Source organism: Streptomyces sp. NPDC002680 (assembly GCF_042889145.1).
GTDB lineage: Bacteria > Actinomycetota > Actinomycetes > Streptomycetales > Streptomycetaceae > Streptomyces > Streptomyces adonidis.
This window is the reverse complement of the sequence record NZ_JBIAQP010000014.1, coordinates 57,208-171,304: the sequence shown is the minus strand read 5'-3', so window position 1 is coordinate 171,304 and position 114,097 is coordinate 57,208. Positions and strand designations below refer to the sequence as shown.

101 protein-coding genes and 10 pseudogenes (2 of these 111 running past the window's edge) are annotated in these 114,097 nt (G+C 67.1%); 45 read left to right on the top strand and 66 right to left on the bottom strand.

Features of this window, described 5'->3' with window-relative positions; translation table 11 throughout:
• Nucleotides 1–159, top strand: the 3' end of a protein-coding gene (locus tag ACFYXF_RS33430; RefSeq protein ID WP_389355330.1) for a M23 family metallopeptidase. 414 nt of this gene lie to the left of the window's left edge; 159 of the gene's 573 nt are visible here — the last part of the coding sequence; the start codon falls outside the window, past its left edge; its stop codon occupies nt 157–159.
• A 129-nt stretch (nt 160–288) separates the two neighbouring features.
• Here the strand turns inward: ACFYXF_RS33430 and ACFYXF_RS33425 are convergent, their stop codons facing one another.
• The 4 genes and pseudogenes from ACFYXF_RS33425 to ACFYXF_RS33410 form a co-directional block, all read right to left on the bottom strand.
• A complete protein-coding gene (locus tag ACFYXF_RS33425) occupies nt 289–846 on the bottom strand; it encodes a TetR/AcrR family transcriptional regulator (RefSeq protein WP_389355496.1) in 558 nt (185 codons plus the stop codon).
• A 61-nt stretch (nt 847–907) separates the two neighbouring features.
• Complete coding sequence (gene whiG, locus ACFYXF_RS33420; protein WP_330287505.1) at nt 908–1,750, bottom strand: RNA polymerase sigma factor WhiG; 843 nt, start codon at nt 1,748–1,750, stop codon at nt 908–910.
• 322 nt (nt 1,751–2,072) lie between these two features.
• Nucleotides 2,073–3,242, bottom strand: coding sequence for a DNA-processing protein DprA (gene dprA, locus ACFYXF_RS33415; protein WP_389355328.1), 1,170 nt, complete (start codon nt 3,240–3,242; stop codon nt 2,073–2,075).
• A gap of 259 nt (nt 3,243–3,501) precedes the next feature.
• Nucleotides 3,502–4,971: pseudogene (locus tag ACFYXF_RS33410) on the bottom strand (YifB family Mg chelatase-like AAA ATPase); the annotation flags it as partial.
• A gap of 46 nt (nt 4,972–5,017) precedes the next feature.
• Here ACFYXF_RS33410 and ACFYXF_RS33405 point away from each other — a divergent pair.
• The 4 genes from ACFYXF_RS33405 (at nt 5,018) to ACFYXF_RS33390 (ending at nt 10,825) form a co-directional block, all read left to right on the top strand.
• Nucleotides 5,018–6,547: an integrase gene (locus ACFYXF_RS33405; protein ID WP_389355326.1), complete on the top strand. Its 1,530-nt coding sequence runs from the start codon at nt 5,018–5,020 to the stop codon at nt 6,545–6,547.
• Between the two features lie 77 nt (nt 6,548–6,624).
• Nucleotides 6,625–8,277, top strand: coding sequence for a hypothetical protein (locus ACFYXF_RS33400; protein WP_389355324.1), 1,653 nt, complete (start codon nt 6,625–6,627; stop codon nt 8,275–8,277).
• A complete protein-coding gene (locus ACFYXF_RS33395; RefSeq protein ID WP_389355322.1) occupies nt 8,274–10,412 on the top strand; it encodes an integrase in 2,139 nt (712 codons plus the stop codon). The genes ACFYXF_RS33400 and ACFYXF_RS33395 overlap by 4 nt, the downstream gene beginning before the upstream one ends.
• On the top strand, nt 10,409–10,825 hold the full coding sequence (locus ACFYXF_RS33390) for a hypothetical protein (protein WP_389355320.1): 417 nt from the start codon (nt 10,409–10,411) through the stop codon (nt 10,823–10,825). The genes ACFYXF_RS33395 and ACFYXF_RS33390 overlap by 4 nt, the downstream gene beginning before the upstream one ends.
• Nucleotides 10,826–10,926: 101 nt before the next feature.
• Here the strand turns inward: ACFYXF_RS33390 and ACFYXF_RS33385 are convergent, their stop codons facing one another.
• Nucleotides 10,927–12,372 carry an NF041680 family putative transposase gene (locus ACFYXF_RS33385; protein ID WP_389355318.1) on the bottom strand — a complete coding sequence of 482 codons (1,446 nt, stop codon included), beginning with the start codon at nt 12,370–12,372 and terminating at the stop codon, nt 10,927–10,929.
• 385 nt (nt 12,373–12,757) lie between these two features.
• Here ACFYXF_RS33385 and ACFYXF_RS33380 point away from each other — a divergent pair, with 385 nt between their 5' ends.
• Nucleotides 12,758–13,552, top strand: a complete 795-nt coding sequence (locus tag ACFYXF_RS33380; protein ID WP_389355494.1) for an IS5 family transposase — start codon at nt 12,758–12,760, stop codon at nt 13,550–13,552.
• Here the strand turns inward: ACFYXF_RS33380 and ACFYXF_RS33375 are convergent.
• The 5 genes from ACFYXF_RS33375 to ACFYXF_RS33355 form a co-directional block, all read right to left on the bottom strand.
• The gene (locus tag ACFYXF_RS33375) at nt 13,500–14,033 is read right to left on the bottom strand and encodes a hypothetical protein (RefSeq protein ID WP_389355316.1); all 534 of its coding nucleotides are present in this window, start codon (nt 14,031–14,033) and stop codon (nt 13,500–13,502) included. The two genes, ACFYXF_RS33380 and ACFYXF_RS33375, sit on opposite strands and share 53 nt — an antisense overlap.
• A gap of 362 nt (nt 14,034–14,395) precedes the next feature.
• Complete coding sequence (locus tag ACFYXF_RS33370; protein ID WP_389355314.1) at nt 14,396–15,196, bottom strand: ABC transporter permease; 801 nt, start codon at nt 15,194–15,196, stop codon at nt 14,396–14,398.
• 7 nt (nt 15,197–15,203) lie between these two features.
• Nucleotides 15,204–15,965, bottom strand: a complete 762-nt coding sequence (locus tag ACFYXF_RS33365; protein ID WP_389355312.1) for an ABC transporter permease — start codon at nt 15,963–15,965, stop codon at nt 15,204–15,206.
• A 35-nt stretch (nt 15,966–16,000) separates the two neighbouring features.
• The gene (locus ACFYXF_RS33360) at nt 16,001–16,993 is read right to left on the bottom strand and encodes an ATP-binding cassette domain-containing protein (RefSeq protein WP_389355310.1); all 993 of its coding nucleotides are present in this window, start codon (nt 16,991–16,993) and stop codon (nt 16,001–16,003) included.
• 43 nt (nt 16,994–17,036) lie between these two features.
• A complete protein-coding gene (locus ACFYXF_RS33355) occupies nt 17,037–17,177 on the bottom strand; it encodes a hypothetical protein (RefSeq protein WP_389355308.1) in 141 nt (46 codons plus the stop codon).
• Nucleotides 17,178–17,350: 173 nt separating this feature from the next.
• Here ACFYXF_RS33355 and ACFYXF_RS33350 point away from each other — a divergent pair.
• A pseudogene (locus ACFYXF_RS33350) lies at nt 17,351–18,881 on the top strand (ISAzo13 family transposase); the annotation flags it as partial.
• A 7-nt stretch (nt 18,882–18,888) separates the two neighbouring features.
• On the opposite strand, the gene ACFYXF_RS33345 reads toward ACFYXF_RS33350, so the two are convergent.
• The 3 genes and pseudogenes from ACFYXF_RS33345 to ACFYXF_RS33335 form a co-directional block, all read right to left on the bottom strand.
• Nucleotides 18,889–19,638, bottom strand: coding sequence for a transposase family protein (locus ACFYXF_RS33345; RefSeq protein ID WP_389355307.1), 750 nt, complete (start codon nt 19,636–19,638; stop codon nt 18,889–18,891).
• Between the two features lie 405 nt (nt 19,639–20,043).
• Nucleotides 20,044–20,769, bottom strand: a complete 726-nt coding sequence (locus ACFYXF_RS33340) for a class I SAM-dependent methyltransferase (protein ID WP_389355305.1) — start codon at nt 20,767–20,769, stop codon at nt 20,044–20,046.
• A gap of 66 nt (nt 20,770–20,835) precedes the next feature.
• Nucleotides 20,836–21,574, bottom strand: a pseudogene (locus ACFYXF_RS33335) (transposase family protein).
• Nucleotides 21,575–22,113: 539 nt separating this feature from the next.
• Here ACFYXF_RS33335 and ACFYXF_RS33330 point away from each other — a divergent pair.
• The 16 genes from ACFYXF_RS33330 to ACFYXF_RS33255 all read left to right on the top strand — a co-directional run bounded on the left by ACFYXF_RS33330 (nt 22,114) and on the right by ACFYXF_RS33255 (nt 39,635).
• Nucleotides 22,114–22,269 (top strand): hypothetical protein, encoded by a 156-nt coding sequence (locus tag ACFYXF_RS33330; protein ID WP_389355304.1) that lies wholly within the window; start codon nt 22,114–22,116, stop codon nt 22,267–22,269.
• Between the two features lie 72 nt (nt 22,270–22,341).
• Nucleotides 22,342–23,553 carry a tetratricopeptide repeat protein gene (locus ACFYXF_RS33325; protein ID WP_389355302.1) on the top strand — a complete coding sequence of 404 codons (1,212 nt, stop codon included), beginning with the start codon at nt 22,342–22,344 and terminating at the stop codon, nt 23,551–23,553.
• A complete protein-coding gene (locus ACFYXF_RS33320; RefSeq protein WP_389355300.1) occupies nt 23,540–24,730 on the top strand; it encodes a PQQ-binding-like beta-propeller repeat protein in 1,191 nt (396 codons plus the stop codon). Before ACFYXF_RS33325 ends, ACFYXF_RS33320 begins: the two co-directional genes overlap by 14 nt.
• Entirely contained in the window at nt 24,727–26,493 is a 1,767-nt protein-coding gene (locus ACFYXF_RS33315; protein ID WP_389355299.1) for a M3 family metallopeptidase, read from the top strand. Before ACFYXF_RS33320 ends, ACFYXF_RS33315 begins: the two co-directional genes overlap by 4 nt.
• Nucleotides 26,484–28,298: a M3 family metallopeptidase gene (locus tag ACFYXF_RS33310; protein WP_389355297.1), complete on the top strand. Its 1,815-nt coding sequence runs from the start codon at nt 26,484–26,486 to the stop codon at nt 28,296–28,298. Before ACFYXF_RS33315 ends, ACFYXF_RS33310 begins: the two co-directional genes overlap by 10 nt.
• A gap of 20 nt (nt 28,299–28,318) precedes the next feature.
• On the top strand, nt 28,319–28,936 hold the full coding sequence (locus ACFYXF_RS33305; protein ID WP_389355295.1) for an O-methyltransferase: 618 nt from the start codon (nt 28,319–28,321) through the stop codon (nt 28,934–28,936).
• Nucleotides 28,937–28,972: 36 nt separating this feature from the next.
• The gene (locus tag ACFYXF_RS33300; protein WP_389355293.1) at nt 28,973–29,545 is read left to right on the top strand and encodes a hypothetical protein; all 573 of its coding nucleotides are present in this window, start codon (nt 28,973–28,975) and stop codon (nt 29,543–29,545) included.
• 2 nt (nt 29,546–29,547) lie between these two features.
• Nucleotides 29,548–30,195 carry a DUF6445 family protein gene (locus tag ACFYXF_RS33295; protein ID WP_389355291.1) on the top strand — a complete coding sequence of 216 codons (648 nt, stop codon included), beginning with the start codon at nt 29,548–29,550 and terminating at the stop codon, nt 30,193–30,195.
• Nucleotides 30,196–30,401: 206 nt separating this feature from the next.
• Complete coding sequence (locus ACFYXF_RS33290) at nt 30,402–30,899, top strand: pentapeptide repeat-containing protein (protein WP_389355290.1); 498 nt, start codon at nt 30,402–30,404, stop codon at nt 30,897–30,899.
• 43 nt (nt 30,900–30,942) lie between these two features.
• Nucleotides 30,943–32,754, top strand: a complete 1,812-nt coding sequence (locus ACFYXF_RS33285; protein ID WP_389355288.1) for a M3 family metallopeptidase — start codon at nt 30,943–30,945, stop codon at nt 32,752–32,754.
• Nucleotides 32,751–33,503, top strand: a complete 753-nt coding sequence (locus ACFYXF_RS33280) for an SDR family NAD(P)-dependent oxidoreductase (RefSeq protein WP_389355286.1) — start codon at nt 32,751–32,753, stop codon at nt 33,501–33,503. Before ACFYXF_RS33285 ends, ACFYXF_RS33280 begins: the two co-directional genes overlap by 4 nt.
• 35 nt (nt 33,504–33,538) lie before the next feature.
• Nucleotides 33,539–34,807 (top strand): daptide-type RiPP biosynthesis aminotransferase, encoded by a 1,269-nt coding sequence (gene mpaD, locus ACFYXF_RS33275; RefSeq protein WP_389355285.1) that lies wholly within the window; start codon nt 33,539–33,541, stop codon nt 34,805–34,807.
• Nucleotides 34,804–36,249 (top strand): NAD(P)/FAD-dependent oxidoreductase, encoded by a 1,446-nt coding sequence (locus tag ACFYXF_RS33270; protein ID WP_389355284.1) that lies wholly within the window; start codon nt 34,804–34,806, stop codon nt 36,247–36,249. The genes mpaD and ACFYXF_RS33270 overlap by 4 nt, the downstream gene beginning before the upstream one ends.
• A gap of 175 nt (nt 36,250–36,424) precedes the next feature.
• Nucleotides 36,425–37,243: a TauD/TfdA family dioxygenase gene (locus tag ACFYXF_RS33265; protein WP_389355282.1), complete on the top strand. Its 819-nt coding sequence runs from the start codon at nt 36,425–36,427 to the stop codon at nt 37,241–37,243.
• A gap of 320 nt (nt 37,244–37,563) precedes the next feature.
• On the top strand, nt 37,564–38,853 hold the full coding sequence (locus ACFYXF_RS33260; RefSeq protein WP_389355281.1) for a glycosyltransferase family 4 protein: 1,290 nt from the start codon (nt 37,564–37,566) through the stop codon (nt 38,851–38,853).
• A gap of 74 nt (nt 38,854–38,927) precedes the next feature.
• Nucleotides 38,928–39,635: an HpcH/HpaI aldolase/citrate lyase family protein gene (locus ACFYXF_RS33255; protein WP_389355279.1), complete on the top strand. Its 708-nt coding sequence runs from the start codon at nt 38,928–38,930 to the stop codon at nt 39,633–39,635.
• Between the two features lie 139 nt (nt 39,636–39,774).
• On the opposite strand, the gene ACFYXF_RS33250 is transcribed toward ACFYXF_RS33255, so the two are convergent.
• On the bottom strand, nt 39,775–40,983 hold the full coding sequence (locus ACFYXF_RS33250; protein WP_389355492.1) for an IS701 family transposase: 1,209 nt from the start codon (nt 40,981–40,983) through the stop codon (nt 39,775–39,777).
• Nucleotides 40,984–41,198: 215 nt separating this feature from the next.
• Here ACFYXF_RS33250 and ACFYXF_RS33245 point away from each other — a divergent pair.
• Nucleotides 41,199–42,741: pseudogene (locus tag ACFYXF_RS33245) on the top strand (IS1182 family transposase).
• 599 nt (nt 42,742–43,340) lie between these two features.
• Here the strand turns inward: ACFYXF_RS33245 and ACFYXF_RS33240 are convergent.
• The 3 genes and pseudogenes from ACFYXF_RS33240 to ACFYXF_RS33230 form a co-directional block, all read right to left on the bottom strand.
• Nucleotides 43,341–45,281 carry a GTP-binding protein gene (locus ACFYXF_RS33240; RefSeq protein WP_389355277.1) on the bottom strand — a complete coding sequence of 647 codons (1,941 nt, stop codon included), beginning with the start codon at nt 45,279–45,281 and terminating at the stop codon, nt 43,341–43,343.
• Between the two features lie 170 nt (nt 45,282–45,451).
• The gene (locus ACFYXF_RS33235; RefSeq protein WP_389355511.1) at nt 45,452–45,583 is read right to left on the bottom strand and encodes a hypothetical protein; all 132 of its coding nucleotides are present in this window, start codon (nt 45,581–45,583) and stop codon (nt 45,452–45,454) included.
• Nucleotides 45,584–45,605: 22 nt separating this feature from the next.
• A pseudogene (locus ACFYXF_RS33230) lies at nt 45,606–45,824 on the bottom strand (IS5/IS1182 family transposase); the annotation flags it as partial.
• Nucleotides 45,825–46,030: 206 nt separating this feature from the next.
• On the opposite strand from ACFYXF_RS33230, the gene ACFYXF_RS33225 reads away from it, so the two are divergent.
• A complete protein-coding gene (locus ACFYXF_RS33225; RefSeq protein WP_389355275.1) occupies nt 46,031–46,579 on the top strand; it encodes a hypothetical protein in 549 nt (182 codons plus the stop codon).
• Here ACFYXF_RS33225 and ACFYXF_RS33220 read toward each other — a convergent pair.
• A complete protein-coding gene (locus ACFYXF_RS33220) occupies nt 46,527–47,309 on the bottom strand; it encodes an IS5 family transposase (RefSeq protein WP_389355273.1) in 783 nt (260 codons plus the stop codon). The two genes, ACFYXF_RS33225 and ACFYXF_RS33220, sit on opposite strands and share 53 nt — an antisense overlap.
• 53 nt (nt 47,310–47,362) lie before the next feature.
• Here ACFYXF_RS33220 and ACFYXF_RS33215 point away from each other — a divergent pair, with 53 nt between their 5' ends.
• Entirely contained in the window at nt 47,363–48,739 is a 1,377-nt protein-coding gene (locus ACFYXF_RS33215; protein WP_389355271.1) for an IS1380 family transposase, read from the top strand.
• A gap of 158 nt (nt 48,740–48,897) precedes the next feature.
• On the opposite strand, the gene ACFYXF_RS33210 is transcribed toward ACFYXF_RS33215, so the two are convergent.
• The 4 genes from ACFYXF_RS33210 to ACFYXF_RS33195 all read right to left on the bottom strand — a co-directional run bounded on the left by ACFYXF_RS33210 (nt 48,898) and on the right by ACFYXF_RS33195 (nt 53,579).
• Nucleotides 48,898–50,937: a tetratricopeptide repeat protein gene (locus ACFYXF_RS33210; RefSeq protein ID WP_389355269.1), complete on the bottom strand. Its 2,040-nt coding sequence runs from the start codon at nt 50,935–50,937 to the stop codon at nt 48,898–48,900.
• Nucleotides 50,938–50,946: 9 nt separating this feature from the next.
• Nucleotides 50,947–51,363: a hypothetical protein gene (locus tag ACFYXF_RS33205; RefSeq protein WP_389355267.1), complete on the bottom strand. Its 417-nt coding sequence runs from the start codon at nt 51,361–51,363 to the stop codon at nt 50,947–50,949.
• Between the two features lie 159 nt (nt 51,364–51,522).
• A complete protein-coding gene (locus ACFYXF_RS33200) occupies nt 51,523–53,034 on the bottom strand; it encodes a UvrD-helicase domain-containing protein (RefSeq protein WP_389355266.1) in 1,512 nt (503 codons plus the stop codon).
• Nucleotides 53,035–53,099: 65 nt separating this feature from the next.
• Nucleotides 53,100–53,579: a hypothetical protein gene (locus ACFYXF_RS33195; protein WP_389355264.1), complete on the bottom strand. Its 480-nt coding sequence runs from the start codon at nt 53,577–53,579 to the stop codon at nt 53,100–53,102.
• A 35-nt stretch (nt 53,580–53,614) separates the two neighbouring features.
• Here ACFYXF_RS33195 and ACFYXF_RS33190 point away from each other — a divergent pair.
• Both ACFYXF_RS33190 and ACFYXF_RS33185 read left to right on the top strand, forming a co-directional pair.
• Nucleotides 53,615–54,052: pseudogene (locus tag ACFYXF_RS33190) on the top strand (ATP-binding protein); the annotation flags it as partial.
• 26 nt (nt 54,053–54,078) lie between these two features.
• Entirely contained in the window at nt 54,079–54,873 is a 795-nt protein-coding gene (locus tag ACFYXF_RS33185) for a class I SAM-dependent methyltransferase (protein ID WP_389355262.1), read from the top strand.
• Nucleotides 54,874–55,518: 645 nt separating this feature from the next.
• On the opposite strand, the pseudogene ACFYXF_RS33180 reads toward ACFYXF_RS33185, so the two are convergent.
• Together ACFYXF_RS33180 and ACFYXF_RS33175 are read right to left on the bottom strand one after the other, a co-directional pair.
• Nucleotides 55,519–55,857: pseudogene (locus ACFYXF_RS33180) on the bottom strand (DUF6083 domain-containing protein); the annotation flags it as partial.
• Between the two features lie 158 nt (nt 55,858–56,015).
• Nucleotides 56,016–56,279, bottom strand: a complete 264-nt coding sequence (locus tag ACFYXF_RS33175; protein ID WP_389355260.1) for a helix-turn-helix transcriptional regulator — start codon at nt 56,277–56,279, stop codon at nt 56,016–56,018.
• Nucleotides 56,280–56,895: 616 nt separating this feature from the next.
• On the opposite strand from ACFYXF_RS33175, the gene ACFYXF_RS33170 reads away from it, so the two are divergent.
• Nucleotides 56,896–57,483, top strand: a complete 588-nt coding sequence (locus ACFYXF_RS33170) for a hypothetical protein (protein ID WP_389355259.1) — start codon at nt 56,896–56,898, stop codon at nt 57,481–57,483.
• Between the two features lie 107 nt (nt 57,484–57,590).
• On the opposite strand, the pseudogene ACFYXF_RS33165 reads toward ACFYXF_RS33170, so the two are convergent.
• The 4 genes and pseudogenes from ACFYXF_RS33165 to ACFYXF_RS33150 all read right to left on the bottom strand — a co-directional run.
• Nucleotides 57,591–57,929: pseudogene (locus ACFYXF_RS33165) on the bottom strand (transposase); the annotation flags it as partial.
• 217 nt (nt 57,930–58,146) lie between these two features.
• Nucleotides 58,147–58,272: a hypothetical protein gene (locus tag ACFYXF_RS33160; protein WP_389355258.1), complete on the bottom strand. Its 126-nt coding sequence runs from the start codon at nt 58,270–58,272 to the stop codon at nt 58,147–58,149.
• A gap of 350 nt (nt 58,273–58,622) precedes the next feature.
• Nucleotides 58,623–59,294 carry a hypothetical protein gene (locus ACFYXF_RS33155; RefSeq protein ID WP_389355256.1) on the bottom strand — a complete coding sequence of 224 codons (672 nt, stop codon included), beginning with the start codon at nt 59,292–59,294 and terminating at the stop codon, nt 58,623–58,625.
• Nucleotides 59,291–59,839 (bottom strand): RNA polymerase sigma factor, encoded by a 549-nt coding sequence (locus ACFYXF_RS33150; RefSeq protein ID WP_389355490.1) that lies wholly within the window; start codon nt 59,837–59,839, stop codon nt 59,291–59,293. The genes ACFYXF_RS33155 and ACFYXF_RS33150 overlap by 4 nt, the downstream gene beginning before the upstream one ends.
• Nucleotides 59,840–60,355: 516 nt before the next feature.
• Between ACFYXF_RS33150 and ACFYXF_RS33145 the strand changes: the two genes are divergently transcribed.
• The 3 genes from ACFYXF_RS33145 to ACFYXF_RS33135 are packed head-to-tail and all read left to right on the top strand — an operon-like array spanning nt 60,356 to nt 64,098.
• On the top strand, nt 60,356–63,409 hold the full coding sequence (locus ACFYXF_RS33145; RefSeq protein WP_389355254.1) for a hypothetical protein: 3,054 nt from the start codon (nt 60,356–60,358) through the stop codon (nt 63,407–63,409).
• 10 nt (nt 63,410–63,419) lie between these two features.
• Entirely contained in the window at nt 63,420–63,671 is a 252-nt protein-coding gene (locus ACFYXF_RS33140) for a hypothetical protein (protein ID WP_389355252.1), read from the top strand.
• On the top strand, nt 63,664–64,098 hold the full coding sequence (locus tag ACFYXF_RS33135; protein WP_389355250.1) for a hypothetical protein: 435 nt from the start codon (nt 63,664–63,666) through the stop codon (nt 64,096–64,098). Before ACFYXF_RS33140 ends, ACFYXF_RS33135 begins: the two co-directional genes overlap by 8 nt.
• On the opposite strand, the gene ACFYXF_RS33130 is transcribed toward ACFYXF_RS33135, so the two are convergent.
• From ACFYXF_RS33130 to ACFYXF_RS33110, 5 genes are all read right to left on the bottom strand, one after another.
• Complete coding sequence (locus ACFYXF_RS33130; RefSeq protein ID WP_389355248.1) at nt 63,979–64,452, bottom strand: hypothetical protein; 474 nt, start codon at nt 64,450–64,452, stop codon at nt 63,979–63,981. The two genes, ACFYXF_RS33135 and ACFYXF_RS33130, sit on opposite strands and share 120 nt — an antisense overlap.
• A 106-nt stretch (nt 64,453–64,558) precedes the next feature.
• On the bottom strand, nt 64,559–65,272 hold the full coding sequence (locus tag ACFYXF_RS33125) for a hypothetical protein (RefSeq protein ID WP_389355246.1): 714 nt from the start codon (nt 65,270–65,272) through the stop codon (nt 64,559–64,561).
• Nucleotides 65,269–68,439, bottom strand: a complete 3,171-nt coding sequence (locus tag ACFYXF_RS33120; protein WP_389355244.1) for a CHAT domain-containing protein — start codon at nt 68,437–68,439, stop codon at nt 65,269–65,271. The genes ACFYXF_RS33125 and ACFYXF_RS33120 overlap by 4 nt, the downstream gene beginning before the upstream one ends.
• Nucleotides 68,440–68,591: 152 nt before the next feature.
• A complete protein-coding gene (locus ACFYXF_RS33115; RefSeq protein WP_389355242.1) occupies nt 68,592–68,882 on the bottom strand; it encodes a hypothetical protein in 291 nt (96 codons plus the stop codon).
• A 109-nt stretch (nt 68,883–68,991) separates the two neighbouring features.
• Entirely contained in the window at nt 68,992–69,294 is a 303-nt protein-coding gene (locus tag ACFYXF_RS33110; protein WP_389355241.1) for an HNH endonuclease, read from the bottom strand.
• 62 nt (nt 69,295–69,356) lie between these two features.
• On the opposite strand from ACFYXF_RS33110, the gene ACFYXF_RS33105 reads away from it, so the two are divergent.
• Both ACFYXF_RS33105 and ACFYXF_RS33100 read left to right on the top strand, forming a co-directional pair.
• A complete protein-coding gene (locus ACFYXF_RS33105; RefSeq protein WP_389355239.1) occupies nt 69,357–69,941 on the top strand; it encodes a hypothetical protein in 585 nt (194 codons plus the stop codon).
• A 1,337-nt stretch (nt 69,942–71,278) separates the two neighbouring features.
• Entirely contained in the window at nt 71,279–71,716 is a 438-nt protein-coding gene (locus ACFYXF_RS33100) for a hypothetical protein (protein WP_389355237.1), read from the top strand.
• Nucleotides 71,717–71,720: 4 nt separating this feature from the next.
• Here ACFYXF_RS33100 and ACFYXF_RS33095 read toward each other — a convergent pair whose 3' ends face one another.
• The 5 genes from ACFYXF_RS33095 to ACFYXF_RS33075 all read right to left on the bottom strand — a co-directional run bounded on the left by ACFYXF_RS33095 (nt 71,721) and on the right by ACFYXF_RS33075 (nt 74,318).
• Complete coding sequence (locus tag ACFYXF_RS33095; protein ID WP_389355235.1) at nt 71,721–71,894, bottom strand: hypothetical protein; 174 nt, start codon at nt 71,892–71,894, stop codon at nt 71,721–71,723.
• Nucleotides 71,895–72,009: 115 nt separating this feature from the next.
• On the bottom strand, nt 72,010–72,564 hold the full coding sequence (locus ACFYXF_RS33090; RefSeq protein ID WP_389355234.1) for a hypothetical protein: 555 nt from the start codon (nt 72,562–72,564) through the stop codon (nt 72,010–72,012).
• A 51-nt stretch (nt 72,565–72,615) separates the two neighbouring features.
• Complete coding sequence (locus ACFYXF_RS33085; protein WP_389355232.1) at nt 72,616–73,158, bottom strand: hypothetical protein; 543 nt, start codon at nt 73,156–73,158, stop codon at nt 72,616–72,618.
• 5 nt (nt 73,159–73,163) lie between these two features.
• The gene (locus ACFYXF_RS33080) at nt 73,164–73,700 is read right to left on the bottom strand and encodes a hypothetical protein (RefSeq protein ID WP_389355230.1); all 537 of its coding nucleotides are present in this window, start codon (nt 73,698–73,700) and stop codon (nt 73,164–73,166) included.
• Between the two features lie 138 nt (nt 73,701–73,838).
• Nucleotides 73,839–74,318: a hypothetical protein gene (locus ACFYXF_RS33075; protein WP_389355228.1), complete on the bottom strand. Its 480-nt coding sequence runs from the start codon at nt 74,316–74,318 to the stop codon at nt 73,839–73,841.
• A gap of 593 nt (nt 74,319–74,911) precedes the next feature.
• Here ACFYXF_RS33075 and ACFYXF_RS33070 point away from each other — a divergent pair.
• From ACFYXF_RS33070 to ACFYXF_RS33055, 4 genes are all read left to right on the top strand, one after another.
• On the top strand, nt 74,912–75,250 hold the full coding sequence (locus ACFYXF_RS33070) for a hypothetical protein (protein ID WP_389355227.1): 339 nt from the start codon (nt 74,912–74,914) through the stop codon (nt 75,248–75,250).
• The gene (locus tag ACFYXF_RS33065; RefSeq protein ID WP_389355225.1) at nt 75,240–76,247 is read left to right on the top strand and encodes a hypothetical protein; all 1,008 of its coding nucleotides are present in this window, start codon (nt 75,240–75,242) and stop codon (nt 76,245–76,247) included. The genes ACFYXF_RS33070 and ACFYXF_RS33065 overlap by 11 nt, the downstream gene beginning before the upstream one ends.
• Before the next feature lie 209 nt (nt 76,248–76,456).
• Nucleotides 76,457–76,678, top strand: a complete 222-nt coding sequence (locus ACFYXF_RS33060; RefSeq protein WP_389355223.1) for a hypothetical protein — start codon at nt 76,457–76,459, stop codon at nt 76,676–76,678.
• Nucleotides 76,679–76,686: 8 nt separating this feature from the next.
• Nucleotides 76,687–77,439, top strand: coding sequence for an endonuclease/exonuclease/phosphatase family protein (locus ACFYXF_RS33055; RefSeq protein WP_389355222.1), 753 nt, complete (start codon nt 76,687–76,689; stop codon nt 77,437–77,439).
• Between the two features lie 112 nt (nt 77,440–77,551).
• Here ACFYXF_RS33055 and ACFYXF_RS33050 read toward each other — a convergent pair whose 3' ends face one another.
• Both ACFYXF_RS33050 and ACFYXF_RS33045 read right to left on the bottom strand, forming a co-directional pair.
• Nucleotides 77,552–77,959, bottom strand: a complete 408-nt coding sequence (locus ACFYXF_RS33050; RefSeq protein WP_389355220.1) for a hypothetical protein — start codon at nt 77,957–77,959, stop codon at nt 77,552–77,554.
• A gap of 159 nt (nt 77,960–78,118) precedes the next feature.
• Nucleotides 78,119–78,676 (bottom strand): hypothetical protein, encoded by a 558-nt coding sequence (locus ACFYXF_RS33045; protein WP_389355218.1) that lies wholly within the window; start codon nt 78,674–78,676, stop codon nt 78,119–78,121.
• Between the two features lie 130 nt (nt 78,677–78,806).
• Here ACFYXF_RS33045 and ACFYXF_RS33040 point away from each other — a divergent pair.
• Nucleotides 78,807–79,575: pseudogene (locus ACFYXF_RS33040) on the top strand (IS5 family transposase).
• Between the two features lie 257 nt (nt 79,576–79,832).
• Here the strand turns inward: ACFYXF_RS33040 and ACFYXF_RS33035 are convergent.
• Entirely contained in the window at nt 79,833–82,448 is a 2,616-nt protein-coding gene (locus ACFYXF_RS33035; protein WP_389355217.1) for a DEAD/DEAH box helicase, read from the bottom strand.
• 299 nt (nt 82,449–82,747) lie between these two features.
• Between ACFYXF_RS33035 and ACFYXF_RS33030 the strand changes: the two genes are divergently transcribed.
• Both ACFYXF_RS33030 and ACFYXF_RS33025 read left to right on the top strand, forming a co-directional pair.
• Nucleotides 82,748–83,857, top strand: a complete 1,110-nt coding sequence (locus ACFYXF_RS33030) for an ImmA/IrrE family metallo-endopeptidase (protein ID WP_389355215.1) — start codon at nt 82,748–82,750, stop codon at nt 83,855–83,857.
• 9 nt (nt 83,858–83,866) lie between these two features.
• The gene (locus tag ACFYXF_RS33025) at nt 83,867–85,018 is read left to right on the top strand and encodes a hypothetical protein (RefSeq protein ID WP_389355213.1); all 1,152 of its coding nucleotides are present in this window, start codon (nt 83,867–83,869) and stop codon (nt 85,016–85,018) included.
• Between the two features lie 35 nt (nt 85,019–85,053).
• On the opposite strand, the gene ACFYXF_RS33020 is transcribed toward ACFYXF_RS33025, so the two are convergent.
• From ACFYXF_RS33020 to proS, 16 genes and pseudogenes are all read right to left on the bottom strand, one after another.
• Nucleotides 85,054–85,659: a hypothetical protein gene (locus ACFYXF_RS33020; RefSeq protein ID WP_389355212.1), complete on the bottom strand. Its 606-nt coding sequence runs from the start codon at nt 85,657–85,659 to the stop codon at nt 85,054–85,056.
• A 485-nt stretch (nt 85,660–86,144) separates the two neighbouring features.
• Nucleotides 86,145–86,342, bottom strand: a pseudogene (locus ACFYXF_RS33015) (magnesium chelatase domain-containing protein); the annotation flags it as partial.
• Nucleotides 86,342–86,737, bottom strand: a complete 396-nt coding sequence (locus ACFYXF_RS33010; RefSeq protein WP_389355210.1) for a YraN family protein — start codon at nt 86,735–86,737, stop codon at nt 86,342–86,344. The pseudogene ACFYXF_RS33015 and the gene ACFYXF_RS33010, both read right to left, overlap by 1 nt.
• Nucleotides 86,738–86,844: 107 nt before the next feature.
• On the bottom strand, nt 86,845–87,153 hold the full coding sequence (locus ACFYXF_RS33005) for a DUF2469 domain-containing protein (protein WP_003965949.1): 309 nt from the start codon (nt 87,151–87,153) through the stop codon (nt 86,845–86,847).
• Nucleotides 87,154–87,208: 55 nt separating this feature from the next.
• Nucleotides 87,209–87,739: an NUDIX hydrolase gene (locus tag ACFYXF_RS33000; protein ID WP_389355208.1), complete on the bottom strand. Its 531-nt coding sequence runs from the start codon at nt 87,737–87,739 to the stop codon at nt 87,209–87,211.
• Nucleotides 87,729–88,478, bottom strand: coding sequence for a signal peptidase I (gene lepB, locus ACFYXF_RS32995; protein ID WP_389355207.1), 750 nt, complete (start codon nt 88,476–88,478; stop codon nt 87,729–87,731). Before lepB (ACFYXF_RS32995) ends, ACFYXF_RS33000 begins: the two co-directional genes overlap by 11 nt.
• Nucleotides 88,479–88,515: 37 nt before the next feature.
• Nucleotides 88,516–89,535 carry a signal peptidase I gene (lepB, locus tag ACFYXF_RS32990; RefSeq protein WP_389355205.1) on the bottom strand — a complete coding sequence of 340 codons (1,020 nt, stop codon included), beginning with the start codon at nt 89,533–89,535 and terminating at the stop codon, nt 88,516–88,518.
• Nucleotides 89,426–90,508 (bottom strand): signal peptidase I, encoded by a 1,083-nt coding sequence (lepB, locus tag ACFYXF_RS32985; protein WP_389355203.1) that lies wholly within the window; start codon nt 90,506–90,508, stop codon nt 89,426–89,428. The genes lepB (ACFYXF_RS32990) and lepB (ACFYXF_RS32985) overlap by 110 nt, the downstream gene beginning before the upstream one ends.
• Nucleotides 90,501–91,217 (bottom strand): signal peptidase I, encoded by a 717-nt coding sequence (gene lepB, locus ACFYXF_RS32980; protein WP_369035491.1) that lies wholly within the window; start codon nt 91,215–91,217, stop codon nt 90,501–90,503. Before lepB (ACFYXF_RS32980) ends, lepB (ACFYXF_RS32985) begins: the two co-directional genes overlap by 8 nt.
• Nucleotides 91,218–91,277: 60 nt before the next feature.
• On the bottom strand, nt 91,278–91,628 hold the full coding sequence (rplS, locus tag ACFYXF_RS32975) for a 50S ribosomal protein L19 (protein ID WP_235474558.1): 351 nt from the start codon (nt 91,626–91,628) through the stop codon (nt 91,278–91,280).
• A 133-nt stretch (nt 91,629–91,761) separates the two neighbouring features.
• On the bottom strand, nt 91,762–92,583 hold the full coding sequence (gene trmD, locus ACFYXF_RS32970; protein ID WP_389355200.1) for a tRNA (guanosine(37)-N1)-methyltransferase TrmD: 822 nt from the start codon (nt 92,581–92,583) through the stop codon (nt 91,762–91,764).
• Nucleotides 92,583–93,125 carry a ribosome maturation factor RimM gene (gene rimM, locus ACFYXF_RS32965; protein WP_389355198.1) on the bottom strand — a complete coding sequence of 181 codons (543 nt, stop codon included), beginning with the start codon at nt 93,123–93,125 and terminating at the stop codon, nt 92,583–92,585. Before rimM ends, trmD begins: the two co-directional genes overlap by 1 nt.
• A 106-nt stretch (nt 93,126–93,231) precedes the next feature.
• Nucleotides 93,232–93,471: an RNA-binding protein gene (locus tag ACFYXF_RS32960; protein WP_006373563.1), complete on the bottom strand. Its 240-nt coding sequence runs from the start codon at nt 93,469–93,471 to the stop codon at nt 93,232–93,234.
• A gap of 2 nt (nt 93,472–93,473) precedes the next feature.
• Complete coding sequence (gene rpsP, locus ACFYXF_RS32955; protein WP_369035494.1) at nt 93,474–93,893, bottom strand: 30S ribosomal protein S16; 420 nt, start codon at nt 93,891–93,893, stop codon at nt 93,474–93,476.
• Between the two features lie 416 nt (nt 93,894–94,309).
• Nucleotides 94,310–94,912 carry a hypothetical protein gene (locus ACFYXF_RS32950; RefSeq protein ID WP_105973762.1) on the bottom strand — a complete coding sequence of 201 codons (603 nt, stop codon included), beginning with the start codon at nt 94,910–94,912 and terminating at the stop codon, nt 94,310–94,312.
• A 251-nt stretch (nt 94,913–95,163) separates the two neighbouring features.
• Nucleotides 95,164–96,579 (bottom strand): proline--tRNA ligase, encoded by a 1,416-nt coding sequence (gene proS, locus ACFYXF_RS32945; protein WP_389355196.1) that lies wholly within the window; start codon nt 96,577–96,579, stop codon nt 95,164–95,166.
• A gap of 198 nt (nt 96,580–96,777) precedes the next feature.
• Between proS and ACFYXF_RS32940 the strand changes: the two genes are divergently transcribed.
• Nucleotides 96,778–97,626 carry an SAM-dependent methyltransferase gene (locus ACFYXF_RS32940; RefSeq protein WP_389355194.1) on the top strand — a complete coding sequence of 283 codons (849 nt, stop codon included), beginning with the start codon at nt 96,778–96,780 and terminating at the stop codon, nt 97,624–97,626.
• A gap of 6 nt (nt 97,627–97,632) precedes the next feature.
• On the opposite strand, the gene ftsH is transcribed toward ACFYXF_RS32940, so the two are convergent.
• From ftsH to ACFYXF_RS32910, 6 genes are all read right to left on the bottom strand, one after another.
• Nucleotides 97,633–99,570, bottom strand: coding sequence for an ATP-dependent zinc metalloprotease FtsH (gene ftsH, locus ACFYXF_RS32935; protein WP_389355192.1), 1,938 nt, complete (start codon nt 99,568–99,570; stop codon nt 97,633–97,635).
• A 116-nt stretch (nt 99,571–99,686) separates the two neighbouring features.
• On the bottom strand, nt 99,687–101,246 hold the full coding sequence (gene ffh, locus ACFYXF_RS32930) for a signal recognition particle protein (RefSeq protein ID WP_389355190.1): 1,560 nt from the start codon (nt 101,244–101,246) through the stop codon (nt 99,687–99,689).
• 119 nt (nt 101,247–101,365) lie between these two features.
• Nucleotides 101,366–103,822: a [protein-PII] uridylyltransferase gene (locus tag ACFYXF_RS32925; protein WP_389355188.1), complete on the bottom strand. Its 2,457-nt coding sequence runs from the start codon at nt 103,820–103,822 to the stop codon at nt 101,366–101,368.
• Nucleotides 103,823–103,849: 27 nt separating this feature from the next.
• Nucleotides 103,850–104,188: a P-II family nitrogen regulator gene (locus ACFYXF_RS32920; protein ID WP_235474567.1), complete on the bottom strand. Its 339-nt coding sequence runs from the start codon at nt 104,186–104,188 to the stop codon at nt 103,850–103,852.
• Nucleotides 104,185–105,525: an ammonium transporter gene (locus ACFYXF_RS32915; RefSeq protein WP_389355186.1), complete on the bottom strand. Its 1,341-nt coding sequence runs from the start codon at nt 105,523–105,525 to the stop codon at nt 104,185–104,187. The genes ACFYXF_RS32920 and ACFYXF_RS32915 overlap by 4 nt, the downstream gene beginning before the upstream one ends.
• Nucleotides 105,526–105,835: 310 nt before the next feature.
• Nucleotides 105,836–107,320 carry a hypothetical protein gene (locus tag ACFYXF_RS32910; RefSeq protein WP_389355184.1) on the bottom strand — a complete coding sequence of 495 codons (1,485 nt, stop codon included), beginning with the start codon at nt 107,318–107,320 and terminating at the stop codon, nt 105,836–105,838.
• Nucleotides 107,321–107,777: 457 nt separating this feature from the next.
• Here ACFYXF_RS32910 and ACFYXF_RS32905 point away from each other — a divergent pair, with 457 nt between their 5' ends.
• Nucleotides 107,778–108,440: a bifunctional DNA primase/polymerase gene (locus ACFYXF_RS32905; protein ID WP_389355182.1), complete on the top strand. Its 663-nt coding sequence runs from the start codon at nt 107,778–107,780 to the stop codon at nt 108,438–108,440.
• Nucleotides 108,441–108,555: 115 nt separating this feature from the next.
• Here the strand turns inward: ACFYXF_RS32905 and ftsY are convergent, their stop codons facing one another.
• On the bottom strand, nt 108,556–109,758 hold the full coding sequence (ftsY, locus tag ACFYXF_RS32900; protein ID WP_389355180.1) for a signal recognition particle-docking protein FtsY: 1,203 nt from the start codon (nt 109,756–109,758) through the stop codon (nt 108,556–108,558).
• A gap of 292 nt (nt 109,759–110,050) precedes the next feature.
• On the opposite strand from ftsY, the gene ACFYXF_RS32895 reads away from it, so the two are divergent.
• Both ACFYXF_RS32895 and ACFYXF_RS32890 read left to right on the top strand, forming a co-directional pair.
• Nucleotides 110,051–111,022: an LLM class flavin-dependent oxidoreductase gene (locus ACFYXF_RS32895; RefSeq protein ID WP_389355178.1), complete on the top strand. Its 972-nt coding sequence runs from the start codon at nt 110,051–110,053 to the stop codon at nt 111,020–111,022.
• Between the two features lie 53 nt (nt 111,023–111,075).
• The gene (locus ACFYXF_RS32890) at nt 111,076–111,453 is read left to right on the top strand and encodes a hypothetical protein (protein ID WP_389355176.1); all 378 of its coding nucleotides are present in this window, start codon (nt 111,076–111,078) and stop codon (nt 111,451–111,453) included.
• A 126-nt stretch (nt 111,454–111,579) separates the two neighbouring features.
• Here ACFYXF_RS32890 and ACFYXF_RS32885 read toward each other — a convergent pair whose 3' ends face one another.
• Nucleotides 111,580–112,998: a sugar porter family MFS transporter gene (locus tag ACFYXF_RS32885; RefSeq protein WP_389355174.1), complete on the bottom strand. Its 1,419-nt coding sequence runs from the start codon at nt 112,996–112,998 to the stop codon at nt 111,580–111,582.
• Nucleotides 112,999–113,190: 192 nt separating this feature from the next.
• Nucleotides 113,191–114,097, bottom strand: the end of a protein-coding gene (locus ACFYXF_RS32880) for an AAA family ATPase (protein WP_389355173.1). Its footprint extends 3,020 nt past the window's final position; the window shows 907 of its 3,927 coding nt (coding positions 3,021–3,927); its start codon lies beyond the right edge, outside the window; its stop codon occupies nt 113,191–113,193.

Sequence of the window (114,097 nt, the reverse complement as noted above, 5' to 3'; positions counted from 1 at the left end):
GTGGAGACGGGAGGCAGCCACTGCACGACGACGTGCGTGCACTGGGGCTTGTTGCGGGGCAACACCTACCTGGACCCGCTCACACTCCTACCCCCATGGCTAGTACACAGAGGCCCGTCCCGCCTACTACCGGTACAGGGCGTACCGCTACCGACATAGCTGCGGGCATGCGCAGCCGCCTAGCCTGCGGGCATGCGTGCCGCTAGGGGCGGCACGGGTGGGCGCAGGCGGCACCCCGCTAGCGCCGGGCTGCGCGACCCGCCCTCCGACACCAGCCCACCCCCACCCTCAGCCCCGCACACCCCGCAGAGCCATCCCCACAGCCGCATCCGTAATCACCGCAGGATCCTCCGCAACCCCGAACTCGATCCGCCGCACAGCTGCATCGACAACCCCCTGCAACAACATCGCGGCCAGCCGAGGCTCCGCATGCCCGATGTCCCGCAACGCCTCGACCACCATCGCGACAAGCCCCCCGTGCGCGCCCCGGATCTTCTCCCGGGCCCCCGCATCCAGCTCACTCGCCGAGATCGCCACGACAGCCCGATGCCGCCGGTCCCCCACCAGCGCGAGCTGCCGACGCACATACGCCTCGACCTTGCCCTCGGGCCCGTCCGCCGCGGCCATCGCCGCCTCGACCTCGGCCGCCCAGACCGGGAAGTCGACCTCGCACAGCTCCTCGACGACGGCCGCCCGCGACCGGAAGTACTCGTAGACGGACGACCGCGCGAGCCCCGTCCGCTCGGCCAGGGCCGGGAAGGTCAGCGCCTCCGTCCCGCCCTCGGACAGCAGGGACCTCGCCGCGTCCAGCAGGGCGGCTCGCTGCATCGACCGGTGCTCGGCCACGGAGGCCGCTCGAATCCTTGGCACGTCAACCACTGTACGGACGGACGGCCCCGGAGGGGAGTCAGCGCCCGAAGCTCGCCAGCTTCGCACGCAGTTGCAGCACCGACTTGGTGTGGATCTGACTGACCCGGCTCTCGGTCACGCCCAGTACGTTGCCGATCTCCGCGAGGGTGAGCCCCTCGTAGTAGTACAGCGTCACCACGGTCTTCTCCCGGTCGGGCAGCGTGTTGATCGCCCGCGCCAGGAACCGCCGCAGCTCCCGGCCCTCGGCCACCTCGACCGGGTTGTCGGCGGCGGTGTCCTCCAGGGTGTCCATGAGGCTCAGCCGGTCGCCGCCCTCGCCCCCGGCGTGCAGCAGCTCCTCCAGCGCGACCACGTTGGCCAGCGACAACTGGCTGAACACGGCATGGAGTTCGTCGACGGCGATGCCCATCTCGGCGGCCACCTCGCCCTCCGACGGCGTCCGCCGCAGCCGCGCCTCCAGCGTCGCGTACGCCCGCTCCACGTTGCGCGCCTTCTGCCGTACCGACCGCGGAATCCAGTCCAGCGCCCGCAGTTCGTCGATCATCGCGCCCCGGATGCGCGTGATCGCGTACGTCTCGAACTTGATCTCCCGCTCGATGTCGAACTTCTCGATCGCGTCGATCAGCCCGAACACCCCGGAGGAGACGAAGTCCGCCTGCTCGACATTGGGCGGCAGCCCGACGCTCACCCGGCCGGCGACGTACTTCACGAGCGGCGAGTAGTGCAGGATCAGCTGCTCGCGCAGCCGCTCGTCGCCCGTCGTCTTGTACGAACGCCACAGCTCGTCGAGTGTCGAGGGCGCGGGCGGGCGCACGTTACCGCCGTCGCGGGCGGCCGGTGGGGCCGCCGCCCGGTCGGACCCGGAGGTGTGCTGGGGCATACGTCGCCTAGTGCCGTTCTGCCGTGAACCGGTGGTGTCTGGATGCGTGCCCGGTCGGGCCGTCGGTCTGATGCGGTCTGATGTCGAATTACCCGTCTGGTCGAATTGCCTGTCCGACTGCCGGTCTGCGCCGGAATCCACGTGAGCGTAGCGTGACTGAGGTGTCGCAGTGTGCGAGGTCGGGGGGACGGGGTGTGCGCAGATACGTTCCGCTGGACGCCCTCCAGGGTCATGGCCGTTGCCCTGTGTGACCATCGGAGCGGACCAACTGCGGGAAACGGCAAGGGCGTCGGGCATCCCCCGGACGGCCGAACACGCTCGGTCAGCACCGGTCCCGCCCGGACCGGACGGAGATCATCGCCTCGCGTGTCAACTTCCAGCTGTCGTCGTGTCGTTCGACGTAACCAAGTGATCGGAGCTCGTACAGCCGGGCGACCGCGTCGTCCTTGGCCGTCGACGCGCCCCGCGCGATGTCGTCCACCGTCGCCGTCCCGCGCGCGGGCAGCGCGGCCAGGACGCGTTCGGCCGCCGGTTCCAGCAGGTCGCGCGGGAGCACCGGCCCGCGCCTGTCCGGTGCCAGTTCGCCCATGTCCCCGACCAGCTCGGCGACTTCCGCGGCGTCGGTGACCAGCATCGCGTCCCCGCGCAGGAGTTCGTGCACACCCGCGGAGAGCCCGCTGGTGGCGGGTCCCGGCACCCCTATCGTGAACCGCCCCAGCCGCTGCGCCGCCCGCGCGGTGACGAGCGAGCCGCTGCGGTACGCGGCCTCGACGACCACGGTCCCCCGGGTGAGGGCCGCGATCACCCGGTTCCGCTGCACGAACCGGCTCGGCGTCGGATGGTCTCCGGGCGGCAACTCGCCCACCACCAGCCCTTGTTCGGCGATTCTGCTGATCAACTGGGTGTGCCCGCGCGGGTAGGGCCGGTCCACCCCGCAGGCGAGTACGGCGACAGTGGCCCCGCCCGCGCCGAGCGCGCCCCGGTGCGCGGCCCCGTCGACCCCGTACGCCCCGCCCGACACCACCACCCACCCCCGCTCCGCGAGCCCGACGGCGAGCGTGGCCGCCATATGGGCCCCGTACTCGGTACACGCCCGGGCGCCCACCACGGCGACGGACCGCAGCGCCCACATCCGCAGACTGGGCCGCCCGCGCACCCACAGCCCGGTGGGCCGCGCGTCCCCGAGGTCGTCGAGCTGGGCCGGCCACTCGGGCCCGCCGGGCCACACGAACCGCACCCCGGCCGCCCGGGCGACGGCGAGATCCCGCTCGGGCTCGGCCTGTGCCGCCCGCGCACACAGGCCCGCCCACCGGGTCGCGGTAACCCCGGTCAGCATCGGTCCGCCGTCCCGCAGCCGCCGTACGACCTCCACGGCCCCGCACTCCCGGATCCACCGCCCTGCGACCTCGTCACCGGGCTCGACGACCCGGGTGAGGAAAACCCGGGCAAGCCCGTCCGCACCCAACGGGCTCCCGACCGCGTCCCCCGTCATGTCAGCGCCCCGACAGCCAGGGGCACCCCGCGCAGTCGCAGTGCCACGTCCGTCGCACCAGGACAACCACGGCAGGCCACCCGCCCCGCCGTCACCCACACCCCCGCTCGCGCCCTCGACGCGTCAACATCCCGACACCCGCCGACACCCCGCACGGCACCCCCTTGCCCAACTGCATCGCCAGGACGACATCCATCGCGCCGAGACGGTCCCGGCCGGCCCGACACACCACCGACCACGCCCCCGCCCAGACCGCCCATCACGTCAACGCCCCGATCGCCATCGGCACCCCTCGCGGCACCCCCGTACGCAACTGCAGCGCCAGGGCGACGTCCTGCGCGTCGGGACGGTCGTGGCCGACGAGGTCCGCGACGGTCCAGGCCACCCGCAGGACGCGGTCGATGCCGCGCGCGGTGAGCACGCCCCGTTCCAGGTTCCGCTCGGCCTCCTCCATCGCGCCGGGCACGGCATGCCAGCGGCTGCGCAGCTCGCGTCCCGGTACCTCGCTGTTGGTCCGCCACGGCGTCCCCAGGAGCCGCGCCGCCGCCCGTTCCCGAGCCGCCCGGACCCGTTCGCGGACCGTCGCCGTGGACTCGCCCCGCGCCCCGCATTCGGTGAGCTGGGAGCGCGTGACCCGGTCCACCTCGACCCGCAGGTCGACCCGGTCGAGCAGGGGCCCGGAGAGCCGGGCCTGGTAGCGCCGGATGACGGAGGGCGGGCACTCGCAGAGGGTGTCCCGTTGTGAGAAGCGGCCGCACGGGCAGGGATTCGCCGCCAGGATCATCAGGAACCGGGCCGGGAACCGTACGACTCCCGCACTCCGCGCGATCACCACATGCCCCGCCTCCAGGGGCTGGCGCAGCGCATCGAGCGCCTGGCTGCCGAATTCTGGGGTTTCGTCCAGAAAAAGTACACCGCGATGAGCGAGCGACACCGCTCCGGGCCTCGCGACGCCCTGTCCGCCCCCGACGAGTGCCTGCATGGTGGCCGAGTGGTGCGGGGCGCAGTAGGGCGCCGTGTCGATCAGGGGCTTGCCCGGTGGGAGCAGGCCCGCGACCGAGTGGACCGCAGTGACCTCCAGCGACTCCTCCCGGGTGAGCCGGGGCAGGACGGCGGGGAGTCGTTCGGCGAGCATCGTCTTGCCCGCCCCCGGTGGCCCTTCGAGGAAGACGTGGTGGCCGCCGGCCGCGGCCACCTCCATCGCCGTGCGCGCCGAGTGCTGGCCCACCACGTCGGCCAGGTCGTGGCCGTTGTCGTACTGGGCGGCGCCCATGCTGTGCATGCCCGTGGCCGCCCCGGTGCCCGGCATCCGCAGGCCCGCCATGAGCGGGTCGGGACGGCCGTACTCGTCCGGTTCCTCGTCGGGTACGGGTTCGTCGGTGAGGACGGCGATCAGCTGCCGCAGACTGCGTACGCCGAGCACCGACACCCCGGGGACCAGCGCGGCCTCGGCTGCGGCGCACTCCGGCACGACGACCTGTTCGTAGCCCGAGTCGGCCGCCGCCAGGACGGCCGGCAGGATGCCCCGGACAGGCCGCACCCGGCCGTCGAGGCCCAGCTCGCCGATCATCACGATGTCGGCGAGGACCCGGGGGTCGATCCGCTCGGCGGCCCCGAGAACCGCTGCGGCAATGGCGAGGTCGAACCCGCTGCCGCTCTTGGGCACGGACGCCGGACTGAGCCCCACCGTGAGCTTCTTCTGCGGCCAGGCGGCTCCCGAGTTTTCCACTTCCCTGATGATGTGATCTGTTCAAGTGCGCAGGGAGGAGCTCGGGTTGAGCGAGTGGCACGTGGTGTGGGTTCCAGATCCGGGGCAATGGGGGACGCAGCCTGCGGACAGTAGCTTCGGGGTGCATGACCTGCCGGGGGCAGTGGCCCGCATCGGTCTGAGGCCGGGCGATCCGGTGTACATCAGGCCCGACGGCATAGTGGACCAGGACTTCTTGGATCTCGTACGGTCCACGGTTTTCCGAAACCTGGAACGGGAGACGAAGAGGAATTATGCGACGGACTACCGGCTACTGCTGAATTATCTGTCGTCGCGTGGGCTGTCATGGAGGGAAGCGACGCCGCTGGTTTTGGAGGACTATCGGGACTGGCGGTGCGATGCCCCAGAGAATCCCGTCCGGATCAGCGGTACAAAGTGGAACCGCGAGGCTGCGGCGTTCACGAAACTGTTCAAGTGGGGCAAGGTCTATCCCTTGCCGGTGGATGTCTCGCGAAGTGAGGACCGGGCGGCGGACTCGGTCAGCTCGCGAGTGTCGTGGGGGACCCCGCGAACTTGGGGCTTGTGGTCTGACATCGGGTTGCGCGGTCACACCCGCGCCGGTGTCGCGGCGCCGATGTGGGAATCACGGACTGAGCTGCGGAACACGAGCTTCGTGCAGCTGCTATTGAGCTCGGGCCTGCGGCGGCAAGAAGGCGGTTCGCTGCTCGTCTTCGAGCTGCCGACTCAGCGCCTGCGCCATGGCCGTTACATGCATGGCCGCATCGCTGGCGCGGTGACCAGGTCGAAGAACAGCCGGACGTACTACGCGTCAGTTGATTCCGTCGGCCAGGTCGAGGCGTACGTCGAATCGGAGCGGGCCTGGGTGGTGCAACGCGCCCAAGAGGCAGGCCGCTACAAGCGTCTGCCGACGATGCGGCTGGTCACAGGGGTGACGCATGGCCTGAAACCGAGGGTCGAGTGGGTGGATTCGGACGGCGTTGTCGGTGGCCAGGAGCTCAGCCGTCTGGGCTGGCGTGAGCGGCAGTGGTTGTTCGTTGATGGACCGGAGGGGCCGGAGCCCGCGTGGTTGTGGCTGACGGAACAGGGTCTGCCGATGATCCCGGACCGATGGAACGGTGTGTTCCGGATGGCCAATCTGCGCTGCGAGGAGACCCTTCTGACGGAGGAAGAGCGGAAGATCCGGCGGCAGTTCAGGCTGGCGGAGGTGCAGGGCAAGACCCCGTACATGACGCCGCATTCCTGCCGGCACTCGATGGCGCTCTACATGCTGATCTTGTTGAACGAGCTGTTCGAGAAGCGCTACGGGCTCACGAAGAAGGACCGGCGGGACTTCGCCCTGCTGTTCGGCGACCCGTGGTGGCTGGTCAAGACGTTGCTGGGGCATGCGGACGTGGAGACGACGAAGCGGCACTACCTCGCGCCGGTCGCGCATCTGCAACTCGAATCGATCCTCGCTGCTGCAGAGACCACTGATGAGGGCGAGGATGTCGAGGATCTGAATGGCGTGTTCGCCCGGCTGGCCCGGGAGACGGCAGGCATCCAGGACATCGACCTGCTCCTCGGGGCAGTGTCGTGAGCAGGCGGGGACACAGGGCCCAGCCACCGCCTCCCGACCATCGTGTCGAGCCGGCGCTGGTCCCAGGGTCTGTCGTCGTGACGGTCACCAACAAGGCCGGTCACAGGGCGGAGTACGACTTCGGCGGCCTTGAGGTGGCTGGACCGATGCAGCGGTCGCTGGCCGCAGCGTTTGCCGCCCAGTCGCGCAACTGGACCAGTCACCGGACGGCAAACACCTGCTGGAGCAAGATCGGGCTGTTCGCTCACTTCGTCGGCTCGTTGGAGTGCCCGCCCGATGACCTTGACGGTCTGACGGTCGCCGCGCTGCAGAGCTGGCGGGATAAGCACATTGACACAAACAGCGGCAGAGGCCTGCTCAGCGTAGTGCGCACCCTGCTGCGGCAGGATCCGCGGCTGGCTGCCGGGCCGGCGGCTGAAGAACTGGCCCGCCGGATTCCATCGCCGGCACGCAGTAAGCAGTCCTATGAGCAGGCCGAGCGGGAGCGGGTGGTGCTGACCGCTCGGCGCCAGTTCCGCGCGGCCCTTCTCCGGATCAGTGAGAACACTCGACTGCTGGAAGAGTGGCGGGCGGGCCATCTTGTTGCAGGCAGCCGCGAGTGGAAGATCGGGAAAATTCTCGATCACACCGCCCGCACGGGGGACGTGCCGCGCACGACCTATCCGGGCGGGCAGGCCCACGTGACGCATCGCAAGCTGCTGGGGGGCAACCGTTCGGAGAAGACCTGGGGCCGGCTGTTCCTCGACCGCTCGGAGCTCACGGCGCTAGCAGTGCTGCTGACCGACCAGTTCGGATGGAATCTGTCCCAGTACGACTGCATGCCGGTGCCGACTGCGGCGCCGTCGGCCGGTGAGACAACCTCGGTGACCTACCAGATTCAGGTCGAAAAGCACCGCGCCGGTAAGGGACGGTGGTTCTCCACCGAGAACGTGACCGATTCAGGGGCCGACTCCCCCGGGAGGCTGGTTACCCAGGCTCTGACGGCCACGGCTCACGGCCGCGCCCTCGCCAACACGCTGGTGCCGGGAACTGACCTGCTGATGGTCGCTCGAAGCCACCGACCCGAGAAGAAGCATAGGGACTTGGACCGGCCCGCCTCGCTGGGCCCCCTGGATTTCGGGATCCCGGACGATCTGGCGTCGTGGTGGGCGCGCGGCCAGGGGCTGGGCGGGTCGCCGTTCCAGCGGGCTCGCCGGACCACGGTGACCCATGTGGGCCGCCCTTTGCAGCACACGCAGGGCACCCACGAGAGCATCTACGTTCTGCCCGACCCGCAGGTTCAAAAGGCCTCTCGTGGTGTCTTCGAAGCTGGTGCTCTGGAGGCTCTGGATCAAGCCCGCTCTACCGTCTTCGGCGGGAAGATCGCGGACTCGCCGGACCCGAGCCATCAAGAGACGGCAACAGCAGACTGCGAGGACGAGGACTCCAGTCCTTGGCCAGCTCCCGAGGGCGGTTGCGGGGCAGACTTTCTGCTCTGTCTGGCCTGTCCCAACGCCCATGTCCACCCTGGCCATCACCCGCGGCTCGCGTACTTGTACCAGCAGATCCTGAGTCTGCGGTCCGTTACGGACGATCGCAGGTTCCGTGAGCGCTGGGGCGATCACGTGCTGCGGCTTGAAAACCTGCGCGACAAGATCGGTCTGACCGCCTGGACGGCGGACCCAGGCCGGGTCAGCGACAACGACCGCACGATTGTCCGGCTTCTGCTGAAGGAAGACCTCGCGCCATGACCAGCCTTGCCGAAGCCGACCCCTACGTCCTGTCCCTGCCCGGACCGGACAGCCCAGCGATCCTGCCGCAGTGGATCAAGCCCGGCAATGTGCACGCCAATGCCCGCTACGGCGCAGCCGTCTGGCCCCTGGCCCCGCTCATCGACAATCCCGGCACCAGGCTGTTCACGATCTACTGGAGGGGCTGCCCGGCCCCCTTCCTCGATCAGGTCAAACTTGCCACCTGGACGATGATCAACGGCCGGCTCCGGCCGACCTACCTCCAGGACCGAGGGGCCCGTGCCCGAGCCAGGACATCCGCCGCGGATATGCGGGACACCTGCTACGAGTGGCTGAGGCTGGCGCGCTGGCTGCACGTACGCCGCATCACCAGCCTCGGCGCCTGCACCGAGGATGTGTGGCGCGCCTATATATCCGAGCGCTTGGCCGACGGCGTAATCCGTGGCAGCGCGGAAAAGATCTGCGCGCGCTTGACGGATCTCTGGGCATTCGATCAGCTCAGTGCCAGCCCTGCGGGCATCACCCGGCCTCCCTGGGAGGAGGAGGGGGTTGACGACTACCTGCCCTCGGCTGATGGCTCGCGCGCAGAGAACAGCATGGAACCGCTCGACCCGAAGGTCCTCGGTCCCCTGTTGGTCTGGGCGATCCGGTTTGTTGACGACTTCGCCGACGACATCCTCGCGTCCTGGCAGGCGCGTGAGCGCCTGCTCGCCACGGCCGCGAACAACGAGGCCAGCCCAGAGGGCTTGGCAGCCCTCGCCCAGCTTCTGCTTCCTGCGGCCCGGTCAGGCGAGCCGCTTCCCTCCGTGCAGATACACGGCCGGCGCGGTCTGGCGCGCACATACGTGGCCGCCCTCACCGGTGCGAGCCTGAGCCAGGTCGACCGGTTCAACGAGCGGCATCGCCTCTCGGAGTTGGCCAACGCACGGCCGGGTCCCTGTCCTTTGCCGGTGCCGGTCACCGGGCAGATCAACGGGAATCCCTGGCGCGAACACATGGACTTCGACGAGGCCGGCGAGCTCATGCGGCACCTCAGCACCGCAGCGGTGATCATCTGCCTCTACCTGACAGGTATGCGTCCGCAGGAAGTGCAGGGTCTGCGGTCTGGCTGCTGCCCTTACCCGGAGCCTGCCGCCGACGGCACGCCCGGTCGTCACCTGATCCGCAGCCATCATTACAAGAACGTCACCGACGATGACGGCAACCACATCTCAGCAGGCGAGGAACGGGAAGTTCCATGGGTTGCCATCACGCCCGTCGTGCACTCCATCCGTGTCCTCGAACGCATGGTGCCCCCGGGGGAAATGCTGCTGAGCTCCTCCCACCACGACTACATCTACCGGCGCAGCCTTCACGGAGTGCTCAAAGGTTCGTCATTGAGGGACCGGATTGAAGACTTCGTGGCATGGGCGAACCACGAGGCGCAGGTCCATCGCCTGCCCGACCAGGTCGTCCCCGAAGATCCGCACGGAGCCATCGGGATGGCGCGGTTCAGAAGGACTCTGGCCTGGCACATCGCCCGCCGCCCGGGCGGGTTGATCGCGTTGGCGATTCAGTACGGGCACATGCGCACCGTCCTGGACGCCCGCACGTCCAGTGCCTATGGTTCCCGTAGCCGGGGCGGCGTCCACAGCGTCCTCGACGTCGAAACTGCGCTGGCTGCCGCAGACACCGCCGCTCACCTGCGCGACCGTCTCGCCGACGGAGAGAAGATCTCTGGCCCTGCCGCCCGCCGGGCCATCACCGCTGCTGCGTCGACCCCCCGGTTCGAAGGGCGGATCGTCCCTCGCACATTCGCGAAGAAAGCGGCCAAGTTCCTGGCCCGTGAGGGTGTCGTGCTCTACGACAACCCGGACGCGTTCCTGATCTGCGCATTCAAGCATGACAACGCGCTCTGCGAGCCCGAACCGGACGCCACTGCACCGAGGCAGTACGCCTGTCAGACAGGCTGCGGAAACACCGTCCGCACCGATGGCCACGCCCGTGGCATGCGGGAACGGGCCGATGAGATCGACCAGTTGGCCTCCGCTGCACCCGAGAAGATCGCCAGGCGTCTTCGGCGCAACGCCGACAACCTCCGCGTCGCCGCAGACGCGCACGACGCCACCGCCCAGAGCGCCGAGGACCTCGCATGAACTCACAGCACCACGACGAACGCACCCGCATTCGCGAGGCAATGAACCGGCTCCTTGCCGGGCAGGCCGCCGTTTCCAACGGCGGCCTCACCGCCACCGCGCTCGCGGTAGAGGCCGGCGTCCACCGCATGGCACTGCTCAAGCGCCACGTCGACCTGAAGAATGAGTTCTACCAGCGTGTCCGCGCCGAGACCCAGCAGGTGCCGGAGCCGGAGCAGCGGCTGCGGGAGACGGTCGCCAAGCTCAAGAAGACCCTCGACAACAAGGAGAAGGAGCTCAAAGAACTGCGTCAGCTGGTGACCAATCTGACGCTGGCCAACGCCGTCCTCACCCATCAGCAGCACGCACCACAGCCATCGCCGGACCTCCTGGCCGCGGACAACGTCATCCCGTTCCGCCCGCTCGACTCCTGACGCTCCCTTCGCCGCAGTGCACGAATACGTCGCGCGTGCCGGGGAGCGTCCTGTGGTTCGGTACGGAGGCCAAAGGCTGTGCCCTTGTTTTAGCTTGGCGTTTATCCTCGGCGGTCTTGGTGTTCCTTGATTGACTCGGCCCGTTTGACCGTCTTGCCGACGCTGTGACGCCTGGCCTGCTGTTTGTTCTTCGAGCCGGGAGACCGTCCCGGGCCCGGCCTGGACGGTTTCGGTGCGGCCGCCGGACGGGTCGCCGTCGCGCGGACGTTGCGAAACCCCCGACGCACCCGGGCGGGGGTGAGGCGGCGGGGCTCGGCGGGTCGCTCCCAGGGGCGGCGCAGGTCTTCGGCGAGGGGGCGGGCAAGGCGGAGCTGGGTGTGGGCGGCAATGACGAGCCAGGTCCACAGGTCGGCGGTGTCCGCGTGGCGGACCTTGGGGGCGGTCCAGCCGAGGGTCTGCTTCATCAGCCGGAAGGTGTGTTCAAGATCGAACCTGCGGAGGAACGACTGCCACCAGCGGTCCACGTCCGCAGGCAGAGCGCCGGCGGCCGAGCACCACAGCCAGACCGGTTTCGGATCGCGGTCGCCGGGCAAGCGCTCGACCTTCAGCCGGATCAACGTGCCGTGCAGGACGGGCAGTTCCTCCTTGGCGTGCTCCAGCCAGGGCCCGCGGTGGGTGAGTCGGGGATGCATCCGGTCCCAGGCCATCGCCTCGGCCTTGCCGTAGCGAGTGGTGTCCGTGCTGGTGATGACGTCAGGGGTGTGCCAGCTGTCGGGCGTGGCGAAGGTGAGGACGCCGCCGTGCCGGCGGGGCCGCCCACCTCTGGGGCCGCAGCGGGCCGGGCCCGGGTCGCGGAGCATGACCCGGTCCGAGCGCAGGCGCCCGAGCAGCGTCACCGGCAGGTCGGCCAGGGCGTGGGTGAGGTAGGCGACGTCGTAGCCGGCGTCCATCACGATGAGGATCTCCGGGTCGCCCGGCCGCCAGTGCCCGGCCTGCGTCAACCGCTGAACGACATCGCGCAGTTGGGCGGCGGTGGCGAGCGTCGCGTCGTCGGCGGGTCCCAGGCGCACGGCGTCCAGCAGGGCGACCCAGGAGGTGCGGCCGGATTCCAGCGCGGCAACGAAGGAGTAGGGCCAGCCGGGCACGAACTGGTCCGTCTTGCGGTCGCCGCGTCCGTAGACGTGGCAGAACAGCCGGTCGTCGCTGGTCGGGGCATCGGGACGGAGCCAGTTGCTCACGTCCACGGCCAGTACGATCCGCCCGTCGGCCGCCTTCGGCAGTGGCAGGCCGGCCAGCGCGCGGCGCAACCGCGCCGGCTCCGCCCAGCCCCGGTCCAATGCCGCGTACATCGCGCCGTGCCCGCGCCGGTGCTCGACCGCCAGCGACAGCTCGACCAGCGTCTTCACCGGCCCGTCCACGCACAGCACCGCGTCGGTGAGCTCGAAGAGCGCGTCCTGGCGGGCGTAGAGGCATTCGTAGAACTCGACCCGAAAGCGGGACAACACGTCCAACGCCTCGCCTGCGGGCGCATCGACAGACAGACTCATACACAGCGGCCGTTCTCTTGTACTTCGTGACTCGACATCTCGAAGCGTGGAGAACGGCCGCCTTCGCTGTCCCGGAAAGAACCGCAGATCAGCAGCTCGGGTGACCTGCGACGTTAGAAGCCGTATCTCAACCGATCATGGAACGTGCGGGTCGAACAGGTTTCCCGCCGGGGTGATCTTCCCGTTGTCCGCGCATGAAGACAGGGCCTCTCGGTAGCTCGGGGATGCGAATCTGACCGAGCAGTGCCGGGAGGCCCTGGTGTCGTTGTTGTACCCGTCCGAGCACGTCCAGTTCAACTCGGCTGCTCCATCGTGTGATTGCCTCGCGCATGTGTACGGCAACGCGGTCGACCATCCGGACCGCGAACGCCGGTATCCCTCCGACATGTCGGACGCGGAATGGGCGGCCGTGCGGCCGTTGCTGCCGGTGCCGGCCTGGCTCCAGGGCAGAGGTGGGCAGCCCGAGGGCTACTGCCACCGCCAACTGCTGGACGCGATCCGCTACCTGGTCGCGGGCGGGATCTCCTGGCGGGCGATGCCCGCGGACTTCCCCGGCTGGGGCCGGGTCTACGCCTTCTTCCGCCGCTGGCGCGAGCACGGGCTGATCACAGAGTTCCACGACCGGCTGCGCGGACGGGTGCGTGAGCGGGAGGGCCGCGAGGCGGAGCCGACGGCCGGGATCATCGACGCGCAGTCGGTGAAGGCCGCGGCCTCGGTGCCGGCCGCCTCACGCGGCTGGGACGGCGGGAAGAAAGTGGGCGGCCGCAAGCGGCACATCGTGACCGACTGCCTCGGCCTGTTGCTGGCCGTCGTGGTCACCGCCGCGAACATCGGTGACCGCGACGCCGCGACGGGCCTGCTGACCAGGCTGCGCCGCCTGCACCGCGACATCACCCTCGTCTGGGCCGACGGCGGCTACACCGGCCCCCTCGTCGACTGGTGCCGGCAGAAACTCGCCCTCACCCTTCAGGTCGTCAAGCGCACCGACGACATGGAGGGGTTCGTGGTGCTGCCCCGCCGTTGGGTGGCAGAGCGCACGTTCGCGTGGCTGATGCATTCGCGCCGGCTGGCCCGGGACTACGAGACGTTGCCGGCCAGCAGCGAGGCAATGATCCGGTGGTCGATGGTCACCCGGATGACCCGGCGCCTGGCACGGCCACGGGCCGTCGGCCGGCGCTGAACATCCCAGACGTCTCCTGCAGGAGCCACCCGCGCTCCGCCAGACGCCTGGCCTTCGAGCGCACCCCCTCGACCTTCGCCGGTGTCGCCACCAGGCCGAGCTCCGCCGTGATCTCCCTGGCCTTCAGCGGTCCCTGGCCTGCCAGCTGCCGCTCGTCGAGCACGCCCAGGATCCGCCGGTAGTCCGGCGCCAGCACCGTCACCGGCAATCCTTCGCGCCACGGCGGCACGATCGAGCCCGGCACCGGCGCGGGCGAGGACACAGTTTTCTGCTCCGCCCCGGTCCCGGCCACGGCGGTGGTCTCGGCTGCTGAGGCTGCCAGGGCCTCGACCAGCTCTTCCCGCGCGATCACCCGCCGGTCCAGCTCGATCTCCGCCGTCTCCAACACCTCAGCCAACCGGGCCACTTCCTCCCGCAGCCCTTCCACCCGCACCCGGGCAGTTGTCTCCCGCTCCTCCAGCATTCCCAGCACCGACGCCATCGCGCACCCCTCGCCCACGGAGCGGAAACAAGACGCCGCAAGCCTCCCTCACTGCGAGCGAACCCATTCCCGACCAGCAGAAATCAAGCGATCACGTTCGGTTGAGACACGGCTTCTTAAACGCCAAGCTCAGTGCAGCTCAGCGCCAGCGTCGTTGACGATGCCTGGCACAACAGATGTGGCGCCATCGCTGAATCGAGCGATGACTCCCTGCTGTAGGGAGACGCCTTCCCATCCGAGAACAGGCTAGGTCGAGGAACAGCGCTGCCGCAGATCCAAGATCGGCCGATTCGCCTTCCGGTCGGTTCGCCTCGCTGCGGAGTAAGCGACAATGCGGCTTCATGGCGACCGTGGCGCGCGCTTCAGTGGCCGCTGCTCTCGTAGTATGTGGACTGCCAGACCCAGAACCGGTACGCCGCGTACAACAGCGGCACGCCCGCCGCTGGCGCGCCCCAGCCGAGCCAACTGGGAACCGCCAGCTCCTCCTCCCGGTTGAGCAGCATCGTCACCGGCAGGTAGGCGACGAAGGCGAGTGGGAATAGAAAGGTCAGCCCGAAGCGGGCCGCCGGACCGAAGATCTTCAGCGGATAGTTCCCGAAGTCGTTGAAGACCATATCGATGGCGAGCTTGATCGGCATCGTCCTCTTCATCTTGAACGCCAGCCCGGACGCAGCTAGGTGCAGCGCGCCCTCCACAAGCGCACCCCCGAGGATCGCCAGCACCAGAAAGGCGACAGCCGCCGGCGACCAGTCGACCGGTGCCTGGTTCAAGGCAATGGCCAGCAGCGCCACGCCTCCGATCAGGTCGCCGAGCGCGCTCAGCCGCAGCCTGCGGCCCAGCAGTTGGACGAGCGGCGGGGCGGGCCGTACCAGATAGCGGTCGTACTCGCCCTCAACGATCACATCGTCGACGAAGATGAGCTGGTTCCCCGGCACTACCCAGAGAGAGTGGGCCATGAGCCGCATGCCATAGAGAAGGGCGATCTCGTCGAGCCCCCAGCCACCGATGGTCCCGAAGCGCTCCAGCACAGACCAGATGAAGGCGAGCCCGACGCCTTGATAGAACAACCCTCCGATGATGTTGATTAACAGGTTGCTGCGGTACTGGAATTCGGCTCTGAAGGCTGCCACAACCAGCAGCCGGTATGTACGAAGCCAGCGCATTTTGACCTCACCCGCCCTGGACCAGCACACGGCGCTGCGCCCGGGACCAGACCCAGGCCGCGAGCGCGCTGAGCGCCGCTATCCAGAACAGCTGCACCCCAAGAGCCACGCCGATCCCGGCGCCCTCGATCCGGCCCAGATAGAGAGCCGCAGGAACGTAGTTGGTGGCCTGGAACGGCAACACCTGGGCCACGGCCTTGACCGGGCCAGGCATGAACCACAGCGGCACTAAAGCGCCTGAGAAAAATTGAGCCACGAAGCGATAGACCATGTGCATGCCATTAGTCTCCAGCGTCCAGAAGGCAACCATGCCCACCAACAGACACAGCAACTGGTTCACCGCCAGTGCACCCGCCAGCGCCACCGCATAGGCGACCGCGGCCACCCCCGAGGCCGGGGCCTCAGCAGCCCCGATCAGCAGCGCGAACGGCAGTGCAACAAGCAGGGCAGGGACGGAGGCCGATGCCCAGCCGATCTGCCCTGCCAGCACCTGAGGCGGGAACCCGATCGGACGCAGCAGATCCACGGCGACCTTGCCCTCACGAACGCGCTGCTCGATGGGTGAAAGCTGCCACGGGCTGAGCAACGCGTACTGGACCATGGCCAGCGTCGCGTACGCCGTCATCGTCCCCAGCCCGACACCGCCCACCTCCTCGCGATCGCCGTAGAAGGCCGTCCACACCACCCGCAACAGGTAAATCTGCAGCAGCATCATCACAAACATCGACAAGTACGCCGAGCGATAGACGAGCGCGACCTTGAACTCCATGCGTGCGCAGGCGAGACACCGCGCAAGACGCCGCCTCATCCGCGGTCCTGATAGATCTGATGGATGACGGCCTCCAACGCGGGCTCCACGATGGACAGATCCGTCACCTCACAACGGGCCAGAACCGCGGCGATCAGCTCCGCCGGCTGAGTGAGCGCCGGATCGAACCGCAGCCACACCCGCCCCTCCTCGCGCTTGACGACCTCCGCGCCGTCGACGTCGGTCAGCCCTTCCGTCTGCACGACCAGCTCCCGGTAGGGCGCGTACCGGGCCTTGAGCTTCTCCACCCCCCCGTCGTAGACCACTTTGCCGTGGTCAATCATCACGATGCGCCTGCAGAGCTGCTCGACGTCGTCCAGATCGTGCGTCGTGAGGATGACAGTGGTGCCCGAGGTGCGGTTGAGCTCGGCGACGAAGCGGCGGATGCGGTCCTTGGCAACGATGTCGAGACCGACGGTGGGCTCGTCAAGATAAAGGATCTGCGGGTCATAAAGCATCGCTGCGGCCAGATCGCCGCGCATTCGCTGGCCGAGCGACAGCTGGCGCACCGGGGTGTCCAGGAAGGGCCCGAGATCCAGTAGTTCGGTGAACTGAGCCAGTTGGACGGCGTACCTGGCCTGTGTCATGTCATACAGCTTGCTGATCAGCACGAGCGAGTCGCGCAACGGAAGATCCCACCACAGCTGGCTTCGCTGGCCGAAGACCACGCCGATCTGCTTGGCGTTACGCTCCCGCGCCCGCCACGGTGTCACCCCGGCCACCGTCACCCGGCCCGAGGTCGGCACCAGGATGCCGGTGAGCATCTTGATGGTCGTGGACTTCCCTGCCCCGTTGGGCCCCAGATATCCGACCATCTCGCCAGGCTCGACGGCGAAGCTGACGCCATCCACTGCCCGCTTCACTGTCTGCTCGCGCGTGAACAGGGTCCGCAACCCCGCAAACGCGCCCTCCTGCTCCTTCGGCCTGCGAAACTCCTTAACGAGATCCTCTACCTCTATACGAGTGTTTCGTAGCAACGTGACACTCATTCCTTTGAGATCCGTCCGTACGTGTTGTGGCGGCGGATCCAGCTCATGATTCCGTCATCTTCTCGCGCTGGCTGCTGTCGTCCGCCGTAGCCAGCGCGCGTACGTCATGGACTGGGTAACCACCCAGATGCGCATGCAACTCGCCGTCGACCAGCAGGAGAAGAAGGTGCGGCTTGATGAGCACTACCGACTACCTGCTGGTCGTCGATCATCAGCAGCCCACGATCCCGCAAGACATCGGCCGAGCACCAGTCACTTTGAGGCCTTCGCAGGCAACGGGGTGTTCCCACCGAGGACACGGTTAGGCCCGTAAAGAATCAACACGTTGCTTCACGGTCTGCCTGTCGTTGGTGTGGTATGTCCATACCGAACGAGGTTCGTGACCAACTTGCCCTGAGACTCGGGGTGTTGTTACCTCATTTCAATGAGCGGCAGCAGCGGCTGGCGCTGGCTGCTGAGGCACGGCGGGGTCCGGGCCGTCGCGCGTGTCGCAGGGGTGAGCGAGACGACGGTGCGGAAGGGTGTCTTCGAGCTGGAGGGCGGTGAGGACCCACTGCCCGATGGCCGGGTCCGACGGGACGGCGGCGGTCGTAAGAGCGCCGAGGAGCTTGACCCGCTGCTCGTTCCGGCGCTGCTGGCGCTAGTCGAGCCGGATGAGCGGGGCGATCCGATGTCGCCGCTGCGGTGGACGACCAGGTCGCTGCGGTCTCTGGCCGGGGAGCTGACGAGGCAGGGCCATGCCGCCTCGGCGCCGACCGTGGGCAGGCTGCTGCGGGAGAACGGTTTCAGTCTGCAGGCCAATGCCAAGACCGTTGAGGGCGCTCAACACCCCGACCGGGACGCGCAGTTCCGGTACATCAGTGACCAGGTCAAGGACCATCAGGCGAACGGCGAGCCGGTGGTCAGTGTGGACACGAAAAAGAAGGAAGTCGTCGGGGAGTTCAAGAACGCGGGACGTCAATGGCGGCCGGCCGGTGAACCCGTGCGGGTTGACATCCATGACTTCCCCGGTGATGCACTGGGCAAGGCCCTGCCCTACGGCATCTACGACCTGGCGGCGAACACCGGCCGGGTGAACGTCGGTACGGATCACGACACCGCAGCCTTCGCGGTCGAATCGATCAGCCGTTGGTGGAACGGGCAAGGACGTCTCGACTATCCGCAAGCCAGACGTCTGCTGATCGCCGCCGATGCCGGCGGCTCCAACGGCTACCGCACCCGGGCCTTCAAGACCGAGTTGGCTGCGTTCGCCGCCAGGACCGGCCTGGCCGTCACGATCTGCCACATGCCGCCGGGCACATCAAAATGGAACAAGGTGGACATCTGCTGTTCTCCGCGATCACCATGAACTGGCGCGGCAGACCGCTGAACAGCCACGAGGTCGTCGTGCAGTCCATCGCCGCGACCACCACCCGCGCCGGTCTCACCGTCCACGCCGAACTCGACACCGGCGCCTATCCCACTGGTGTGAAGGTCAGCGATGCTGAGCTGAACGCAGTGCCGGTCACCAGACATGCCTTCCACGGCGAATGGGACTTACACCGTGCACCCCCACCCCGCCAGCCCGGCAGGCCCCACCGGACCAACGCCCGGGCCGACGATGGTCTTCGACCGCGGTGCTCTGTCACATCCCGCGCTGACCGAGCTGACCGAGACTCTGACCACCGACTGGCAGACGCTGCAGAAACAGGACCCCGCCGCCCGACGCGACGGCGGCGAGCGACGCAGGGCCCCGGGCGGCGGCCGCAAAGCCAAACTCGACCTGGCCGACCGGGTCCTGGTCACCGTGCTGCAACAAAACCTCGCCCTGCCGCCTACCGTGCTGGCCCACCTCTTCGCCGTAAGCAAGGACACCATCCGCCACACCACCAGCGAGATCCGGCGACTGAGCTTCTTCAGCGTTGCCGCTCCAGGGTGAGGACGGCCTTGGCGATTGACGTCATGCGGTTTGGGCTGCATCGGGCTCTGCGGAAGATTCGCCAGGATTTGAGGCGGGCGATTCCTCGTTCGACGGGTACGCGAGCGGCGGACAGCGCCCGGTTGACCGTCCGTTCGGTCATGGTGAGTTCACCTTGGGGCGGTCGGCGTTTGGGGGTGGTGACCCACTCGCCCGCGCCGATGTAGGCCATGTCGGCGAGGACGGGGACGCCTTGGCGCTCGCAGATCCTGATGATCTTGTGGGTGCGGGCGGCGGTCAGGTCGTGTGTGCGACCGGGCAGGGCGGGTGAGAGCCACAGCGTGCGACCGGCCGGGTCCGTGATGACCTGCACGTTCACACCGTGCCGCTTGTGCTTCGTCGAATAGTCTGCGCGCCCGTCGCCGACCCGGTCGCACTCGGCAAGTGTGCCGTCCACGAGAACGTAGTCGGGTTCTGTCTCGCGCAGGACCCTCAGCAGGCCCGGCGCCAGGTCGGCCAGGTGCTCGACGACGGTGGTGACGTACGCGTGGGCGGTGTCGACGGAGATACGGAAACCTGCGGCGAGCTGAGCCAGAGGGTCGTGCCGGCGCAGGTACACAAGAGCGATCACCGCACGCTCGGACGGCCGGAGTTTGCAGCGCCGGTCACCCTCACGGGTGACGATCAGCATCGTCACCCACTCCACGAGTGCGTGCGGCAGGTCGAGTGCGGCAGGATACGAGACCAACAGGGTTCCTGAGCTGGAGAGTTGAGACCTAGACACCTCTCTCAACGGCACGGGGACCCTGTCGGTTGCTTACGGTCCCGCCGTCACCCGTCCGGGGGCCACTCTGAAAACCCTCACTGATGGACCAGCACGCACACACACCCCGGCCCCCAGCAGCACACCTCAACACCCTGGCAGGACTCCTTGTCCACGCCGCCGCACACGGCGCGACCCTCACGACAGAGACCAAACCAACGTGTTGATTCTTTACGGGCCCTTAGCGAAGAATTGGGCCCCTGGGGAGAATTGTCTACACAAGGCCGAACGAACATGAAAGATCGCGAAAGGTGGGTCAGTGCAGGTAAGGGCACCGATAGCATGCGAACATCCTGGTCAGGAGAGTGCGTTAGAGAACTTCACTCAACATTAAGGACGTCGCGCCACGAAGACGAACTCCCTTCCTGGTCGATCAGGTGCATCGCGCACTTCCTCCACCAAGAAGCCGTGCACGGCCAGGTCCCGCTCGATCTCTTCCCGCTCTCGGAAGCGCAACGTCGAGTCCGAGGTCAACACCTGTCCATCCACAGCGAAGACATAAGTCCACCTGAACGTCGCCAGCGGCCAACTTACGTCGATCAGCTGGACCCAGCTCTCGACGACGCCGACATCTGGAATCTTCGTCACGCGGTGGGAGTTGTCGCGGGTCCACTCGTCCCAAGCGCGCCTCGCCGGATCGCGGGTCTCGAAGACCAGATACCCGCCGGGCCGCAGTGCTTCGTGAGCTTTCCGCAGCGTCTGCCGCCATACCCGTGGATCAACGATGGCCTGGGCCACGTTCGCCGTCATCGTCACAAGGTCGACCTGTAGCGGCGGGAGTGTTGTCGCATCACCGCAGATCCAGCGCACCCGCTCACTGCCTGGTTTGGTCCGAGCAACGTCGATGGACGCCTGGGCCGGATCGATGCCGATGGCCTCAATCCCGCGATCAGCCAGTAAGCGGGCGAATACCCCCGTCCCGCAGCCGATATCCAGCACACGATGCGCTGCGAACTCTTCCGTTATCCGAACATATGCGTCAAGATCGCCGCGATCGGGGTTGAGTGGGTCATAGATCACGGCGAGCTGTGGATGCCCGAAGCACTCGTCAACCATGCTGGCGAACGTACGGGAGCTGGATCTGAAGAGCTACTCGGCTCAACGAGCGATCAGTGAGCTTCTTCAGCGTTGCCGCTCCAGGGTGAGGACGGCTTTGGCAATTGACGTCATGTGGTTTGGACTGCATCGGGATCTGCGGAAGATGCGCCAGGCCTTCAGGCGTGCGACGCCGCGCTCAACCGGTGCCCGTGCCACGGCCAGGGCCCGGTTGACGGTTTTCTCGGTGAGGGTGAGTTCTTACAAAGGCTTGCGCTTGATGCCCGTGGTCACCCAGGGGCCGCCGCCCTGGTAGGCGAGGTCGGCCAGGATGGGGACGCCCTGGCGCTCGCAGATCCGGATGATCCGGTGGGTGCGGGCAGCGGTCAGGTCGTGAGCTCGGCCCGGCAATGCGGGTGAGAGCCACAGCAGCTGGCCGCCCGGATCGGTAACCACCTGCACGTTCACCCCGTGCCGGCGGTGCTTGTGGGAGTGGTCGGCCCGTCTGGTCGCACTCGGCGAGCGTGCCGTCCAGCAGGACGAAGTCTACATCGGTCTCGCGCAGGACCTTCAGCAGACCCGGCGCACGTTCAGCGAGCAGGTGGATGACCGCGCTGGTGTAGACGTGGGCGGTGGACTCGCTGACCCCGAACCCGGCAGCGATCTTCGCCAGGCTCGTGTGTTCGCGCAGGTACACCAGTGCCACCATCGCGCGCTGGGATGGGCGGAGCTTGCAGCGCCGGTCACCCTCACGGGTGACGACAAGCATGGTGACCCACTCGACCAGACCGTGAGGCAGGTCGAGTGCGGCAGGATAGACGGCCAACGAGGCCCCCGAGCAGCGTGGTTGAGACGTCAGACATCTCGATCAACAGCTCGGGGGCCTTGTCCGTTGCGCTTCGTGGACTGTCACCTGATCGGTGGCCAGCTCGAAGAAGCTCAGTCATCGGCATTGGTATCGCCGTACCCATTGTTGCCCCTGACCGCCAGCGCTTCCATGCCGATCAAACTCGATGACGCAGGGCAGCCGACTAATCGACCGCCACCACTGGAAGAGCCAAAAAAAGCCCGCCACCTCAGCTGATCTTTTGAACGTTGCACAATCGGCCATGATCAACCGAGGGTCAATCCCTTCTGCGTACCTCTCACTACCAGCGACGTCAAACTTCGACTGGGCTATAGGACGGCGATGAATCTGGCTTAATTTCAGTGGTGAACTTGCCCCTAAAGGCCCGAATAGCGAGGTGCTAAGTCCCGTAGCGATCACCCGCTCGTGCAGCTGGCGGTATTGCCCGGAGACGCTGACGCGTGTCAGCCTGCTGACTGTCAGACCGGAGTCAAAACCGTAGAGAGGAGATGCCCAAGATGGATGATCAGATGTTCAAGAAGGAGCCCGCGTTCTTCCCGTTCGTTAGCGCGGAGATTTTCTTCGAGGCTGAGGCCGACGTCGAGGAGCTCGACTTCGGAGATGCACTCGACACCGAGCTTGACGAAATGCTGAAGATCAGCGACTCGGCATGATCGCGGCGCCAGGAAGGGGATTTCGGTCCGCTTCCTGGCGTTTCACCTCCCCGAGATTGGAACAGCTTCTAGATGGAGTTCAAGCGCAACTCATTTCACGATACCATGATCGGCCTCAGCTGTAGTCCTACTGATTACCCCGCCGACATTTTCTCCCAAGCGTGCGTTGAGTCCTTCAACTCATGTAATTGGTTTCATTTTGGCTATGCATTCACTCAGGTGTTTGAGCCTGCGGTGCTCTACGAAGTTGCCCTACTTGAAGGAACTAGGCTTGCACCGCTTGCCATACTCGAAGATCGCCGGACGGACGCGCTGGTTAGACTCGGCGCAATGCTTGACCAGGCATCAGAGCACACAGTGGTGGAGCTGCTAAATTTAGCTTCTGCCTTAATTAGTATCTCGCGGTTTGAACTCGTGCGGAATGTGCTCGCCATCCTTTCTGAACGCCAGACGACCTCCCGAGAGGATTTCGAGATCGGCTGGTTGAAGTTTGTCGTATCCAATCGCTGCGAGGGCGGTTCCAGCTCTCCAGCCGCTTTTGAGAGGATGCGCGCGGCTGTCATCACGCGTGAAGTGCCGGCCAGCCGGGTGCTGGATGCATGCACCCAGGCAGTCGTGTGGTACGTGAAGCGTCGCGAGTTACCAACGGCCGACTTCGAGCGATGGCGGGAACTCGGAACATCACTTTCGAAAATGTCGGGTCGGGTCGAGCCCGGCGCCTTGTCGTCATGGTACCGAGGTGTTGCCATGCTTCCTGCGGCGATCGGGGATGCTGCGGCCACTCGCCACTATATGAATCGGGCCCGCGAGGCCGCCGATGCGTGTACCGGCGGCGAGTCCCGAGCTGCTGATTTGAATGCAATCAAGACCTACTACGAATCTGCGGTGAAGGAATATCTCTACGTTCAACGGGATGCAGATGCGGCCGAAGAGGCGGGTCGGGCACTCATCGCATTGGACCCGGTCTGGTCTGTCAGCTACGGAGAACTCGCAGAGGTCTACTTGCAGTCGAAACGGGTAGAGCATGCCGCCCAGCTGTACGAACAGGCCGCCGCAGCCGGTCCCCCCTACGTTGCGCACCACCTCCTTAAGGCGGCGACATGTCGTGAACGATGTGATGACCTCCCGGGCGCAATGGCTCTTTACGAAAAGCTGGCAGGCTTCGCCCCGCACAGCCGTCAGGTCATGTCGAAGGGCCTCAATCTGGCCCGCCGCCTTGCACACCCATCGGCGACGATCTTTGAGCGTGGCCTACTGGAGATCGAGTCTCATGCCGCCGATTGACGCACCCGCGTTTCGCCACGACCCGCGGAAGGCGGTGCTCGAGGTGCGGAGATCCACCGACAGCACGTTCCGGTGGAACGACGAGCCTGTCGTGTGCGGTCATCGCCATTTCACGCATCTCCGCAAGGACGGACAGCAGGTCTCTGTGCCGGTCTGTGCCACACCTGTCGCGGTGGCCGGACTCGGCGCCATCTTTGCCACCTACGATGGCCGCGTCCGCCTCTGGGACAGCAGTCTGGAAAAGGTGTACTGGGAGCGTCGGCTCGACAACGCGGTGTACGCCTCCCCGGTGGTCGACTCGGCGAGGCAGGCTGTCGTCGTCGCAACTACCAGCGGCCTTGTACGGTCACTTGACCTGCGCGGCCGCACCCGTTGGTCATCCAGCGTGGACGGGCCGGTGTATGCCACCCCCACCGTTCTGCCCAGCACGGATGTGCTCGTGATTGCCGCGTTCGGCAGCAGGTGCATCGGGCTGCGGCTCGACACTGGCGCGAAGGTGTTCGATCGGGAGCTGCCGCGCCCGTGGCACGCGCAGTGGGGCGGCTCCGCCGCACACCGAGACCCGTACGCGAGTCCGGCGACGCTCGACACCGGAGACGTGGCCGTCGGATGCGCCGAGCACGTGGTGTGCCTGACCCCCGATGGCGCGCAGCGGTGGTGCCGAGATCTGGGCACCTCCGTTCGGGCGTCGTTGGTGGCCATCCATTCCGAAGGTGTGCTCGCCGTGGTGACGGTGGACGGCCGCTGCACGTTTCTTGACAGCCGCACAGGTGAGGAGCGCGGCACCGTGTCGCTCGGGGGCAAGGTGGTGGGGAGTCCCGCATTGTCTGGCACTGTCCTGGCCGTGGGCACCCAGGACGGCATCGGCTTCGGTGTTGATGTGCGCACGCACGAGGTGTGCTGGCGCGTACCCGGCGCCGTACCGCGGGATCACTCGTCGTATACCGTCACCCCAAGCGGCGGCTTCGCGGTGACGACGCCACGAGGCAATGTCGTCGGCCTCGACCGTGCCGACGGTCGGTTCCTGTGGGAAACCAGCCAGCTACTCGGTCTCGCAGATCACGACCCGGCGCTCGACGTCACTCCGATCGTGGCGCCCGATGGAAACATGTACTGCGGCTCCTACTCCGGGATGGCGTACCGTTTCCGGTTCCGTCCTCAGCAGGATTCGTCATGACAGCCGGTGCACTCGCGGGTGACATCGAGCCCGCCGGCGCAGCCCTGGTCCGCACGGCGACCGGGTTCAAACAGCTGGCCTCGCGGAGCCGGCTTGAGGACGCCGACGTACATGCGCTCGCACTCCTCTCCGCAAACGCCGCGCACCTGCTCACGTATGCCGAGGGAAATCAGCGCCACTTCGGACCCGCCCATGCACTGCAGTCCAACTGGAAGCGGCTGCTTGCCGATCCGGAGGTCGACGCGGCCCTGCTGGTGCTGCTGGAAAGCTCGGCGTGCGAGGAGGAGACAGCCGAGCGGACCCGGTGCGACCTGCTTGACTGGCTGCGCAATCGAGTCAGGACCCAGGAGAGCCCTGCGACAGCGGAGGTAGCCGCCAGGTATCGGCAGGCCCGCGGCGCTCTCAAAAACATCGACGACGCTCAAGCAGCGCTTCTGGAACGTCTAGGGCTGCTCGCCCCCGGGGCAGCACCCGCCGCCGTGTTCTACCGAGCGGTGAGCACGATGACAAAGGTCTCCACCCGCGAGAAGCTCGTACACGCCTGGGAGGTACAGCGGGCCCGGCATACCGACTCGGTGCTGGAACAGCTCGACGCCGTCGTAAGGCTCCGCCGTGAGCAGGCGCGTGCTGATGGGGCATCAAGCGTGGTCGACCGCACCCTGGATCGTTCAGGGTTGGACGAAGCCCGGGCCACAGCGTTCATCGACGCGTACGTGGAACGTGCGGTGGAAAGCACCAGCCGTCTCGCGACGCGCATCCGGGCGACGACCGGCGCGACAGACCATCCGCTGGCCCACTTCGGCGCCTACGCTCGCACAGTCGCAGGCGGCGCCACACTGCCGACCTTCCCGCTTGACGGTTGCCTGGACTATTTGGCTGCCATTACCCGCGATGTGTTCGACATCGCACTTGCTCCGCTTGCTGCGGATCGGCCGGACGAACACGTCGTCCTCGGAGTCGCCGACGGAAGGGTGATCGGTGTTGCCTCCTTCGACCTGATGGAAACGCCGCTCCGCAGCACCCGCGGTCAGGCCGGAGCCGCACGTGGCGATGCCCCTCACTGGCCCGGAGAGACGTCGGCAACGCTCCCCGAAGCGCGCGTCCTGTGCCGCTACCAGCACGACGCCCGCGGCAACCGGGTTGTCTCCTTCGAGGGCCTGCATAGCATGCTGCACGAATTCGGGCACGTCATGAACCACTGGCTCCTTCGGCGGCACACCCCTAGCGATACCGGACTGGACTACCTGCCACTTGAGCGCATCGAGGACCTGAGTACGTGGTTCGAGAAGTGGGCATACCACCCGCGGCTCGCCGAGCATCTGACGCTCTCAGCCGACAGCGCGGCTGGACTCAGCATCTGCGCCCACATCAAGCGGCTGGAGTTCCTCAACGCGAACCTCGACCGGGCGGTCGTCGCCGCGCTGGACTTCGACGTCCACCGTCACCATTCCGGCGGCCTCGCCGACTCCTTCCGCCAGCTCAACAGGCGCTTCCGGTTCGGTGACCTGTGCCGCCTTGAGACGGTTGCCGGCTACCTGCTGGCACCACTATGCCGGGCATACCCCGGTGCGAACTTCGCCTATCTCTGGGGAGCTGCGTTCGGTGCGCAGGCCTTCGCGCCGTGGCTAAGCACCGGTGCTGCGACACGAGCGCAGGCCGACCGGAGCCTCAGATCGTGCCTCGACCCGGACGCACCCAGCGAGACGCCCAAGCTCGACCCCTTGTTTCTGTTCTACGACGCAGATGGTGAGCCATGTCTGTAGACCTTCCCGTCGCTCCTGACTACGAAAGCCTCGACCAAACCGATGCGGCGCTGGACGCGATGATGACGCGGCTGCGTGCCTTGCTGGATCTGGATGCCCTGAGCGAGGACGCCTTCGTCGAGATCTGCGCGATCTACAACAACGTTGCATATATCTTCCTCTATCTGGAATCGAACGAGGCACACGTCAATTACGAGCGACTCCTGCCGTGGCGGGACGCGTTCCACCGAGACGCAGGGATCGACGCTGCACTGCTCGACCGGCTCCTGACGCTGCGTTGCATCCACACAGAGACCGAGGAAGCACGCACCGCCTACGTCGCCCACCTTCGCGCGAAGCCCGCAGCCGCGCCTGAACGCACGAACGACGGCTCACATGAGCAACTGCTCGTTGAGGCCAAGGACATTCTCGACGAGATCCGGCACGACGGCGCCATGCTGCTGCAGCGCATCGGCAGCACCAGCCGTGCCAACCCGAACGCCACCTTCTACAAGCTCGTCGGCTCCACAAACAGCGCCGCAACCCGCACCAAATTGGGCCGCGTATGGCGCGCGACGCGCGACCGCCGGCTCGGCGAACTCACCTCAGTGGTTGACCGCATGGTCGATGCGCGCCGCCGCGAAAGCCGAGCGCAGGGTGCCGACTCGGTGCTGGCGATCACGCTGCGCCGGTGTCGGGTCTCCGAGGAGGCGGCCTGGCGCCTCGTCGAGCGGTACCTGATCAGCTCCTTGGAGCACCAAGAGCGGCTCGACTCCGAGGTTCTGGCCGCAACAGGTGCCCCCGACAACGCTATGGACCACTTCGGCCACTTCGTGCGCGCACTTCAGGCAGGTCGAGGGGTCCCGCTGTTCCCGGTGGAGGGCTGTCTGTCATTCATTCGGCAGGTGGCAAAGCGCCTGTTCGGTCTGACGCTCACCGAAGCGCCCACCCGGTCAAACCCCCACGTACTGGCCTTCGACGTAGAGCTCGACGGGCGTCTCATCGGCCACGTGAACCTGGACCTGTGGGAAACCGACTCTCAGCGTCGTACCGCGAATACCACGAAAGGAATCCGAAACCGCACGGAGTGGCATGGCATCGTGCAGCGGCCCGTCGCCTACGTGTCGTGCCGATTCCGCAGGACAGAAGACGGTGCGAACCGCATCACCTTCCAGAACGTGCACAGCCTCTTCCACGAGTTCGGGCACGCGGTAAACCACCTCCTGATTCGCAAGCGGCTGCCCACGCAGTCCGGATTGGAGTACTTGCCGTTGGAGCGGCTGGAGGATCTGAGCATGTGGTTCGAGAAGTGGGTGTACCACCGCCAGTTCGCCGACCACCTGAACCTGTCGCCAACCGAGCTGGACGGTCTGCAGCTATGCCAGGATGTTAAACGGCTGGAGTACCGGCGCTCACACGTGGACCGGGCCGTCACCGCGGCACTGGATTTCGAGCTGCACCGCAAGTCGGACGGTGGTATCGAGGGTGCGTTCCAGCGACTTGACGAGCAGTACGGCATCGGTGCGCATTGCACGCTAGGCGATTTTCCACCTTATTTCACCTGGCCCATGTTCCGGGCCAATCCGGGTGCTAACTTCGCCTACCTGTGGGGCGCCAGCACAAGCGCCCAGCTGTTCGCTCCCTTTCTCGATACCGCCATCGAGGACGCCGGAGAACCAGCGGATCTCTGTGAGACATTCCTCCCGTGCTTCGATTTCGACCAGCCCAGTGTCGAGCCTGACAGTGCGGCTATTTTCTCGTTTTACGAAGGTCAACCGCGCTCCGGAGCGGAAGGCACGGTAGCTGGAAAAGGGAAGGGTGAATAGTGCCGCCTCCAACGAGTTACATGCGTGCTGTATTCCCGCCCCGAGAGGAGCTGCTCGACCGTATCCTGCGCGATTCTCTCCTCAGCAACGGCCTGCGTCCGATGCAAATCGACGACAACGCAGCGCGCGTACTTCAGTTGCTGACGACGTTGCACCGCCCACAGCAAGTGGTCGAAATCGGCACCTACTTCGGCTACTCAGCGATCCACATCGCTCGCGGTCTGCCTCCAGGTGGTCGCCTCGTGAGCCTGGAAGTCGATGCCGACCTGGCGAGTCTGGCGCAGGACAACCTGAAGCAAGCCGGCCTGACCGACAGCGTGGAGGTCATTGTCGGCCTCGCGGCCGACTACCTCACCGAACTGGCCCCGGAGAGCCAGGACATGGTGTTCATCGACGCCGACAAGGTGTCCTACCCCGCCTATCTCAAGCTCTGCTTTCCGCTGCTGCGGCACGGCGGAATGCTCGTGGCCGACGACGTGTTCGCAGACGGCGACTTCAGCAGTGAGTCCCCGGGCGACGACGGGGGCGGGGCGGTCCGCGCTATCAATGCGTACAACCGGGCTACCGCCCGCAGTCCGCAGCTGTTGTCGGCATTCATCGGCACCGACAACGGCTTGATGGTCAGCTACAAGCGATGAGGGGGCTACCTACCATCGGCCAGGAGGGACGCTGACATGCGAAAGACGATCGAGGTCATCGACGACTTCTACCGAGATCCATATGCACAGCGTGAGCAGGCGCTTGCCAGTGATTCAACCACGCCGGACGGCACGCCGACACATGTGCTGAGCAACGGCAAGGTGATGGTGCCTGACGCCGAGACAAGGGCGCGGATTTCCTCGCTCCTCGGCCATGTCGGGGAGTCGCTTCCGGAATTGACCAGTCGGCTCGCCTTCGTCAGCGCTGGCGAGGAGGGAGAGGGGGCGACTCCGCACACGTATAACAGCCAGTGGGCCGCTCTAGTATACCTCGCGTTACCGAAGGGCCAGTTCTCCGGCGGAGTCGAGTTCTACCGTCCTGCAGCCGCTAGTTCCACGCCCAGCCCTAATGGCAGCACGGCTCGCGACGAGAACCCCCACTCTGAACACTGGGAGGAAACCACCTACGTTCCGTTGACATTCAACCGGATGGTGCTTTTCCAAGGGGCAATGGCCCATAGGTACACGGTCCGCAGTGTCGATCGTGACTCCGTGGAAGACCACATTGCCCAGCTTTTCCTCTTCGACGAGCCGGACGGAGGGCGGTAGCCGTGTCAAGCAAGGTCATCATCGTCGACGACTTCTACGCCAACCCTGAAGCGGTACGGGCCAAGGCACTTACCTCGCGCTTTGCCAACATCGAGCCGACCGACTACCCCGGCTTCGCCAGCCAACTTGTCATCGGGTCACGCTCACTGGAGCAGGTATTCACCGGGCTGATCGGCGCCGAGCTGAATGTCGACCGGGACCGGTTCACATGGGGTGGCTTCCGCTACATCACAGAGAAGTCCGGAAGGTCAGCGATCGTGCATGCTGACGTGGCCGCTGACTGGGCGGGAATGGTCTACCTCACGCCGAACGCCCCGATGAGCTCGGGCACCGCATTCTTCCGCCACCGAGCGACCGGTCTGTCGTCGCCGCCGACAGACCGCGAAGCACGGGCTATGGGCTACGCGGATTCCTCGGAGTTCGATGACCAGGTCATCCGTCCGGACAAGGCAGACCTATCGAAATGGGAGCAAATTGCCCGGATAGGCCCGGTGTATAACCGGCTCATCCTGTTCCGGGGAAGCGAGCATTACCACGCGCCAATGGGCGGCTGCGGTGACTGCGCGAAGACAGCGCGCCTGACCCACATCTTTTTCGTCAATGAGCTGCCGCCGCTGGGCGCGGTCGCGCACGAGGTGACAGCGGCATGAGTGTGTCATCGCCGAAGGGGTCGCTCCCGCCCGAAGCGCGGCCGAGACAGCTCGTCGACCTTGCGGTGCAAGCTTGTGCTCCGGGCGCCGATGTACAGGACTTTTTCCTGGTCCCCGTCGATCCAGTGGTATTGGCAGTGCACGGGGCATCGGTAGTGGTACGAGAGGCGCTGGACAGTGGTCGCACAGCATGCACAGCGGCGGATGTGGCCCGCATCAAAGGCACGCTTCAGACGCTCGTGCTGGTCAAGCAACCGGATGCAGAGCGGCGCTCACAGTGGATCATCGATGGGTGGCGCCTGCTGCGGGCCGGTGCAGCAGGGGCGGACTTGCGCGGCGCACCGCTGAGGGGCGCTTCGCTCCAGGCCGCCCGGCTGGGCTCGGCCGACCTGTCTGAGGCAGACCTTGCCGGAGCCGACCTGGAGAAGGCCGACCTCTCCAACGCGAATTTGACCGGTGCCGACTTGACCACGGCCAGCCTCTTCAGCGCGAGCCTGAAGAAGGCGGACCTCACCGAGAGCTCGCTCTGCCGCGCCGACCTCCGCCACGCTGACATGCGGGATTCGGTCTGCGTCCGCACCGCGATGCGCGGCGCTGACCTGTGGGGCGCTTACCTCTGGAACGTTGACGTATCGATGGCATTCACTGAGGGCCTCGACGTCGACCGGGCCGACTTCCTCAACGCAAAGGTGGTGCCGGAATGATGGCCCTCCGCAGAACGCCCGCAACCGCAGCTCGGAGGTGCGCATGGCGACGATAACCACGCGCCGGCCAAACTACTGCGACAACCTGCCAGCCATCGAAGCGGATCTGGCCGAAGGGGCTGACCGGCTGCGCATGCTGGTCGCCCCGTCTGAGCACTCCGGGCAGGTGCTGACCGCCGAGGCCCTGCATGAGATCGTCCTGATCTACTCCAACACCGCCTACACATTCGCCTACCTGGAAGGCAGCCAGCGCTTCGACGACTACCAGCACCTCCTTCGCTGGCACGAAGCCTACTTCCACGACCGGGACCTGACCGTCGCAACCGAGAAGGCCCTCGCAGCGGCTGGGCCGTTCACGGCGCACGACCTTGAGGAGCTGCGCCTGACATGGCTGGCATGGTTCGCCGACCGGAAGCGGGCGCCGGAGCAAATGCGGCGGCGGCAAGCCGAACTCGGGGCGGATATGCGGGCGATCTTGCGGCAGATGGATGCCCACCAGCTCGATTTCCTCCAGCGATTCAAGATCAATTCGCCCAGAACAAGCCCGTCGGTGATGCTGGCCGAGACAGCAAGTCGGCTCAAGGAGCCAACGACACGGACCAAGTTGACCACGGCCTGGCGGCGGCACTCCGCGCCTTACGTCGCCGCGCTGACGAATGTGCTCGACGAGGCCGTGGAGGTGCGCCGCAGAGCAGTCCGCGAGGGGGCGGGTGGCCACTCCACCGTACTGGCACAGACCTTCGAGAGTTGTTCCGTCTCCCCTGCTGAAGCCACTTCCTTTCTGCAAGAGTTCCTGACACAGGCCCTGGAAAGCCAACGCGAGCTAGAGTCCGCGATTCGAGCGGCAACCGGGTGCACGGAACACCCGATGGACCACTTCGGGCGCTACGTGCGGACGCGCATGAGCGGGCGCCGGGCACCGACGTTCAAGCTACAGGCGCTCTTGGATCTTTTGTGCGCGCTGGCCTGGCGGGTGCTGGGTGTGACGGTCACCGCCGCCCCGGCGCAACATACCCATGCCCTGACGTTCCGTGTCAGCGGCGCAGGCGAGGAATTAGGGAGCATCGACTTCGATCTGCTGCGCCCCGGCGGACGAAGTCACCGCACGGTTTCCCCTCCCTTGACCGCCAAATGCGAAACGTCGGTGCCGGTCAAGGCGAAGGCGCACGTTCTGTGCCCGCTGCACCCTGACCACGAGGACAACCACGTCACGTTCGCCGCCGCGCAGGCGATCTTCCACGAGTTCGGTCACGCCCTCACCCATGTGCTGCTCCCCCGCCGGATGCCGAGCGAGTCAGGCGTTGAATACCTGCCCCTTGACCGCCTTGAATGTGCCAGCACTTGGTGGGAGCGGTGGGTGTACCACCCGGACTTCGCCAGCACGCTGGACCCAACGGGTGAAGCACACGAGGCTCTCTCCCACTCCCAGCAGCTTCGAGCGCTTGAGACCTGGAGCACCACCCTGCAGTGCACCGTGGCTGCCGCGGTCGACCTCGACGTGCACGGTCGCTCTGACGGCGGCCACCGTGAGGCGTTTGAACGTCTCAGCCAAGAGTTCTCGCTCGGCGACCACTGCGCATTCGGCGATCTGCCTGGCTACTTCACACACCTGACGTGGCAGGCCGCCCCTGGAGCGGGATTTCTCTACCTTTGGGGAGCCGCCAGCAGTGCAGAGGTCTTTAAGCGGTACCAGTCGATTCGTGTCGCGGACCTCCCCGCAAAGGGGCTGCCAGACGAGCTCACTCATCTGTGGCTCGATTCGACCCTGCCCAGCCCGCGGCCCTCGGTCGAGCCGTACTTCGAGTTTCTTCGTGACGTAGTTGATACCGGACCCATGGAGGTGGCTCGCGTATGAAGAAGGGCATCGTCATCGGTGCCAGCCACGGGTGGGGCGCCCATCTCGCAAGTCGGCTCGTCGAGGAAGGCTGGGACGTCACCGCCGTAGGGCGGCGGCCAAAGCCCGACCTTCCCGACACCGATGCACTGCGATATGTGCAAGCCGACCTGACGACAGCGGACGGATACGAGACTGTGGAGCGCGAGCTGCGGGAGCAGGCACCCGCGCTAGTCGTTTACAACGCGGTCTCATATGGCCCGCGCGACACGACGCTGCCGCCGCTGGATGAGCTGGAGGCGACGTTTCGGCTCAACACGCTCGTGCCTTACCACCTCCTCCTCAACCACGTCGAGAAGCAGTCGACGGCGGAGTTCTGCACGTACGTGGTCACGAACTCGGACTCGATCTACCACGCCAACAAATACTCGGGGATCTACGCCGCAAGCAAGGCAGCCTTGCGGGTGCTGACCACAGCGCTGGCAAGCGCCTGCCAATCCCACAATGCCGCCGCTGCCACCCTCTTGCTCGGGCCGCTGGCCGACGAAGAGAACTTCGAGAAGCTTCAGGAGGTGGCCGATCGCACGGGGGCAGACATCGACGTTGTCACCCGCCGCTTTCTGGCCAGGTCGAACCAGGCATACGTGATCAATTCATTCCTGTCCTACGAGTCCTGCGTGAAGAACGTGCTGACGATCGCGAACCTAGGCCGGGATGCAAACGGAATGCTGTGCAAGTTGGACGGCGGATCGTCCGGGTCGTTGATTTGAGGACCAGGGCGGGCACACGAGAGCAGGAGGGCAAGATGAATTCGTATGGGCCGCTGTGGCCGTTTCTGACACCTCCAGACGATCAAGGCCGCGATGACTTCTGCGCGAAGTCCGCGCGCGGAGTCCGCGTGACGATGATGAACGGCCGTGAGCTGCTCTGCGCCACAAGCGGGTTGTGGAACTCCAACCTTGGATATGGAAACGCCGCCGTGGCAAAGGCGGTCGCCAATGTGCTGCACGACGCTTCGTACCTCAGCGTTTGGAGGGCCGAAAACCTACAGGCTCGCTCGGCTGCAGCCGAACTGGTCGAGCTCGCCGGAGCAGATCACTACGGCCGGGTCCTCTTCTCCACTTCCGGTGGCGCCGCGAACGACCTCGCGATCAAACTGGTACGCCAATATCAGGTACTGCGAGGCAAGCCTGACCAACGCGGGATAATCGCGCTGCGTACCGCCTATCACGGGCTGACGTTCGGGGCAGCGGCGCTCAGCGATGCCAATCTCGGGCAGCAGATGTACGGCGTGGACCGTCGTCTGGTCGGGCGTGTGCCGGCCAACGACGGGGCCCGACTCCAGGCAGTGCTGTCGCGATACGACGGAGGTGTCGCCGCGCTCTTCGTCGAGCCCATTCTCGGCTCTGGGGCCATTGCTCTCACTGAGGAGTTCGTCGCCGACATCCTCCGGCTGCGTAGGGAGTACGGGTTCGTCCTGGTCGCCGATGAAGTCTCCACCGGCTTCGGCCGCACTGGCAACGCGGCTTTCGCCAGTGCCCGCTGGCCCGAGCCACCCGATGTGCTCGTCACCGCAAAGGCACTGACGAACGGCACTCTCGCGGCGTCCGCTGTCATCGTTTCGCGCGAGATGGCAGAAGCGTTCCTTGCGCCCAACGTGTTGCTCGGTCATGCCGAGACGCAGGCTGGCACGCCAGTTGTGGGCGCGGCGATCAGTGCGACGTTGGCAGAAATGCGCCGCCTGGACACCCTTGCGGCCAGCGAGAAGCTCGGCCAGCGCTTCGGGGTCGAACTCGCTGCGCTAGCTGCCGAGTATCCAATGATCACCTCGGTCACGGGCAGGGGCTGCATGTGGGCGTTGCATCTCATCGCGCCGGACGGTGCGCCCATGGCTCAGTCAGAAGTGTCTGTGGTCATCCAGGCGATCCGTGACGCGGGGGCGATTGTCACCGCTGGCCCGAACTGCTTCCAATTGGTCCCCGCCCTCGTGTATACGGACGCAGAGGTCGACGAGTTGCTGGCAATCATGCGGAGGGGTCTCGAGAACTACGCAGCAGGTTGTGAGGAGCGATGACTTCGACCTACGACATTGTCGTCATCGGCAACGGCATCCTCGGGTGCGCGACCGCACTCGAGCTCATTCGGGCCGACCCGGATCTCCGCGTCGCGGTTGTCGGTCCATCAGACCGCGAGGGCAGTGCCTCCGCGGCGGCTGGAGCAATGCTGAACTGCTTTGGTGAGGTGACCCATCAAACGTTGTCTAGCGAACCGGGCCGCATCAAGCTGGATTTGTCGCTCCGAGCACTCGAGGCCTGGCCCACTTGGCTCGACGAACTCAACGACGACCTCGCGGACGACCAACAGCTCGCTATCCGCGAAGGCACCTACGTTCTTTTGAATAGCTGTGGGGGGCAACTCGACAGCCTCAACTACCGGGCGATCGTCGATGCGTTGGTGAGCTACGGCCGAAAGTACGAGGTCCTGCCACTGGGCAACGTACCGAACCTGGATCCGGCGACGAACGCACGACCGCTGGAGGCCGTTCACCTCCCCCAGGAGGGTTCCATCGATGCCCGTGCCGTCCTCGACCGCGTCGTCGAGGTGGCCCGGCAGCGCGGTGTCACCTTGATCGACGACAGCGTCGTGGGCTGGCAGCAGGAAGGCGGCCGCGCTCAGGGCGTCGTGCTGCGGTCGGGGGAGACTCTCAGCGGCGGTCGCTTCCTGGTAGCAGCCGGAGCCTTTACCCCTTCGATTGTCGAGGACTTGAAGGACACGACTGCTCCGCTCATGCCCATACTTGCTGGCGTCGGAGTAGCTGTCACGTGTAAGGCCACCTCATCGGGGCTGCGGCATGTGGTCCGCACACCGAACCGGTCGGGCGGTTGCGGGCTGCACATGGTGCCGGGTGATGACACGGTGTACATCGGCGCCACGAACGACGTATTGCTCAAGCCCGGCGCCTGGTCGAGCCTGGGCATGGCGCATTTCCTGGCGGGCGGGGCGATGGAGCAGTTCGATCGGCGGCTGTTCGGCAGTTCGGTCGCCGCGTGGCACGCAGGCAACCGACCCCTGTCCCTGGACGGCTACCCGGTCGTCGGAAAGCTTTGGCAGGACAACGTCTGGGTACTGTCGGGCACTTACCGCGATGGGTTTCATTGTGCGCCAGTCCTCGCGCGTCACGTGGCAGACCTCTTGCGCGGTGGTACCGGTGTGCTCGGCCACGACCTGTTCGCCCCGTTGCGGGCGCCACTGCGCACCATGAGCCGAGAGCAGGCGGTCGACGAAATGGTGCTGCACTGCGTATCGCAGTTCTACCAGTACTCCCCGCGCCTAGCTCCCTGGATGCGGGTCACCGACGGAATCGAGGTGCAGGTGCGCACGAGAACAGAGGCGACGTACCGCGAGCTGGGCAGCGATGTCGGTCTGACGCCGGAGTTGCTGGAGTTACTCAACTGGGGGGAGGGGCGGACGCAGGTCCTCGCATCGTTCCGCCGGTACCTTGATGTCGCGGCATGATGCCGGCCGGCCGGCAGTCGCCGAGACTGTCCGCTCCTGGACCGGCCACGAGCTGCTTCGCACCGGCGCCCACCAGGTAGTGCCATCCGACGACCTAGTAGCGCGGCTGCATCGCCGACTACCGAAGGTGTTCGAGCCACCGACACCGGCCACGCTGTCAGCCTACCGGTCGGACATGACGGAGCTGGTGGGCGACATAGCGCAGGCCATCGGGCGGCGCCTTGGGCCCGGCGCTCCAGGACTCGCCATCGTGGCCCACGATGACCTGGAGTCGCTGTCAGACGGACAGCTCACCGCCCTGGGGTTCGGGGTGTCAGTCCTTCTCGGCAAGCCGGCACTTCAGCGACCTCCCGAAGGCTTCATTGTCAAGGTGGAGGATCAACAGCCGGGCAACGTCACCACTGCCCCGGGGTACACGTCCAACGGACGCATGGGCATGCACAACGACCCGACCGACGTAGCTGTGTTGACATGCCTCGCGGCAAGCGCGGAGGGCGGGGAGAACCTGTTCGTGAGCGCGGCAGCAGTGCACGATGCTCTCGCACGCGAAGCACCCGCCGTTCTGGAAAGCTTTCGCCGGCCGTGGACATGGGACTTGCGCGGTTCGCAACGCCCTGGAAGTTCCCCCATCGTCGACTCCCCGGTATTCAGCCTCGACCCAGACAACGTCAAGTGCCGGTTCGGGTGGCTGCTCTTACATGAAGGAGCCCGCGCCACAGGCCGGCTCACTCCTGACGTGGACGTGGCACTCGACCTATTCGAGGAAGTCGCCCGGCGGCCCGAGCTGACTCTGCGTCATCGGCTTCGACGGGGCCAGAGTGTTTGGCTGGATAACTACCGTGTCCTGCATGCCCGGGAGGCGTTCGAGGACCGAGTGCACACCGATGCCGTGCGGCGCCTGATTCGAATCTGGCTGTGGCTGCACGATCGGGCGCCCCTGCCTCCGGGCTTTTCCGCGTTCTCCGCGGCGATCGACCGAGGTTCGCTCGGCTGATCTGCCAGGTGGTCAGGTGGCAGCTGCTCACCTGACCACCTGGCAGGCCACGTGTCGGCTTCCCAGCAAGCGCTGCCTTCGCATTGCGGCTGATGTAGGAGCATCACAACTGCCAGCACCTCACATACCCGGCACATTGCCTGACGGAATACTCGGGTCCTGCTGCCTGGTGGCACGCGGACAGTCACTCTTCCGTTGCAACAGGGAATTAAGCCAAATCATTGAAGCACAATGCTTCGACGGTTTGCAACCGCCCATTGTGCAGCTTACCGAACTGTCATAAAATCACGAATGTCACGCAAGAGTAACGGAGGAGAAAAATGCCGAAGAAGAAGCTGGGAATCGTTATCTGCGCACATGACGGGATATCCAGCATGTATGCAGGCGTCGGAACGGCCACCGACGCCTATTTTGAAAGCATTGACCAGATACGGAGCGAGCTCGACGCAGAGTACGAGATCCGAGTATGGGCAATCACACCTCGGTTCGCAAACTCGAATATCGGCTTTAACCAACCACAGCTCCAGAAAATTCGTCGCATCTGTCAAGAAACCGGAGGTGACGTGCTCGAATGCTTCAATGCCTCAGACGGGTTCGATCAGTACGGTGACGTCAGGAACTGGTCCGTCGTCTCCCCAACGGCGGCATTGCTCGCCTATCAGGCACTAAAAGAGTATCAACCCACAGACGCTATCGTCCTTGCGCAGTGCACTCCGTTTGCGATGACCCCGGCCATCCTAATGAAGCACGTAGACTTCGATGTAAATCTTCGCATAGTTTGGCTGACTCACAACACCTCCCTAATCGAAGATCGTGGAGATTTTGACACCGAAAGGATAAGCTTCGAGCTCAATGCAGCCAAAAGCATCAATGCTACCCCTGGACTTTTCGCCGGCTATCACAATTCCTACATGCGCGACCATCTCGGACGCGATTACGGCGTCCTGCCGGAAAAATTGACCCCCGTACTGAACGGAATAACGAAGAAAGCGGTCCCCGTTTACCCACAGGACGAAATCCGTCGCTCCCTGCTGCAAAAATCAATTCCCACAGACAAGCCAATCGTCTTCTCCTTTGGCCGGGGGGTAGAAGTTAAGGGATTCGATATCTTCATGCGAGCCGCAGCGGCTTTGGATGATTTGGATTGCCACTTCGTCCTTCAGGTCGCCGCCTGGTCAATGGATTACCCTATCGTGGCAGACCTAAAGAAACTACAACATCCCAACATTACGCTTATGTTTGGCCTGGACTTCGTCCTACCGAGGCAGCTGATGCAGTGGGATAAGACAGAAATAGTGGCCGTACTATCGCGATCCGAACCGGGAGCAATTGTGCCTATGGAGGTTCGCGCGTACGGAAATGCGCTCGCCCTTGTCTCCAACAGGGACGGGCTACCTTGTCAGGTTCATGATGGGAAGGATGGATTCATCACGGACTTGCAGGTAGATGAAGTCGCCCGAAATATGCGAGATATTCTACACCTGCCCAGGGAACAAAAAGACGAGATCGCAGCCGCGGGCGCCCGTCGAATCCGGGAGGATTACAACATGTCTCAAAACTTCACTGCCGCGATTATGCAGCTTCTAGAGCGCGGACAAGACGATTGCTGAGAGGGTCGTGGATGGCCACGCTTACCGGAGAAACCTGAAAAGTAGAAACTACTATCCGGAGAGGGGGCACAGTGATGCGCGCTGCGAGCGGTGTGCCCGTCGGTCACTCATGGATCATCGCCCCGGCAGCAGGGGGTGCCCCGTTCCGGACGGCGCAGACGCTGCAGGCGGATGTCGCCCTCGTCGACCTTGAGGACTCTCTAGCTCCCGAATTGAAGCAGCTGGGACGGGAGCGTGCGGAGCAGATCTTCACTGAGCCGACGGCCGGAGCAGGCACCCTGGGCATACGTATCAACCCACTCACAACTGTCGATGGCATCCGGGATCTGGTGGCCATCGAAAGGTACGTCAAGAAGCCTGAAGTCATCCTGGTGCCAAAGGTGGAGTCGGCTCGCGAGGTCGAAGTCGTGGCCGGATGTCTCGATAGAGCCGGACACACCCCCCAGATCTACGCGCTACTCGAAACCCCCAAGGGAATCGAGAAGGCCTCCTGTGTCGCGAAGGCCGAGCGACTTGCTGGCCTGTTCTTCGGGCCAGGGGATTTCGCCAGACTTCTTGGCTGCGGTCTGGATTGGGACACCCTGCTGTACGCACGCTCCCGCGTGGTGGCCAGTGCAGCCGAGGCCGGCCTACCCGCGCTCGACGGCCCCTTCTTCGACATGGAGGACCTGGCCGGACTACGAAAGGAGGCCGAGCAAGGACGAGCCCTCGGGTTCTTCGGCAAGATGGCCGTTGCCCCAGGCCAACTCCCCTTGATCACGGCGGTGTTCCGGCGCACCTGACCGGACTGCGTCCAACGGCCGCCATCTATAGAGCTTGGTCATGTTGGTGCGAGGTCTGGCATGTCGCGGTGACAGGTGGGGCAGGCGCCGGTCCAGAGGGCGAGGAGTAACTGCAGCTCGCGAACGACTCGGTAGAGGCTCAGGCCGACGCCGTCTCTTTTGGGGACCGGCTCAGTCGCTGCAGGGTGCAGAAGGCGTGGGCGACCGAGACGAGGGTGACGTGGTGGTGCCAGCCTGGCCAGGTTCGGCCTTCGAAGTGGGCCAGGCCCAGGGCCTGTTTCATCTCGCGGTAGTCGTTCTCGATGCGCCACCGCAGTTTCGCGGTGCGGACCAGGGTGGCCAGCGGGGTGTTCTCGGGCAGGTTGGAGAGCCAGAACTGCACGGGCTCGGCCTCGGTGGCGGGCCATTCGGCCAGCAGCCAGCGCACCGGCAGTTCGGCGCCGGGGGTGGCTTTGCGGATCTCGCGTCCGGCGGGCCGGATCCGCAGGGCCACGAAGCGCGAGTACATGCGCTTGTGCCCGCTGCGGCCACTGCCGGGCCGCGATCCCTCCCTCCACTGCACTGGTCTTGCGGAAGATTTTCCGGTCGCGATGACCAGGCTCTTTACCCTCTGTGCCGGATCGGGGTAGGCCGGAACCGGCCGTCGGCCCCGGCCGGGGTAGGCCGGGGTGCACGGCTGTGCGTCCTCGGGTTGCGCGGTGGTCGTGGTCGAGATGCCCACCACGTAGTCGAGACCGCGTTCTTCCAGGCCGAGCCGGAAAGCGGCGGTGTCCCCATAGCCGCCGTCGGCGATGACCTGGGGCACCTCGATGCCCCAGGAGCGCGTCTCGTCGATCATGTCGAGGGCCAGCTGCCACTTCTCGACATGGCCCACCTGGGCAGGGATGGCGCACTTGTCACGGCGGACCACTGTGACCGGATCGGCCTTCGGCGAGGCGGGATCCCAGCTCTCGGGCAGGAACAGACGCCAGTTCACCGCCGCCGAGGCGCCGTGGGAAGCCAGGTGCAGCGAGACCCCGGCCTGGCAGTTGGTGACCTTGCCCGCGGTGCCGGTGTACTGCCGGGTCACGCACGCGGACGCGTCCCCGTCCTTGAGGAACCCGGTGTCATCGATGATCAACGCGGTGGGCTTGATGACCGGCTGCATACGCCAGGCCAAAAGGGCCCGAACATGTGCCGCATCCCACGGGCTGGAAGTGACGAAGTGGGCCAGGGCCTGCCGGTTCCCGTCTTCGCCCAGGCGGGCGGCCATCGGCTCCACCGACTTGCGCCCGCCCTCCAGCAGCAGGCCCCGCAGATATACCTCGCCCCACCGTCGCTGATCTGCCCGCGCGAACGGCTCGAACATCTCCGCCGCGAAGTCCTCCAGATCACACCGGACCGCAGCCAACTCCCCACCCAGCACACCCGATCAACGACACGACCGATCAAGAAGACACGCCATCACGGACCGCACCTGACCAAGCCCTACTAGAAAATCGCTGAAAATGTTGCGGGTTCTGGCCCCGGCGCGGCAGAGTCGGGGCCAGTCTTGTGGCATGCAGGGTGAGTGGGCCGGGGTAGTTGATCGGGCCGGATGTGTGGGAGGGCTACCGGGAGTTGATCCCGGTGGAGAGTGTGTTCGCGTTCCTGGCCGAGCATCGGGAGGTGTTGTTCCCTCCGGGGATGTTCGCGGACATGTATCCGTCGGCGAACGGGCGGCCGAGTCTGTCGCCGCAGGTGCTGGCCGTGACGGTGGTGCTGCAGGAGCTGTCGGACTTCGAGACGGTCCAGGAACTACGGTGTGACCTGCGGTGGAAGGCCGCTTGCGGGCTCGGCCTGTACGACACCGCATTTGATCCGTAGCTGCTGACGTACTTCCGGCGCCGTCTGCGTCACTCGGCCGATCCGACGAGGATCTTTACCAAGGTCGGGGAAGTCGTGGCCGCGACCGGTGTGCTCAAGGTCAGGCAGCGGCGCGCTTTGGACTCCACGGCTCGATGACGCGGTGGCCACCCAGGACACCGTCACTCAGATCATCTCCGCGATCCGTCGGGTGATCCGCGAGGTCCCCGGCGCCCAGGAGACAGCCGCGGAGCACTGCCGGGCGCACGACTACACCGACCCGGGCAAACCGAAGATCGCCTGGGACAACGAGGCCGCCCGTTCCGCGCTGGTCGACGCACTGGTCACCGACGCCCTCAACCTGCTCGGGCACCTGCCCGAGCAGAACCTGGGCGAGAAGGCGGCGAACGCCCTCGGCCTGCTGGCCCTGGTCGCCGGGCAGGACGTCGAGCCGGCCGAGGACTCCGACGGCCGCTGGCGCATCGCCAGGCGCACGGTGGCGGACCGGACCGTGTCTACCGCCGATCCCGACGCACGGCACATCCACAAGAACCGCACCCGCCACCAGGACGGCTTCAAAGGACATGCGTCCTTCGAACCGGAGAGCAGCCTGTTCACCGCCGTCGCCCTGACCAGCGGCTACGGCCCCGACAACCACGAGGCCGCCGTCGCCTGCGATCTGCTGGCCGACAAAGACCAGGACGGCGAGTTAACCGTGCTCGGCGACTCCGCCTACGGCACCGGCAACCTGCGCGCACAGCTACAGGCCGACGGCCACACCCTGGTCATCAAGCCGCCACCACTGCGGCAGGCCGTCCCCAGCGGCTTCACCATCGACGACTTCCACATCGATCCGGTCGCCAGCACCGCCACCTGCCCGGCCCAAAACACCGCCAACCTCGGCCGGAGCAAAGCGGACGGCGCCCGAACCACCCAGTTCAAGCGCGTCTGCACCGGTTGCCCCCTGCGAGAACGCTGCACCACCTCCCAGACCGGACGCACCCTCAACGTCCACCCCCAGTACGAACTGCTGGCCGCCGCCCGCGCCCAGACCGCCACCGACACCCTCTGGCAGGACGAGTACCGCCGATGGCGGCCATCCGTCGAACGAGCCATCGCCCGGCTCGTCGCCAAGAGCAACCGCCGGGTCCCCTACCGCGGCGTCATCGCCAACAACATCTGGCTCCACCACCGCGCCGCCGCCCTCAACCTCCGCCGACTGATCAACCTCGGACTCACCCGCACCAACACCACCTGGCACCTCACCCCAGCCACCACATAGCGAAAGGGGCCGCCCGGCCCACGACCCGACAGCCCCACAACAAGACTTTCAGCGATCTTCTAGGCTATCGGCATGCTGGACGGTGGCCCTGCGCCGGGGCTTCCTAACGAACTCGTGCATGGGGGGAGTGCCGCGTCGAAGGCTGCGGATCCGCCCCGGTTCACACCCGAGGGCTGCTGGGCCGGGTGATGGTCTGCTGTTGGGAGAGCAGGCTGACGACAGGCTTGGACGATGTCGCTCATGCATTCGAGGCGGGCAAGGGGGCGCTAGTTGTTCAGGTGTGCGACGCCGTGCTCGACCTGGATGCGCCGCGAGGAGCGCGCCTTGCGCTGCTGCTCATGCCATTCCTCGTACCAGGCCGGAGCGTTCCTCCCACCCGCCGGTCTGCGCGCCCATGCCCTGGTAGGCGGCGTCCGCGAGGATCTACATGAACGGACCATCGGCCAGGATCTCAACCAATTCGAGCCGCCGGGCCTGGACAATGCCAGTGCAACGACCCGGTCGGACGGAGCTACAGAACAACACCCGCCCGTCGGTGTCCGTGAGGGCCATGGACTTCAAGGTCAGCGGCCGTGCTGCGAGACCCAGTGGATGGGCTGTCAACCGACTACTCTGTTGAGGCTCATGAGGTACTCACGGCGGTTGAATGGATTGATCCCCTTGTGTTGTCGCCGCGCCGGTTGTGGCGACATCGGCTGGTAAAACCCGAACTCGACCTCCACGGCCCCCTCACCGCTCGTCAGACCCGGTAGGGCAGCCTGAAGTGCATTCACGTCACCTGCCGGGATATCGCCCACGACTACGGACAGATTACCGTCGATCACGGGTGCGCCGGGTGTCGCGCGCAATCGGCTTAGCTTCCCCAGGACCGCCGGAAGCGAGGCAACGGGAATCTCTAGACGAAAACGAGAAATAGGCTCACAGATCACCGTACCGGCTTCCTGCAACGCGGCAGCAACGACGAGCGGGGTGAGATGCCGAACGTCGGAAGCAGTACTGCCACTCGGCCTGCCAGCTCGGATGAGCGTTACCACGCAGTCGGTGACGGGCCATCCGCAGGGGCCTTGCCGGAGGGTATCGCGGATTGCTTCCTCCGCGGCGGCATGGAACGAAGGAGGCATGAGGCCAAACTCGGCCTCAATGCGGTACGTGACGCCAGACCCGGGCGCAGCAGAACTGACCCGCACCCCGATAGTAGCGACGAAGGGGTTTGATGGAGTGAACGCCTCCTCGGCAAAAGAGCCCTCGCCTGACGGACGCTCGATGTACAGCGTCGTTGTATCAGCGAAATCGATTGCCAGGCCGAAATCGAGTGCGAGCGTATCTCGAATGACCTCCTTCTGTACCTCGCCGTACAGGGAGACGTAGGTAACCCCGTCGTCGTCCTGGCGGAGCGAGATCAGCGGATCGGCATCGGACAGATTGACCAGTGCCGCGTAGACCTCCCCTTTCTCACCAGCGTGCTGCGGCACAACGGCCGCCTCCATCGTCGGTGGGGCAAAGCCGGAGGGCAAGCGGGAAGTGGTGACACCCAAATTGTCCCCGATCTTCGCGTGGTTGAGCCCCCACACCTGGGCGATCTGGCCCGCCCTGGCGATGTCACGCGCCACGGTCGATCCGTTATCGAACACACGGATTGCGCTGATCCGCTCACTGTGGGCACCGCAGTCCACGCGGCTACGCACAGTTAGGACACCGCTGAAGACACGTACGTACACGATCTTCTCCGATGCCCGTCCACGGTCGATCTTGAACACTGCAGCCGAGAGCGGCGCCTCATCATCGTCGGAAGCCTTGGGTAGCAGGTCGACGATGGCGGCCATGATTTCGTCCACTCCGCTGCCCGTGACGGCGGAGCCGAAGTAGACCGGGCATGCGATGAGCTCGACGGTTTGGCGCCGCAACTCTCCCCAAAGCTGGTCAACATCGACACTGCTCGCGTCCGTGAGCTTATCGAGGACCTTCTCATTTCCCTCGGCAAGACCGGCGGCGAGATATTCGACGAAACCAGGCTCTGAAAGTGAGTGTGGCTGAAACTTGGCGCTGCGACTGCCAGCGTCATCGACGGCGCCCATGGCTAGCGGCCGAACGTGAAGCTTCCGCTCGAGCTCAATGAGGACCCTGTCCGGATTCGCTCCGACTCGGTCAACCTTGTTGACGAAGATCAGGCAGGGAATACCCAGCCGCTTTAATGCCCGGTACAGCACATATGTCTGGGCCTGAACGCCCTCGATCGCGGACACCACAAGTACTGCGCCGTCGAGAACGGCAAGTGATCGTTCAACCTCAGCAATGAAGTCCGGGTGGCCAGGAGTATCAATCAAGTTAACGGTCACGCCGCCGATATCGAATGAGGCGACAGCGGCCTTGATAGTGATACCGCGTCGACGCTCCTGATCCATTGAATCGGTCTGGGTGGTGCCGGCGTTAACGCTGCCTAGTTGACGAGTAGTGCCCGCCTCAAAGAGGAATCGCTCTGTCAGACTGGTCTTGCCGGCGTCCACGTGCGCCACGATCCCAAGGTTCAGCCGGTCCGTCACAATCCTCATCCTTCTCTATGGCCGATATCCCTCGGTCGGGATTGTGCGCGCGCGGTAGCGACCGATTCCACGGACTGACCGGCGTAGTTCCCATGCAGGATAGCCCTCGGTCACCGTCCACTCCGATTGAACGCGGCCACTCCATCACGTCGGTCTCGGCGAGGCAGCCGTCAACCAACTTGCGGGTGCTGCATCATCTTGAGCTTGAGCCTGACGAGCTGCTTGAGGGTCGGGAGGTCGGCGCTGAGGCCGTTGGCGATGCCGCGCAGGAGCAGCGACCATACTTCGCTCGATGGGTTCAACTCGGTTACGTACGACGACAATTCTAACACTCGTAGCCACTCCCGGCAGGTTCGCCTGGCGCAGCAGACGGGCGACCAGCGGAGCGATGGCTGCGGTGGCGAAAGCACACGCGGTACCGACCGAGATACCGAACACAGCGGCGATCCGCGCGTACTTGCGCAGGTCTACCGATCCGACCAGGGCACGCTGGAGCGGCGGGAGCTTGCAGCAACGGTCACCCTCACGGGTGACGATAAGCATCGTGCCTGACTCGATGAGCGCGTGAGTAGATGTTGTCGTTCCGATCTTGAGGGGTGTGTGTCGAACGGGAGTCTCGATCAGATGATTGCAGCTGGTCGCCGACATGAGAAGCCGTATCTCAACCGAACGCGATCCCTTGATTCTTGCTGGTCAGGCATGGTTTCACTTGGGTTGATGGAGGCATCGCGACGTCTTGTGTCTGCTTCATGGTCGAGGGGTGCGCGGTGGCGTCGGTGCTGGGAATGCTGGAGGAGCGAGAGACGGCTGCCCGGGTGCGGGTGGAGGGTTTGCGGGAGGAAGTCGCCCGGTTGGCTGAGGTGTTGGATGCCGCGGAGATCGAGCTGGACCGGCGGGTGATCGCGCGGGAGGAACTGGTCGAGGCCCTGGCAGTCTCTGCGGCCGAGTCCACTGCCGTGACGACCGAGGCGGAGGAGGAAGCGGTGCCGTCGCTCGCGCCGGTGCCGGGCTCGACGGTGCCGCCCTGGCGGGAAGGGCTGCCGGTGACGGCTCTGGCGCCCGACTATCAGCGGATTGTGGGCGTGCTGGAACACCAGCGGTCCACGGGTCACGGGCCGCTTCGGGCCAAGGAGATCGCGGTGGAGCTGGGCCTTGGGACGACGCCGGCGAAGGTCGAGGGAGTGCGCTCGAAGGCCCGGCGCCTGGCGGAGCGCGGCTGGCTCCTCCTGGAGGCGTCGGGGGCATTCAGTGCCGGCCGGCGGCCCGTGGCCGTGCCAGACGCCGGCTCATCCGCGTGACCATCGACCACCGGATCATCGCCTCGCTGGTGGCGGGCAGTGTTTCGTAGTCCCGGGCCAGGCGGCGGGAGTTCATCAGCCACGCGAACGTGCGCTCTGCCACCCACCGCCTCGGCAGCACCACGAACCCGGTCATGTCGTCGGTGCGCTTGACGATCTCCAAGGTCAGAGCGAGTTTGTCCCGGCACCAGCCGACGAGGGAGCCGGTGTAGCCGCCGTCGGCCCAGACGAGGGTGATGTCGCGGTGCAGGCGGCGCAGGCGCCTCAGCAGGCCCGCCGCGGCGTCCCGGTCGCCGATGTTCGCGGCGGTGACCGCGACGACCAGGAGGAGACGGAGGGTGTCGGTCACGATGTGCCGTTTGCGGCCCGGCACCTTCTTCCCGCCGTCGTAGCCGCGTGAGGCGGCCGGCACCGTCGCGGCGGCCCGCACCGACTGCGCGTCGATGATCCCCGCCGTGGGCTCGGCCTCGCGGCCCTCGCGCTCACGGACCTTCCCGCGCAGCCGGTCGTGGAACTCGGCGATCAGCCCGTGCTCGCGCCAGCGGCGGAAGAAGGCGTAAACCCGGCCCCAGCCGGGGAAGTCCGCGGGCATCGCCCGCCAGGAGATCCCGCCCGCGACCAGGTAGCGGATCGCGTCCAGCAGCCAATGCCACGTAGTTAGCCTCGCGCTTTCATGAGGTGGCCTGTCCGCAGGCTGATCAGAAACACAGAAAGTGCTCTTGACCTGCAACGATAGGACTTGCTGAGGGGCCTGTTGGCTGCGAGGGAAAGAGCACTTTCCGGGTGAGAGAGCCTATCGCGTCGTACCCGCGTGTCCGTGTCCAGGGAGACGGCCACCAGGTGGTCTCGCAGGCCGGCTCGGTCCTGCTGGTGGAGACGGTCCGCAGAACCGGCCTCGACCAGGCGATATCCGCAGCGCTGGCACCGTGGCGCAAATCCCGGGCCGTCCATGATCCGGGGAAGATCCTCCTGGACGTCGCACTGGCGGTCGCGTTGGGCGGGGACTGCCTGGCCGATGTCGGCATGCTGCGGGCCGAGCCCGCCGTGTTCGGGCAGGTCGCCTCCGACCCGACGGTCTCCCGCCTGGTCGACACCCTCGCAGCCTCCGGAGAGAAAGCTCTGCGGGCGATCCGTGCCGCGCGAGCTGAAGTCCGCCGACATGTCTGGCGGTTGGCCGACGGGAAAGCGCCCGATGCGGGCAGGGCGGTGACCGTCGATCTCGACGGCGTGCTGGTGATCGCGCACTCGGACAAGGAGGACGCCGCACCGACGTGGAAGAGAACCTACGGTCACCATCCGCTGATGGGGTTCGTCGACCACGGACCGGGCGGCACGGGTGAGCCGGTGGCGGCCCTGCTCAGGCCGGGGAACGCGGGATCGAACACGGCCGCCGACCACATCACCGCCACCCAACTGGCCCTGGCTCAACTGCCGAAGAAGTACCGGCGCGGACGTCAGACTCTGATCCGCACCGACTCCGCGGGCGGCACCCACAACTTCGTCGCCTGGCTCGCCCAGCGAGGACGGTGGCTGTCCTACTCGGTCGGCATGGTGATCACGGACACGATCCACCAGCACGTACTGAAGGTCCCGGCGTCGGCCTGGACGCCCGCCGTCGAGGCCGACGGCGAGATCCATGACGGCGCCTGGGTCGCCGAACTCACCGGCGATGTCCTGGACGGCTGGCCCAAGGGCATGCGGCTGATCGTTCGGAAGGAACGGCCGCACCCTGGAGCTCAGTTGAGACTCACGGACGCGGACGGCATGCGGCTGACCTGTTTCGCCACCAACACCTTGGGCCGGCCGATCGCCGAACTCGAGCTCCGTCACCGGCTGCGGGCCCGGGCCGAGGACCGTATCCGGGCTGCCCGGGCCACCGGCCTGCGGAATCTCCCTCTGCACCGCACCGCCCAGAACCGGATCTGGCTGGAGATCGTGCAGATCGCACTGGACCTGCTGGCCTGGATGCCGATGCTCGCCCTGACCGGCAAGGCCAGGCTCTGGGAGCCCCGCCGACTGCGGCTCCGTCTTTTCTCCACGGCCGGACAACTCGTGACCACCGGCCGTCGACGGATCCTCCGCCTGGCCCGGCACTGGCCCTGGACCAGCCACATCACCACAGCTCTCGAGCGGCTCGCACTCCTGCCGAACCCCGGCTGACCAACGGATTCCCGTCCCTACGACAGCAGCTCAAACTCGGAGCAGTGGAACCCGGCGCCACCCCGAGGCGACACTCGGGCCCTGGGCCTGCACAGCCTTCGCCCACGGCACGAAACGGTCCACCGACTCCGTCGGCGGACCGTCACGAAACTTCGAGGTTAACGGGATGTAAGGCCTTCCAAGTGCTCTATGGCGGCCGGATGTCCGGCCTGGGCGGCTCGGGTGATGAGCTGCTGTGACTCGCGCATCCTTTGCTGCATGCCAAGATTCAGCCCGAGCCAGTAGGTGGCCTCGACGCTTCCCGCATTTGCCGCCATACGCAGCCAGGGCTCTCCGCCTTTGTGGTCCCCGTGGAGGACGGAGAGCACGAATCCGTACCTCAGGGTCGCTTCGGGGTGGCCGGCGTGCGCGGCCCTCCGCCACCAGACCTCAGCTTTTTTCGTCTCGTCGAGGGACTTGAGGATCTCGCCCAGGGCGAACGCTGCATCGCTGCTCCCCTTTTCCGCCTCCTGCCTCAGCTCTTCGACATCGCGGTTGGTCTCGCGCAGCCTGATGACCGCGTCCAGGAGGTCGTCCGATTCCTCGATGTGTTTGCGGGACGCCTCCCGCAGCCAAAGTTCGGCTTGCCTGTACTGCTTCCGTTTCGCGAGCAGCAGCCCCAGCGTGTAGAGGGCTTCACCGTCACCGTTCTCGGCAGCCGATCGCAGCCACATTTCCGCTTCCGTCTCTCGTCCCTGGCTGTGCAGGAGGGCGCTGAGGCTGTAGGCGGCCTGCGCGTTGCCGTCGTACGCGGCACGCTGCCACTGGATCTCACACTCCTGTACCCGTCCTCGATCACGCAGAAGCAACCCCAGTCCGTAGGGGGCGTCTTCATGCCCGAGGTCGGCGGCCCGGGACAGCAGGGCCTCGCACTCTGCGTGGTTGCCCTGCCGGCCGCGCAGGAGGCCCAGCCGGAAGCACGAGTCCGAGTTCCCGGCCTCTGCCAGGGGGCTCCAGATCTCCTCTGCGATTCCGTCTTCGTTGAAGGCGGCTGCCAGCAGGCCGACGATATGAAGATGGAATCCGGCGTGGACGTGCTTGCGGACGATCCCCCACGTGGCACGGTGGACGGGGAGGTCCTCTCGGGAGAAGTGCTCGATCAGATAGTCGAAGGGCTTCCAGGCCACTGAGTCGACTCCCACCGGGTTGAGCATTCCGGTCGCCCCGTAGTGGACGCGAGTCGCCCAGGTGAAGGCCTCGGCGGCCGGCTCCGGCCGCACCCCTGGGAGATGTTCGAGGTACTTGGTGTGCAGTTCTTCTATGGCTGTGAGGGGAATTTCGAACAGCCCTGCCCGAGCCAAGTCGATCGCGGCCCTAACGAAGGAGTATCCGCGGGGGTTTCCTCCCACGCGGCATGCTCGATTCATTTCGTCCAGCAGGGATGGCCCTGCGGCGAGGTACTCGGAGATTCCGTATGCGCCGTGGTGCGTGAGAGCTTCGGCCAGGCCGGGGTCGTCTGTCTGTGCGGTGCGGCGGAGCTCGTCGCGACTCCACAGACGGGCGAGTGGTACCTGCTCGGCCATGTTCAGGACGCGCGCTCCGAGATGGGCGGCGAAGGGGGGCGGCTGCTCAATGGCGGTCAGGTTGGAGTTCCGGCGCTGGTAACGGTCGATGTATTCGTCACTCAAGGTGGCCAGCACGATGATCCGCCGGCGCACCAGGCCGGACAGCAGTGCCGGCTCCAGTCCGTTGTCACGGATGTAGTCCTCAAGGTCGTCGAGCCAGAGCACCCAGCCTTCCGCCGGGGGCAGGACCATGTCCGCCAGGCCCCGTAGATCGGCGTGGCGCGGGGGCGCCCACACCCGGCAGCCAGCCAGCTCACGTCTCATTGCTTCAAAGGCGCAGCGTGTCTTTCCCGCCGTCGAGTCCCCGGTGAGCACGAGGATGCCCCCGGTTCGCCGGAGCTGGGCGACCAGGGGGCGCACGCGTGCGTCCACGTCTCGCCGCACGTAGGGCTGCAGGGCGGCCTGGCCTTCGCGCTGGCGGGGACGGTGGACCCCGAACGCCAGCGGATCCGCCTGCTCGGTAGTCATCCACGTGCTGGGAGGCGGAGGGGCTGCGGGGCCGGCGGTGAAGTAGTTGTGCTGCGTTCCGGAGACTTGTGACGGCCCACCGATGTAGTTGCCGTGCACATCGATGTTGTCGCGGTCGCTGCCCATACCGGTCCCTCAGCCGTGGTTGTGTTGGACGCCCTTCACCTGTATAGGCCCGTGGAAGGTGTTGCGGTGGACTTCTATGTGGTCCCCTCCGGGGGGAGTGTTTGCGGTTCCGGGCTGCTGGAGGTCGCCGAGAATGAGTCGGAGTTCGGCGGCAGCGGTCGGCTCCTCGGCGAGGAGGCGGCGGAGGCGGTCTTGCCATGCTCGCTCCACCTCGACGGAGCGAGTGAGGTCTCCCGCTGCGTCAGCGGCCGCCAGGTCTGCCTGTGCCGTGGTGAGTTCCGCTGCGGCCGCAGCGGCCTGGTCGTCGTTGCCCCGGCCGAGAAGGCGCGCGAGCCTCTGCTTCGCGCCCGTCCACGCGTCCGTGGTCCAGGCCGCCACCAGGGCAGTTGCCGCCGAAGACGCCAGCGCCGCCAGTTCAGGATCCACCCTGCCCCCTAGAACACCCCGTTGAAGCATCCACGGTAGATGCCGGATGCACGACGATGTGGGGAATCTGCGGGGAGTTACGAATACGTGGCGCAGGTGGGCGTTGCGGACCGCGGGGTCGGTGAGGGCGTGTGACGCGTGCGGTCGGCCGGTGGCCGGTCAGCCCTGCGGGCTTTGCGCGGCCACTTGCGCATCGGCAATGGGTGTTGTCTGGCCGGCTCCGGAATGAGCGTCGATCCATGACAGGCCGCCGAGGTCGAGCCGGCTGCGTGCCCGGGTGACGGCAACATAGGCGAGGCGGGCGTCGGTGTCGCTCACAGGTTCCGGAATCGGACGGCCTTGGTTGTCATGCTGGTCGGTGTCCTTCGGCTCCGGGAAGTCGTCTGCGATCTTCACTGCGGGCCATTCACGGCCCTTGGCCTTGTGGGCGGTGGATACGGTAACGTCGGCGGTCGACTCGTCGGTGAGTTCATCGACGGCCGCGAGGATGGCATCGGGCCCGTGGGTGTCGATGAGGTCGGCGAAGGGCTGGAGGTCACGGCCGGCCGGGTCGTAGGCGGCGTAGTCCTGCAGTTCGCCCCAGGAGGCGAACAGCACCAGTTCCGGATGGTTCGTGCGGCGTCCGTCCTTCAAGTCGCGGGCTGCGATGGCCAGCGCGGCCAGTTGTTGTCCTCCCCGGGTCAGGGCGACGCGTCGGCCGTCAGCGAGCAGGCGCATGACCTCCGCCATGGCGCCGACGTTGGTGCGGCACAGCACCGCGTCCGGGCTGGCGACATCGCCGACTTCGGCGGAGATGGTGTCCGTGCCGGTCAGCCGGATGGGGGCGTCGGCGAGGGCGAGCCACCGGTTGGCCTGGTCGGCGATCTGGGGGCCGAAGCGGAAGGAGCGTGTCAGGGTCAGCTGCGCCGCGTCGAATCCGGTCATCACATCCCTGGCGCCGCGCCAGCCGTAGATGGCTTGGGCGGAGTCGCCGACCATGACCAGCTGGGCGTGGTCGCGCTGGGCGGCGAAAACCTGTTCCAGGACGGGGTTGGTGTCCTGGGCCTCGTCGAGGAAGAGGAAGTCCGCTTCGATCGTCGGTGCGGTCAGGGCCCACATCTTCAGGTAGTGGTCGTGCTCGAAGCGGACGACGCCCTGCTCGGGGTCCTGGAGGTCTGCCCAGGCTCTGGTGGCGAACGGCAGGATCACATCCGCAAGCTGCGCGTGTTCGCCAGGCGCGTGTAGGCCCCGCAGCCGTGGCACGTGGTGGCGCGCCAGGGCGCCGTCGGCGGAGTAGCAAAAGCTCGTCACCGTACGCACGACGGCGTGGGAGAGGGTCCGCTGGGTGATGTCGCGCTCCCCGATGCGGATGGGGCGGGTGATACCGAGGGCATGGCCGGTTCTCCATGCGGGCTGGCGGGGGCTGTTGAGGCGGTGGGCGTAGCGGTGGCCGAGGGCGGCGTAGGCCGTGGCGTGGGCCGTCTTGCACCGTACCGTGCTCGGGAAGCGGCCTGCGGCGTCGCGGGCGATGTCCTTGTTGAAGGCCAGGTACCGGCCCCGGCGTGTGGTGCTGGCGGCGAGCAGGGCGAGGGTGCTGGTCTTTCCGGTGCCCGCTCCGGCCTGCAGGACGAGGTGGCGGCCTGCGCGGAAAGTGTCGGTGGCGTGGGCCTGTTCATCGGTCGGGGTGTGCAACAAGAGCTCCGTGTAGCAGAAGAGAGCCAGGAATAGGTTAGGGCGCCCGCAGCGGGGGCCCGACGTTACGGTGCGGCGGGTGGGTGCCTGTGGCTGAGGAGACTGGCCGCGCAGGACAGCAATTCCTCGCGGGTGTGCTGGTGGAGCAGGCTTTCCAGGTGGGCTGTCAGGCGCCCGCGTCGTTCTTGTTGGCTGCGTTCGAAGGCCTCGGCCAGGCGTCGGCCGAGGAATTCGCGAGGACGTTGACCATGAGCCTGCGCCACCCTGCGGACGGCTCGAGTGGCGGTGCGGCCCAGGTCCACATTGAGCAGGAGATGACCGCTGCGGTCAGGGTAGTGGGTGGCCAGGACATCGATAGGCAGCCGCCTGTCGAGCCGACGCCGCATCCGGTGCAGGGCACCGGCCGGGCTCTTCGCCCTCTGCACGCTCATCAGCCGGGTGCGATCCGCGTTCTCGGCGAGCGTCACGTGCTTGCGGGCCCTGCACAATTCACCCAGCGAGACGGGCCTGGTCAGAGTGATCTCGATGGCGTAGTGCCGTGTCATGCCCGCATCCCCCGGTGGCTATATCGGTGAGTCCTGACACCGGCAAGTCGCACCTGCTGATCGCGCTGGGCACCGAAGCCGCGATGGCCGGCTACCGGGTCAAGTACACGCTCGCGACCAAGCTGGTCAACGAGCTGGTCGAGGCCGCGGACGAGAAGGTGCTGACCAAGACCATCGCCCGCTACGGTCGCGTCGATCTTTTGTGCATCGACGAGCTGGGCTACATGGAACTGGACCGCAGGGGCGCTGAGCTGCTGTTTCAGGTTCTGACGGAGCGTGAGGAGAAGAACAGCGTCGCCATCGCCTCGAACGAGAGTTTCAGCGGCTGGACCAAAACCTTCACCGACCCCCGCCTCTGCGCAGCCATTGTCGACCGGCTCACCTTCGGCGGCAACCTGATCCAGACCGGAACCGACTCCTACCGCCTCGCCATCACCCAGGCCCGGGCAGCAGCACAAGGCAACACCGGCTGAGGACGCCAGGCCGCTATCGTCGCCGGATGACTGAAGATCTTGAGAAGTTCAACACCGCGATGTCCACCTGGCGGGAGTGGCAGGACGCCCCCTGGGGCCGACTGCGCTACTCGATCGCTGAGGCAAACCTGCTCCGTCACCTTGGCGACGTGGGCGGCGAATCGCTGCGGATACTCGACCTCGCCGGCGGCGACGGCGGAGACGCCATCCGCCTCGCGGCCCGCGGGCACCGTGTCACCATCGTTGACTACGCACCCGCCATGCTCGCAGCGGCCACCGAGCGGGCCGTGGCAGGTGGCGTGACGGAGCTGATCAACTGCGTCGAGGCCGACGCGACCGATCTGCCCCGCGACCTCGCCAACGGGGAATTCGATGTCGTGCTCTGCCATAACCTCCTGCAATACATGGACGATGTCCCAGGCGCTCTCGCCTCGGCACTCTCCCCGCTGAAGGCCGGGGGCCTGATCTCCGTCATGGCGATCAACCGGCATTCGGCGCCTTTGAACATCGCCGTCCGGGAGATGGACCCCTCGGCCGCGCTCGCCGCACTCGACACCGATCAGGCGCGGACGCAGATGTTCAACTCGGCGTTGACGCTCCACACAGCTGAAGAGATCATCCGCACCCTGCGGGAGGTCGGATGCCGGGACATCGCCCACTACGGCATCCGCAGCTTCTGTGACTACATCACCGACGACGCACGCAAGCACGAACCGGACTTCTACGCAGCCCTCGAACGCCTCGAACTCGCCACCACCGCCCGGCCGCCCTACATGCACACTGCCCGGCTCTTCCAGCTCACCGCCTGGAAACTGAGCTAGGGATCGCCCCTTCGCGGTGTCAGTTCTCATCGACATTTCGAGGCTCTGTGATCGACAAGTGCTGCCCAAACTCGCCGACATGTGGTGTCCGCTCTCGGTTACGAAGCCACCCCGGCATGGGTGATCCAAGGGCCCGCCCCGGCGTCTGAGCGTGGGCAGCCGGGCGTTGATGTGCTCGCTGTGCAGGAGCGGGTCGAAGCGTTCCCAGTCGGCAACGGCCAGATCGGCGGCAGTGGGAGTGGCGGCGTGCTGCGGGCAGCGCTGGGAGCGCCAGCGCAGCTGCTCCGCGTAGGACAGGGCAGCGAGGTTGTAGACGGCCATGGCCTCGGCGGGCAGAGCCAGTTGGCCGACTTCCGCGGCGACGGGCATCAGGGTCCACCGCCCGCCGCGTGCCTCGGACGCGAGCACGGGACTGGTGCAGCGGTGGCGGCGCCGGGTCTGGGCGATGCAGCGGATCACGTCGACGGGGCGGGCTGCGAGGTAGCGGACGTACAGGATCTGAACGATGGGCCGGGCCGGGCGGCAGTCGGGCGCGGCCGGCGCCGTGTTGTCGGCGGGCGCGGAGGGCGGGGTAAAGGCTCCGGCGTCGATCAGGCGGCGGGTGTTGACGGCGAGCAGCCGCCTCAGCCCGGCGAGTTCCGGGGCTTCCTCCGGGGTCGGCTGGGCAGGACACAGTACGGCGTGGGGCAGGCGGCACCAGCGCGTGCCGTCCCCTGCGGGGTGGGCGATGCCGGAGCTGACGTGCCATCGGCGGGCGGTCGGCACGGCGGTGACCGGCAGTTCACGTGGGTGCAGGCGCACGGGGCGCTGACGGCTGCGGTGGTACCACTCGATCCGGTTGCCGCAGTCGCGGCACCGGTCGCTCTGGCCGCAGCGCAGCAACCGGCTGACGCTGCCAGGGTTGACGCGCAGGGACCGGCACGCAGGGACATGGACCGGGCTGCCGTCCCAGCGCGGGGCGGCAGGAGGGGGTGTAGAACGCATGCGGCGAACCTGCCAGCCACCACGCCGCAGATGCGGGACCTGCACCGCTGCTTCGCCCAGACGGCCCCTTTCAGGGGACACGCGTGCGAACTGGCGATTAGGCATTCGAGTTCGGGTGGCCAATTCGAGTGATCCACCGCGGGCGGCAAGCCGCCCGGTCAGTCGTCAAGCGAGCCGGGCAGGTCATGGTCGTGGCACAGCGTGCCGAACAGGTCATCCAGCGGTGCGTCGAGGGCGTGGGCCAGGGCGTGCCAGGTCTTGAGACTGCCGACCGTGCGGCCTTGCTCGATCTCGATGACAGTCCTTCTGGCCAGGCCACTTCGGGCCGCGAGCTCGTCATAGCTCCACCCGCGCCCGGCCCGCAGACGCGCAAGCTTCAGACGCAGCGCGTTGAGGTCCGGCTCGGGCGGCAAGATCGTCACCCGACCATCCGACGGTGCAGACCCCTGCCCTGTCAGTGCAGACCTCTGCCCTATTTACACAGGTGATGGCGTCACCGACAGGGCAGAGGTCTGCACTACGGTGGCGCCGCCCCTGCTCACCCGGGCCGGGGAACGGCACCGGAGGCAATGGGAGGAGCACGCGCCCATGAGGCTGCGCACACCCTGTCCTGCGACGGCGCGCGCATGGACCGTAGAGCTGCGTCCCCGTCCCGACGGCATCACCCTCGCCTGCCTGCACTGCCCGCATGACAACAGCCGCGTCAGTCCGACATCCGCCCGCGCAGCCGCCTTGGCCCACCTCGCCCGGCATGCCCGCACCGATCTGCGGGCCCCCCACCTGCGCATCTGCCAGTGTCACGAACGCGGTTGCCGCTGGCATCCCCGTCACCGAGGGTGCGCCGGGCCCGTCCGGCTGCTCCTCGCGCGAGACCGCGGCGGCCGGGTATGGCGGCTCGCCGACGCCTGCACCGCCTGCGCTGCGGCAACGGAGCAAGCGGCGGTGGTACCAGACACGATGGTGGCTTCACCGCAGCGACCGCCCGATGCCGTCCATCACCGCCGACGCCAGGCCAGGGGGCCGGGTGACCAGGTCCGGGTGGCGGAGATGCTCAGTTACCTCGCCGCCGCACTTCCCCACAGCATCTCGGCAGAGGCCAGGCTGATCGCCCTGCAGTGCGCGCTGCGTATGGACTCCCGCATGCACGTCCGGCTGCCGATGGGCATCCTGCGCAGTCTTCGGCTCAACACCCCGCAACCCTGGCAAGAGCTTGAGCAGGCCTGCTGGCTCTGTACCCTTCACAGCACCCGACCGAGCGAAGTGATCGCCGAATTGCAGGACCCCGCGCTGCTCAGCCAGTCCCCCTCCCGGCCCGACCGGCAGCACGCCGCGGACTGGGCCCTTCGCGCCGGACACGGAGCGCGGACGGCCGGCGAAGACACACTCCTGCAGCTGACGAGCATTCACCTGGCCGCGCACAGTGACCCTGAAACCGGGCGCGGCCAGGCCGAGGTCGACCGAATGTCCCGCGAGTGCGGGGTGGAGGACCAGGACATGCCCGCTGTACTCGACCGCCTTGCGACGATCGGCTCGCTCACTCAATGGCAACAGTGCCCGAACACCGGTGACGTGCAGTGGAGTTGCCCCCCTCACCACCCGTACCGAACCGCAAACACAGACGGATAGTCGTCCCCGGGGCGGGAATCCCGCAGCAGGCCCTCACTCCGCCGCCGCACCGTCGCCCCTGCGCGGCAAGCGTTGGGATATTCGAGAGGTCGTCTTCTCCCGTAGTTTCATCCCGGCGTGCGGATTTGATCCGATGTTGTCGGGTCGCGCCAGGAGATGGTGGACTCGCCAGTGAGGCGGCGGGCCATCAGGTCGGTCATGGCCAGGTGGATCATGGCTTCGGAGCGGGCGGGGAGGGTCTCGTAGCCGCGGGCCAGGCGGCGGTGGAGCATCAACCAGCCATAGGTCCGCTCAACCGTCCACCTTTTCGGCATCGAGGTGAAGCCTCTGGTCCCGGGGGTGCGTTGGACGATTTCCATGTCGATGACGAGGGTGGCGGCGTGCTCGATGAAGTAGTTGCGGTAGCCGCTGTCGACCCAGACCTTGCGGATTGAGGCGTGAGCGGCGGGCGGTCCGAGCCGACGTGGGGGCTGAGGGTGGTGGAGTTTTTCTTGTCGGAACAGGGCACCTCGGTACACAATCTGTTAAGTAGCAGCACCATCGAAGGGCCCGACTCCTGCCAGAGCCAGGCCCTCCGCGCAGTTCCACGAGCCCGGTCGCCTTCGAGTAGACCGGGCTCTCTGCGTGCCAGCCCCGGCCGCGACCGTCTCATGCGTGGACGCCCTACTGGGCGAACTGTCCCACGGCGGCGATGATCGCCACGAGGACGCCGACCGCAGCCAGCGTCACCGACCACTTCTCAGGGCCGGTCCACCGCCTGCGCGGTTTGTCCACGTCGGACCTCACCATTGCTTCCTCCTTCTCCTCTGGTCGCCCTGTCCGTCAGGACGTCCGCCGCACCCCGCACACGGAGAGCAACGGAGCCGAAGGGAGGAGCCGGTGAAGCAAAGACAAGCATCAGCGCCCAACTAGTCCCAGGTCAAGCAGAGTTGAGGCACTCGGGTAGGTTCCTCGGCAGGGTCCTTCACGAGTTCAACACATCACCGATGGCCGGTCACTCTAAGTCAATACTCTGAGAGCCCAACAGCCGCTCCAGGCAGATACGGCCCCATACCTGATGCCTTGCCACTTGCCTCACGCACGGATGCACCGACCCCCGGACGACCGTCAGGTGGGGCACGTGCCTCCTTGTCCGCGAGTCATCGGCCCGCGGTGAACTCCTGTAGCTGGGCGACCAGTTCGCGGTCGGGCCGGGCAACGATGACGGAGGAACCGGGCGTGCGCGCGGCGAGCCGGTCGACCTCGTTCTCCAGGCGTTCGGTGGGGGCGAGGGCGCGGGAGCCGTTGGTGCGCACGTAGCGGGCGAAGATCTCCAGGCCTTCGATGAACGCGGCGTCGGGCGGGGTGGTGTCGGCCATGGCGTGGGTGAGCTGGTAGTACCAGTGCCGGGCGCGCTTCGATTCCCCCAGGCACAGGTGGTGCAGGTGGAGGCAGTAGGCGGCGGCGCGGCTGCCCGCGCCGGCGGCGAGCTGCCACCAGAACTGCGCGGATTCCGGGTGCCCGGTCAGATACAGCAGGCAGCCGAAGACGAGGGCGCCGTCGACGTCCATCTGGTCCTCGGTCAGCGGTCCCCGGTCGGGTCCTTCGGCGATCTTGCCGACGTGGGTGGCGGCATCGGGTTCGTTGAGGACCCACCGGCACACCACACCCAGGCGCAGGCCGGCCTGCGCAGCCCGGGTGATGTCCGCGCTCGGGGCGCGCCGCGAGGTGTCGGCCGCGAGGCGGCGCAGGGCCGCGGCGACGTCGAAGGTCTTCGGGTCCGAGACGGGGATCTGCGCCTCACTGAGGAGGGTGTCGATGAGCGTGGTCACGGCTGTTCTCCCTTCTTGCGCCGGTCGTCGGGAAGGCCGAGCTTGACGCGGAGGCGTTCCTTGGCGCGCCGCAGGTGGTGGCCGACGGTGCGTTCGTCGATGCCGACGTACCAGGCGACCTTCGTGGTGGGGTAGCCGAGGATGAAGCGCAGCACGATCACCTCGAACTGGCGGTTGGGCAGTTCGCCGATCGCCTCGTACAGGCCGGTGGAGGACTCCATCCTCTTCAGCCGGTCCCGGGTGGCGGCCAGGGCCTGCGCGATCGGCCCGTTGATGACGAACGCCGGCGCGCGCCCCTCCAGTTCGAGTCGGTCGTGCACGGCCCGCCGGACGATCGCCCAGGCGCCCTGTTCGAGGTTGCCCGCGCTCAGCAGTTCCGCCCAGCCTGCGTGGATCTCCAGGAACACCTGGTGTATGACCTCCTCGGCAGCTGTACGGCCGCCGAAGTGGACCTCCGCGTAGGCGTGGAAGGCTTCCTGATGGCCGAGGTAAAAGGCCTCGAAGTCGAGCGGGAGATCCAGCGGAACATACATGGACTGGGACATGCCCAGACCGTGCTCCGGCTGCAGGGCGCCCGCGTCCTGCCACGCATCGTTGTCGCTCACGCGAGGCTCCCGGAGGTTGGGAACATGGCGAAGATCCTCTCCATCGAGGGTCGGCGGGGACCGGCGCCAACTCGTGCGCGCCGACGGCCTGTTGGCCTGACACCCACCTAAGTGATTCACGCGGCCGATCACTCACAGGCACTCCAGAAAAATCACCGACCGTTCCTGTATCAGCGCACTGTGCAACCTTCAATAAGCACTGCTAGTCACCCTCGGTAGCGCTTTGACCTGGCCTAACCCGCCCGGAGGACCCCACGAACAAGCCTCCGCATCCCCGTCGTGTTCTGCGTCACACCAGGCCCGCCACCCGCGCACGTCCAACACGGACCGGCGCACACGCCACCCCGCACGCCCCCACCGCAACGTGACTGTCCGTAAGTAGGTGCGGGACACACCCGGAAACCCGCGCTCGACTTCGTCGGTCGCTTCCACTGACCGGTCCGATATGTTGAGCTGGTGACCGGCGACAGTCCGAGCAGCGAGGTTGAGCTGCTGTGCGCCGAGTACGACGAACTCGGCCACCCCGGCGCCGACTTCGTCGCACTCCGGCTGCGCGACCTGATGGCCGCCGGTCATCGGCTCACCGGGATCGAGGCCGAGTTCCGCCGCCGCGATACCCGGTTCTTCCTGCTCGGCCTGCCACTGAGCCCCGACGAGCAAGCCCACTACCAGCTGTTCCATCCCGACGAGGCGGTCGACGACACGAACCTGCGGTTCTCGCTGTGGATCGGGGTGAACGGGCGCAACGAGGCCGACGCGATGCTCGCCGAGGCGTCGCTGACCCGCGCGGAGAACGCGGCCAACCTCGCGGTCACCGGCCTGCTCGCCGAGCGCGACGGGCCGTCCGATGGGCCGACCGCCAAGGAGCTGCTGAGCTGGCTGCTGCTGGACGCGCCCACCTGGACGGCCCGGCGCGACGCGATCCGCCGGCACCGCAACCTACTGCGCGACCCGTGGATCCGGGACCGCCTGGACGAGGCGGTCGAGGTCGTTCCGAATCCGGACAGCCGGCGGGTGGTCCGCGCGATCCGGGATCTCGTGGTCCGGGCGACCGAGGACGGGCCGGCGGCCGCCTTCGCGACCTGCGAGTCCCTCGTTCTGGAGGCCCTGGAGGCATTCCTGGCCGCACCCACCTGGGCCGCGGCGGCCGAGGTGCACCGCGCGTACCCGGACGAACTCGGCGGTAACCTGGCTGACGAGATCCTGGCCGGCCTGAAGCTCGACGCCCGGTACACGGCCGCGCAACTGGCGGTCCTCGACGCGCACGGACAGGTCCTCGAGGACGCCTGGGACCACGGAATCGAGGCGGCGGCAACAGAGGCGCAGCGGCGTTACCCGGTGAAGTACGGCACCCCGGCCGCCGAGGATCACCTGCTGGCGGCGGTCAGTGCGCCGGACCTGGAGACGGCCCGCGACATCCTGCTGGCCGCACCCACCGAGGTGTTCCTGGCCGGGCCCGAGGCCGTACTGGACCTGCTACGCCGGCGTGCGCCCGACGACGAGATCTGGAGGGTCGGGCTGGTCGCCGACGCCGCCGAACGCGGGGTCGAGGCGGCCTACGCGGACTGGGCCGAACTCGCGGAGACCACCGGCATTCCGCAGCTCACCGTGCTGCTCGGACGGCATCGGGGCTATTTGCGGGACCGGGCCCTCGAACTGCTGCTGACCGCACAGGCACGGGCCGGGAACCAGACCGCCGAACGCGAGATCGCCCAGGAACTCGCCGAACGTCGTACCCCCGCGAGCCCGCCAGGCCGGCGGCCGTACGACCTGGTGAACCTCGGGGTGGTCAGCTCGAAGCAGGGTGACCTGAACACCGCCCGAGCCGCGTACCGGGAGGCGCATCAGCTTCTCGCGGCGGTCGGCAACCGCGCGCTGCGCGGCCTGCTCCGGCTCCGGGCCGGCATCTTCGCCCACGACTACGACGACGACTTCCCGACCGCAGTGCACCACTTCCGGGGCGCGGTCGAGGACTTCCGCGCGACTGATGACACCGTCTCCATGGCCTACGCCCTCGAACGGCTGTCGTTGGTGTTCCGGGATCTGGAACGCGGCGACGCCCTGATATACGCCACCGTCGCCGACCGGCTGGTCCTCGAGATGGACGTGGACGCGCGAGGCGTCGCCGGCGACTACGACCATGTGGCGTTCGACGTGTACCGCGGGATGGTCGAATCGCAGTTCCTGTTCGACGACTTCGCGGCCGCCGCCGACCGGGCGAACTGGATGCTCAGCGATCCGGAGACCCAGATGGACGACGACGAGCGGATCGCCCTGCAGCGGATCCTGGTGGCCTGCGCGATCCGCGAACACCGGTGGGGTGCCGCCCGCAAGACGGTGACATCGTGGAGGGCGGACGGCTTCGACGACTGGGCCAGCCTCGGGCACGCCACCGTCGCCGCCGGCCGGGCCGCGGCCCGGCGCCCCGGCAAAGCGGTGGCTCCTTCCCGGCACAAGGACCTGGCCGGGCTCGCCGAGACCCTACGCGGGCTCGGCGCGCCCGACGAGGACATCCACCAGCTGCTCATCCCCACCACTTGGGAAGCGCTCAGCGACGCCCTCATCGACACGCTCGCCGGCGCGAAACGCGCCGACCCGCTGATGGGGCGCCGGGTGTTCGGCGACTACGAGGCGGAGGCCTGGCGCACGCGCTCCGACCGCATGGCACCGATCCCGCTGACCGGCGGCCCGGACCTGCCTGCCGGGGCGCCCTGGCGCGAAGTGATTGCGCACTACCACGAACGCGACGTCTGGCAGCTGCCCGACCTGGCCGTGCTCGGTCCGGTTCTCGACCGCTGGTCGGCGCTGTCGCGGTTCGACGACATGGCCCGGATCAACCAGCCGGCTCCCGGAGCCGGCCTGGACGTCTACTTCTACCAGTCCGATCCGGAGAGCCACCTGGCGAGCCTGCACGGCTGCGTGTACGTCCCGGAGTCCGAAATGATCGTCTGCTCGTTGTCATACCTGGAGGGACTGTTCAACGCCGGACAACTCACCTTGGAGGCCGAGGAGGCGATGCTCCGGGAGAGCCTCGCCGGCAGCGAGTGGGAGGACGCCGCCACGGTCGTGGCCACGAAGGTACGCGCCCGGCAGCGGGTCCTGCTCGAATGGGTGATCGCCCACGAGATCGGGCACGCCCACCACGGCCACGCGGCGGGCGCCGGGACCGCGCGGGAAGCGCTCGCCCTGGAGGAGGAGGCCGACGCGTTCTTCCTCGACGGCATCAGCGCCGACGACGGCGCTGACGAGCTGTATCTCGCCATGTCGACCCAGGTTCGCAGCCTGTACGCGCACGAGGTGCGGCGGCAGTGGAGACGCACGCCGACGGATCAGGAGCGGCAGGACCTGGCGGTGCGGATCGACGGCTCCCCCGACGAGACCGGCCACCGCCCGCTGGTGTTCCGGGCGGTGAACCTGATCCGGTCGCTGCTACGCCGCAAACCAGAACTCGCCTCGATCGACTACATCGACTACTACGACCGGTTCGCGGCCACCCTTGAAGGCCGCTGAGGAGGGACACATGGCGTCGGAGGAGACCATCTGCACGGTCGACGTGGTGCTCAACGGGCACCCGCACCAGGTCGTCGTGTCCGGCAACAACTCGCCGGTCTTCGGGTTCGACACCGGCGGCGGCACGCTGCCCGAGCCGGTCCCGCTGCGGTTGCGCTGCGAGGTCTGCAACGGTGCTGCGAAGCTGGCGTTCTCGCCGCCGTCGGCGTCCTGGCGCCGGCCGTACGTTGTCCGCCGCGTAATCCACACGCCCGATGAGTGAGGTGCTGCCGGTCGGGCCGGACGACGAGGACAAGCGGGCCTTCGCCTGGCACCTGATGAAGACGTCCAACGACGTGGTCACCGGGTTCGCGAAGATCATGGCGACCACCGCGATGACCGCGATCGGGGTGCTGCTGTCGCTGGCCGGGTTCCTGAAGGCGGGCACGAACTTCGCCGGCTGGAAGGCGCTGCTGCTGGCGATCGCCTGCTTCGCCTTCTTGGCGGCCACCCTGCTGTTCTCCTGGGCGGTGCGCGGGCAGCGCCTCACGATCAGCCCGGACGACTACGACGACGTGGTCGAGCAGTTCCTAGGAGCGGCCCGGCGCCGCCAGCAGGTGATCAACGCGGGCCTCGGGGTGGTCACCGTCGCGACGATCTGCGGGCTGGTGGCCGTGCTGGCCGCCCTCACCGCAGCGCCGGGTCGGTGACCGCCACCCGGCCCGGCCGGCCAGCAGGTAGGGCGCCCGCCAATGTCGGCGGAGGTCGATCGCCACGGTGGCGTGCTCCAGGACGTCGGCGTACTCGGAGTCCTTGCCGTCGTGCAGGCGGCCGATGCTGACGACCGTGACGTCCGGGGTGGGCGGCTGGCTGATGACGCGGTAGCGTCCCTTCTCCCACGGTGTCCTGTGGTTGATCTCGCGGCCGTCCGGCCAGCGCACGTCTTCTCTGTTGAGTTCTGCGTGTTGAGCCGAGATCAGCCAGTAGTCATGCTCGCGCCGCCCGCCGCCACGGAATAGAGACAGGATCGAGGTGGTCGCCGTCAGCGAATTCCTGCTCGACATGCTTGCTGTGCGGCACGTCCCGTTGGAGGGGTTCGGTGCCAGTGGTCGACGCGCGGTCACCGCTGCCAGATCTGCAGATCTGCCACAATCGACCCGGATCCGAACATTACGCGCCGGAATGATTCCAGAGGGTGACTTCGAGCGGCGGTTGGTCCCGCCGGGCCTTCGCGCGACCGACCAGGCGTCGTTTGACGCTCACATCGGCGGTGAGGTGGAGGCGAGCGGTGCCTTTGACGGTGCCTCGTGGCGCCCGCACGAGCAGGTGCATGCGTCGGCTGCCATAGAGCCGGTGGCCGGATGTGGGCTGGAAGTCCCAGCTCGGTGTCGTCGCGGGCTCGCGCGCGCCCCAGACGAACGGCTGGAGCGTTTTGTACTCGATGCCGAAGACGGCCTCGCCGGCTGTGACGGCTGCCTTAGCGAAGGTCAGCGAGGGGGTCAGGGTGAAGCTGCGCGTGGTGGCGACCTCTTCTTCAACGACCTCCGGATGGATGGCCTCGGCCGTTGGCGGCGAGTCTCCATGCAGTTCCACGACGAAGCGGGCCCAGTCGATCACCACGTCCTCCTTAGTCGGGCGGAACGAGCAGTGCAGCCGCACCAGGTAGAAGTCGTGTTCTGCGGTGCGCGTGGCAAGGGTGGGCGGCATCTCGTCGGCTGGGTATAGGTCGGCAAGCGGCCAGGCCTCTGGCTGGCCGATCGCGACTACCGGTAGGGAGCGGGGATCGAGCGATTCGCCCTCGCCGCGATCGGGCTGGCTCTCCAGCAGGTCGAGTTGGCCTTCCCACAGCGGCTCTGCCGGGCCATCGTCCGTTAACCACGTCACCGGCGTGTGTCCCCTACTGCTTGGAAGGCCGCCCAATGCGAGGCATGGTAGCCCCGTCGGCGCATATCGTCCGAGGCTTTGGCGAGTGCCTGCGCGACATCCCAGCCAGCGCCGCGGTGCTCGTGGAAGCAGCGCATGAACACGGCGGTGGACGCATCATCGACGCGCCAGAGGCTGACGATGAGGCATCGGGCGCCGGCGTGCAGGAAGGCTTGGGCGATCCCTGCGCTCTCCTCGCCCGAGAGCGCCTGGCTGATTCCGGTCTCGCAGCCCGACAGTACGACCAGATCGGCGCTCAGGCGCGCTGCCAATGCGTCCCGCGCATGCCAAGGGCCGTCGGCAAGTAAGACATGCGAGTCGAGCGGCGAGCCGGGATGGAACCGCGCGTGACCCGCGAGATGGAGCATGCGGACCGAGGACACCGTGGCAGCAACCGCCGTGCGCGTGGCCGCGAGTCCGATCAGCGGCCTCACGCCGAACAGGCGCGCCACGGTATGCGCTTCGGCCTCGGCATGCGGGAGGTCGCAGGTCGGATTGCCGACGACCATGGCGCTGCTGCCCTGCGCCCGCGGCCGGCGGTGGAGCCGGTCCAGCACCGCCAGCGCGGGAGTGGCGGCCACGACCGGGGGCCCGCCCTCGGGCCCTGTCCAGTCCTGGGCCAGCAGCGTCCATGGCAGGGCGTGGGCGGCGGCGTGCGGCACGACCACCACTCGGTCGCAGCCCGCCACGCTCTTGCGGATCGCGTCGAGAATGGGCTGCAGCGCAGCGCGCCACGTTTCGGGTACGTCGTCAGATCCGCGCGAGCGCGGCAGCTCCCGACCGAAGCGCCGCATCGCTTCGGACCATGCGTGCTGACTGATCTCGACCTCGACGGCGGTCGGTTGCTCGGCTCCAGCGCGGACTGTGAACACGACGGTGCGCGTCTTCAACACGAGCAGGGAAACCACCGCAGCGCGTGGGCCCAGGCGGGTGACGGTGTCCGTAATCTGGGGCCAGGAAAGTTGTTCCGCGCGGCGGATGGCGACATGTTCCTGAGCCTCAGCTCCGTAAGATGCGATCTTTGTCCAGAGCAGGTCCAACGCGAACAGCACGCCTATTCGGTTCGATAGGTAGCCGGAGCCGTCGATGCCGGTGTCGTGTGCTGCGAGCCCCGCTGTGTCCAGGGCCGCGAGCTGGCCCAGCAGGCTCCGTTCCCCCCGCGCCAGGCGCTTGGGTACTGCGTGGGGTACGGGCAAATCGCTGCGGCTGAGCTGCTCGGTCAGCAGGCGCGACTTCGCGGCTTCGGCAAGGACGAAGGCCCGCCGCAGACTGTCCGGCGCTGCCCGAACGCCACTGACGGCTTGTGCCAGATGCGCCTCGACCGCGATGGCGTGCAGGTCGCCGCCCAGGTGGCTTTGCCCCACCTTCTGCACCATCGGGGTCACCATGACCAGGTCGTTCCACACACGCAGGCCATCCTCGGCTGCGGCAAGCGCAGCCTGGAGATCCTTTTCAAGACCTCCAACGCGAAACCTTTGCAGATAGGCGGTCGCGAGCAGCGCGTAGGCGCGGGACCGTTCGGGGGAGCCCTCGGCATACGCCTGAAGAGCCTGCTCGAGCGGGCCAGTCCCGTCGCGTCGGAACCGTTGCAGACGCGCGGCCGCGAAAGACGCATAGGCGCGGGGGTGGTCGGGAGTAGCTTCGGCAAGTGCCGTCAGGGCCTCCTCGATGGCCATGACGGCGCGGGCAGCGAGTCCCCCTGAGACGCTCGGATGCGACGCACCCAGGTCCCTCGCATCCCCTTCGAGCAACCCCTTGTTGAGGTCGTCAAGCGGCAACGGGTGCAGGTACGTGGCGGCCAGGTTCAGCAGCACATCCGCTCGCTCGGGCGAGCGCTGGTGCATGCGCTCATTAGCCTTCACGAAACAGGTGCAGGCGTGCAGAAGCTTTCTCTCGTCGCCGAACGCCTCATACGCCCGCAGCAGAGCGACACCGTGGTCGCGCAGGGAGAGCGGGAAGAGGGGATCCGATTCCGCGATCGCGTCAAGGGCGGTTCCGGTGTATTGCACGGCCCGTTCCGCGCTGCCTTGGGAGCCTGTCTGCTCGAACGCAACCGAGTTCAGCGCAGCGAGTTGGCGCATCCGTGCCGGCGTCCATGCCTCCGGGTGGTCAGCGTAACGTGCACTGAACTCATTGAGCAGCCCAACGGCTTCGCCGAGCCACCGTTGTTCAGCAGTGGCCCGGTGGCGCAGGAGAAGAAGATCGATAAGCGTCTCGGCGGCCGCGGCTCCATCGGAGGCTTCGGCGGCCGATTCGACGGCCTCTCTCGCCATCTCCGTGGCCGCCTCCAGGCTGGATAAGTCGGCCGTGGCCGCGAAGTGCAGCCCGAGGTGAGCAGCAAGGTTCAACCTGATCCGAGCATCCCCAGGCGAGATCTTGACCGCCCGCCTGCAGAGGAAGATCGCCCGGTTGAGGTTGTACAGATCGCCGGCGTGCCGGAAATATGCCGCGAGCAGGCCGGCCAGTTCGTCCGCAGCGCTTGCCCACCCCGGACGCCCTTTCGTCTGAAGCCTGAGGGCCAGTTCAGCGGCTTCGATAGCCCCCATGAAATCGTCGTAGTCGCCCTCGGCACGGTAGCGCTCGAAGAGATCGGCTGAGGGTAGGGAGCGCCAGACGACATCACCCGCATCCTCATCTTGCCCAGGCCAGACACGGTACGGCCATTCCCGCTCGATCCGGTCGACCCACACTGGCTCCGGATCAAACGGGTCCCGCACCCTCGACCAGCTCATCGGGATGTAGAAGTCGTACGACAGTCCTGTCCGATGCCCGATGTGAAGGCGCGTCGACCACACCTGGGACTCGGCGTGTCCGTCGCTGAGACGCGCGAGTCCGATCCCGACGTGGGCCACAGCACGCACTGTGTCCGTCGCGATCAGCTGATCCAGCCTCGCCTCCATATCCTTTTTATCCCTCCAGCGACTGCTCCAGGGAGGGTTTACGCCGCGAAGCTGGCCGCCGTTGTCCAAAGCCGCCGCGCGCCAGTGTCGATTGCGTAACGCTCTGCCGGATCCGAGAGGCTTGGGTAGCAGGCACTGGAACAACCGCTCGAAATCCCCCTGCGCGTCTTCGGGGACCGTCAACCATACGAAGGGATAAAGATCCGAGAGGAGCGACGTAGCCGCCATGCCCCGATCGTACAGACGTATTTGCCGATGCGGGCAAGACCAAGTGCGGGAGGGCCAGCGTCACAGCCTCAGCGTCGACGGGGCCGACATCCTGCTTCCGTACTCCCCGACGGCACCCAAATCAGACGCCATTCCGACACCGCACCATCCTGTTAGACGTGCTTCAACACACTCGCCAGGTCTCCGAGGTCGTCGTCATCGTCAGCGGCCCGCCCCTTCAGGAGCTGGGCGAGCGTCTGACGAAGCTCGCGGTTCACCTGGGGGAGCGTCTTGGCGTTCTCCGGAGCGGGGATCTCCTCGCCGCACGCCTCGCACGAGGCCATGGACGCGTTGTCGATCTCACGGGCGAGCCGGTACGCCATCTGGGACAGCGACGGCTCGACGCCCACCAGGTCGCCGAGTTCCTCGACGTCGCTCCGGACGGCCGTCTCCACGGGGCCCATGGCACCCCTTCCCAAGATCATCCAGCCCCGATCGGGCCGGGGGAGAAAAATGAATGCTGGGCGCGGGGTTGAGATGTCGATCTAGCTAAAAGTCTGAGGTCTCACCAGGTCAGGGCCCTGCGAACCAGTCGACGGACGTGACCAGTTGGGCCACCTCGGCCAGAGACCGGTTGCCCTTCTCGCTGTTGCACTTGCGCAGGCACACCGGACAGCTGGCCACACAGTGGATCGGGGAGAGGTTGTCGGGGTCGAGCCGGGCCCCGCCCTTGCTCACGGGGTGGACGTGGTCGACCGCATCGACCTGGCCGTGACCGCACACGAGGCAGACATCCGACTCGGCGAGGATGCGAGCACGCATCCGCCGGAACTCGTATGAGGTGAGTTCGGAGCGATCGGTGGGCAACCGCCTCACCGCCCCGATCCCGCTGCGCGAAATGATCGCGAAGTTGCCGGTCCTGTCGCAGACTTCAGCCCATGGACGAAGGAATTGCTGCGGTCGTAGCGGCTTCTATCGGAGTGCCAGGGGCTCTCGTTGGAGCGTTCCTCGGGTACCGAGCCGGACTCGCCCAGGCGAAAGCGACACTCAAAGGCGTCGAGCTTCAGCTTGCTGGGGAGCGTGACTTCGCCCTCTGGACCGGGAAGCGCGACGCCTACTCGACCTTCTTGGCCGCGGTGGAGGACGTGAGCATTGCACTCGACCGGGCGAGGAGCTTGGCGGGTCTGTACCTGGAGGCAGGGATCGGGGCAGGTCGGGCTGCAACAGCAGCGGGTCAGGAACTGCGGCAGAAGCACAAGGACCTGTTGTTCCGGCAGTCAGCCCTTCGGCTCTCAGTGGATGGCAGTCGTGCGGACGACGCTGAGGCTCTGGTCAAGATCGCGAGTGCTGGGGTTCAGGACTTCGAGGACTGGACGGATGCCTTGAATCCCCACAGAGGTGATGACGATGCCGCCTTTACCCGACTCAGAGAGAACACGCGCCGCTTGAAGGAAGGGATCGTGGACTGGGCGGCGAACGCACGTAGCGATCTTGTGGCAGGCGGGACGCCGCCACAGCGGTGAGAGGATCTTCTGGCTTCGTGAACCGAGCACCGCTGTCGTATCAGCCATTTGCGAGCGCACGTCAACGACTCGACCACGCCGAGTGAATATTCACCCCAACGTGGGATTTAGGCCCCGGACAGTTTCCGGATGGACTACAGAAGCGTTACTCCGGTAGATCGCGCACGCGATCCATAAGGTGGGACCCCTCGCAGCTCGTATCAACTTCCAGGGAGATAAAGCTGCGGGGGCCCCGGACTAGGAGGGCTCTTGTCGCCCAGATTTCTCTACTCGCAGCCCCCGGAGCCGTCGGGCTCGGGGCCCAACACGCCTAAACCGCCGTCAGCGCAACCGGTAATCGACGCTACCTTGGTGGCGGTGTCCGGCTTGGTCTTTACGGTGTCGATCCTGGGGGGCCGTGCGACTCTGCAAGACGCAGCGCTGGTCACGGTTGAGGTTGCGGCAGCGCTTCGCGCGGTGCTGTACGTACCGGGAGCGGTCAGGTCTCTGAAGGACAAGGTCGTTCGGTTCATCCGTTCCTAACCTCGCCCGTCTCGCTCGGTGTGTGCCGCCCGACCTCGCGTCGGGCGGCGCTTCGTGTTATACGTTCGCCGTGCCAAACGGCATCTGCTGCCTTAAGTGTCGGGGAGTACCTCTAACGGGTGACACTTTCATGCTCGGGCGACCTGAGGCTGACAGGAAATGTGACCAAAATGCTCAAAAGTTTTCAGTGTTGGATGTGTGATTCTGGGTGAGGCCGGTTTCAGGCGGCCTACGTGCTTGTCCGGATGCTTCGCTTTTAGCGGAACTCGCTCACCGAATCGACGCCGAGTCCCGGTTGTTCATCTGGATGAAGGCTGCTGACGTCGGCAGCGGTGGATGACCGTCAAGAGGCGCCGCTCGAAGGGTTGTTGATGTCTACCCACGGGTATCGCCTCGATGTCGGGCTTCCATGGAGGGGCGTAAGCGCCGGGAGCCCAACCACTGCCTGCGAAGAGCAACTGGTCGGGGAAGCCGCAGTTTGTTGGATTCAGTTGCCGGGCGTGACCAAGAAATCCAGGCATGTGCAGACGTGCCGGGATCTTGGCACGCCTGATGCCCGGGTCTCGGAGAGAGGGACCCTCGGCGGTGGAAACCTTCAACGCGGCTCTTGGTGCAGCCGCTGCTGTCCTCATGCTCGGAAGCGAGATCCTCCGGTTCCTCCGTGAGCGCCGGGATCGGCGTAGGCCCGAGGAGGTCGACGAGGAGAGCTGACTCTGAGCCGGCCGTCTGGCGCTCCGGGAAAGGGCGTCAGGCGGCCAGGTACTTACGGGCGTCGACATGGGAATGCTCTAGCCCGCAGGAGTAGGGGGGCGAGCATGGTCGCGACCGTGACGGCTATCGGTGGTCTCCTGGGGCTCATAGTGTCGCTGGTGTTTCTGGCTCTACAGACCCGAGCGGTATCCCAACAGGTTCTGTTCAGCAACAACCTGGCTGGTACCCGGGTTCTCGACCCGACGATCGCGGGGCTTCGCGAGGTGCATCTCAAGATGTTGGAGTACCCGGGAATGCGCTCGCACTTCTACGAGGGCGCCCCTGTGCCGACGAGTGATCCGGACAGGGAGCGCGTCACGACGTTCGCGGAGATGATGGCGGGCGTGCTCGGTGAGGGGCTCCAGGCGCTTGAGCGCATTCCAGAGAGTGACAACGATGAATGGGTCTCGTACTGCCGTTTCGTGCTCGATAAGAGTCCGGCTGTACTGGCCTTGGTCGAGGCTCACCCGGACTGGTGGCCTCATCTGTCCGCGCTGCGCTAAGCGTTCAGGCCACAGGCGTCAGTACGCGTCCGGCCTTGGTCCTCGTGGCCATCTCGGCCCTCGCGACATCGAGATGGCGGAAGACCTTCCGGCCCCGGTGGTCGAGCCCGGTGACCTCCAGGTGGCCTCGGCGGACCCAGGAGTAGACGGTCTGGACGTCCACGGCCACGAAGAGCACGAAAAGGCCCCGTGCTCCTGGGGAGTCGGGGCCTGCACGCGGACGCACTGGTGGTACTGCTTTCGACTATGCGGTCTGGTGTTTCAAAACGCAATCACATCGCTGGCCGTGAGTTTCAGCGGCGGCGACGTCTGTCCCGTCGGGCGTACGCGGCATCGTTGCGTCGCACCTTCTCGCGGATCGCTTCGAGTCCGAGTGCTGGGATCGCATCTCCCCTAAGTCGGGAGGCAAGCATGTCGATTGCGTTGGAGGAGCATGCCTTAATCCAAGCGACCTGCTCCGGACGGTGCTGCCCTGCTAGCTCGAATCGCCGCGCACAGTACAGAGCCTTTATGAGCCGCTCGCGGATCACGGACGCGTTGGGAATCAGCAGGATTGCCACCTCGGCGTTGTCCAGATGGCGGATCGCGATCAGTCGCCACGGCTGATGTTCGGCGGAGACGTCCCCCATAACTGTGCACGCGATCAGGTGCTGACGGAGCTGGGCCAGCTCCAAGAGGGCCTTCTCGCCTGCGGCGTACCCCCGGGCGTTCTGGCGTTCCCGCACCACGATGTCAGCCTGGTACCGCTGCTGAAGCCATCCACCGAGGAGGGCTCCACCCGCGCCCACCACGGCACCGCCGAAACCGATCAACCCAGCCAGCGTCTCTGCCTGCATGGCGATCATCATGCCGACGGGGCTAACCCCGTGGGGCTGGTCCCGGCAACTGCTGTGCAGCGGCTACAGATCCCGCTGGGCTTCGCGTGCTGTGCTCTCACGTCTTTCGCGAAGCGTGGGTGTGGGCAGCGCCTCATCGCCACGCATGTACGCCGAGAGGAGAGCGATGGAGTGACCAGTGTCGAACTCGCTCTTGTACGGCTCATGCTCTGTTTCGTAGGCATCCTCGGAGAAGGACTTACGAGTGACGCTCAGGGCGTCTTGCAGACGCTCCCTCAGTGCATCCGCGCCAGGGATCAGCGCGGCGTTCAACTCGGCGTCGTCGGCCATGGTGTGCGCGGTCTTCGCCCACTGATTCTGCTCGTCCGAAGACATGCCCACCTTCCACGTCAGGGCGTGCCGCCTCAGCCCGTACAGCTCCGTGAGCGCCTTTTCTGCCACTTCCCTGCCCCGGGACTCCACCTCGCTCGCTCTGGCCTCCGCCCGTTCGTCTCGCGTCGTTCGGGCCTGGTGTCGTTGCTGGATAAGGCCACCCAACAACGTGCCGCCGACGCCCACAACAGTGCCGCCAAGTCCGACTAGTCCCGCCAACGTCTCTGCTTCCATGCGCTTCAGCTCTCGCTCGCCCAGCTCCAGTACGCGCTGATGTTGCTCTCTGCTTGCACGAAGGCCGCATTGGGCTCAGGTATCTTCTCGCCGCGCCGGTGGGTCGCGATGCAGTCGATCGCGTGCTTGAGCACGGCCAGGATGATCGGTGAAGCTGCGTCGTACTCGTCGCGATTCGGTTGGTCGAAGACGGTGTAGTGCCACTCCTCCAGGATGCTCACTGTCTTCGCGAGGCGCTCCCGGAGAGCCTTGTCGTGAAAGAGGGGCGAGGTCAGCTTCAGTGAGTCGAGCTGATCGGCTACGGCCTCGTCCCATGCCACGTCCGCTACGGGTTCTTTCCGGAACTGGCGCAGGAGCGCCATCAAGGACCGACCGCATTCCTTCGTGGCGTAGTCGAGTTGGGCTTCCTTGAGCTGCTTATCCACCTGATAGCGGATGCCGAAGAAGGCAACGGTCGCACCCAGGAGCGTCCCTATGACCCCGAAAACGGCGCCGAAGCTGTCCTTGTCCAAGCCCCACAGGGCGAGCGTTTGGTGATCCACTGCCACATCATGCCGACGGGACCAACCCTCATGGGGCTGATCCCGTCAACTGCCGCTGTGGTTCAGGTGCTTATGGAGCCACCGGCACGTTCCGCGCCTGAGCCCTGACGAGATCCTCGTAGTCCCGCTCGTCGAGCTTCACCGAGGAGCAGTTGAGGCACTCCGCCGCCCACCCGCTGTGGTCCCCCAGACGAGGGACAGCATCCGGCACGAGGGGCACATGACACCGGGCAGAGGAACCCGTCGCGGCTCGGTCCTGGTGATGCTCTGGACGGTCTTGAGCAACTCCCGGATCTCCGCCTCGAAGTCGACGACCCACTCCTGCTCGCAGATCCAGCCGAGGTGAGCCGTCAGCCGGGCCGTCATGGCCACCACGTGGCACCTGACGGGCTTCAGACTCCGTTCGTCGGTCACGGCCTCGCACCAACTCGCGAGGACCTCGAGGAAGGGCACGGGGCCCGTCTGGTCCTCGCCCGCTACGACGTTCTGACGGGCCGCCAGGCCCAGGAGGTTGAGGACGTCCTCACGGCCCAGTAGAGAGGCGTGCAGAGCCAGGGGTGGTTGACGGTTCAGTTGTATGTGGCTGCGGAGGGGACAGTGTCCCCGGGCCTCACTCATAGCCCATGGGGACGATCGTTCGACTGAAGCCCCATGGAGCCCTCCGCCGTGAGGCGACCGCTCTCCGCACGCCACCAACCACCGCCCCGGCTGGCCTCCCCCGTCCAGCCGGGGCTTTCCCGTCTGCAGCCCGCACCCCCGGGCCACCGTCGTAGGCCGGGCGAGCGTCTCGTTCGGGCAGTGCTCCGGTCCATCGGCCAACGAGGCCGTGCCGGCCATGACGTACCGCTACTTGGCAGCAGGACGGTGTCTTCGCGCAGCTGACCAGGTTGCCGCGGGTGTTGCCTCTCCGCGGACCGGGCCGTACGGGTGCAATGCCGACGTGATCTGCGACTGCCGCGTCCATTGGCGGTGACGTGGAATGGAGGCGGTGGCAAAACCTGGAATATTTCGCCGCATAGGCAGTGAGCTGCGGGAACGCCGAAATCTGCGCGATTCCCGTGTGCGGCTAATGTTCCAGCTTTGTGAGTGATGTGCTCATGTGTGCTTCGCGCGCTAGATCCTTGTGATGCGTTCCCGGACTGCGCCGGTGGACGCCCGGGAGGACCTCTCCTCGGCCTGGACCACGTCAGATCCGCTTCCTGGAGGCATCGGTGACTGAGCGTTACAAGATGATCGTTATAGGAGTGTCTCTGGCGATCCTGGCCGGGGTGGCCGTGGTCCTCCTGGCAATGGGCCAGGCCGTAGCGGTGGTTGTCCCACTGATTCCCCCGTTCCTCCTGGGAGTTGAGCGGATTGCCCAGCTACTGAAGCCTTCTGCCCGTCGTGCAGGCCGCCCGACTGCGGTCCGGCCGGAGCCTGCTGTAGCTGAGACCCAATACGCGGAGAGCGGGCCGACCGGGACGGCGGACGGCACCAAGGCCTTCCCCTCCGTCCCCGACTCCACCGTCGCCGACGACGTGGGGCGCGGCAGGGAGCGGCATGAACGCTGACGTTCCACCGGAAGACGACTCCGAGGGCAGGGCGGCGGCCGGGCCCAGTGGGGTGCCGGGGCAGCCGGAAGGTGGCCCTGGCAGCGACTTTCCCATCTGGGACGGCCAGCGGTGGATCGATGCAGCAGCGAAAGGGGCGAAACGCGGCCCGCGGCCCGGTGAGATCGAACCGTGGGTCAAGGAAGCGCACCGGGCATGGCTTGAGCCGCTGAACTGTGCCTACCGTGCCAGCGGTATGAGCCTGCAGGCGATCGTGGACATCTCCGAGATCACCCAGCCGACGCACCTGTCCTACCTCCTGCGCGGGAAGAGCCCCTATCCGCGATGGGAGCGTGTCCGGTCGATCGCCGAAGCTTTGAAGGATCACCTGGACCTGACCGAGGAAGAGCTTCGTCAGCTCTGGGTCAGCGGTGCTCGCGAGCGCGGCAGGAGTGAACGGTGGATCCACCAGAAACTGAGGGAACGGCGGCGGGCATGGCGGCTCGGAGGAAGCCTTGCGGTGGCCGTCGCCCTGGCAGGCTCGCTCTTGAGTCTGCTCAGCGCTTCCGGAGGTGGGGAAATGGCCCGAGGCCCGGTGGGCACGCCGCGCGCCGTACCGTCATTGTCGGCTCGCCCTGTGGCTCCGGCGCCGCCCTACGACGCGGGTGATCCGCAGGCCTCTCCGCGGCTTCCCCGCTACATTCCGGCGGACAACCGTACGGCTGTGCTCACGGTCGCCTTCAAGCGCGACACGGATGTGCTCACGCCCAGGGACTCGGTGGGCCTGACAGCAGATGTGCTCACGCCCAGGGATTCGTTGGACATGTCACCGGTAGGCACTCTCCGCCGACGTACCCCGGTTGGTGTCGAGTGCGCGACAGCTGACCGAGACGGCACCGAGTATCTGAAGATCGCCAACGAGGCCAGGAACTATTACGTCCCGGAAAACGGATTCCGGATCACCGTGACGCTTGAGGGCCTTGAGGACTGCTATCCGCTCCTCCCGTCCGGCAAGTGAGGTGAAGGCCTCGGGGAAGGGCGCAGGCTGATGCCCCTCTTCGTCACATCAGCCCGAGCCCGCCCTCCGTCGTCGGGCACTTGGTGCCGCAATGGCGCGGGGGCGTCGGGGTTGGGCTAGATGGGGCAGGTCACCGGAATGGCTCTTGTTCCGTCCAAGAGCGGTCTTGGAGGCTCGTAAGGCCCCGCCCCCCGTGTTGAGGAGGATCCGTGCCGTCCGAAGCCGACATTCTGGCCCCGCCGCAACGGGTGACCGAACGCATCGACCGCTGGGAGACGTTCCTTGACGGGGTGGTGCCGACGAAGAAGGATGGCGTCGGCGCCAACCTCCTGATCGCGACGTGGAACCTGCGCGCCTTCTCCGACCTGACCAAGCCTGGACCGCACCGGACGGCGCCTCGCCGAAGCGGAACTTCACCGACGTCCACCTGATCGCGTCGGTGATCCGCCGCTTCGACGTGGTCGCGGTGCAGGAGACGCGCGGGAACCTGCGGGCCCTGCGCCACCTGCTCAAAGTCCTCGGGGACGACTGGGCGTTCATCCTCACCGACGTCACCCTGGGTAAGGCGGGCAACGGGGAGCGGCTGGCGTTCTTGTTCGACACCCGGCGGGTGAAGCCGTCCGGCCTGGCCTGCGAGCTGGTCGTCCCCCTCGAACAGGACGCGGGCGTGAGTGCCGGGGAGCTGGAGCGGCAGTTCGCCCGTACCCCGTACGCCGTCAGTTTCCTTTCCCAGGGCCAGACCTTCACCCTGGTCACCCTGCACGTCCTGTTCGGGGAGAACGCCGCCGACCGGGTCCCGGAACTGAAGGCGATCGCGAAGTGGCTGGCCACGTGGGCGGAGCGGGAGTTTGGCTGGGACCACAACCTCATCGCGCTGGGCGACTTCAACATCGACCGCGCAGGCGACCCGCTGTTCGAGGCGTTCACCTCCACTGGCCTGGTCCCCGCCCCCCAGCTCGCCGGACTGGCGCGCACGATCTTCGACGACCCGGGCGCCGAGCACTTCTACGACCAGATCGCCTGGTTCACCAAGGGACAGAAACACCGCCCCGTGCTGACTCTGGAAGCCATCGCCGGCGGCCACATCAACTTCGTGCCCGACCTGAAGGGAGAACGCACCCTGACGGAGTTGTCCTGGCACATCTCCGACCACTACCCGCTCTGGATGGAGTTCGCGATCCCCGGACCGTGACCGGGACCTGTCCAACGCCGCGTCGACTGGCCCTTCCGGCATATGGCACCTTTGGGTGTGAGGGTGCTCGGCGGGGATCACGCCCGGCCCGTGGTGGCCACCTAAGCAGAACCTACGGCGTCCTCACCGCAGTCTTGGCGACATCCACGAAGCGCGTGAGGGCGTTCCAGAACGGCTCGTATGCGTCCTCGAAGCTCTGGGGCGCGCCTGCGGCCCCGTCAATGAGCTGTTTGAATGCCCGGAATGGCAGGTCTGTAGAGGCCTCGAAGGCCTCAGCAGCAGCGGCGACTTCGTCCGGGCCTTCCAGGTCGACGACTCGGACACAGCGCCGCAGAACGGCGTACTCGGCCTGCAGTGAGCGCCGAAGTTCCTCCAACGCATCGCTGCGTGCTGCGGCCGTAGTGATGCTGGCGGCCTCCGAGATCTTCCAGTACAGCGCGCCCATACGATGCGCCGACTCTATGACGTCGAGGAATGCAGCCCGTTGGGACTCCCGTCGCCCCTCGGCACGCTGAGACATGGCAGTGAGCCTTTTCCAACTTGTCGTTTCGGCTGCTCAGCGCCTCTCCTGCATCCGAGACTGGCGATCTGTCATCAGGAGAGCCTGAGCATTTCTGACGACCGCCGTGCATCCCCACTGGGACGATCCCGGCAGCGACGCACCGGTGCCACAGCCTTCTCAGTACGGCGCCATCACCAAGTCGCCGATCACCCGCAACCCGACTTGGGCTGCTAGCCACGGTGCACGTTCGGCCTCGACCTGCTTGACGTGGACGAAAACGGTGCAGTCGGCTGCAGGCTCCTCGAGGTCGAGGTCTCGGGCATGGACACACAGCGTGACGAATGCTCCGCGGGTACCCCCCACTCCCAGACCTACCTCGGGAGCCTCGGGCCAGGCGTTGAAGTCCCATCGCACCGTCGCTGGGCTGTCGCCAACCGCCTGGAGGAATGGCTTCACCGTCTCCGGTGCCTCAGCCCAGCCTCGCAGCCGGATGGGCAAGAAGACGGACGGATCATCCCCACGCTCCGACGAGCCGCTTCTCCCCCCTTCCGCCCACCACCCGGCATCCGGCAACACGGCCAGCACCGCCGAAAGCGAGCGAGTCGAGGAGATCCGCACATCGAAATCGACTTCAAGGCCTCCCAGGTCAGCGATTCCAAGCAACCTCTCGACGGTGCACAACCCCTCGGAGAGGTCCGCTGTTCTCAGGATGGGCTGCGCGTAGGAGTTGGACACGACAACCAGTGTGCCAGTGAACGGCATTGCCCAACCTGTGTGGCGAGCCCGCTGGTTGAGCTGACAGCCAGGCGAATCCCCTGGTAGATGAGTTTTCGACCAAGAGAAACGTGTCCACCAGAGGCTTCGCATGCTTGTCTACCCGGTCCGGCGCGGACGTCTCCAGCTCCACCCTCCGCTTCCTCGCCGAGCATCTGCGGGGGCACCGCCATGCGATCAGCTCCCGCTGGCGAAGGCTGAGCGCCGGCCGTCAGGCCCTCCTCGCGCTCGTCCACCTGCGCATGGGGCACACCTACTCCCAGCTCGCCGCCGGATTCGGCGTCGGGACCACGACCGCATACCGCTACGTCACCGAGGCCGTCGACCTCCTGGCCGCCCTCGCACCCACCTTGGCCGATGCCGTCCGCACCGCGTCGACGAAGGCGTTCGTCCTCCTGGACGGGACGCTGCTGCCGATCGACCGCATCGCCGCGGACCAGCCCTTCTACTCCGGCAAACACAAGAAACACGGCATGAACGTGCAAGTCCTCACCGATGCGTTCGGCCGGCTGCTGTGGGTCTCGCCGGCCCTGCCCGGAGCCGTCCACGACGTCCGCGCGGCCCGCGAACACGGCATCATCGACGCCCTTGCCCAGGCCGACGTCACCTGCTGGGCCGACAAGGGCTACCGGGGCGCCGGCGGCACGGTCCGCGTCCCGTACTGGGGACGCTGGAAGACGCTTTCCCCAGGACAGAAGGCGGTGAACCGCTCGCACGCCAAGATCCGCGCCCTCGTCGAGCAGGCTTTGGCATCCCTCAAGAGCTGGCGGCTCCTGCGTAAGCTCCGGTGCTCCACAACCCGGATCACCGCCCTCGTCCAGGCCGTCCTCGCCCTGCATCTGGCCAGATCAGACCGATGATGGAAAAGGCTCAATGACAGCGATGGCAACGAACGAGTACGAGGACTACTGCACTCACCGCCGGTATCTGCTGCCACTCGTTCACAAGCTCAGCGAGGCCGGACCAGAGGACGCCCGATCGCCACGCTGCGATGACCGTGGCGGTCGGGCGAATCCGCAGAGCTCGCCTAAACCTGTCGTCCAGTTCAGCAGCCAGCGCCTCCGCCATGAACGGTGCCTGATGCGGGACGACCCCCAATCTGCGGAATGCGTTGTAACTACTCTTCTGGCGTACGCCAGAGAGGACGCTGGCGGAGAGTGGGAAGCCACTGGGAAGGCAGTGCCTGGTGCTCCCGAAAGACGGCTGCGAGTGCAGTGACGGTCATCGTCTGAAGATCGCGGGCTCGTGCGTCCTGCCATGCACGTGTGAGCGTGTCGAAGAGTTCAAGCACCAGGGGCGGCTGCACCCAATAGACGTTCTCCTCGGCAACGTTGTAGGTGCTCTCGTGCACCTTCGGCTTCGGAGAAGCAAGGACGCAGATGGAGTCGCCGGGCGCCACGGCGCCCTCCGTCTTCTCTGTGGTTCGCCGGTGGCCGCCAGCTTGCCGTGCCTGTTCTGCGCCGATCTCGCCAGTGTTCTTAGCCTGGTTCTTTGCTTCCCAGATGACCCACCGGGCGCTGTCGAAGATCCACACGGCGTCCGGCTTGGCAGCCCTGCCGTCACGGGGATCTCCGTAGCTCTTGCTCGCGCCAGCGAGGCGCCCGAGGTGAACGAGGCCATCTTCGTACGGATCGGGATCTGTCTGCTGGAGGCCCGCCCTGGTCGCTAGAGCGGCTTGGAAGGCTTGGGGCCCCCACAAGTCTTTCGCGGCCAGGATGGAGTTCATAGCTGCCTCGTCGGTCGGGTCGAGTTCTTCGACCGCAGTTGCACTGGGGGCAGCAACGGGGGCGACGCGATCGAACCACGTCGTTCCAAGGCTGTTCCGCCGCGCCTCCCTGAAGTAGCTGTCCGCGGTCTGCTGGAACTGTGCCTCCCCGGTCGCCTCAGCCAGGCGGTGGGCCACGCAATATCCTAGATAGCTCCATAGCGAGCTGTATCGCTTCGGCGTTTGGGCGTTGCGAAGCTGATCAGTGACGTTCTTGATCGAGGTGAGTGCGAAGCGGTGGTCTTTAGACCAGAGGGCGTTCGCAGCGGCGACCTCGCTGCGAACGGCTTGCTGGAGTGCTGCAGCGCCAGGCCCATCCTGCCGATCGTAGGTTTCCCGATTTCGGATGATGTCCTCTTCGACCTCGTCCCAGTCGGCGCCCTGCCTGTTGAAGATGCCGAGGTTCCCCCACACATCGTCCGAGGTCTGGTCAAGGGAGGCGTCGACGCCGACCTCCAGTTCAGCGTGGATCTCAGGGTGCATTGATGCCTGGATGTCGCGGCGAACCAGATAGGACGTCAGGCCACGCCCGAGCACAACGACGGCAGCATGGTCCCGAAGATTGCGCGTCGCTCGGCCAGCGCCTTGCTGGATACGCGCACGAATGCGTTCCCGTAGCACTTCTTCGGCGCCAACGGAATCATGGAGAAATCTTTCCTGAAGGTCCCCATTGGCTGGCAGGCCGTCGAAGACAACCAACCGGCAGTCATCATCAGGGAGGTCAACGCCGTCGTAACGGTTCGTCAGAACCAACGCGGCCGCAGGTTGAGAGGTGAAGACCGAAAGGTCGTCCTCAACCTCCTTTGCGGTAAAGGTGCGGTAGTCCTCTGGGAGGTACCGCTCCCGGAAGTTGTCAGCCACCCGGGTTTCAGGGGTGAGCACAACCACCCGTCCGGCTTGCTCAATGACTCGTTGGACGAACGGTGCGACTCCCTTCGTGTCGGAGGTCAGGTCCCGGGCAAGTTCCGGGAAGACAAAGAACCTCCGTCCCGTACCCTCTTTGTCCCAACCTGCAGGGACGGGGATGCGGTGGATCTTAGGCCGCCCGAAGGCTCGCTCCAGCTCTCCGCCGGCGCCCAACGTGGCACTCATGTAGATGCGCTGCTTGGGGCTGTTGAAGGCATTGTGCTGAAAGGTAGGGGCGATCAGCGGGCGGATGAGGATCTCGCGGTATGACACGTACGCCAGGCAGTCCGCTACGTGGGTCTCAAGGAACTTCCACACGTACACGGCGTCGTCGCTGACCTTGTTTTGGGCAACAGCTTCCCGGATGACCGATTCCACATGGCCGGCATGGGCGGCGACGGCCACGGGAGAGGCTAGGTAGATCCCAGTGAGGTATTGGGCTCCTGGGTTCTCGGACCGCAGATGTGGCAACAGGAGAGGGTCCAGTGCGGGGCTCAGAGCAGCAAGCAAGTCCTTGTAGGCGCTCTCGTGCAAGCGACGGTTGATCCTCAGGCTCCAGGGCTTGGAAACGTACCCGTCGGCCGCATGCGCATCGTCAAGAATCAGTACATCGGCTGTGTCGATCCTCGGCCGCGAGTTGAACACGTGGCTGTAAGTACTGACGGCAACGGATCCCGCAGCCTGGTAGCGCGCCAGATCGGCCTGGTCCCAGTCCTTCGACCGTCCGATGAGAAGCGAAGGCGGGATTCCGTAGTCATCCAACTTCTGTGCCGTCTGCACGGCCAACTGCCGTGTGGGACACAGATAGGCGACGCGGGACCCTTCAGCCCTGCGCAGATACTCGGCGATCAGTCCACCGACGAGAGTCTTGCCCGCCCCAGTCGGCAACTCGAGCGCAACATCACCCTTGTCACGGAACTGCCCGTGCCAGTGCTCCATGACCTTCGACTGGTGCCCCCAGACCGAGTCAGGCCCCCGGTTCCCTCGGGCCAGCAACCGGTACAACTGCTCCGGATCACTCGGAACTCCGACCGTGTCCGCCTGCCGTCGCTTGAATCCCATGATTCCCTCCCACCCCCTGCTCCTTACGGGAGAGCGAGCCCCCGCTTCACCGCGCCCAATTCTTAGCACTTCGCGCGGCTTGCGCACGGGGCTTGCAGATCCCTCTCCTGTCAGAGCACAACGGCCCGCTCGAGGCCGCCTCTCGGTGAACTTGGGCGACACCCGCCCGCTGGGCAAGCCCCCACCCACGATCTCCTCGCCCACTCCACCCGAGGGATTGATTACGGAATATTTTAGAGGACTACATCGAGGTATGATCCTGTGTATACTAGGCGAGTCGGAGGATGGGAGGGTAGACGATGAATGCTCGCGAGGGCCAGATCGCGGCGCCCGCCATGCTTGCGCTGGCTCGCGAGTCCCGCGGGATGACGCAAGCGGACCTCGCAGTCGCGATGTCTCGGCTTGACGGCGCCAATCGCGTCTCCCAGGGGTACGTAAGCCGCGCCGAAGCTGGCCGTTTGCAAGTAAAGGACGATCGCCTTGAGCTGTACGCGGAAGCTCTCGGATACACGTCTGAAATGCTATGCCGCACCACCGACATTCACGGTGTCGGCGTTGGCCTGGTCCACCACCGAAAGCGTGCCTCGATGGGAGCCACGAGCCTCCGCCGCATCCATGCCACTCTGGCTTTGACTCGGCTACAGGTTGAGTCACTCACGGCGCCGCTGGCTGACCTCGGGGACCACAACTTCCGGCACATCGAGGTTGACGACCTGGACACCCCCGAGGATGCGGCCACCGCATTGCGAGAAGCGTGGGGCATCAACCACGGGCCGATCGACGACCTGGTCTCAGCCATAGAGAGCGCTGGCGCCTCAGTGGTCGTCCGGGACCTGGAAACGGCAGATCTGGACGCCGTCAGCCAGTGGCCGGACGGTAGCCCACCACTTTTCCTGCTCAACTCGACCGCTCCCGGTGATCGTTTCCGCTTCAGCCTGGCGCACGAGCTAGGGCACGTCGTAATGCACACCGAACCCGGAGACGGGCGCCTCCAGGAACAGCAGGCCGACCGCTTTGCGGCCGAGTTCCTCATGCCGCACGACGCGATCTTCCCCGAGCTCAAGCCGGGCGTTGACTTGCAGCGGCTAGGGGGACTCAAGACCAGGTGGGGCGTTTCGATGGCCGCTCTCATCAGGCGGGCGCTCTCCCTCGGCGTCGTCAGCGAGTGGCAGTACCGCAACCTCATGGTCGAAATGTCAGCGCTCGGCTACCGAACCGTCGAACCCGTCACCGTTCAGCGCGAGACCCCGCGCTACATGACTCAGGTCGTAACCCGGCTTGAGCAACAGCACCACCTCGACCTGGCTCATGCGGCCCATCTGGCCGGCCTGGGTCACGAGGAGTTCCACGAGATCTACTTGTGCGCTTCCTCTTCGTCCGGGGCCGTTGTGACTCCGGCCCACCTGTGAGGTGACCTCTTGAGCAACCCGGCACCCTTCGGACAGCGCCCGCCTGCTCTGCGGGTACTCGATGCCAGCGTCCCTGCAACTCCGATCCTGGCCGGGCGGGTGCTGCTGCACGAGCACTCACGCTTCATCCCGCGCCAGCGCGAGGCAATCGACAGCGACCTCGGTGGCGTAGTGATGACTGGAGACAACGCCGAGACCCGGGCCTTCAAGCTCCGGACCGAGGCAGGCTTCACCGGCACCATGTTGATCGACAGCGCCCCGTACACAACCTACGCGGCGACCGAGGACGAACCCTTCCTCCTGCCCAAAGACCAGATGTTCGCGACCCTCGATGACACCCTCGGCTTCCAGAAGGCCGCAGGGGCAAGCGCCGCCCTGACACCAACGGGCTACATCGCCCCCGGAGCATCCAAGCCACTGAAAGCGGTGATCCGCGCAGCACAACGCATCGAGCGCGTTGACACGGTCGTGACCCTGCCTGTCGACGTCACATGGCTCGGCAACGAGCGCGTCGGCCAGCTCATCGCCGCCTGCAAGCGCATCAACCAGCCGAAGGCCTTGGTGCTGGTCGGCCAGTTCGATCCGCTGAAGTACGCCAAGGTCATCCCTGCAAACCTGCGCCGCGTGATCTCCGATGTCGAGGACATGATGATGCTACGGACTGACCTTGCAGCACTCGACGTGATGGTCCACGGCGCCCTCTGTGCCGGGATCGGCGTCTCGAGCTCCGTGCGACACAGCGTGCCTCCCGGCGAGCGAGCTGCAGTCAACGATCCAAAAGGCCCGGTGTACCCAAACGTTTTGATGCCGGAGCTCATGTGCTTCAAGGGCGCTAAGGGGCTCGCTAACCGCTACGCGAACACGGAGCCGACGACGTGCCTCTGCGAAGTCTGCAACGGACGTGGACTTGACCGCTTCTTCAGGACCGATGGCGAGACGCGTGTCGAAGCCGAGGACCACAACGTTCTCACCTGGAGCACGTGGGTCGGTGAAATGGCCGGCTACGAAGGCGGTCCAAAGCGGAAGTCCTGGTGGCAGGAAAAGTGCGCTGCTGCCATCAACCGCTACGCGCTCGAAAACCAGCGAATCGGGCTCTCAGCAAGGAGGGGCTTCCAGCCGCCACCTCCCCTGGAGGCATGGGCGACGCTGCCTGTGTCCTAGGGTGATCGCTCCGGCCCGTAGGTAGCAGAGACGTGTCACGCGGCCGCCGCGCTTCGCTCCAGCTGGGCGTACAGGTCTTCGAGGAACTTCCAGCCAGCTACGGTGTGACGGCGCTTCACGAAAGGCCGCGGCGGAACCAGAACGTCCAGCTCATCGCCCACCAGAACAAAAAGGCCGATGCCGTAGAAGTCCGCCTGCAGCATCGCGTCATCCTTGCGGCGCAGAGGGCGCTCGACAAGCACCGCACGCGCACAGAACGGGGTGAAGAGCTCCGCCTTCCCCATTGCCGATTCCCAGCCCCTGCCAGGCACGATAGCAAGATCAACACGCAAGGGCTGGACAGCTTGCCTGGTTACGGTTCGGTTGTTTTGGATGACCGCACCCTTTGGCGTTGCCTGGAGCGCGCGCTGCTCGGGCCCACTCAAAGCACTGACAGGCACAGCCTCACCCTCAGGCAGCCCCATGAGGAGATCCAACACGTCTGGTCGAGTCACCGGAGGCATACCTGCATCTGCACGCCTCTTGCACTCGACAGCGTCGCGTCGGTAGGCGACGACGGCTTGCACTCCGAAGGCGTTCACGGCCTGCAACTGTGACTCTTGCGGAATCAACGTGCCCGACGGGACCGACTTCGAGAGCACATCGACTGGTCCTCGCGCCGCAACCGCCATGACTCAATCCCGTCCTCACCCGAAACCCTGCCCCGCAAGGGGGCCCTGACCCACGCACCGGAAGCGCGTAACCGCCCTCAGGCACGACTGGACCCCGCCCTTCTCCTGGAAGCCCCCGCCTAGGCCATTCGGCAACATAGGCCCTAACTGAGCCAGCACGTGCAAGGACACGGAAAAATCACGCAACAGCCCTCGCCATCAGGCTAGTGCTGAGGGACTTTCACCAGACCAAGATCGTCACAACGACCCTAATGCGGCTGGGAGCAGCACCGCAATGCTCGGGCTAGATGGGTTGCCGACCCGCTTGCGACACGTCCGATCGTAAGGCATCCCATCGAGATTCACTCACACGTTCGATTACCTTAGTGGATCCCACCCCGGCTCCGGCCGACCACTCTCGCTCGAGCTACCCCTCCAATAAGCTCCGCGACACGCTTCCACGGCAACCCCCAGAAGGGTGACACGCCTGAACAGATGAACTTGACAGGGAAGACGACCGCCGCCCGGACCCTGTCCTTGCTCTCCGTCAGGCTCTTGTCGGGCAGTCCCACCAGGGTGAACGCGGCGACGCCGGGTTCGAGATCCGCCTGGACCTCGACGACCACGCCCTCGACACCCACCAGCGCCACCGAACACGTACGGGCGAATCCCATCACGCCACCCCCCGCGCGTGTTCCACCACGGGTGCGCCGCGCTCGGGCAGCAGAACGCCGACCAGGTCGATGCGGACGCCACCGGGCGGCGCGCCTCCGTGTTCCTGGACCCAGCGTTCGGCGAGGCCCCGCAGCCGCTCGGCCTTGACCGGGGTGACAGCTGCCATCGGGTGCTGGAAGGCACCCGCCGGTCCGGCCGCCCGGCGGGTCTTGACCTCGCAGACGACGAGCGCGTCGCCGTCCCTGGCCACGATGTCGATCTCGCCCGTGCGGCCGGCCCGCCAGTTGCGGTCCAGGACCGTCATCCCGGCCTCGGTCAGCCGCCGCGCGGCCAGTTCCTCGCCGTACCTGCCCAGTGCGCCGCGTCGTCCGTCGCGTGTGTTCACGTTGCTCATGTCGGCACCACCTCCGGCGCCAACAGTGAGGGCAGTTCAGCGAGCTATTGGATCTTGGTGGACAAGGTCGGCATTGTGGATAACTCCGCCACCCACATGAGTGACCGTCAGCCGCCCGGCAGCTCCAGATCGCTCTTGTTCAGCTCCTCGATGTTCACGTCCTTGAACGTGAGCACCCGTACCTGCTTCACGAACCGGGCCGGCCGGTACATGTCCCACACCCAGGCGTCCGCCATGGACACCTCGAAGAACACCTCGCCCTGGACCGAGTGCACCTGCATCTCGTAGTCGTTGGTGAGGTAGAAGCGCCGTTCGGTCTCGATCACGTATTTGAACAGACCGACGACATCGCGGTACTCCCGGTAGAGCTTCAGCTCCATCTCGGTCTCGTACTTTTCGAGGTCCTCGGCGCTCATGGCATGTTCCCCTTCAGCCGTGCGTCCCACCATTGTGCGCCAGCCACGCGAGCCTCTAGACGATTTCCGTGTCGAGGATCTCGGGACTGGCCGGGGGCCCTTCGTCGAGCAGCCTCCGCAGGAGCTCGGCGAGTCTGGTCGGATACACCGTCTCATGTGCCCGGGTCAGTTCCTGGCACGTCCACCAGCGCGCTCCGGCGACACTGCGCCGTTCCAGCTCCGTGAGCCCCGTCGCCCGGGTCTCCGTGCGCTCCGTACGGGCCAGGTAGTACCACTCGTCCTGGTCCCAGCGACGCCCCGCGAACGGGAAGGAGCATGTGCGCCGCCACAGCACCGGCCCGAGTTCGACATCGGCCGCGGTGATGCCGGTCTCCTCCGCGAGTTCCCGCAGCGCGGCCTCCTCGCGGGTCTCGTCGCCCTCCAGACCGCCGCCGGGTGTGAACCACCAGTCGTCGGCCGGATCGTCCGGCTCGTGCCCGTGCAGCAGCAGGATCCGGTCCCGTGGATCGAGCAGCACGACCCGGGACACCTTGCGCAGCCCGCCGACGTACGAGTCCTCGACACCGCCCACCGGCTCAGCGGGCACCGGCGGGCTCCGCCTCCGCGACAGGGCGCCGCCGCTTCGCCAGCAGCCCGGCGACCGGCCCGTAGGCGCCGCCGCCCAGGACGAGCACCCCGCCCACCACGATCGCGACGGTGAGCAGTCGCAGCGGCCCCGGCGAGGACAGGCCCCCCACGGTCTCGAAGCCCGTGGGGCGGGCCAGCATGCCGTTCATGGGCCACACCACGGCGTCGACACGGGCGGCCACCGAGCCGCGCGCCACCGTGCCGTTGAAGGCCTCCGTGAGGTGGGCCGTGGAGTCCAGCGAGCCGGTACGCTCGTCCCCGAGCACGAACAGCCGCCCCTTGGGGACCGTGATCGACGGGATGCCCATCAGCTCCGCGGACTGGCCCTTGGGGATGTAGGACTCCTGGATCTGCTTGCCGTTGACGACCAGCTTGCCGTCCGTGCAGCAGGAGACCGTGTCCCCGCCCACGGCCACGACCCGCTTGACCAGAGGTACGTCGCCCCAGCTCTCCTGGGTGAAGACCACGACGTCACCGCGCTTGATCTCACCGCCGTCGATCCGCTGGGCCAGCACCCGGTCACCGGCCACGATGGTGGGCGACATGGAGTCGGTCGGCACGGTGTACGGCCGGTAGAGGATCGCGCCCCAGACGAAGCCGCCGAGGAAGAGCACACAGCCGAGGGCCACGGCCAGTCCCGACAGCCTGCTGCCGAGCCGTCCGTGGCCCTCGTCCGTACGCGTTGTCGTGCCGGTCATCCCAGTGGTCCCCCAGATCGGTGCCTGGGACGGCACCCTACCCGGCGGTACCCGACCCGGGAACACCGGAGTTTCCGGCGGTAACGGGAGGAGTCGTACGACCGACCACGCGGCGCCTGCGCCACAGCACCAGCGGGACCGCGCCCGCAAGGCCGAGGGCGCCCGGGGCGGCGGCGCTCAGGTTCTGGTCGAACGTGTCGGGAATCGGCAGCGTGTCCCAGCGGGTGGGCGGCCAGGCGACGACGATCGCGCGGCCGACGACGTTGTCCACGGGGACGAAGCCCGCGTTCTTGTCCTCCTGGTGGTACCGGGAGTCCAGCGAGTTCTGCCGGTGGTCACCCATGACCCAGATTTTGCCCGTGGGTACCGTGACCTTGAACTGGCCGCCCTGGTCGTCGACGCTGCACGGGGTGTTGCCCGCGTAGACGTACGGCTCGTCGAGCGCCTTGCCGTTGACCTTCAGCGGGCCCGTGCCGTTGCACTCGACGGTGTCGCCGCCGACGCCGATCACGCGCTTGATGAGGTCCTTCTCGTTGGCGGACGGCATCAGGCCGATCCAGCCGAGGACCCGCTGCACGGGGTTCGGTTCGACGGTCGGTTCGCCGGCCAGCCAGTCGGCGGGGTCGTGGAAGACGACGACCTCACCGCGCTCGGGCTCGGAGCCGAACCACGGGGTCAGCTTGTCGACCAGGACCCGGTCGCCCTGCTCCAGCGTGTGCTGCATGGAGTCCGAGGGGATGGAGAACGCCTGGACCAGGAAGGTCTTGATCAGCAGCGCGAGCACCAGCGCGATACCGATGAGCAGCGGCAACTCCTTCCAGAAGGAGCGCTGCTTCCTGGGCTTGTGGCCGGGCTCGCCGAGGTCCTCCGCCGTGTCGTCCCCGGAGTCCCCGGCACCGGTCCCTGAGGACCCTGAGCCACTCCCGGAGAGCCCTGGGGCCCGGGGGTCACTCTCGGCGGGGCCGGCGTCCTCTGCGGCCGGTGGAACCGGCTCCGCGGGGCGCTGTTCCTCGGGACCGTCCTGTCCGGACCGTGCGCCGACCGCCAAATCCCCCACATCCACTCCTCACTCCGTGCCGCCGCCCGCGCCGGATGCGACGCAGGCCCACCACTCCCATAACGAGCGGGAGTTCCGCAGGGGTCGGGAGCGGGATCGATCCGTACCGATCCGCGGAAGCCACCCTATGCGACTGGCCGAGGGCGGTGGCCGACCCGCCCGGCACCGAGGAGAACGTGTCCGGCTCCTCCAGACGGGTCCAGTGGCCGAACGGCCAGGCGATGACCATGGCCCGGCCCACGACGGAGTTCAGGGAGACCGTGCCGCTGTACGCCTCGGTGCGGTGGTAGCGGGAGTCGGCGGAGTTGGACCGGTGGTCGCCCATCACCCACAGGCGCCCCTCGGGGACCTTCACCTCGAAGGCGAACGACGACGGCTTGTTGCCGGGGTGGATGTAGGTCGTCTCTTCGAGCGGCATGCCGTTGACGGTTACGCGGCCCTGGGAGTCACAGCACTTGACGGTGTCGCCGCCGACCGCGACGACCCGCTTGATGAGGTCCTTCTCGTTGTCCGAGGGCAGCAGGCCGATGAAGGTGAGCGCCTGCTTGACCTGCTTGACGACGATGGGGTCCTCGCCCTTCTGGGCCGCCGGCTCGTCGTCGAGCCAGCCGCCGGGGTCCTTGAAGACGACGACGTCACCACGCTGGGGCTCGGAGCCGAACCAGGGGGTGAACTTGTCCACGAGGACGCGGTCGCCGATCTGGATCGTGTTCTCCATCGAGCCCGACGGGATCACGAACGCCTGCACGAGAAACGTCTTCAGCACCAGGGCTATCAGGACCGCGACCCCCACCAGGAGGGGTATCTCCTTGACGGCCGAACGCCGTCTGCGCCGCTTGACCTTGCGCTGGAGCTTGCGCCGCTCGGCCCGGCCGGGCCTCGCGGCGGCGCCGGCCGCCCGGCGGGAGCCGGTGGGCAGCAGCTGCTCGGCGGGGCTGGTCGGCACCCCGCGCGGCCTGCCGCGGTTACCCATGGACACCGTCCGCGTCAGGCACACGCGCGTAAGCGCCTGGTCGTTCCAGCCGGGTCCAGTGCTCGCTGGGCCAGGAGATCCAGTCGGCCCTGCCGATCACCCTGCCGACAGGGACCATGCCGCCCCCTGGTGAACCCAGGTGGTCCCGGGAGTCGCTGGAGTCGCTGCGGTGATCCCCCATGACGAAGAGTCTGCCCTCGGGCACCACTACGTCGAAGGACACCGTGGACGGGCTGTCACCGGGGTAAAGGAACGTCGACTCGTCGACCGACCGGCCGTTCACCTCGATCCTCCCCTCCTTGTCGCAGCAGACCACGTGGTCTCTCCCCACACCCACAACGCGCTTGATGTAGTCGGCGTGCCCGAAGTAGCCGGTTCCGTCGAACACGACGACGTCACCTCGCCGCGGCTCGGCACCAAAACGGTACGCCAACTTATTTACGAGAACGCGGTCCCCGATCCTCAATCCGCTCTCCATCGAACGGCTGGGAATTTCGAACGGCTGGATGACGAACCTGCTGAAGAGCAGCAGAAAAACCAGACAGACCAGCACGGTCAGGGTGATCCGCCCACCCGGGAGCCACTCGGCCGCCCGGGACACCAACGCGAAACGCGACCGGTCCTCCGGCCCCTCGGTGTCCGAGATCTCCTCGGATCGAACAGGGTGGGAGGAGCGGTCGCGCTCCGTCGGCTGTGCTTCGGTGTCCATCGGGGCAGGATGTTATCCGGCCTCGATGTGAGCCCTCTTTATATCGGGCCCCGCGAAAGCTCAGTTGTCGCGCTTCTCCTTGATCTTCGCGGCCTTACCGCGCAGCTCACGGAGGTAGTACAGCTTCGCGCGACGCACGTCACCGCGGGTGACCAGCTCGATCTTCTCGACGATCGGGGTGTGCACCGGGAAGGTGCGCTCCACGCCGACGGAGAACGAGACCTTGCGGACCGTGAAGGTCTCGCGGACACCGGCGCCCTGACGGCGGATGACCACGCCCTTGAACTGCTGCACACGGGAGCGGTTGCCCTCGATGACGCGGACGTGGACGTTGACGGTGTCACCCGGGCGGAAGGCCGGGATGTCGTCGCGCAGCGACGCGGCGTCGACGGAGTCGAGCAGGTTGGACATTTCGTCTGCTTTCTTCGCTGATGCCACAGGTCATCAACGGGAGCTTGGTTTTCGAAAGGATGCTGTCCGTGCCGGGGCGGGCGTCGTGTCCCCCCGTGGCAGGGGCGCACGCCGGACGACGCACAACAGCGACCTATTCTTCCACGCCCTCTGGCCTGCGCCAAAATCGGCCGCCGGGGGCCGGCTCCCACCCCATGATCGAGAGCATCTCGCGGTCCTTCTTGTCGAAGACGGACGCGTCGGTCTGCTCGATCAGGTCGGGCCGGTTGGCCGCCGTACGACGCAGTGCCTCGTCCCGGCGCCAGCGCGCGATCTTCCCGTGGTGGCCGCTGAGCAGCACGTCCGGGATCTCCCGGCCGCGCCACTGGGGCGGCTTGGTGTAGATCGGCCCCTCCAGGAGGTTGGCCATGGCACCCGGCGCGAAGGAGTCGTCCCGGTGCGACTCGGCGTTGCCGAGGACCCCGGGCAGCAGCCGCGCCACGGCCTCCGTGATCACGAGTACGGCCGCCTCGCCGCCGGCGAGCACATAGTCGCCGATGGACACCTCGTAGACGGGCATCCTGGTCGCGTACTCGTCGATGACACGCCGGTCGATGCCCTCGTACCGGGCCGGCGTGAAGACCAGCCACGGCCGCTCGGACAGCTCGACGGCGAGCGCCTGGGTGAACGGGCGGCCACTGGGCGTGGGCACGACCAGCGCGGGCATCCCGGAGCCGGTCTCGTATCCGTCGGCCAGGACGTCGTCCAGCGCGTCGCCCCACGGGTCGGTCTTCATGACCATGCCCGGGCCGCCGCCGTAGGGCGTGTCGTCGACCGTGTTGTGGCGGTCGTACGTCCAGTCCCGAAGATGATGCACGTGCACATTCAGCTGTCCACGCGCGCGTGCCTTGCCGACGAGCGAGACGTTCAGGGGTTCGAGGTACTCGGGGAAGATCGTGACGACGTCGAGGCGCATCAGGCGTCGTCCCTGGACGAGGCGACCTCCGCCTGGTCGTCGATCAGACCCGGCGGCGGGTCGATGACCGCCCGCTGCTCCTCCAGGTCGATCTCCAGCACGATCTCCTCGACGAACGGGACGTACACCTCGCTGCCGTCGGGGCGCTCCACGACGAACAGGTCCTGGGAGGGCAGATGCGAGATCTCGGTGATGCGTCCGACCTCGGTGCCGTCGGTCAGGACCACGTCGAGGTCCATCAGCTGGTGGTCGTAGTACTCGTCCTCGCCCTCGGGGAGTTCCTCGGGGTCGACGTCGGCGATCAGCAGGGTGTTGCGCAGGGCCTCGGCGCCGGTCCGGTCGCGTACGCCCTCGAAGCGCAGCAGGAGGCGGCCGCTGTGGACGCGGCCCGTCTCGATGGTCAGCGGGCCCGCCGTGGCCGGGTCGGTGGCCAGGACGGCGCCGGGCGAGAGCCGCAGCTCCGGCTCGTCCGTACGTACCTCGACGGTGACCTCGCCCTTGATGCCGTGGGCGCGGCCCACGCGCGCGACTACGAGCTGCACTTTCTGGAATCTCCTGTCGTGTGCCTACGGCATTACCGCGTAGACGACTACGGGCCGGGGACGGCCCAAGTGGCCCTCCCCGGCCCGAGCCGGTGCTGCGTGATGATCAGCGAACCTGGTCCACGTCGACGAGGTCGACACGGACACCGCGCCCGCCGATGGCACCCACGACGGTTCGCAGGGCACGTGCGGTACGGCCGTTGCGGCCGATCACCTTGCCGAGGTCGTCGGGGTGGACCCTGACCTCCAGAACGCGCCCGCGACGCAGGTCGCGCGAGGCGACCTGCACTTCGTCGGGGTTGTCGACGATGCCCTTCACGAGGTGCTCAAGAGCCTCCTCGAGCATGCTCAGGCCTCGGTCGACGTGGACTCGGCCGCGGCCTCGTCCTTCTTCTCAGCCTTCTTCTTCTGAGTGATGGCCTCACCCTTGCCGTCGCTGTCGCCACCCAGGGCCTCGAACGACGGACGCGCGGCCTTCGGAGCGGCCACGAGCAGCGGAGCCGGGGCGGGCAGGCCCTTGAACTTCTGCCAGTCGCCGGTCAGCTTGAGGATGGCGAGAACCGGCTCGGTCGGCTGCGCGCCGACACCCAGCCAGTACTGCGCGCGGTCGGTGTCGACCTCGATGCGCGAGGGGTTCTGCACCGGGTGGTACAGGCCGATCTCCTCGATGGCCCGGCCGTCACGGCGGGTACGGGAGTCGGCGACGACGATGCGGTAGTGAGGCGAACGGATCTTGCCCAGACGCTTCAGCTTGATCTTGACTGCCACGGGAGTGGGTTCTCCTGGATTTGACGTGGTTGGGCACGGCGAGGTTGCCGCGTGGGGTTGCGGTACCCGAGTGCCCGATGGACGCGTCAGCCGGAGGCGAGAGGGTTCCTGTGCGGCTGTCGAGTACAGCTGGCCATTCTGCCATACCCTGCGGGTTGCTTGAACCGGAGGGTGTTGCTTGCGCCCATGCCTGATGGGCACCCCGCGCCAGGGTGCCGTAGAGGCCGTTCGCGCAGCCCAGCGCTTACGGGGTGCCGCTGCGCCTACCCGTGCCGCCCTTAGCGGCACGCATGCCCGCAGCTACGCGTGCGCGGCTGCCGGCAGGCGGGCGGTCGCGGCACCCCGACGAACCTCTCCCCACGTGTTCCTCCGGCACCCACGAGATGCCGGGCTCGATCACGTTGCGGGGCGGAGCCTCAGGCGGCGCCCGCGCCCACGATCTCGGGGATTCTGAACGGCTTGCCGCAGCCGCCGCACACGATCGGCGCCTGCGCCAGCACCGACGGGACGACGCGCACGTTGCGACCGCAGTCGCAGACGGCCTTCACGCGCACCCCGCCCCCGGAGGAGCCGTGGCGCGCGGCCGGGCCGCGGAACGCGCGGGTCGTGTCGGCGGACGTGGCCACCGTGTGCGCCTTCAGGGCGCGCTGCAGCCGCTCCATGGTGGGGCGGTACCGCCGCTTGGCCTCGGGGTTGAGCGTGACCAGTGAGAAGCCGCTGCTGGGATGCGGTTCCTCCGGGTGGTCCAGGCCCAGCTCCTCGGCGATCGCGAGGAATCTGCGGTTGTGGTAGCGGCCGGCCCGGGAGGTGTCGCGTACTCCGCGGGCGGCGGCGATGCCATGGACTGCCTCATGAAGCAGTCGCTCGAAGGAGAGCGCGTGTCCGCAGGCGGACGACGACTCTCCGATCAGGGACTCGGGCGCGGCAAGATCGGGCAGCTCGGGGTGGTACCGCTGAATGTCGGCCCACGCCTGCGCCAGTTCTGCGGCGAGAACAGGTGGTGTCTGTGTCGTGCTCACGTAATGACAACGAGCCTGGGTGCCGCTGTGTTCCGATTCCGGGCCATCCCAAATAATTTGCACGTACCCGTCAGTTGCCGCTGATACGTCCGGACGAGGGCGGGTGCGCTGATCTGCGGAGAAGCCTCACAGCTCATACCAAGCCGGTGCGTAGCCCCACGTACGACCCGGCGCGTAGACGCTGTCCGCACGCCGGGGCACCTGAGGTCGTCCGGTGCGCAAGAGGCCTTTCGGTCGCTCTCGTCCGTACTTCAGTAAGCGCGCGCGACGACGGCGACGTTACCCGGTGCGTCATCGGCGTCCGGCACCGACCCGTCCGCGGCGACCAGACACCGTACGGTCACCGCGTGCTCAGCCAGCCTCGCCTCGCCCTGCTCGCCGAGGACCGCCCAGGGGATGCGCGCCCAACCGCCGGCGGTCGCCACCTCCACGGCCTCCTCGAACGTCGACACGTCCGACGTACGCGACTCCCGGCGCTCGCGCGACTGGGCCAGCAGCAGCGCCTGGTCCTCTTCGAGGACGGTGGGCAGCAGTCGTACGAGTGTGTCGAGGGCCACCGGCTCCTTGCCGCCCGGGATCCGGCGGGCGAGCATCGCCGTGCCGTTCTCCAGGTCACGGGGGCCGATCTCGATACGGACGGGCACGCCCTTCAGCTCCCAGTCGACGGCGCGGCGGCCGAAGGGCACGTCAGTGCGGTCGTCCACATGGACGCGTACGCCCGCCGCCTTCAGCCGGTCGCCGAGTTCGCGGACCTTGGCCAGAACCGCTTCGTCGCCCTTGATCGCGAGGACCACGGCCTGGATCGCGGCGAGACGCGGCGGGACCCGCAGGCCGTTGTCGTCCCCGTGTGCCATCACCAGGGCGCCGATCATGCGGGTCGTCGACCCCCAGGACGTCTGCCAGACGAGTTCCTGCCTGCCCTCCTTCGACAGGTAGCTGGTGTTGAACGCCTTGGCGAAGTTCTGGCCCAGCTCATGGCTGGTGGCCATTTGAAGGGCCTTGCCGTCGCCCATCATGCCTTCGAGCGTGAGGGTGTTGATCGCGCCCGCGAAGCGTTCCTTGACCGTCTTGCGGCCGGGAACCGTGTCCATCGCCAGGACGTTCACCATGAAGTCCTCGTAGACGTCGCGGTGGATGTGCGCGGCGAAGGCGCGGGCGTCCTCCTGTGTGGCGTGCGCGGTGTGGCCCTCCTGCCACAGGAACTCCGTCGTCCGGAGGAAGAGCCGGGGGCGCAGTTCCCAACGCACCACGTTCGCCCACTGGTTGATCAGCAGGGGCAGATCGCGGTAGCTCTGCACCCACTTCGAGAAGTAGTCGTTGATGATCATCTCGGAGGTGGGGCGGACGACCGCGGGCTCTTCGAGGTCCTTGCCGCCGGCGTGCGTGACCACGGCCAGCTCCGGCGCGAACCCCTCGACGTGCTCGGCCTCCTTGGCGAAGTACGACTGCGGGATCAGCAGCGGGAAGTACGCGTTCTGCGCGCCCGTCTCCTTGATCCGCGCGTCCATCTCGGCCTGCATCCGCTCCCACAGCCCGTAGCCGTACGGCCGGATGACCATGGTGCCCCGCACTGGACCGTTGTCGGCCAACTCGGCCTTGCCGACCAGATCCTGGTACCAGCGGGGGAAGTCAATTGCCTGCGGCGTGAGTACGGGTGCCTTTGCCATGACGCGATGCTACGGGCCCACGTTGCCGGCATGTGAATTCTTTTCCTGAGCACAGCGAGGGCACAACCTCGGCTCCACAACCCCTGGACGGCGGGTCGGGAGCGCAGTTACCTGGCATACGGGGGAAGTGCGGGCGCACTGAACGGGGGCCACCACATCGGGAACAGCGACAACTCTCGGCGGATTGGGGCGCTTTCGATGACACCTACGCTCGTGCGGCAGCACCAGCCTCACGCGGGTCCTGCGACCCGCGTGGACCTGTGCGCACGCGCGCGTGACTGGTCGGAGATCCAGGAGCGGATGCTCGTACCGCTCTACGAGACCGTCTACGAACGGCTGGAAGTGGGCACCGGCACCCGGCTGCTCGGCCTCGGCTGCGGCTCGGGCCTGGCCCTGTTGATGGCCGCCGCGAGAGGTGCCGCCGTCACCGGTGTCGAGGCCTCGTCACCCGAACGGCTGGCCCTCGCGCGGGAGCGCCTGCTGCCCGAATCGTCGGGCACGCGCGCGCGTGGCGGCACCCGGCTCGTGGCACGCCTCCCCAGAGAGGCGGACGCTCCCCCGTACACCCTGGTGACCGCGTTCGAGCCGATCGGCTCTCTCGCGGGCGACTCCGAAGGACTCGCCGAGACCCTCGCGGCGGTGGTACCCCCGGTCGAACGCGGCACGCCTGTGGTACTCGCGGGCTGGGGCCCACCGGAGCGCTGCGCCACCTCGGCCGTACTGCGGGTCGCGACCCGGCTCGCGGATCCACTGCGTGTCACGGGCAGTTGGCGCCCCGCGCTCCGCGACGACCTGGAGGAGGTCGCCCAGCGGGCGGGACTGCGCCCGGACGGCTCCGGGCGGGTGGCGTGCCCGTTCGGGTACGCCGACCTGGGCAGCGCGGTACGAGGGCTGCTGTCGACGGGACTGTTCGACGCGGCGATCACGGCGACCGGCCAGGAGCAGGTCGACAAGGAGCTGGCGGAGGCGCTGCATCCGCATCAGCGGCGGGACGGGACGATCTGGATGCCGAACGTCTTCCGGTACGTCATCGCCCTGACGGTGTGAGCCGGCTCAGTCGTCCTTGCCCAGACGCGCGATCCCGGCGACCCGGTACGCGTCCGCCTCCTCCAGCGTCTCGTTCTCCAGCAGGGCCGTGGCCAGCGCGTCCAGCTGGGTTCGGTGGTCGCGGAGCTTGCCGCAGGCCTCCTCGTAGCACTCGTCGACGATGCGCCGCATCTCGTGCTCGATCACGTCCAGGGTCTGCGGAGCCGCCGAGAGGCCGTACGCCTGCTGGGCGTCGTTCGGGAGCGCCGAGAGCCGGCCGACCCGCTCGCTCATGCCCCAGCGCGCGACCATCCCACGCACGATGTTGGTCACCTGTTCGAGGTCGTTCTCCGCACCCGTGGTGACGACCCCGAAGACGACCTGTTCCGCGGCCATCCCGCCCAGCGCACCGATGATCCGACCGCGCAGATACTCCTCCGTGTACGCGTATCTGTCGGCGTCGGGCGTGGAGAGCGTGACGCCGAGCGCCCGTCCCCTGGGCACGATGGTGATCTTGCGGACCGGGTCGGCGCCCGGCTGGAGCATGCCCAGCAGGGCGTGGCCGCTCTCGTGGTAGGCCGTGCGCCGACGCTCCTCGGCCGGCATGACCAGCGGGCGTTCGGCGCCCAGCTGCACCTTCTCCAGCGCCTCCGACAGGTCGGTCTGCGTCACCAGCTCCTGCTTGCGCTTGACCGCGAGCAGCGCGGCCTCGTTGGCCAGGTTGGCCAGTTCGGCGCCGGTCATCCCCGGCGTCGTACGGGCGACCTGGGCCAGGTCCACGCCCGGGGCCAGCGGGATCTGCCGGGTGTGGATCTCCAGGATCGCCTCACGGCCGGCCCGGTCCGGCGGCGAGACACTGACGACCCGGTCGAAACGGCCCGGGCGAGTCAGGGCGGGGTCCAGGACATCGGCGCGGTTGGTGGCGGCGAGGACGATGACGCCCTCGGAGCCGGAGAAGCCGTCCATCTCGGTGAGGATCTGGTTCAGGGTCTGCTCGCGCTCGTCGTGGCCGCCCATGCCGGCGCCGCTGCCGCGGACCCGCCCGATGGTGTCGATCTCGTCGATGAAGATGATGGACGGGGCGACCTTGCGGGCCTCGGCGAACAGCTCACGCACCCGCGAGGCGCCCACGCCCACGATCATCTCGATGAACTCCGACGCGGAGGCCGAGAAGAAGGGCACCCCCGCCTCCCCGGCGACCGCGCGCGCGAGCAGCGTCTTGCCGGTGCCCGGCCGCCCGGCCAGCAGCACCCCGCGCGGCATCTTGGCGCCCATGCGGCGGTAGGCGTCCGGGTTCTTCAGGAAGTCGACGACGTCGTTCAGCTCGCCCTCGACCTCGTCGATGCCCGCCACGTCCCCGAACGTCGTGCGCTCGGCGCCCGGCTGTAGTTCGACCGGCTTGGGCGGCGCCTTGCGCCCCAGCATGCCGCCCCCGCCGCCGAGCCCCGTGCTCATCCGCCGCGCGATGAAGACCCACAGGACGACGAGTAGCAGCATCGGAGCGAGCGAGATCAACAGGTTGAACAGGAGGCTGCGCTGCTTGACGACCGGTTCCGCCGTGACGGTGACGTTGTTCTTGGTGAGGTCCTCCCAGAGCTGGTCGTCCGCGAACTCCGGGCGCTGGGTCTTGAACTTCGTGTACTTGCCGTCGCCCTCGGGGTTGTCCTGGGACTTCTTCAGCTGGCCCTGGATCGCGTCGCCCTTGGAGTAGATCTTGCTGACGTTGCCGGAGTCGACCTGCTTGCTGAACGCGGTGTACGAGATCGTCGGCTCGTCACCCTCGTTGAACAGGGACAGCGCGAGGTAGGCGACGAGGAAGACGAACAGGGCGGCGAAGACCAGGTTCCACCAGCCGCCCCGCATCCGCCGCCCACCGGGTGACGGCTTCGGCGGCTCCTCGTCCGGAGTGCCCTCGGAACGCCACGGCTGGTCGGGGGCCTTGCGCGGCGGCACAGGGTTGGTCATATCCGGACGTTACGACACACCCCGGGCGCGAGCACGCGCAGAAAGCGCGAGGGCGCCCCTCCGACGAGGGGCGCCCTGAACGACGTACGAGCGCCGCGAATCAGCACATGAACTGCTCAGCCCATGAACTTCTTGAACTCGTCCGGCAGCTCGAAGTCCTGGCCTGCCTGCTGGCCCGGCAGACCGAACGCGCCGCCCGGAGCACCTGCGGCGCCGGCGGCCTTGCGCGCGGCCTCCTCCTGCTCCTGCTGCTTGCGCTTCATCGGGTTGCCGGAGCGCTGCTTGCCCTTGGCCTGCTTGGGCTGCTTCTTCGACCGGCCGGGGCCGCCGCCCATGCCCGGCATCCCGGGCATCCCCGGCATGCCGCCGCCCTGGGCCATGCGGGACATCATCTTGCGGGCCTCGAAGAACCGCTCGACCAGGCCCTTGACCGCGCTGACCTCGACACCGGAACCCTTGGCGATACGGGCGCGGCGCGAGCCGTTGATGATCGTCGCGTCCTGGCGCTCGGCCGGGGTCATCGACTTGATGATGGCCGCCGTACGGTCCACATCGCGCTCGTCGAGGTTGTTGATCTGGTCCTTGATCTGCCCCATGCCGGGCAGCATGCCGAGCAGCTTGGAGATGCTGCCCATCTTCCTGACCTGCTCCATCTGGGCCAGGAAGTCGTCCAGGGTGAAGTCCTGGCCCTTCTTGGACGCCAGCTTGGAGGCCATTTTCTCGGCCTCCTCCTGACTGAACGTCTTCTCCGCCTGCTCGATCAGGGTGAGGAGGTCACCCATGTCGAGGATGCGGGAGGCCATCCGGTCGGGGTGGAATGCGTCGAAGTCGTCGAGCTTCTCACCGTTCGACGCGAACATGATCGGCTTGCCGGTCACCGAGGCGATCGACAGGGCCGCACCACCGCGGGCGTCACCGTCGAGCTTCGACAGGACGACACCGTCGAACCCGACACCGTCCCGGAAGGCCTCGGCCGTGTTGACGGCGTCCTGGCCGATCATGGCGTCGACGACGAAGAGGATCTCGTCCGGCGACACCGCGTCCCGGATGTCCGCGGCCTGCTGCATCAGCTCGGCGTCGATACCGAGGCGGCCGGCGGTGTCCACGATCACGATGTCGTGGACCTTGGTCTTCGCGAACTCCATGGAGTCCTTGGCGACCTTGACCGGGTCCCCGACCCCGTTGCCCGGCTCGGGCGCGTAGACCGCGACCCCGGCCCGCTCGGCGACGACGCTCAGCTGGTTGACGGCGTTGGGGCGCTGAAGGTCGGCGGCGACGAGGAGGGGCGAGTGCCCCTGGTCCTTGAGCCACTTGCCGAGCTTGCCCGCGAGCGTGGTCTTACCGGCACCCTGGAGACCGGCCAGCATGATGACGGTGGGCGGGTTCTTGGCGAAGCGGAGACGGCGGGTTTCGCCGCCGAGGATGGTCACCAGCTCGTCATTGACGATCTTGAGGACCTGCTGGGCGGGGTTCAGGGCCTTGGAGACATCGCTGCCGAGCGCCCTCTCCTTCACGTTCTTGATGAACGTCCGCACGACCGGCAGGGCCACGTCGGCTTCGAGGAGCGCGATACGAATCTCGCGGGCCGTGGCGTCGATGTCCGCCTCGGAAAGCCGGCCCTTGCCCCGGAGCGTTTTGAAGGTGGCTTGGAGGCGATCGGAGAGAGTATCGAACACGGCGGCGTCGGTCCTCGGAGTCGGGGGCAGAGTGGGCTGTTCTCCAGGGTATCCGGCCCTGCAAGCAATTCGTCCCCGCCTGCTGATTCAGCAGGCGGGGACGGAAATCCGCGGGGCGGTCACCCCCGCAGCATCTCCTCCAGCTTCCGCGCCACCAATGACGCCTCGTCCCCCGGCAGGGGCGCGCCCTTGGCAGTGGTCACGTAGAACGCGTCCACGGCATTGGACCCCAGCGTGCTGACGTGCATGCTCCGCATCCGCACCCCCGCGTCCTCCAGTGCCTGTCCGATCCGGTGCAGGAGCCCCGGGGCGTCCTGGGCGCGGACCTCGATCACCGTGGCCAGGCGGGAAGCGGTCGGGTGGACGGTCACCCGGGCCGGTGGCGCCACGACACCCCGGCGGCGCGGGTAGGCCGCGTCCCGCTCGGCCAGCCGCCCCGCGATGTCCAGAGAGCCGTCCAGGGCCCGTACGAGGTCGGCGCGCAGGCGGGCCGCCTGGGGCAGGGAGCCGTATTCGGCGGCTACGCGCCAGTCGAGGAGCAGGACCGCGCCCTCGACGCCGTCGGGAAGCTCCAGTGCGCGCAGTTCCGCCGTGCGGACCGTCAACCGGTGCATCGCCAGCACCCCGGCCACGGCGGGCAGGACGCCCGGCTGGTCGGGTACGGCGATCAGCAGCTCCACGCCCAGCGGCTCGGGATCCCCGGAGGGCTCCTCCTCCGACGCGTCCGCCGGGGGTTCCGTCTGGGCGCGCAGCGCCAGTACCGGTCCCCCGGTGGCGATCGCCTCGATGGCGAGCCGTTCCTGTTCGGCGGTGGGCGCGGCGGCCTCGGGTTCCTCGGCGGCGTCCCCGGAGAGCACGGCGGCGACCCGTTTCACCAGGTCGGCGACGAGCGAGCCGCGCCAGGTCGACCAGGCGGCCGGGCCCGTCGCCAGCGCGTCGGACTCGGTGAGCGCGTGGAGCAGTTCCAGGGTGCTCTGCGAGCCGACCGCCTCGGCGACCGAGCGCACGGTGGCCGGGTCCTCCAGGTCACGCCGGGTCGCGGTGTCGATCAGGAGGAGATGGTGCCGTACGAGAGTCGCCAGCACCGCTACGTCCGCGCGGTCGAAGCCGATGCGGGCAGCCACGTCCTTGGCGATGATCTCGCCCGCGACGGAGTGGTCGCCGGGCCAGCCCTTGCCGATGTCGTGGAGCAGCGCGGAGACGAGGAGGAGGTCGGGGCGGCTGACCCGGCGGGTGAACTCGGAGGCGCGGACGGCCGTTTCGATCAGGTGGCGGTCGACCGTCCAGATGTGGACGGCGTTGCGCTGCGGGCGGCAGCGGACCCGCTCCCAGTCGGGGAGGAAGTGGGTGATCAGGCCCTCGGCCTCCAGCGCCTCCCAGACCTCGATGGTCGGGCGGCCGGAGCCCAGCAGCGTCACCAGTTGCTCGCGGGCCTCCGCAGGCCACGGGGTGGGCAGCGGGCGTGCCGCCACGGCCATACGGCGGACCGCGTGCAGGGAGAGCGGGAGGCCCGCCTGGGCGGCCGCCGCGGCGGCACGCAGCGGGAGTACGGGGTCGCGGTCGGGGCGGGCGGCGCGGGCGAGCACCACCTCGCCGTCCTGTTCGACGACACCCTCGGCCAAGGGTGAACGTTCCGCCACCGGCTTGCCGCCGCCCAGCATGGCGCGCAGGCGTGGCCGTACGGCGCGTGATCTCAGTACGCGCCCCACCTCGCGCCAGGTGACGTCACTGGCATACGACACGACGCGTGCCGCCTCGTACACCTGCCGCAGGAGGGTGTCGGCGTCGAGGAGGCCGAGTTCGGCGGCCACCTGGTCCTGTTCCTGGAGGGCGAGGCGGTCGGTGGCGCGGCCGGTCGTGAGGTGGAGGGCGTCACGGACGTCCAGGAGGCGGCGGCGGGCGTCGGTGAGGCCCTCGCGCGGGGCGTCGGCGAGCCAGGAGGCGGCGACGGCGCGCAGGGCGGTGGCGTCGCGGAGGCCGCCGCGGGCCTCCTTGAGGTCGGGTTCGAGGAGGTACTGCAGCTCGCCCTGGCGTTCGGCGCGCTCGGCGCAGAGTTCCTGGAGTTCGGGGAGGCGTTTGGGGGCCTGGTTGCGCCAGTCGGCGAGGACGGCGGTGCGCAGGCCGGCCGTGAGGCCGAGATCGCCGGCCAGGTGGCGGGCGTCGAGCAGGCCCAGCTGCACCTTGAGGTCCTCGCCGGACACCTTGCGGGCCTCGGACTGGGTCCGGACGGAGTGGTCGAGGGCGAGGCCCAGGTCCCAGACGGGGTACCAGAGGCGGTCGGCGAGGGCGGCGACCCCAGCGGAGTCGCTGCCGTCGTGCAGGAGGAGCAGGTCCAGGTCGCTGCGTGGGGAGAGTTCGCCTCTGCCGTAGCCGCCGACGGCGACCAGGGAGACTCCGCGCATTCCTTCGGCGCCTGCCGTGAACAGGCCGGTCAGCCAGTCGTCCGTCAGTTCGGCGAGGGCCGCACGGCGCGGCGGCCCGGACCGCACCCCCTCGGTGAGGAGGCGCAGCCGGGCCGCCGCATAGCCGCTGGGTCCCGAGTCCTCTGCATCCTTACGCACGTTCGTACTCGTCACCCAGCGACTCCTGTTCTTTTTCCTGCCTCAGAGCGCGTCCGGGCCGCGCTCGCCGGTCCGGACCCGGACGGCCGTGTCGACCGGGAGGGACCAGACCTTGCCGTCACCGATCTTGCCGGTTCGGGCCGCCTTGACGATGACGTCGATCAGACCCTCGGCGTCGTCGTCCTCGGCGAGAACCTCGATACGGATCTTGGGAACGAGGTCGACCGTGTACTCGGCGCCGCGGTAGACCTCGGTGTGGCCCCGCTGACGACCGTAGCCGCTCGCCTCGGTGACCGTCAGACCGTGGACCCCGAAGGCCTGGAGGGCCTCCTTGATCTCGTCGAGCCGGTGGGGCTTCACAACGGCGGTGATGAGCTTCATGCGTCCACCTTCTTGCTCTCGCCACCGACGGCCGTCGTGACGGACGTACGGGCCGAGCCACCCCCGGCGCCGCTGAAGTCGTATGCGGTCTCGGCGTGCTCGGCCTGGTCGATGCCGGCGATCTCGTCGTCCTCGGAGACGCGCATGCCGATCGTCTTGTCGAGGAGGAAGGCGAGGATCGCGGAGACGACCAGGGAGTAGCCGAGGACGGCGAAGACACCGGCGCACTGCTTCCAGAACTGGTCGAGGCCGCCGCCGTAGAAGAGGCCCTGGACCTCGGACTGGCCCTTGCCGCTGGCGAAGAAGCCGATCAGCAGGGAGCCGACGACACCGCCGACGAGGTGGACACCGACGACGTCGAGCGAGTCGTCGTAACCGAACTTGTACTTGAGGCCGACGGCCATGGCGCACAGCAGACCGGCGATGGCGCCGACGGCGATCGCGCCGATCGGGGAGACCGCACCGCCCGAGGGGGTGATGGCGACCAGACCCGCGACCGCGCCGGAGGCGGCGCCCAGGGTGGTGAACGCGCCGTGGCGGATCTTCTCGTAGATGAGCCAGGCGAGCATGGCGGCGGCGGTGGCGACCTGCGTGTTGACGAACATCAGCGAGCCGACGCCGTCGTCGTTGCCGAGCCACGAGCCGGCGTTGAAGCCGAACCAGCCGAACCAGAGGAGACCGGCGCCGAGCATGACCAGCGGGAGGCTGTGCGGGCGCATCGGGTCCTTCTTGAAGCCGACGCGCTTGCCGATGACCAGGATCACGCCGAGCGCCGCGGCACCCGCGTTGATGTGGACCGCCGTACCACCGGCGAAGTCGATGACGCCCAGCTCGAAGGCCCAGCCGCCCGCGCCCCAGACCCAGTGGGCGACGGGGAAGTACACGACCGTGGCCCACAGCGCGACGAACAGCGCCCACGCCGTGAACTTGACGCGGTCCGCGAGGGCACCGCTGATCAGGGCGGGCGTGATGATGGCGAACATCATCTGGAAGACCATGAAGGCCAGGATCGGGATGGTGTAGCCGTCCCACAGATCGGCGGTGCCGATGTCACTCAGACCGACCCAGCCCGAGGTCCAGCCGATGAAGCCGCCCTTGTCGGTGCCGAAGGCGAGCGAGAAGCCGTAGAGCACCCAGAGGATCGTGACGATCCCGATGCTGATAAAGCTCATCATCAACATGTTCAGAGTGCTCTTGACCCGAACCATGCCGCCGTAGAAGAAGGCGAGTCCGGGGGTCATGAGCAACACCAGGGCTGAACAGATCAGCATGAACCCGGTGTTCGCGGCAGACAGCGTGGGAGCGTCTGCGGCTAGCGTGATGGCGGCTGATGCCATCGGCGTCTCCTCGTCATTGGTACGGCCCCGTGCGGGCGAAGCCTGAGCGGATTGAGGGGTGGGCCGGTTATGCGCCAGAGATTGGCGCAGCGCCGTTTCGGTCGACGCCCCTCGATGTTTCGCCGCAGTGACGAAGGTGCCTTGTGTGTTACGGATCGATGAACTGCCAGATGTCGGACGCGCCGATCGTTATCGTGGCGCAACCTTCACCCGGGGCGGTGGTCCGACCGCGGCGGGCCTTCCGATGACCTGGCGGGGGAGCCGAGTCGGGCTGTTCGGGAGGGCCTGCCGCGGCCGGGGTTCCGGGGGTTCAGACCGCTTCGGCGGTCTCTGGCAGATCGATGGCGAGCTGGTCGGTGAGGTCGACGACCTCGGTGAGATCCCCGAAGTCGCGTACAGCCGTGTCGACGGTTTTTCGGATACGAGTATTGACCCGCTCCGAGCGCACCTTCTTGGCGATTCCCATGGCCTCGGCGGCCAGCACGGTGGCCTGTTCCGGCTCCCGCTGGAGGAGGTGGACGGTGGCCATGCCGATCAGGTTCAGCGCGTACGACCGCTGGTGATCGGTGTCCTTCGCGAACAGGTCGACGGCGTTCCGCATGAGGGGTTCGGCGAGGGAGGCGTAGGTGGGGCTGCGCCCTGCGACATAGGCCAGGTCGCGGAAGGAGTGGGAGTTCTCGCCGTACAGCTCGGCCCGGGAGAAGAAGCGGATCCAGTCGGGATCGGGCTCGTCCCAATCGTGTACGTCCGCGAACGTGTCCTCGGCCATCCGCACGGCCCGCTTGCACTTTCCGGGCTGTCCCATATTGGCGTATGCGCGTGCCTCCATCGCATACAGCATGGCCTGGGTGCGGGGGCTCGCGCAGTCACGGCTGCCGTACTGCGCGAGATGGATCAGTTCGAGGGCGTCGTCCGGCCGGCCGAGGTGGATCATCTGGCGGCTCATGGACGACAGGATGTACGAGCCGAGGGGCTTGTCACCGGCCTCCTTGGCCGCGTGCAGGGCCAGCACGAAGTACTTCTGGGCGGTCGGCTGGAGTCCCACGTCGTACGACATCCAGCCGGCGAGTTCGGCCAGTTCGGCGGCGACCTTGAACAGCTTGCGGGTGGTGGCCTCGGGCTGGGGCTCCTGGAGGAGGTCGGTGACCTCGTGCAGCTGTCCGACCACGGCCTTGCGGCGCAGACCGCCGCCGCACTGGGCGTCCCACTGCCGGAACATCGCGGTGGTGGACTCCAGCAGCTCCAGCTCGGGCGGGGAGAGCCGGCCGGCCCGGCGCGCGGCGGAGGGGTGCTCGGGCTCCTCGGGCGGGGCGGGGGGCACGGGGACGAGCCAGCGCTGCATGGGCTCGATCAGGGTCGGGCCGGCGGAGAGGGCGAGGGCGGTGCCGAGGAAGCCGCGCCGGGCCAGCATCAGGTCGCTGCGCGAGAACTCGCTGAGCAGGGCCACGGTCTGCGGGCCCGTCCAGGGCAGGTCGACGCCGGACGCGGACGGTGACTGGCGGGCGGCGCGCAGCCCCAGGTCCTCGACGGAGACGACACAGCCGAAGCGCTCGGAGAACAACTCGGAGAGGATGCGCGGGATCGGCTCGCGCGGGTTCTCCCCGTCGAGCCAGCGGCGGACCCGCGAGGTGTCCGTGGAGATGTGGTTGGCGCCCAACTGGCGGGCCCGTCGGTTCACTTGGCGCGCCAGCTCGCCCTTGGACCAGCCGCTGCGCACGAACCATGAGCCGAGCAGCTCGTTCGGGCGCTTGTCGGCGCTGGCCGGTGTCGTCGCGCTTCCGCCGTTGCCGCCCACTGGAACGCCCCCATCCCTGAGACCACTTGTCGCCGAGTGCGCCAAGCCCTATCAGAATGCCGGTAAATAGGCTTCGCGTCCGCCGGTTCTCACCCTTCGAACGGGAAGCCGACTTGCCTCCGGCATACCCACAAGCGCATGTGCCCCCAGGCCTCATGCACTCAAAGTAATCCTACGATCACGGCTCCAGCCATGGGGATCCAGGAAACGCCACCATTCGCCACCCCTTCGAATGAACTACCGGGTGGCTGCACAGGATTCACTTGACAGAGGACAGCCGGAAGTGGGCGGAGGGATGCACGCGAGGGCGCACGCAGCCGAGCGCACTACCCGCGCTACTTCCGGGCGCCGACTGAAACAGGTGATGACGGGCAGGGCTGTCGGGCAGTCGGAAACACAGGGTTACGTTCCACGTGCATCTCGTAACCACCGGTGCGTCGGACCCGTTGGAGGGGGCATGGGCTTCACGATCGGCAGCAGCCGGGGTATCCGCGAGATCCGGCCCGGCACGCGCCGCCGCGGCCGGTCGTCGGAGTGCACCGCCGTGGCCGAGTACACCGGCCTCTGGGGCTGGGACGTGGTGGCCGGCGCCCGCGCGGCGGGCGGCGCCTGCTCCTGCGGTCTGCCGGACTGCCCCACGCCGGGTGCCCACCCGCTGGGCTTCGCACCCCGGGTCGCGGCCGGCGCCACGCTCGACGAGGTCACGGACACCTGGGGCCAGTTCCCCGGCGCCTCGGTGATGCTCCCCGTGGGCCGCGCCTTCGACGTGATCGAGGTCGCCGAACCGGCCGGCCGCCACGCCCTGGTCCGCCTGGAGCGCATGGGCATCCCCCTGGGCCCGGTCACGGCCACCCCGCAGGGCCGCGCCCAGTTCTTCGTCGCCCCCGGCGCCGCCGCCGAACTGCCCCAGCTCCTCTACCGCATGGGCTGGGACGACGCGTCCCTCGACCTGCACGGCCTCGGCGCCGGTACGTATCTCACGGCGCCCCCGTCCGACCGGGGCGGCCTCGGTCCGGTCACCTGGCTGCGCCCGCCCGCCCTGGACACGGCGACGAGGCCTCCGGCGGCGAGGCTGCTGCTCGGGACGCTGGCCTATGTGGCGCACCGGTCGCGGGCGTAGCACCGGACCTTGCCAAGACGAGAGGCCCACCGCATCTGCACCATGCGGCGGGCCTCTTCTTACTGAAGCACCTACTACTTGAGTACCTGGGAAATCCCCCAGGCCCTCCGGCCGTTCAGTCGCCGATAAGGGCGTCAACAAACGCCTCCGGCTCGAACGGAGCCAGGTCGTCGGCCCCCTCGCCGAGCCCGATCAGCTTCACCGGGACACCCAGCTCGCGCTGTACGGCGATGACGATGCCGCCCTTGGCGGTGCCGTCGAGCTTGGTGAGCACGATGCCGGTGATGTCGACGACCTCGGCGAAGACACGGGCCTGGACGAGCCCGTTCTGCCCGGTCGTGGCGTCGAGCACGAGCAGCACCTCGTCCAGCGGGGCGTGCTTCTCGACGACGCGCTTGACCTTGCCCAGCTCGTCCATGAGCCCGGTCTTGGTGTGGAGCCGCCCGGCGGTGTCGATGAGTACGACATCGGCGCCGGCCTCGATCCCTTCCTTGACGGCGTCGAAGGCGATGGAGGCGGGGTCACCCCCTTCAGGACCACGCACCGTACGAGCCCCGACCCGGTCGCCCCAGGTCTGGAGCTGATCGGCGGCGGCGGCCCGGAAGGTGTCGGCGGCGCCGAGGACGACGTTCTTCCCGTCGGCGACGAGCACGCGCGCGAGCTTGCCGGTGGTGGTGGTCTTGCCGGTGCCGTTGACGCCGACGACCATCACGATGCCCGGGGTGTCGAGGGGCGAGTCGGTGTTCACCGCGCGGTCGAACCCGGGTTCGAGGATGTTGAGCAGCTCCTCGCGGAGCAGCCCGCGCAGCTCGTCGGGGGTCCGCGTACCGAGCACCCGCACGCGCTCGCGCAGCCGCTCGACGAGTTCCTGGGTCGGCTGGACGCCGACGTCGGCGGTGAGGAGGGTGTCCTCGATCTCCTCCCAGGTGTCGTCGTCGAGGTGCTCGCGCGCGAGGAGCGTGAGCAGCCCCTTGCCGAGCGCGTTCTGCGACCGGGAGAGCCGGGCACGCAGCCGGACGAGCCGGCCTGCGGTGGGCTCCGGCACCTCGATGACGGGAGCGGAGGGAGGCTCCTCGACGGCGACGGACGTACCGTCCGTGCCCTCCGGAAGATCCACCTCCTCTATCGTGCGGCGCGGTTCGTCGCGCGGCGTCTCGGCCTCGTCGCCGATGTGCGGCTCGGCCGGAGGGGCGGTGAGGTCGGGTGTCGTGGGGGGCGCCGGGGGCAGCGGCTTCTTCCTGCGGCTGCCGACGACGAGCCCACCGAGCACACCGAGCACGATCACGGCGATGACTACAGCAAGGATGATGGTTTCCATAGCAGACCAAGTATGCGTGACCTCCCGCTCGGACGTTCGTTGTCCACACGGGGCCACACGCCCCACGGGCCGGGCTGGTCCGCCGTCCGACTTCACGTCGGCCGGGAAGCCCCTCAGGGGCGGAGTCACAGCACGCACCAGTATGCGTTCGTACTCGTCGGGTACGCGGAGCAGCGTCCCCAGGGGGTGTCACGGCCCATCCGGTGGGCCGCGACACCCCCTCCCCTTACCCCTGGCCATCTGACACACCGTCAGCTAATCTCCCCCGGCACACCCGCCGGAAGGGACCCCCATGCCCGTCACCGTCGTACGTTTCAACCTGGTCGCCCCCGACGCCACTCCCGCCGACCTCCGCGCCCGCTACCAGGCCGCGATCGAGATGGCCGCGTACGCCGACGCCCACGGAATCACCACCGTCCAGACCGAGGAACATCACGGCGTCGCCAACAACTGGCTGCCGTCGCCGTTCGCCTTCGCGGGAGCCGTGTTCGGGGCGACGCGACGGATCGCGGTGACGGTCTCGGCGGTGATCGGCCCGTTGCATGACCCCTTGAGGCTCGCCGAGGACATAGCCGTACTCGACCTCCTGAGCGGCGGCCGACTGGTCACGGTCGCCGGGATCGGTTACCGGCCCGAGGAGTACGCCCATTTCGGCGCCGACTGGAAGCGGCGCGGCAAGCTCCAGGACGAGCTGCTGGAGACCCTCCTGAAGGCCTGGACCGGCGAGGAGTTCGAATACCGGGGCCGCACGGTACGGGTCACTCCGCGCCCGTGCACCGAGCCGCACCCGCTCCTCCTGGTCGGCGGCTCGTCGAAGGCGGCTGCGAGACGCGCCGCCCGTCTGGGCCTCCCCCTCTTCCCCAGCGCGCACCTGCCCGAGCTGGAGGCCTACTACAAGGAGCGGCTCGTCGAGTACGGCACCGAGGGCTGGACGATGATGCCGGCCGCCGAGACCCCGCTGCTGCACATCACCGAGGACCCGGACCGGGCCTGGGCCGAACACGGCCACCACTTCCTGCACGAGGCCCGCACCTACGCCTCCTGGCAGTCGGGCGACATCCGCTCCGCCGTGAAGTCGGCGGCGACGACGGTGGAGGAGCTGCGCGCCGAGGGCGTCTACCGGATCCTGACGCCGGAGGAGTGCGTGACCCAGGGCCTCGACAACTACGTACTGCATCCCCTGTCGGGCGGAATGCCGGTGGAGGAGGGCTGGCGGAGCCTGCGGCTGTTCGGGGAGCGGGTGGTACCGGCGCTGGGCGGCTGACCTGCCGCGAAACCCGGTGGTCCGGTCGGGTCCGGTAGTGGTTCCCTGCGGTCATGAGCCTGTTGGTGGAAGTGTTCGTCCGCGAGCCGAACGGGAAGCTGCGGTTGCTCGAAGTGCCGGCCGGCGTATACCAGTCGGGCGGCTTCGAGTCGTGGCGTACGACGGTGTGGGGATCGGAGGCGGTACGCGCGCTGGGCGCCCGCCTCCTGCCCCGGCTGGCCGACGACGATCTCTATGTCGAGGCCGGGGAGGTGCCGGCCCTGCTGCGTGAGGTCGCCTTGTTGCGCACCCACCTGGAAGCGATCGCCGCCGACACGGAGCGGCCCCGGACCCTGGCGGAACACCGCGCGGGCATCGAGGACCGGCTGCGGATCATCGAGGAGAGCGCCCACAAGGCCCTGGAGATCGGCGGCGGCGTCCTCATCTGGTGAAACGTGGTGACGTACGAGGACCGCCGCCCCCGGCTCGGGCAGTGGCCGAGCCGGGGGCGGCGGAGGTACGGGGAGGAGGGCAGCGGGGTCTTGGCCCTCCTCCCCGAGTCGTAGGGGAGGCGTGGGTTACCCCATCTCCTCCAGCGTCTTGCCCTTCGTCTCCTTGACGAAGCGGAGCACGAACGGGATCGAGAGTGCCGCGAAGATCGTGTAGATCACGTAGGTCGCGGAGAGGTTCCAGTCGGCCAGTGACGGGAAGCTCGCGGTGATGGCCCAGTTGGCGATCCACTGTGCGGCGGCGGCCACGCCCAGGGCGGCGGCGCGGATCTTGTTCGGGAACATCTCGCCGAGGAAGACCCAGACCACGACACCCCAGGACAGGGCGAAGAAGAGGACGAAGATGTGGGCTGCGACCAGGGCGATCCAGCCCTGGGTGGCGGGCAGCTTGCCGTCGACGAGGTCGAAGGAGAAGGCCCAGGCCTCCAGGGCGAGCCCGATGACCATGCCGACCGAGCCGATGAGCGCCAAGGGCCTGCGGCCGATGCGGTCCACGAAGATCATCGCGATCACCGTGCCGATGATGTTGATGATCGACGTGGTGAAGGAGTAGAAGAACGACTCCGTCGGGTCGACGCCGACCGACTGCCACAGTGTCGAGGAGTAGTAGAACGCCACGTTGATACCGACGAACTGCTGGAAGACCGAGAGCCCGATGCCGATCCAGACGATCGGCTTGAAGAAGAAGGTGCCGCCTAGCAGGTCCCGGAAGGTCGACTTGTGCTCGCTCCTCATGGCGTGCTCGATCTCGGCGACCCGGGCGTCCATGTCGATGCCGTCGCCCTCGACCTCGCGCAGCACCTCACGGGCGCGCTCGTCCCGGCCGACGGAGATCAGGAAGCGCGGCGACTCGGGGATCGCGAGGGACAGGAGCCCGTACAGCACCGCCGGTACGACCATCACACCGAGCATGACCTGCCAGGCCTCGACGCCCAGCAGCTCGCCGCGCTGGTCACCACCGGCCGCGTTCAGGATGCCCCAGTTGACCAGCTGCGAGATGGCGATGCCGACGACGATCGCGGCCTGCTGGAAGGAGCCGAGCCGTCCCCGGTACGCGGCGGGGGCGACCTCGGCGATGTAGGCGGGGCCGATGACGGAGGCCATGCCGATGGCGAAGCCGCCGATGATCCGCCAGAAGGCGAGGTCGTACAGGGAGAAGGGCAGCGCGGAGCCGACGGCGCTGATCGTGAACAGCACGGCGGAGATCTGCATGCAGCGGATACGGCCGATGCGGTCGGCCATACGTCCGGCGGTGGCGGCACCGATGGCACAGCCGATCAGCGCGATGGCGATGACCTGCGCCAGCGCCGCCGAGCCGATGTCGTAGCGGTCCCGGATGGCCTCGACCGCGCCGTTGATCACGGCACTGTCGTAGCCGAAGAGGAATCCGCCCATCGCGGCCGCCGCCGCGATGAAGATGACATGCCCGAGATGCTCGGGGTGAGCCGTTGGGGCTCCTGACTTGAGTGCCTGCTCAGCGCTGGTCACGTACAGCTCCCAGGTAGGTGGTACCTGAAGGTAAAAACGACGTTGCCGAGACTATTCCTTCAAGTTTCGAAGTCAAGAGGGGGGTGGGTGTGAGATACGAGGCATCCATGACCGGAGTGTGTTCAAGTCTTGAATTGTTGTGGAGGGGGTTGTGGAGGGGAAGGAGGCGGGGCGAAGGAGCGAAAGGCGGGCCTAGCGGAGCCGCTGTGAAATCACCTTCGACACGCCGTCGCCCTGCATGGAGACGCCGTACAGCGCGTCGGCGACCTCCATCGTGCGCTTCTGGTGCGTGATCACGATGAGCTGCGAGGCTTCCTGCAGCTCCTGCATGATGCGGATGAGCCGCTGGAGGTTGGTGTCGTCGAGGGCGGCCTCGACCTCGTCCATGACGTAGAAGGGGCTCGGCCGAGCCTTGAAGATCGACACCAGCAACGCTACGGCGGTGAGTGAGCGCTCGCCACCGGAGAGCAACGAGAGCCGCTTGACCTTCTTGCCCGGGGGCCGGGCCTCCACATCCACACCGGTGGTGAGCATGTTGTCGGGATCGGTCAGGATCAACCGCCCCTCCCCGCCCGGGAACAGCCGGCTGAAGACACCCTCGAACTGCACGGCGGTGTCCCGGTACGCCTCGGTGAAGACCTGCTCGACGCGCTCGTCGACCTCCTTCACCACCTGAAGCAGATCGGCACGGGTCTTCTTGAGATCCTCGAGCTGCTCACTGAGGAACTTGTGGCGTTCCTCCAGCGCCGCGAACTCCTCCAGGGCGAGCGGGTTGACCTTGCCGAGCTGCTGGTAGGCCCGCTCGGCCGCCTTGAGGCGCTTCTCCTGCTCGGCCCGGTGGAACTGCTTCGGCTGGTTGCGCGGGTGCTCCGGGTCCTCGGGCAGTTCCTCGCCCTCGGCGGGGGGCGAGGGCGGTACCAGCTGGTGCGGGCCGTACTCGGTGACGAGCCCCTCGGGCTCCACACCCAGCTCCTCCAGCGCCTTGGTCTCCAGCTGCTCGATCCGCATGCGCTTCTCGGCGCCGAGCACCTCACCCCGGTGAACCGAATCCGTCAGCTTGTCGAGTTCTGCCTTGAGATCACGCCCCTGAGCACGAGCG

Excerpts from the sequence above, each read along its gene's own strand:
- whiG (WP_330287505.1), bottom strand. The coding sequence starts at position 1,750 with ATGCCCCAGCACACCTCCGGGTCCGACCGGGCGGCGGCCCCACCGGCC.
- dprA (WP_389355328.1), bottom strand. The coding sequence starts at position 3,242 with ATGACGGGGGACGCGGTCGGGAGCCCGTTGGGTGCGGACGGGCTTGCC.
- ACFYXF_RS33395 (WP_389355322.1), top strand. The coding sequence starts at position 8,274 with ATGACCAGCCTTGCCGAAGCCGACCCCTACGTCCTGTCCCTGCCCGGA.
- ACFYXF_RS33390 (WP_389355320.1), top strand. The coding sequence starts at position 10,409 with ATGAACTCACAGCACCACGACGAACGCACCCGCATTCGCGAGGCAATG.
- ACFYXF_RS33385 (WP_389355318.1), bottom strand. The coding sequence starts at position 12,372 with ATGAGTCTGTCTGTCGATGCGCCCGCAGGCGAGGCGTTGGACGTGTTG.
- ACFYXF_RS33380 (WP_389355494.1), top strand. The coding sequence starts at position 12,758 with ATGTCGGACGCGGAATGGGCGGCCGTGCGGCCGTTGCTGCCGGTGCCG.
- ACFYXF_RS33375 (WP_389355316.1), bottom strand. The coding sequence starts at position 14,033 with ATGGCGTCGGTGCTGGGAATGCTGGAGGAGCGGGAGACAACTGCCCGG.
- ACFYXF_RS33370 (WP_389355314.1), bottom strand. The coding sequence starts at position 15,196 with ATGCGCTGGCTTCGTACATACCGGCTGCTGGTTGTGGCAGCCTTCAGA.
- ACFYXF_RS33365 (WP_389355312.1), bottom strand. The coding sequence starts at position 15,965 with ATGGAGTTCAAGGTCGCGCTCGTCTATCGCTCGGCGTACTTGTCGATG.
- ACFYXF_RS33360 (WP_389355310.1), bottom strand. The coding sequence starts at position 16,993 with ATGAGTGTCACGTTGCTACGAAACACTCGTATAGAGGTAGAGGATCTC.
- ACFYXF_RS33340 (WP_389355305.1), bottom strand. The coding sequence starts at position 20,769 with ATGGTTGACGAGTGCTTCGGGCATCCACAGCTCGCCGTGATCTATGAC.
- ACFYXF_RS33330 (WP_389355304.1), top strand. The coding sequence starts at position 22,114 with ATGGATGATCAGATGTTCAAGAAGGAGCCCGCGTTCTTCCCGTTCGTT.
- ACFYXF_RS33325 (WP_389355302.1), top strand. The coding sequence starts at position 22,342 with ATGGAGTTCAAGCGCAACTCATTTCACGATACCATGATCGGCCTCAGC.
- ACFYXF_RS33320 (WP_389355300.1), top strand. The coding sequence starts at position 23,540 with ATGCCGCCGATTGACGCACCCGCGTTTCGCCACGACCCGCGGAAGGCG.
- ACFYXF_RS33315 (WP_389355299.1), top strand. The coding sequence starts at position 24,727 with ATGACAGCCGGTGCACTCGCGGGTGACATCGAGCCCGCCGGCGCAGCC.
- ACFYXF_RS33310 (WP_389355297.1), top strand. The coding sequence starts at position 26,484 with ATGTCTGTAGACCTTCCCGTCGCTCCTGACTACGAAAGCCTCGACCAA.
- ACFYXF_RS33305 (WP_389355295.1), top strand. The coding sequence starts at position 28,319 with ATGCGTGCTGTATTCCCGCCCCGAGAGGAGCTGCTCGACCGTATCCTG.
- ACFYXF_RS33300 (WP_389355293.1), top strand. The coding sequence starts at position 28,973 with ATGCGAAAGACGATCGAGGTCATCGACGACTTCTACCGAGATCCATAT.
- ACFYXF_RS33285 (WP_389355288.1), top strand. The coding sequence starts at position 30,943 with ATGGCGACGATAACCACGCGCCGGCCAAACTACTGCGACAACCTGCCA.
- ACFYXF_RS33280 (WP_389355286.1), top strand. The coding sequence starts at position 32,751 with ATGAAGAAGGGCATCGTCATCGGTGCCAGCCACGGGTGGGGCGCCCAT.
- mpaD (WP_389355285.1), top strand. The coding sequence starts at position 33,539 with ATGAATTCGTATGGGCCGCTGTGGCCGTTTCTGACACCTCCAGACGAT.
- ACFYXF_RS33270 (WP_389355284.1), top strand. The coding sequence starts at position 34,804 with ATGACTTCGACCTACGACATTGTCGTCATCGGCAACGGCATCCTCGGG.
- ACFYXF_RS33265 (WP_389355282.1), top strand. The coding sequence starts at position 36,425 with ATGACGGAGCTGGTGGGCGACATAGCGCAGGCCATCGGGCGGCGCCTT.
- ACFYXF_RS33260 (WP_389355281.1), top strand. The coding sequence starts at position 37,564 with ATGCCGAAGAAGAAGCTGGGAATCGTTATCTGCGCACATGACGGGATA.
- ACFYXF_RS33255 (WP_389355279.1), top strand. The coding sequence starts at position 38,928 with ATGCGCGCTGCGAGCGGTGTGCCCGTCGGTCACTCATGGATCATCGCC.
- ACFYXF_RS33250 (WP_389355492.1), bottom strand. The coding sequence starts at position 40,983 with ATGTTCGAGCCGTTCGCGCGGGCAGATCAGCGACGGTGGGGCGAGGTA.
- ACFYXF_RS33225 (WP_389355275.1), top strand. The coding sequence starts at position 46,031 with ATGGTCGAGGGGTGCGCGGTGGCGTCGGTGCTGGGAATGCTGGAGGAG.
- ACFYXF_RS33210 (WP_389355269.1), bottom strand. The coding sequence starts at position 50,937 with ATGGGCAGCGACCGCGACAACATCGATGTGCACGGCAACTACATCGGT.
- ACFYXF_RS33195 (WP_389355264.1), bottom strand. The coding sequence starts at position 53,579 with ATGACACGGCACTACGCCATCGAGATCACTCTGACCAGGCCCGTCTCG.
- ACFYXF_RS33185 (WP_389355262.1), top strand. The coding sequence starts at position 54,079 with ATGACTGAAGATCTTGAGAAGTTCAACACCGCGATGTCCACCTGGCGG.
- ACFYXF_RS33160 (WP_389355258.1), bottom strand. The coding sequence starts at position 58,272 with ATGGTGAGGTCCGACGTGGACAAACCGCGCAGGCGGTGGACCGGCCCT.
- ACFYXF_RS33150 (WP_389355490.1), bottom strand. The coding sequence starts at position 59,839 with ATGTCCCAGTCCATGTATGTTCCGCTGGATCTCCCGCTCGACTTCGAG.
- ACFYXF_RS33140 (WP_389355252.1), top strand. The coding sequence starts at position 63,420 with ATGGCGTCGGAGGAGACCATCTGCACGGTCGACGTGGTGCTCAACGGG.
- ACFYXF_RS33135 (WP_389355250.1), top strand. The coding sequence starts at position 63,664 with ATGAGTGAGGTGCTGCCGGTCGGGCCGGACGACGAGGACAAGCGGGCC.
- ACFYXF_RS33130 (WP_389355248.1), bottom strand. The coding sequence starts at position 64,452 with ATGTCGAGCAGGAATTCGCTGACGGCGACCACCTCGATCCTGTCTCTA.
- ACFYXF_RS33120 (WP_389355244.1), bottom strand. The coding sequence starts at position 68,439 with ATGGCGGCTACGTCGCTCCTCTCGGATCTTTATCCCTTCGTATGGTTG.
- ACFYXF_RS33115 (WP_389355242.1), bottom strand. The coding sequence starts at position 68,882 with ATGGGCCCCGTGGAGACGGCCGTCCGGAGCGACGTCGAGGAACTCGGC.
- ACFYXF_RS33105 (WP_389355239.1), top strand. The coding sequence starts at position 69,357 with ATGGACGAAGGAATTGCTGCGGTCGTAGCGGCTTCTATCGGAGTGCCA.
- ACFYXF_RS33100 (WP_389355237.1), top strand. The coding sequence starts at position 71,279 with ATGGTCGCGACCGTGACGGCTATCGGTGGTCTCCTGGGGCTCATAGTG.
- ACFYXF_RS33090 (WP_389355234.1), bottom strand. The coding sequence starts at position 72,564 with ATGATGATCGCCATGCAGGCAGAGACGCTGGCTGGGTTGATCGGTTTC.
- ACFYXF_RS33085 (WP_389355232.1), bottom strand. The coding sequence starts at position 73,158 with ATGGAAGCAGAGACGTTGGCGGGACTAGTCGGACTTGGCGGCACTGTT.
- ACFYXF_RS33075 (WP_389355228.1), bottom strand. The coding sequence starts at position 74,318 with ATGAGTGAGGCCCGGGGACACTGTCCCCTCCGCAGCCACATACAACTG.
- ACFYXF_RS33065 (WP_389355225.1), top strand. The coding sequence starts at position 75,240 with ATGAACGCTGACGTTCCACCGGAAGACGACTCCGAGGGCAGGGCGGCG.
- ACFYXF_RS33050 (WP_389355220.1), bottom strand. The coding sequence starts at position 77,959 with ATGTCTCAGCGTGCCGAGGGGCGACGGGAGTCCCAACGGGCTGCATTC.
- ACFYXF_RS33035 (WP_389355217.1), bottom strand. The coding sequence starts at position 82,448 with ATGGGATTCAAGCGACGGCAGGCGGACACGGTCGGAGTTCCGAGTGAT.
- ACFYXF_RS33030 (WP_389355215.1), top strand. The coding sequence starts at position 82,748 with ATGAATGCTCGCGAGGGCCAGATCGCGGCGCCCGCCATGCTTGCGCTG.
- ACFYXF_RS33010 (WP_389355210.1), bottom strand. The coding sequence starts at position 86,737 with ATGAGCAACGTGAACACACGCGACGGACGACGCGGCGCACTGGGCAGG.
- ACFYXF_RS33005 (WP_003965949.1), bottom strand. The coding sequence starts at position 87,153 with ATGAGCGCCGAGGACCTCGAAAAGTACGAGACCGAGATGGAGCTGAAG.
- lepB (WP_389355207.1), bottom strand. The coding sequence starts at position 88,478 with ATGACCGGCACGACAACGCGTACGGACGAGGGCCACGGACGGCTCGGC.
- lepB (WP_389355203.1), bottom strand. The coding sequence starts at position 90,508 with ATGGGTAACCGCGGCAGGCCGCGCGGGGTGCCGACCAGCCCCGCCGAG.
- lepB (WP_369035491.1), bottom strand. The coding sequence starts at position 91,217 with ATGGACACCGAAGCACAGCCGACGGAGCGCGACCGCTCCTCCCACCCT.
- rplS (WP_235474558.1), bottom strand. The coding sequence starts at position 91,628 with ATGTCCAACCTGCTCGACTCCGTCGACGCCGCGTCGCTGCGCGACGAC.
- trmD (WP_389355200.1), bottom strand. The coding sequence starts at position 92,583 with ATGCGCCTCGACGTCGTCACGATCTTCCCCGAGTACCTCGAACCCCTG.
- ACFYXF_RS32960 (WP_006373563.1), bottom strand. The coding sequence starts at position 93,471 with ATGCTCGAGGAGGCTCTTGAGCACCTCGTGAAGGGCATCGTCGACAAC.
- proS (WP_389355196.1), bottom strand. The coding sequence starts at position 96,579 with ATGGCAAAGGCACCCGTACTCACGCCGCAGGCAATTGACTTCCCCCGC.
- ACFYXF_RS32940 (WP_389355194.1), top strand. The coding sequence starts at position 96,778 with ATGACACCTACGCTCGTGCGGCAGCACCAGCCTCACGCGGGTCCTGCG.
- ftsH (WP_389355192.1), bottom strand. The coding sequence starts at position 99,570 with ATGACCAACCCTGTGCCGCCGCGCAAGGCCCCCGACCAGCCGTGGCGT.
- ACFYXF_RS32920 (WP_235474567.1), bottom strand. The coding sequence starts at position 104,188 with ATGAAGCTCATCACCGCCGTTGTGAAGCCCCACCGGCTCGACGAGATC.
- ACFYXF_RS32915 (WP_389355186.1), bottom strand. The coding sequence starts at position 105,525 with ATGGCATCAGCCGCCATCACGCTAGCCGCAGACGCTCCCACGCTGTCT.
- ACFYXF_RS32905 (WP_389355182.1), top strand. The coding sequence starts at position 107,778 with ATGGGCTTCACGATCGGCAGCAGCCGGGGTATCCGCGAGATCCGGCCC.
- ftsY (WP_389355180.1), bottom strand. The coding sequence starts at position 109,758 with ATGGAAACCATCATCCTTGCTGTAGTCATCGCCGTGATCGTGCTCGGT.
- ACFYXF_RS32895 (WP_389355178.1), top strand. The coding sequence starts at position 110,051 with ATGCCCGTCACCGTCGTACGTTTCAACCTGGTCGCCCCCGACGCCACT.
- ACFYXF_RS32890 (WP_389355176.1), top strand. The coding sequence starts at position 111,076 with ATGAGCCTGTTGGTGGAAGTGTTCGTCCGCGAGCCGAACGGGAAGCTG.